Origin of the sequence: Streptomyces mangrovisoli, assembly GCF_000974985.2 — a bacterium.
In the GTDB taxonomy this organism is placed as follows: domain Bacteria; phylum Actinomycetota; class Actinomycetes; order Streptomycetales; family Streptomycetaceae; genus Streptomyces; species Streptomyces mangrovisoli.
Genome location: NZ_LAVA02000043.1, coordinates 1 through 108,511 on the forward strand (window position 1 = coordinate 1; position 108,511 = coordinate 108,511).

General features: G+C 72.2%; 90 protein-coding genes, 4 tRNA genes and 1 pseudogene. 50 read left to right on the forward strand and 45 right to left on the reverse strand.

What is annotated here, in order from left to right:
* Positions 1-356 precede the first annotated feature (356 nt).
* Positions 357-1,040 (reverse strand): HAD-IA family hydrolase, encoded by a 684-nt coding sequence (locus WN71_RS19260; protein WP_046584521.1) that lies wholly within the window; start codon positions 1,038-1,040, stop codon positions 357-359.
* Positions 1,041-1,252: 212 nt separating this feature from the next.
* Positions 1,253-1,834 carry a TMEM165/GDT1 family protein gene (locus WN71_RS19265; RefSeq protein ID WP_046584522.1) on the reverse strand — a complete coding sequence of 194 codons (582 nt, stop codon included), beginning with the start codon at positions 1,832-1,834 and terminating at the stop codon, positions 1,253-1,255.
* Between the two features lie 379 nt (positions 1,835-2,213).
* Between WN71_RS19265 and WN71_RS19270 the strand changes: the two genes are divergently transcribed.
* From WN71_RS19270 to WN71_RS19280, 3 genes are all read left to right on the forward strand, one after another.
* A complete protein-coding gene (locus tag WN71_RS19270) occupies positions 2,214-2,858 on the forward strand; it encodes an HNH endonuclease family protein (protein ID WP_046584523.1) in 645 nt (214 codons plus the stop codon).
* 97 nt (positions 2,859-2,955) lie between these two features.
* Entirely contained in the window at positions 2,956-4,608 is a 1,653-nt protein-coding gene (locus WN71_RS19275; RefSeq protein ID WP_046584524.1) for an alkaline phosphatase D family protein, read from the forward strand.
* A gap of 133 nt (positions 4,609-4,741) precedes the next feature.
* Positions 4,742-5,347 carry a DedA family protein gene (locus WN71_RS19280; RefSeq protein WP_046584605.1) on the forward strand — a complete coding sequence of 202 codons (606 nt, stop codon included), beginning with the start codon at positions 4,742-4,744 and terminating at the stop codon, positions 5,345-5,347.
* A 398-nt stretch (positions 5,348-5,745) separates the two neighbouring features.
* On the opposite strand, the gene WN71_RS19285 is transcribed toward WN71_RS19280, so the two are convergent.
* Positions 5,746-5,979, reverse strand: a complete 234-nt coding sequence (locus WN71_RS19285) for a DUF2277 domain-containing protein (protein ID WP_046584525.1) — start codon at positions 5,977-5,979, stop codon at positions 5,746-5,748.
* A gap of 10 nt (positions 5,980-5,989) precedes the next feature.
* Positions 5,990-6,532, reverse strand: coding sequence for a GNAT family N-acetyltransferase (locus WN71_RS19290; RefSeq protein WP_046584526.1), 543 nt, complete (start codon positions 6,530-6,532; stop codon positions 5,990-5,992).
* Between the two features lie 122 nt (positions 6,533-6,654).
* Between WN71_RS19290 and WN71_RS19295 the strand changes: the two genes are divergently transcribed.
* The gene (locus WN71_RS19295) at positions 6,655-6,981 is read left to right on the forward strand and encodes a hypothetical protein (protein WP_046584527.1); all 327 of its coding nucleotides are present in this window, start codon (positions 6,655-6,657) and stop codon (positions 6,979-6,981) included.
* Between the two features lie 39 nt (positions 6,982-7,020).
* On the opposite strand, the gene WN71_RS19300 is transcribed toward WN71_RS19295, so the two are convergent.
* Positions 7,021-7,092: transfer RNA gene (locus tag WN71_RS19300), tRNA-Val, on the reverse strand.
* A gap of 173 nt (positions 7,093-7,265) precedes the next feature.
* Between WN71_RS19300 and WN71_RS19305 the strand changes: the two genes are divergently transcribed.
* From WN71_RS19305 to WN71_RS19315, 3 genes are all read left to right on the forward strand, one after another.
* A complete protein-coding gene (locus WN71_RS19305; RefSeq protein WP_046584528.1) occupies positions 7,266-8,036 on the forward strand; it encodes a DUF4097 family beta strand repeat-containing protein in 771 nt (256 codons plus the stop codon).
* Between the two features lie 74 nt (positions 8,037-8,110).
* Positions 8,111-9,457, forward strand: a complete 1,347-nt coding sequence (locus WN71_RS19310; protein WP_046584529.1) for a coiled-coil domain-containing protein — start codon at positions 8,111-8,113, stop codon at positions 9,455-9,457.
* 229 nt (positions 9,458-9,686) lie between these two features.
* Entirely contained in the window at positions 9,687-10,283 is a 597-nt protein-coding gene (locus WN71_RS19315; RefSeq protein WP_046584530.1) for a DUF4383 domain-containing protein, read from the forward strand.
* Here WN71_RS19315 and WN71_RS19320 read toward each other — a convergent pair.
* Positions 10,276-11,544 (reverse strand): polysaccharide deacetylase family protein, encoded by a 1,269-nt coding sequence (locus tag WN71_RS19320; RefSeq protein ID WP_046584531.1) that lies wholly within the window; start codon positions 11,542-11,544, stop codon positions 10,276-10,278. The genes WN71_RS19315 and WN71_RS19320 overlap by 8 nt on opposite strands.
* 64 nt (positions 11,545-11,608) lie before the next feature.
* Positions 11,609-13,900 carry a transglycosylase domain-containing protein gene (locus tag WN71_RS19325; protein WP_206300103.1) on the reverse strand — a complete coding sequence of 764 codons (2,292 nt, stop codon included), beginning with the start codon at positions 13,898-13,900 and terminating at the stop codon, positions 11,609-11,611.
* 410 nt (positions 13,901-14,310) lie between these two features.
* Between WN71_RS19325 and WN71_RS39895 the strand changes: the two genes are divergently transcribed.
* Complete coding sequence (locus WN71_RS39895) at positions 14,311-14,520, forward strand: FmdB family zinc ribbon protein (protein WP_079177961.1); 210 nt, start codon at positions 14,311-14,313, stop codon at positions 14,518-14,520.
* Positions 14,521-14,770: 250 nt separating this feature from the next.
* Here the strand turns inward: WN71_RS39895 and WN71_RS19330 are convergent, their stop codons facing one another.
* The 3 genes from WN71_RS19330 to WN71_RS19340 are packed head-to-tail and all read right to left on the reverse strand — an operon-like array spanning position 14,771 to position 19,304.
* On the reverse strand, positions 14,771-15,577 hold the full coding sequence (locus WN71_RS19330) for an HAD family hydrolase (protein WP_046584532.1): 807 nt from the start codon (positions 15,575-15,577) through the stop codon (positions 14,771-14,773).
* Positions 15,577-18,123: a phosphoribosyltransferase gene (locus WN71_RS19335; protein ID WP_079177965.1), complete on the reverse strand. Its 2,547-nt coding sequence runs from the start codon at positions 18,121-18,123 to the stop codon at positions 15,577-15,579. The genes WN71_RS19330 and WN71_RS19335 overlap by 1 nt, the downstream gene beginning before the upstream one ends.
* Before the next feature lie 14 nt (positions 18,124-18,137).
* On the reverse strand, positions 18,138-19,304 hold the full coding sequence (locus tag WN71_RS19340) for an HpcH/HpaI aldolase/citrate lyase family protein (RefSeq protein WP_046584533.1): 1,167 nt from the start codon (positions 19,302-19,304) through the stop codon (positions 18,138-18,140).
* Between the two features lie 312 nt (positions 19,305-19,616).
* Here WN71_RS19340 and WN71_RS19345 point away from each other — a divergent pair, with 312 nt between their 5' ends.
* The gene (locus WN71_RS19345; RefSeq protein WP_046584534.1) at positions 19,617-20,402 is read left to right on the forward strand and encodes a TerD family protein; all 786 of its coding nucleotides are present in this window, start codon (positions 19,617-19,619) and stop codon (positions 20,400-20,402) included.
* A gap of 27 nt (positions 20,403-20,429) precedes the next feature.
* Here WN71_RS19345 and WN71_RS19350 read toward each other — a convergent pair whose 3' ends face one another.
* The 6 genes from WN71_RS19350 to WN71_RS19375 form a co-directional block, all read right to left on the reverse strand.
* Entirely contained in the window at positions 20,430-21,173 is a 744-nt protein-coding gene (locus WN71_RS19350; protein ID WP_046584535.1) for a TerD family protein, read from the reverse strand.
* A 127-nt stretch (positions 21,174-21,300) separates the two neighbouring features.
* Positions 21,301-22,449, reverse strand: coding sequence for a DUF475 domain-containing protein (locus tag WN71_RS19355; protein ID WP_046584536.1), 1,149 nt, complete (start codon positions 22,447-22,449; stop codon positions 21,301-21,303).
* A gap of 76 nt (positions 22,450-22,525) precedes the next feature.
* Positions 22,526-23,101: a TerD family protein gene (locus tag WN71_RS19360; RefSeq protein ID WP_046584537.1), complete on the reverse strand. Its 576-nt coding sequence runs from the start codon at positions 23,099-23,101 to the stop codon at positions 22,526-22,528.
* 99 nt (positions 23,102-23,200) lie between these two features.
* A complete protein-coding gene (locus tag WN71_RS19365) occupies positions 23,201-23,776 on the reverse strand; it encodes a TerD family protein (protein ID WP_046584538.1) in 576 nt (191 codons plus the stop codon).
* A 113-nt stretch (positions 23,777-23,889) separates the two neighbouring features.
* Complete coding sequence (locus WN71_RS19370) at positions 23,890-24,348, reverse strand: peroxiredoxin (protein WP_046584539.1); 459 nt, start codon at positions 24,346-24,348, stop codon at positions 23,890-23,892.
* A 103-nt stretch (positions 24,349-24,451) separates the two neighbouring features.
* Positions 24,452-24,889: a DUF3052 domain-containing protein gene (locus WN71_RS19375; protein WP_046584540.1), complete on the reverse strand. Its 438-nt coding sequence runs from the start codon at positions 24,887-24,889 to the stop codon at positions 24,452-24,454.
* Between the two features lie 457 nt (positions 24,890-25,346).
* Between WN71_RS19375 and aceE the strand changes: the two genes are divergently transcribed.
* Positions 25,347-28,094: a pyruvate dehydrogenase (acetyl-transferring), homodimeric type gene (gene aceE / locus WN71_RS19380; RefSeq protein ID WP_046584541.1), complete on the forward strand. Its 2,748-nt coding sequence runs from the start codon at positions 25,347-25,349 to the stop codon at positions 28,092-28,094.
* A 344-nt stretch (positions 28,095-28,438) separates the two neighbouring features.
* A pseudogene (locus WN71_RS19385) lies at positions 28,439-29,155 on the forward strand (potassium channel family protein); the annotation flags it as partial.
* Positions 29,156-29,197: 42 nt separating this feature from the next.
* Here the strand turns inward: WN71_RS19385 and WN71_RS42765 are convergent.
* On the reverse strand, positions 29,198-29,503 hold the full coding sequence (locus WN71_RS42765) for a small hydrophobic protein (RefSeq protein ID WP_079177962.1): 306 nt from the start codon (positions 29,501-29,503) through the stop codon (positions 29,198-29,200).
* A 147-nt stretch (positions 29,504-29,650) separates the two neighbouring features.
* Entirely contained in the window at positions 29,651-31,258 is a 1,608-nt protein-coding gene (locus WN71_RS19390) for an MFS transporter (protein ID WP_046584542.1), read from the reverse strand.
* A gap of 136 nt (positions 31,259-31,394) precedes the next feature.
* Between WN71_RS19390 and WN71_RS19395 the strand changes: the two genes are divergently transcribed.
* The 3 genes from WN71_RS19395 (at position 31,395) to WN71_RS19405 (ending at position 34,249) form a co-directional block, all read left to right on the forward strand.
* A complete protein-coding gene (locus WN71_RS19395) occupies positions 31,395-32,024 on the forward strand; it encodes a TetR family transcriptional regulator (protein WP_046584543.1) in 630 nt (209 codons plus the stop codon).
* Positions 32,025-32,106: 82 nt separating this feature from the next.
* Positions 32,107-33,324 carry an alpha/beta hydrolase gene (locus WN71_RS19400; RefSeq protein WP_046584544.1) on the forward strand — a complete coding sequence of 406 codons (1,218 nt, stop codon included), beginning with the start codon at positions 32,107-32,109 and terminating at the stop codon, positions 33,322-33,324.
* Positions 33,325-33,391: 67 nt separating this feature from the next.
* Positions 33,392-34,249 carry a DUF4429 domain-containing protein gene (locus WN71_RS19405; protein ID WP_046584545.1) on the forward strand — a complete coding sequence of 286 codons (858 nt, stop codon included), beginning with the start codon at positions 33,392-33,394 and terminating at the stop codon, positions 34,247-34,249.
* A gap of 148 nt (positions 34,250-34,397) precedes the next feature.
* Here the strand turns inward: WN71_RS19405 and WN71_RS19410 are convergent, their stop codons facing one another.
* On the reverse strand, positions 34,398-34,856 hold the full coding sequence (locus tag WN71_RS19410; RefSeq protein ID WP_046584546.1) for a MerR family transcriptional regulator: 459 nt from the start codon (positions 34,854-34,856) through the stop codon (positions 34,398-34,400).
* 110 nt (positions 34,857-34,966) lie between these two features.
* Here WN71_RS19410 and WN71_RS19415 point away from each other — a divergent pair, with 110 nt between their 5' ends.
* Complete coding sequence (locus WN71_RS19415; protein ID WP_046584609.1) at positions 34,967-35,437, forward strand: GNAT family N-acetyltransferase; 471 nt, start codon at positions 34,967-34,969, stop codon at positions 35,435-35,437.
* 69 nt (positions 35,438-35,506) lie between these two features.
* Entirely contained in the window at positions 35,507-36,328 is an 822-nt protein-coding gene (locus WN71_RS19420; protein ID WP_046584547.1) for a serine hydrolase domain-containing protein, read from the forward strand.
* 160 nt (positions 36,329-36,488) lie between these two features.
* On the opposite strand, the gene WN71_RS19425 is transcribed toward WN71_RS19420, so the two are convergent.
* Complete coding sequence (locus tag WN71_RS19425; protein WP_107469690.1) at positions 36,489-37,142, reverse strand: pirin family protein; 654 nt, start codon at positions 37,140-37,142, stop codon at positions 36,489-36,491.
* Positions 37,143-37,229: 87 nt separating this feature from the next.
* Here WN71_RS19425 and WN71_RS19430 point away from each other — a divergent pair, with 87 nt between their 5' ends.
* The 5 genes from WN71_RS19430 to fabF all read left to right on the forward strand — a co-directional run bounded on the left by WN71_RS19430 (position 37,230) and on the right by fabF (position 42,178).
* Positions 37,230-38,438 (forward strand): PucR family transcriptional regulator, encoded by a 1,209-nt coding sequence (locus tag WN71_RS19430; protein WP_046584549.1) that lies wholly within the window; start codon positions 37,230-37,232, stop codon positions 38,436-38,438.
* Positions 38,439-38,527: 89 nt separating this feature from the next.
* The gene (locus WN71_RS19435) at positions 38,528-39,439 is read left to right on the forward strand and encodes an ACP S-malonyltransferase (RefSeq protein ID WP_046584550.1); all 912 of its coding nucleotides are present in this window, start codon (positions 38,528-38,530) and stop codon (positions 39,437-39,439) included.
* 33 nt (positions 39,440-39,472) lie between these two features.
* Positions 39,473-40,474: a ketoacyl-ACP synthase III gene (locus WN71_RS19440; protein ID WP_046584551.1), complete on the forward strand. Its 1,002-nt coding sequence runs from the start codon at positions 39,473-39,475 to the stop codon at positions 40,472-40,474.
* A 75-nt stretch (positions 40,475-40,549) separates the two neighbouring features.
* Entirely contained in the window at positions 40,550-40,798 is a 249-nt protein-coding gene (locus WN71_RS19445; protein ID WP_046584552.1) for an acyl carrier protein, read from the forward strand.
* Between the two features lie 108 nt (positions 40,799-40,906).
* Positions 40,907-42,178: a beta-ketoacyl-ACP synthase II gene (gene fabF, locus WN71_RS19450; protein ID WP_046584553.1), complete on the forward strand. Its 1,272-nt coding sequence runs from the start codon at positions 40,907-40,909 to the stop codon at positions 42,176-42,178.
* Positions 42,179-42,256: 78 nt separating this feature from the next.
* Here the strand turns inward: fabF and WN71_RS19455 are convergent, their stop codons facing one another.
* Positions 42,257-42,751, reverse strand: coding sequence for a DUF3145 domain-containing protein (locus tag WN71_RS19455; RefSeq protein ID WP_046584554.1), 495 nt, complete (start codon positions 42,749-42,751; stop codon positions 42,257-42,259).
* Positions 42,752-43,019: 268 nt separating this feature from the next.
* On the opposite strand from WN71_RS19455, the gene WN71_RS19460 reads away from it, so the two are divergent.
* Both WN71_RS19460 and WN71_RS19465 read left to right on the forward strand, forming a co-directional pair.
* Positions 43,020-43,922: an SGNH/GDSL hydrolase family protein gene (locus WN71_RS19460; protein ID WP_046584610.1), complete on the forward strand. Its 903-nt coding sequence runs from the start codon at positions 43,020-43,022 to the stop codon at positions 43,920-43,922.
* A gap of 10 nt (positions 43,923-43,932) precedes the next feature.
* Positions 43,933-44,904 carry an aldose epimerase family protein gene (locus tag WN71_RS19465; RefSeq protein WP_046584555.1) on the forward strand — a complete coding sequence of 324 codons (972 nt, stop codon included), beginning with the start codon at positions 43,933-43,935 and terminating at the stop codon, positions 44,902-44,904.
* Between the two features lie 188 nt (positions 44,905-45,092).
* Here the strand turns inward: WN71_RS19465 and WN71_RS19470 are convergent, their stop codons facing one another.
* A complete protein-coding gene (locus WN71_RS19470) occupies positions 45,093-47,531 on the reverse strand; it encodes a beta-glucosidase (protein WP_046584556.1) in 2,439 nt (812 codons plus the stop codon).
* A 114-nt stretch (positions 47,532-47,645) separates the two neighbouring features.
* On the opposite strand from WN71_RS19470, the gene WN71_RS19475 reads away from it, so the two are divergent.
* Positions 47,646-48,233 (forward strand): TetR/AcrR family transcriptional regulator, encoded by a 588-nt coding sequence (locus WN71_RS19475; protein ID WP_046584557.1) that lies wholly within the window; start codon positions 47,646-47,648, stop codon positions 48,231-48,233.
* A gap of 19 nt (positions 48,234-48,252) precedes the next feature.
* Here the strand turns inward: WN71_RS19475 and WN71_RS19480 are convergent, their stop codons facing one another.
* From WN71_RS19480 to WN71_RS19490, 3 genes are all read right to left on the reverse strand, one after another.
* Complete coding sequence (locus WN71_RS19480) at positions 48,253-48,591, reverse strand: YrdB family protein (protein ID WP_046584558.1); 339 nt, start codon at positions 48,589-48,591, stop codon at positions 48,253-48,255.
* A gap of 31 nt (positions 48,592-48,622) precedes the next feature.
* Positions 48,623-49,426 carry an EI24 domain-containing protein gene (locus WN71_RS19485; RefSeq protein ID WP_046584559.1) on the reverse strand — a complete coding sequence of 268 codons (804 nt, stop codon included), beginning with the start codon at positions 49,424-49,426 and terminating at the stop codon, positions 48,623-48,625.
* Between the two features lie 71 nt (positions 49,427-49,497).
* Complete coding sequence (locus tag WN71_RS19490) at positions 49,498-50,361, reverse strand: hypothetical protein (RefSeq protein WP_046584560.1); 864 nt, start codon at positions 50,359-50,361, stop codon at positions 49,498-49,500.
* Positions 50,362-50,591: 230 nt separating this feature from the next.
* Here WN71_RS19490 and WN71_RS19495 point away from each other — a divergent pair, with 230 nt between their 5' ends.
* Positions 50,592-51,746 carry a serine hydrolase domain-containing protein gene (locus WN71_RS19495; protein ID WP_046584561.1) on the forward strand — a complete coding sequence of 385 codons (1,155 nt, stop codon included), beginning with the start codon at positions 50,592-50,594 and terminating at the stop codon, positions 51,744-51,746.
* A 113-nt stretch (positions 51,747-51,859) separates the two neighbouring features.
* On the opposite strand, the gene WN71_RS19500 is transcribed toward WN71_RS19495, so the two are convergent.
* Entirely contained in the window at positions 51,860-52,858 is a 999-nt protein-coding gene (locus WN71_RS19500; protein ID WP_046584562.1) for an NADP-dependent oxidoreductase, read from the reverse strand.
* Between the two features lie 88 nt (positions 52,859-52,946).
* Between WN71_RS19500 and WN71_RS19505 the strand changes: the two genes are divergently transcribed.
* On the forward strand, positions 52,947-53,384 hold the full coding sequence (locus tag WN71_RS19505; RefSeq protein WP_046584563.1) for a MarR family winged helix-turn-helix transcriptional regulator: 438 nt from the start codon (positions 52,947-52,949) through the stop codon (positions 53,382-53,384).
* A gap of 332 nt (positions 53,385-53,716) precedes the next feature.
* Here WN71_RS19505 and WN71_RS43465 read toward each other — a convergent pair whose 3' ends face one another.
* A complete protein-coding gene (locus WN71_RS43465) occupies positions 53,717-54,619 on the reverse strand; it encodes an SCO2400 family protein (protein ID WP_046584564.1) in 903 nt (300 codons plus the stop codon).
* Positions 54,620-54,819: 200 nt separating this feature from the next.
* Between WN71_RS43465 and WN71_RS19515 the strand changes: the two genes are divergently transcribed.
* From WN71_RS19515 to WN71_RS19550, 8 genes are all read left to right on the forward strand, one after another.
* Positions 54,820-55,977 (forward strand): mandelate racemase/muconate lactonizing enzyme family protein, encoded by a 1,158-nt coding sequence (locus WN71_RS19515; protein WP_046584565.1) that lies wholly within the window; start codon positions 54,820-54,822, stop codon positions 55,975-55,977.
* The gene (locus WN71_RS19520) at positions 55,974-56,978 is read left to right on the forward strand and encodes a zinc-dependent alcohol dehydrogenase (RefSeq protein ID WP_046584566.1); all 1,005 of its coding nucleotides are present in this window, start codon (positions 55,974-55,976) and stop codon (positions 56,976-56,978) included. Before WN71_RS19515 ends, WN71_RS19520 begins: the two co-directional genes overlap by 4 nt.
* Positions 56,979-57,089: 111 nt before the next feature.
* Entirely contained in the window at positions 57,090-58,058 is a 969-nt protein-coding gene (locus WN71_RS19525) for a hypothetical protein (protein ID WP_046584567.1), read from the forward strand.
* 48 nt (positions 58,059-58,106) lie between these two features.
* On the forward strand, positions 58,107-59,216 hold the full coding sequence (gene chvE, locus WN71_RS19530; protein WP_046584568.1) for a multiple monosaccharide ABC transporter substrate-binding protein: 1,110 nt from the start codon (positions 58,107-58,109) through the stop codon (positions 59,214-59,216).
* A gap of 32 nt (positions 59,217-59,248) precedes the next feature.
* Positions 59,249-60,802: a multiple monosaccharide ABC transporter ATP-binding protein gene (gene mmsA / locus WN71_RS19535; protein ID WP_046584569.1), complete on the forward strand. Its 1,554-nt coding sequence runs from the start codon at positions 59,249-59,251 to the stop codon at positions 60,800-60,802.
* Complete coding sequence (gene mmsB / locus WN71_RS19540) at positions 60,799-62,043, forward strand: multiple monosaccharide ABC transporter permease (RefSeq protein WP_046584570.1); 1,245 nt, start codon at positions 60,799-60,801, stop codon at positions 62,041-62,043. The genes mmsA and mmsB overlap by 4 nt, the downstream gene beginning before the upstream one ends.
* Before the next feature lie 58 nt (positions 62,044-62,101).
* Positions 62,102-63,256 (forward strand): aldose epimerase family protein, encoded by a 1,155-nt coding sequence (locus tag WN71_RS19545; RefSeq protein WP_046584571.1) that lies wholly within the window; start codon positions 62,102-62,104, stop codon positions 63,254-63,256.
* A gap of 167 nt (positions 63,257-63,423) precedes the next feature.
* Positions 63,424-65,172, forward strand: coding sequence for an aminotransferase class I/II-fold pyridoxal phosphate-dependent enzyme (locus WN71_RS19550; RefSeq protein WP_046584572.1), 1,749 nt, complete (start codon positions 63,424-63,426; stop codon positions 65,170-65,172).
* Positions 65,173-65,211: 39 nt separating this feature from the next.
* On the opposite strand, the gene WN71_RS19555 is transcribed toward WN71_RS19550, so the two are convergent.
* The 3 genes from WN71_RS19555 to WN71_RS19565 all read right to left on the reverse strand — a co-directional run bounded on the left by WN71_RS19555 (position 65,212) and on the right by WN71_RS19565 (position 67,722).
* On the reverse strand, positions 65,212-65,862 hold the full coding sequence (locus WN71_RS19555; RefSeq protein WP_046584573.1) for a DUF4360 domain-containing protein: 651 nt from the start codon (positions 65,860-65,862) through the stop codon (positions 65,212-65,214).
* Between the two features lie 212 nt (positions 65,863-66,074).
* Positions 66,075-66,986, reverse strand: coding sequence for a sulfite exporter TauE/SafE family protein (locus WN71_RS19560; RefSeq protein WP_046584574.1), 912 nt, complete (start codon positions 66,984-66,986; stop codon positions 66,075-66,077).
* Between the two features lie 277 nt (positions 66,987-67,263).
* Positions 67,264-67,722 carry an RrF2 family transcriptional regulator gene (locus WN71_RS19565; RefSeq protein WP_046584575.1) on the reverse strand — a complete coding sequence of 153 codons (459 nt, stop codon included), beginning with the start codon at positions 67,720-67,722 and terminating at the stop codon, positions 67,264-67,266.
* Between the two features lie 75 nt (positions 67,723-67,797).
* Between WN71_RS19565 and WN71_RS19570 the strand changes: the two genes are divergently transcribed.
* A complete protein-coding gene (locus WN71_RS19570) occupies positions 67,798-70,806 on the forward strand; it encodes a beta-galactosidase (protein WP_046584576.1) in 3,009 nt (1,002 codons plus the stop codon).
* Between the two features lie 180 nt (positions 70,807-70,986).
* Here the strand turns inward: WN71_RS19570 and WN71_RS19575 are convergent, their stop codons facing one another.
* On the reverse strand, positions 70,987-71,232 hold the full coding sequence (locus tag WN71_RS19575) for a hypothetical protein (RefSeq protein ID WP_052742997.1): 246 nt from the start codon (positions 71,230-71,232) through the stop codon (positions 70,987-70,989).
* Positions 71,233-71,334: 102 nt separating this feature from the next.
* A complete protein-coding gene (arfA, locus tag WN71_RS19580) occupies positions 71,335-72,855 on the reverse strand; it encodes an arabinosylfuranosidase ArfA (protein WP_046584577.1) in 1,521 nt (506 codons plus the stop codon).
* A gap of 181 nt (positions 72,856-73,036) precedes the next feature.
* Here arfA and WN71_RS19585 point away from each other — a divergent pair, with 181 nt between their 5' ends.
* Complete coding sequence (locus WN71_RS19585; protein WP_107469693.1) at positions 73,037-73,603, forward strand: toxin-antitoxin system, toxin component family protein; 567 nt, start codon at positions 73,037-73,039, stop codon at positions 73,601-73,603.
* A gap of 4 nt (positions 73,604-73,607) precedes the next feature.
* On the opposite strand, the gene WN71_RS19590 is transcribed toward WN71_RS19585, so the two are convergent.
* Both WN71_RS19590 and WN71_RS19595 read right to left on the reverse strand, forming a co-directional pair.
* Positions 73,608-74,453 carry an SMP-30/gluconolactonase/LRE family protein gene (locus tag WN71_RS19590; RefSeq protein ID WP_046584578.1) on the reverse strand — a complete coding sequence of 282 codons (846 nt, stop codon included), beginning with the start codon at positions 74,451-74,453 and terminating at the stop codon, positions 73,608-73,610.
* Positions 74,450-75,223, reverse strand: a complete 774-nt coding sequence (locus WN71_RS19595) for an IclR family transcriptional regulator (RefSeq protein WP_046584579.1) — start codon at positions 75,221-75,223, stop codon at positions 74,450-74,452. Before WN71_RS19595 ends, WN71_RS19590 begins: the two co-directional genes overlap by 4 nt.
* 304 nt (positions 75,224-75,527) lie before the next feature.
* Between WN71_RS19595 and WN71_RS19600 the strand changes: the two genes are divergently transcribed.
* A complete protein-coding gene (locus tag WN71_RS19600) occupies positions 75,528-76,109 on the forward strand; it encodes a hypothetical protein (RefSeq protein ID WP_046584580.1) in 582 nt (193 codons plus the stop codon).
* Positions 76,110-76,261: 152 nt separating this feature from the next.
* On the opposite strand, the gene WN71_RS19605 is transcribed toward WN71_RS19600, so the two are convergent.
* Positions 76,262-77,176 (reverse strand): ATP-grasp domain-containing protein, encoded by a 915-nt coding sequence (locus WN71_RS19605; RefSeq protein ID WP_046584581.1) that lies wholly within the window; start codon positions 77,174-77,176, stop codon positions 76,262-76,264.
* Positions 77,177-77,329: 153 nt separating this feature from the next.
* Here WN71_RS19605 and WN71_RS19610 point away from each other — a divergent pair, with 153 nt between their 5' ends.
* The 4 genes from WN71_RS19610 to WN71_RS19625 all read left to right on the forward strand — a co-directional run bounded on the left by WN71_RS19610 (position 77,330) and on the right by WN71_RS19625 (position 82,272).
* A complete protein-coding gene (locus WN71_RS19610; RefSeq protein WP_046584613.1) occupies positions 77,330-78,433 on the forward strand; it encodes a MerR family transcriptional regulator in 1,104 nt (367 codons plus the stop codon).
* Positions 78,434-78,791: 358 nt separating this feature from the next.
* Entirely contained in the window at positions 78,792-80,237 is a 1,446-nt protein-coding gene (locus tag WN71_RS19615; RefSeq protein WP_046584582.1) for an acyl-CoA synthetase, read from the forward strand.
* 408 nt (positions 80,238-80,645) lie between these two features.
* Positions 80,646-81,683, forward strand: a complete 1,038-nt coding sequence (locus WN71_RS19620; RefSeq protein WP_046584583.1) for a rod shape-determining protein — start codon at positions 80,646-80,648, stop codon at positions 81,681-81,683.
* Between the two features lie 82 nt (positions 81,684-81,765).
* Positions 81,766-82,272, forward strand: coding sequence for a hypothetical protein (locus WN71_RS19625; RefSeq protein ID WP_240529697.1), 507 nt, complete (start codon positions 81,766-81,768; stop codon positions 82,270-82,272).
* Positions 82,273-82,284: 12 nt separating this feature from the next.
* Here WN71_RS19625 and WN71_RS19630 read toward each other — a convergent pair whose 3' ends face one another.
* On the reverse strand, positions 82,285-83,199 hold the full coding sequence (locus WN71_RS19630) for a DUF4231 domain-containing protein (protein ID WP_046584614.1): 915 nt from the start codon (positions 83,197-83,199) through the stop codon (positions 82,285-82,287).
* A 558-nt stretch (positions 83,200-83,757) separates the two neighbouring features.
* On the opposite strand from WN71_RS19630, the gene fxsBH reads away from it, so the two are divergent.
* The 4 genes from fxsBH to fxsT all read left to right on the forward strand — a co-directional run bounded on the left by fxsBH (position 83,758) and on the right by fxsT (position 92,019).
* Positions 83,758-85,893 (forward strand): radical SAM/SPASM protein FxsBH, inactivated beta-hydroxylase extension form, encoded by a 2,136-nt coding sequence (gene fxsBH / locus WN71_RS19635; protein WP_046584585.1) that lies wholly within the window; start codon positions 83,758-83,760, stop codon positions 85,891-85,893.
* Positions 85,886-86,647, forward strand: coding sequence for an AAC(3) family N-acetyltransferase (locus WN71_RS19640; RefSeq protein ID WP_046584586.1), 762 nt, complete (start codon positions 85,886-85,888; stop codon positions 86,645-86,647). Before fxsBH ends, WN71_RS19640 begins: the two co-directional genes overlap by 8 nt.
* Before the next feature lie 102 nt (positions 86,648-86,749).
* Positions 86,750-88,090 carry a TIR-like protein FxsC gene (locus tag WN71_RS19645; protein ID WP_240529698.1) on the forward strand — a complete coding sequence of 447 codons (1,341 nt, stop codon included), beginning with the start codon at positions 86,750-86,752 and terminating at the stop codon, positions 88,088-88,090.
* Entirely contained in the window at positions 88,087-92,019 is a 3,933-nt protein-coding gene (gene fxsT / locus WN71_RS19650; protein WP_046584587.1) for an FxSxx-COOH system tetratricopeptide repeat protein, read from the forward strand. The genes WN71_RS19645 and fxsT overlap by 4 nt, the downstream gene beginning before the upstream one ends.
* Here fxsT and WN71_RS19655 read toward each other — a convergent pair.
* From WN71_RS19655 to WN71_RS19670, 4 genes are all read right to left on the reverse strand, one after another.
* Complete coding sequence (locus tag WN71_RS19655) at positions 91,989-92,900, reverse strand: alpha/beta fold hydrolase (RefSeq protein WP_046584588.1); 912 nt, start codon at positions 92,898-92,900, stop codon at positions 91,989-91,991. The two genes, fxsT and WN71_RS19655, sit on opposite strands and share 31 nt — an antisense overlap.
* 496 nt (positions 92,901-93,396) lie before the next feature.
* Positions 93,397-93,470: transfer RNA gene (locus WN71_RS19660), tRNA-Ile, on the reverse strand.
* Between the two features lie 189 nt (positions 93,471-93,659).
* Positions 93,660-93,732: transfer RNA gene (locus WN71_RS19665), tRNA-Asn, on the reverse strand.
* A 5-nt stretch (positions 93,733-93,737) separates the two neighbouring features.
* Positions 93,738-93,810 (reverse strand) — tRNA-Asn (locus WN71_RS19670).
* Positions 93,811-93,968: 158 nt separating this feature from the next.
* Here WN71_RS19670 and WN71_RS19675 point away from each other — a divergent pair.
* The 4 genes from WN71_RS19675 (at position 93,969) to WN71_RS19690 (ending at position 99,710) form a co-directional block, all read left to right on the forward strand.
* Positions 93,969-94,274: a hypothetical protein gene (locus WN71_RS19675; protein ID WP_046584589.1), complete on the forward strand. Its 306-nt coding sequence runs from the start codon at positions 93,969-93,971 to the stop codon at positions 94,272-94,274.
* A gap of 137 nt (positions 94,275-94,411) precedes the next feature.
* A complete protein-coding gene (locus WN71_RS19680; protein ID WP_079177963.1) occupies positions 94,412-95,866 on the forward strand; it encodes an FGGY family carbohydrate kinase in 1,455 nt (484 codons plus the stop codon).
* A 182-nt stretch (positions 95,867-96,048) separates the two neighbouring features.
* Positions 96,049-97,782, forward strand: a complete 1,734-nt coding sequence (locus WN71_RS19685) for an ABC transporter ATP-binding protein (RefSeq protein WP_046584591.1) — start codon at positions 96,049-96,051, stop codon at positions 97,780-97,782.
* Positions 97,782-99,710, forward strand: coding sequence for an ABC transporter ATP-binding protein (locus tag WN71_RS19690; RefSeq protein ID WP_046584592.1), 1,929 nt, complete (start codon positions 97,782-97,784; stop codon positions 99,708-99,710). Before WN71_RS19685 ends, WN71_RS19690 begins: the two co-directional genes overlap by 1 nt.
* A 172-nt stretch (positions 99,711-99,882) precedes the next feature.
* Here the strand turns inward: WN71_RS19690 and WN71_RS19695 are convergent, their stop codons facing one another.
* The 5 genes from WN71_RS19695 to WN71_RS19715 all read right to left on the reverse strand — a co-directional run bounded on the left by WN71_RS19695 (position 99,883) and on the right by WN71_RS19715 (position 107,300).
* Positions 99,883-101,181 carry an RNA polymerase sigma factor gene (locus WN71_RS19695; RefSeq protein ID WP_046584593.1) on the reverse strand — a complete coding sequence of 433 codons (1,299 nt, stop codon included), beginning with the start codon at positions 101,179-101,181 and terminating at the stop codon, positions 99,883-99,885.
* A 111-nt stretch (positions 101,182-101,292) separates the two neighbouring features.
* The gene (dnaG, locus tag WN71_RS19700; protein WP_046584594.1) at positions 101,293-103,200 is read right to left on the reverse strand and encodes a DNA primase; all 1,908 of its coding nucleotides are present in this window, start codon (positions 103,198-103,200) and stop codon (positions 101,293-101,295) included.
* Positions 103,201-103,283: 83 nt separating this feature from the next.
* Positions 103,284-104,549, reverse strand: a complete 1,266-nt coding sequence (locus WN71_RS19705; protein ID WP_046584595.1) for an NAD(P)/FAD-dependent oxidoreductase — start codon at positions 104,547-104,549, stop codon at positions 103,284-103,286.
* Between the two features lie 233 nt (positions 104,550-104,782).
* Complete coding sequence (locus WN71_RS19710) at positions 104,783-106,120, reverse strand: deoxyguanosinetriphosphate triphosphohydrolase (RefSeq protein ID WP_046584596.1); 1,338 nt, start codon at positions 106,118-106,120, stop codon at positions 104,783-104,785.
* A 373-nt stretch (positions 106,121-106,493) separates the two neighbouring features.
* Positions 106,494-107,300, reverse strand: a complete 807-nt coding sequence (locus WN71_RS19715; RefSeq protein WP_046584616.1) for a sirohydrochlorin chelatase — start codon at positions 107,298-107,300, stop codon at positions 106,494-106,496.
* A gap of 341 nt (positions 107,301-107,641) precedes the next feature.
* On the opposite strand from WN71_RS19715, the gene WN71_RS19720 reads away from it, so the two are divergent.
* Positions 107,642-108,331, forward strand: a complete 690-nt coding sequence (locus tag WN71_RS19720; protein WP_046584597.1) for a SanA/YdcF family protein — start codon at positions 107,642-107,644, stop codon at positions 108,329-108,331.
* The last annotated feature ends 180 nt before the right edge of the window (positions 108,332-108,511 follow it).

Sequence of the window (108,511 nt, forward strand, 5' to 3'; positions counted from 1 at the left end):
CCCCGATAGGGGCGCGGGGAACTGCGCGAACGAGCCCCACCGACCCGCAGGAACACCACACCCCCCCAAGGGGCGCGAGGAACTGCGCGACCAGCCACAACGAGGCCGCAGACAACACCCAACCCCAGCCCCCCAAGGGGCGCGGGGAACTGCGCGAGCGGCCGCGACGCACCCGCAGACGGCATCCCGAGCCCAGCCCCCTCAAGGGGCGCGGGGAACTGCGCGACCAAGCCCCACCGGCCCGCGGGGACACCACGACCCCAGCCCCACAAGGGGCGCGGGGAACTGCGCGACCAGCCACGACGGGGCCGGGCCGCGGGCGACCGGCGAACCGGAGCGGAGCGGCCTCGCGGCTGTCAGGACACCCGTACCCGGATCTCGCCCGACGGCCCCGCCACCACCCGCACCCGCGTCAGGTCCGCCGCCACCGCGTCCGGCGCATGCAGCGCCGCCCGCGGCCCGACCCCGACCACCCGCATCCCCGCGGAGCGCCCCGCCGCGATCCCCACCCCGGAGTCCTCGAAGACCAGGCAGTCCTCGGGCGCCACCCCCAGTTCCGCGGCGCCCTTCAGGAACCCCTCGGGGTCGGGCTTGCTCGCGCCGACGCTCTCCGCGGTGACCCGGACATCCGGCAGCGGCAGCCCCGCCGCGGTCATCCGCACCGCGGCCAGCGCCGCGTCCGCCGAGGTCACCAGGGCGTGCGGCAGCCCGGCCAGCGCCGCCATGAACGCGGCCGCGCCCGCCACCGGCACGACACCGTCCGTGTCGGCCGCCTCCTCCGCGAGCATCCGCGCGTTGTCCGCGAGGTTCTGCGCCGCGGGACGGTGCGGCAGCAGCACCGCCATCGACGCGTGCCCCTGCCGCCCGTGCACGACCTTGACGACCTCGTCCCCGTCCAGCCCGTTCCGGTCGGCCCAGCGACGCCAGACGCGCTCCACGACGGCGTCCGAGTTGACGAGGGTGCCGTCCATGTCGAGCAGCAGGGCGCGGGCGGTGAGGACGACGGGGGACGTGACGGAGGACGTGGCGGGGGCCGGCATCGGCAACTCCAGACGGACAAAAGGACAAAGGGGGCACGCGGACGCACCCCCAAGGACCAAGGCGGCCCCGCCCGCCGGTCAGGGAAAACGGGCGGCGGCCACTTTGTTTCTCTACGGTACAAAACGAAGGGCCCCTCGCGCCACCGCCCCCCGAAAGGGTTCACCCGCCGTTCACCCGGCGGGCCGGCCGCGCGGCGCGGCGAAGCGCCAGGTCAGCCCGCGATCGCCTCCCACAGGCTCCACACGCCGAGCGCCAGCATCAGCACCGCCGCGATCTGGGTCACCAGGCGCAGCGGAACCTTCTTCATCAGGGCCTTCCCGCCGACGATGCCGAGCCCGGCCACCGCCCACAGCGCCAGCACGGCACCGATGCCGACGGAGAGCGGGTCGTCGTAGCGGGCCGCGAGGTTGGCGGTCATGATCTGCGTGAGGTCGCCGAACTCGGCGACCAGGATCAGCGAGAAGCCCGTCCCGGCGACCTTCCAGAAACTCTGATTCTCGGGCTTGGGGATGTCCTCCTCGCCCTCGTCCTTGCGCAGCAGCAGCACCGCGGCGCCGCCGAGGAAGAGCACGCCCGTGATCGCGTGCACGAGCTGCTGCGGCAGCAGCGTCAGCACGCTGCCCGCCGCGACGGCGAGCACGACGTGCAGCGCGAACGCGGCGGCGACACCGGCGAAGACGTAGGACGCGCGGTAGCGGGTGCCCAGGACGAGACCGGCGAGCGCGGTCTTGTCCGGCAGTTCGGCGAGGAAGACGACGCCGAAGACGACGGCCGCGACGGTGATGCTGAACAAAAGTCCTCAATCGGTCGGGGCTGCCCCACCGAGAGCGCTGCACATCCTGCGAGAGCCTCGGCACGGCAGCGCACACGTCACCCCTGCCCCATGGCACGGGTGTGCACTGCTTGCCGAAGGTCTCGCTGGCCGACCCCGTTCGATCGAGGTCCGCCTCCGGGCGCCGGCTCAGGCGAGCTGAGCAGTATGTCGACGGTCCGGCGAAGAGCTACTCCCCTTCTGCGCTCCCCAGGATACGCGAGGACAAGTTCGACCGTAAACCTTGTCGTGACATGCACACGTCACTAACTTCTTACCGGACGCACACCTGACGGCAACACCGCCCCGCCATCCTTCCCACGCCCGCACCTCAACACCCATGTGTCACAAGGGAGTTCGCATGCCGAAGTTCTACGCGCGTCGACGGTTGAGCATACTCGGCGCGCTCACCGCGCTCCTCGCCTCCGCGGCGCTGTTCGACTCCCCGTCGGCCTCCGCCGCCCTGCCCACCCCGGTGAGCGCCGCGACGGCCCGCACCTACCTCGCCTCGCTGACCGTCGCGACGGAGAGCCGTACCGGCTACGACCGCGACCTCTTCCCCACCTGGATCACGATCAGCGGCACCTGCAACACCCGCGAGTACGTGCTCAAGCGCGACGGCTCCGGCGTGACCGTCGACTCCGCGTGCGCCGCCACCGCGGGCAGCTGGTACTCGCAGTACGACGCCGTCACCACGACCGACCCCTCCACCTTCGACATCGACCACGTCGTGCCGCTGGCCGAGGCGTGGGACTCGGGCGCGAGCAAGTGGACCACCGCGCAGCGCCAGGCGTTCGCCAACGACGTCACCCGCCCCCAGCTCATCGCCGTGTCGGCCAGCTCCAACCGCTCCAAGGGCGACGACGACCCGGCCGAGTGGGTGCCGACCCGCTCCGCGTACGTGTGCACCTACGTGCGCGCCTACGTCCAGGTGAAGTACTACTACGGCCTCTCCGTCGACTCCGCCGAGAAGACCGCGATCTCCGGCTACCTGGCGAACTGCTGAGCCTCGGGCGGAAGTCCGCACAAGCAGTGATCGCCCGACCCTCCCCCTACCCCTCCGCCGCCGCATACCGTACGGGCGACGGAGGAGGGGGATCACCGTGGCGGGACTGCTCCTTGGACCACTGCTGAGGTACGCCGACGGCTCGTCCGCGACGGTCTGGGTCGAGACGAGCCGCCCGTGCACCGCCGAGGTGCGCTGCCCGGACGGCGCCCACGGCACGGCCCGCACCTTCCAGGTCGCGGGCCGTCACTATGCCCTGGTCCCGGTGACCGGCCTCGCGCCGGGCACCGAGCGGCCCTACGAGGTGCTCCTCGACGGCGCCCGGGTGTGGCCGGCCGCCGATCCGCGCCTCGCGGGCTTCCCGCCGTCCGTCATCCGCACGCCCGCCCCCGGCGACCCGGTCCGGGTGACCTTCGGCTCCTGCCGCTGGGCCGCGCCCGCCGTCGGCGAGGGCGACCCGGCGGGCCCCGACGCCCTGGACGCGCTGGCCGTACGCCTCGCCGCGGACCCGCGCGCCCACCGGCCGGACGTGCTGGTCCTGCTCGGCGACCAGGTCTACGCCGACGAGACCTCCGCGGCCACCCGCGCCTGGCTCGCCGCCCGCCGCGACCCGTCCGAACCACCGGGCGCCCAGGTGGCCGACTACGAGGAGTACACCCGGCTCTACCACGAGTCCTGGCTCGACCCCGAGGTCCGCTGGCTGCTGTCCACCGTGCCCAGCTGCATGATCTTCGACGACCACGACGTGATCGACGACTGGAACACCTCCGCCGCCTGGGTCGCCGGGATGCGGGCGCTGCCCTGGTGGCCCGAGCGGGTGCTCTCCGCGCTCATGGCGTACTGGGTGCACCAGCACCTCGGCAACCTCTCCCCCGCCGAACTCGCCGCCGACCCGCTCTACGCCGCCGTACGCGCCGACCCCGACGGCACCGAGACGCTGCGGGCCTTCGCGGCGCGCGCCGACGCCGATCCCGCCTCGGTGCGCTGGAGCTACCGGCGCGACTTCGGGCGGGTGCGGCTGCTGATGGTCGACAGCCGCGCCGCCCGTGTCCTCGCGGAGGACGGCCGGGCGATGCTCGACCCGACGGAGGCGGCGTGGCTGCGGGAGCAGGCGCTGGACCGGGACGGCTGCGACCACCTGCTCCTCGGGACCTCGCTGCCCTGGCTGCTGCCGCCGCTGGTGCACCACGCCGAGGAGTGGAGCGCCGCGCTGTGCCGGGGCGGGCGGGGCGCGCGCTGGGCGCGGTTCGGGGAGCGGCTGCGGCGGCGGGCCGACCTGGAGCACTGGGCGGCCTTCCCGGACTCCTTCGCCGCGCTGGCCGACCTGGTCGCGGAGGCCGGCACGGGGGCCGGGGCGCCCGCGACCCTGTGCGTGCTCTCCGGCGACGTGCACCACGCGTACGCCGCCGAGCCGGTCTGGCCCGCGGGCGGCGGCCCGGACGCGCGGGTGGTGCAGCTCACCTGTTCCCCGGTTCACAACACCGTGCCGTGGCACGTCAGGGCCGCGTTCCGGTTCGGCTGGAGCCGGGCGGCGCGGCTGATCGGGCGCCGGCTCGCCCGGCACGGCCGCTGCCCCGCACCTCCCGTGAACTGGGACAGAACGGGCGGACCGTGGTTCGGCAACCAGCTCATGACCCTGACGCTGCGCGGGCGCTCGGCCCGGCTGCGGCTGGAGCGGGCGCGGCGCGGCGGCACGCTGCGGACGGTGACGGAGCGGGAACTCGCCGTCGACGGGGTCGACGGTGTGTAACGATCACATACGCCCCCCGTGAAACCGCTGTCCCATCTGCCGCGTACGCTGGTTGGCTGTTGTCCGGCCTCTCCTGCCGCTCACGCCGAGCGCGACACGGTCTGGCCCGCGGGGGATTTCTTCGGGAGTGGTCGTGTTCGAGAGTGTCGCGTCGCTGACCGGCAGCCCATGGATATACGCCATGGTCGCGCTGTCGGTGCTGTTCGACGTGTTCCTGCCGGTGCTGCCGAGCGGCGTGCTGGTGATCACGGCCGCCACGGCCGCGGCGGCGGGCACGGGGGCGGCGACGGGGCACACCCCGCATCCGCGCGTGCTGATCCTCATCCTGTGCGCGGCGGGCGCGTCGGTCGTCGGCGACCTGGTGGCCTACCGGCTGGCCTGGCGCGGCGGCGAGCGGCTGGACCGGGCCATCGCCCGCTCCCGGCGGCTGCGGACCGCGCAGGAACGTCTCGGTGCGGCTCTCGCGCGGGGCGGTGGGCTGCTGGTGGTGCTGGCGCGGTTCGCCCCGGCCGGGCGGTCGCTGGTCTCGCTGGGCGCGGGGGCGGCGCACCGGCGGGTGCGCGAGTTCCTGCCGTGGTCGGCGCTGGCGGGGGTGGCGTGGGCGGCGTACAGCGTGGCGCTCGGTTACTTCGGCGCGCACTGGCTGGGCGCGACGTGGCTGGCGACGGCGGTCTCCTTCGCGGCGCTGTTCGGCGCGGGCGCGGGGGCGGCCTTCTTGATGCGACGCGCCCCGGCGTAACCGGCTGCGCGCGTCGGCCGCGCCGGGCTCCCTCGACCTTCGACCGCGGCCCGGTGGGGGCTGATCGCGCAGTTCCCCGCGCCCCTTCAGGGGACTTCGACCGCGCGGGCTTCCCGCGCCCCTGTGTGCGTACACCTGCGGGCCGGTGGGGCCCCTTCGCGCAGTTCCCCGCGCCCCTGTCGGGGCGCCCCGACAGGGGCACTCAAGGGGCGCGGGGAACTGCGCGATCAACCACGACGCGGCCGCACCCGAACTCTTAGGGGCGCGGGGAACTGCGCGAACGACCACGACGCAGCCGCACACGAACCCTCAAGGGGCGCGGGGAACTGCGCGAACAGCCCCCACGGACCCGCGGTCGAAAACCGAGCAGCCCGGCGCAGCCGTGGGCCGTGTGGGGGTCAGCCGGTGGGCTGGGAGGCGGGGCGGCCCTTTATCTGCAGACCCCCCAGGAGGGCCGCCGTGGCCTCCGCGACGGCCTGGACCGCGTCGTCGAAGACCTCGCGGTTGTGCGCGGCGGGGGCCCGGAACCCGGACACCTTGCGCACGTACTGCAAGGCGGCGGCGCGGATCTCCTCCTCCGTGGCCTCGGTCTCCAGCGCGGGTGGACGCAGTGTCTTGATGCTCCGGCACATGGTTCCAGTGTCACCTCTCCGGACCGGCGGACGCCCGCGCGAGGTCGTACCGCCAGTCGTTCGTCGTGATGGGGTTGCCCTTCGGGTACTCGAAGTCGGCCTGGCCGAGGAGGGTGAAGCCCGCCGCCCGGCACACACGGTTCGACGCCGCGTGCTCCACCTTCGGGTAGGCGTGCAGATACCGGTGGCGGCCGGCCTCGCGGGCCGCCACGATCACGGCGCGGGCCGCCGCGGCCGCCAGCCCCCGGCCCTGGAACTCGGGCAGCACGCCCCAGCCGGTCTCCCACACCGTGGAGCCGCGCCACTCCCGCTCCCAGAAGCCGATGGAGCCCACGGTCTCACCGCCCGCGACGAGGACCACCCGGTACATCGCCCCGGCGCTCAGCTCCGCGTAGCGCCGCTGGCGGTCGGCGAGCTGTTCCTCGCTCTCCGGACCGCCGAGGTGCTCGGTCATCTCGGGGGTGTTGGTCCGCCGCAGCAGCCACAGATCGCCCTCGCCCCAGGGCTCCAGCCGCACCCGCCCGGCGTCCGGTCGCGCATCGGAAGTCTCCATGCCGCCACCGTAGAGCAGGGGTACGACAACGCCCGGGGGTCCGCCCCGGGCCCGCACACTCGTTCGTGTGAAGTAACTGAAGCAACTCGCCACCCAAAATCGAACAGGCGTAGCATTGCCGCGTGGCTGCGACCTATGACTTCCCGAGTGACCTCCTTGCCGGTCAGGAGGAGTTGCATCAGGTCCGGGCCGAGCTGTCGGCCCTGCTGAAGCGGCTCCCCTGGTCGGTCGAGCCCATGGACGGCTTCAGCGACGACACCGGCTGGCGCAGGGTCGTGCGCCCCGCCTCGCCGGGCTGGACGGCCGACGAGCAGGCCGAGGTGGAGAAGCTGCGGCAGCGGGAGCACGAGCTCGCGGTGTTCGTCAGCACGCACCGGTTCTGGGCGGAGGTGACCGGGCCGGACGGGGTGGAGGGACGCTCCCGCCTCAAGCACACCCGGGGAACGTGAGAGGGTCCCGGCCATGACGGCCGGGACCCTCTCACGATGTGGGCGCGGACGGTTTCGAACCGCCGACATCCTGCTTGTAAGGCAGGCGCTCTACCCCTGAGCTACGCACCCCGATCGAGTCGACAGCCTACATGGCCCGGGACGGTGCCCGGCAAACGCGTATCGGCGCCCCGCGGGTGGGGATAACCCCCGCCCCGATCCGGGCGCGGGCCGGATCCCCCGCCGGGCCGCGGCTCCCTACCGTCGTCAGGGAGCAGACCGCTCGCCTTCAGGGGGAGATCGCCATGACCCGTACCGCCTCCGTCCGCGCCGTCGCGGCCGCCGCGGGCGCCGTCGTCCTCGCCGGGGCGCTCAGCGCCTGCGGCGCGTCCGCGGACGACGACAAGCATCCCGACCACCGCGCCTTCGCCCTGCGCGGACACACCCTCACCGTCGACTCCGACGACTCCGCGCTGGAGATCGTCGCCTCCTCCGCCGTGCGGACGGGGACGGTGGACGTGACGCGCTGGTTCCAGGGCAGCGTGGCCGTCGGCGGCGCCCCGCGGGTGACCTGGTCCTTCGCGAACGACCGGCTGGTGCTGCGGATGAAGTGCTCCGGGCTGGTCGCCGACTGCTCGGCCCGGCACCGCATCGAGGTGCCGCGGGGCGTCGCGGTGACCGTCGAGGACGGCGACGGCAGCGTGCGCGCGCAGGGCTTCCGCGATCCGCTGGACATCCGCACGGACGACGGCTCGGTGCGGGTCGGCGACTGCACCGGCGCGCTGACCCTGCGCTCCGGCGACGGCTCGGTGCGGGCCGACGTCTCCTCCCGCACGGTGCGGGCGACCACCTCCGACGGCTCGATCCGGCTGCGCCTCGGCGTCGTGCCCGACCGGGTCGAGGCCCGCTCCGGCGACGGCTCCGTCGGCGTCGTGCTGCCGAGGTCCTCGTACAAGGTGACCACGGGCTCGGGCGACGGCTCGGTGCACGTGTCCGTGCCGCGCGACGACAGCAGCCGGCACGTGGTGACCGCGCACACCGGCGACGGAGGGATCACGGTCGAAACGGCGAACTGACCGGGCCGTGTGTTCGTCTTCACCGGGTGGGAGAATGACACCACCCACGGCGAACCACGGTACGGGAGAGGGATGTGACGGCGACAGCCCGCAGGAACCGGGGTCCGCTCCGTGACCTTCTCACGCTGACCGCGCTGCCGCTGCTGGCCGGTCCGGCGCTCGTGGCGGCGTTCGCCGGGGGCGGCACCCGGCGCTGGTTCGGCGGCCGGTCCGAAGGACAGCGGGCCGAGGCCCAGGCCGCGAAGGACGCCGCCGCCGCCGCGTTCTACGAACTGGACACCGCACAGCGGGACATGCGGATCTCCATAGAGACGATCACCGCGGTCGACGACACCCCGCCCGCCCGGCGCGCGGTCGCCGACTTCGAGGCGCTGGGCCGCCGCATCGACGACGTGAGCAACCGCTACATCCAGGCGATCGACGCGCACGACCTCGACCGGGACGACCTCGACGCGTCGACGGCCTCCCGGGCCCGCGCCGAGCTGACCGCGGCCAAGGACGAGCTGGTCCGGGTCAAGCAGGAGCTGGATCGTTTCGGTACGGGGCTCGGACCCCTGCTGGGCAAGGCCGAGACGCAGCTGGCGCGGATCGCGCCCGCCGTGGAGCGGGCCCGCCAGGCGCTGCTGGCCGCGACCGGCGCGCTGGACGCCGTACGGCAGACCGGTCTGCGGGCCGACGAGCTCGCCGCCCGGCTCGCCGCGCTCTCCCCGGAGCTGACGCGGCTGAACGAGGGCGCGGGCCGGCACGGCGCCCCACAGACGCTGGAACGGGCCGAGCGGGTCGCGCGGGAGGCGGAGGCGATCCGCGCGGAGGCGCAGCGGCTGCCGGAGCAGGCCGCGGAGATCGACCACCGGCTGGTGTCGCTGCGGACCCGCGCGGAGGCGCTCACCACCCGGGCCGGACAGGTGGACCCGGTCCTCAGCGAGCTGCGCCGGCGGTTCGCCGCGGCCTGCTGGCAGGACCTCCAGCGGGTGCCCGAGCAGGCGGCGGAGAACGTACGGCAGGCCGGGGCGCGGCTGCGCGAGGCGCAGGCCGCGCGGGACGCCCAGCGGTGGGCGGACGCGACGGCGCTGCTGGCGACGGCGCGGGCGCTGCTGAACACCACCGACGAGTCGGTCTCGGCCGCGGGGAGCCGGCTCCAGCGGCTGAACGCCGTGCAGAAGGACCCGCAGCAGGAGATCGACCGCACCCGCTTCGCGATCCGGGACGCCCAGCGGCTCGCGATGGCCGGCCGCTCCACCCCGGACCCGCGGCACGCCCGCCCGCTGGACGACTCGGTGGCCCGCCTGGACCGCGCGATCGCGGGCCTGGAGGGGCGCCACCCCGACTACTGGCACTTCCTGACGGAGACCGAGGCGGTCCGGCAGACCGTGTCCCGCGTGGTCGGCCAGATCCGCGACGAGCGGGGCGGGACCGCCTGACGGCGGGCTCAGCCGTTGTCACCTGCGGGCCGGTGGGGGCCGTTCGCGCAGTTCCCCGCGCCCCTGGGTCTTTTGGGGGCGCGGGGAACTGCGCGAGCAAGCCCCACCGACCCGCAGGTGACGACGGCTGAGCCCACCCCGGGCGACCGTGTGGCCGAGCGGAGCGAAACGGCGGATATTGGAACTACGTACGGCCTCCGCGCACGTCAACAGGTACAGGGAGGCGCACATGGCCTCGCACGCGGCTCAGCCGGGAACCTCGCAGACCCAGCCGTCCCGGCAGCGGTTCCGGCTCGACGAACACCTTCCCGTCGACCACCGCCTGAGCACCTTCTACCGGTTCGGCGCCGGACTGATGGGCCTCTTCCTGCTCGTCTTCGGCATCTTCGGAGTCGTCGACAACATCGGCTTCTTCGACACCGGCGGCGACACGGTCGTCGGCCTCAACACCAACGGCGCGCTCAGTTGGCTGTCGATCGGTGTGGGGCTGCTGCTCCTGGTCGGCATGGTGATAGGCGGCAACTTCGCCTCCACGCTGAACATGGGCCTCGGCATCCTCTTCATCCTCAGCGGCTTCCTGAATCTCGCGCTGCTGGACACCGACAACAACTTCCTCGCCTTCAAGATCCAGAACGTGCTGTTCAGTTTCGTCGTCGGCGTGCTGCTGATGTTCTTCGGGATGTACGGCAGGGTGAGCACGACCCTGCCGCACGACAACCCCTACTGGCGCGCCCGGCACCCCGAGGCGGCGGCGTACGACGACCGCGCGGCGCAACGGGCCGCCATGAGCCCTCCGGACAACCCGAAACGCCCCGGGCTCACTTGACGACGGTCGACCAGTCCGGCGACTGCGCGGGGTCCAGGCTGCGCAGCCGCTGGAGGGTCTCCGGCTTCTGCACGTCCATCCAGTCGGCCAGCTCCTTGAAGGACACGCACTTGACGCCCTTCTTGGTGCACACGTTCTTGATCACCTGGTCGACGGCCTTCATGTAGATGCCGCCGTTCCAGTCCTCGAAGTGGTTGCCGATGAACAGCGGCGCGCGGCTGCCGTAGTAGACGCGGTTGAAGCCGGCCATGTAGGAGTCGACGGTCGTCTGCTCCCACTCGCCGTACTTCGACGGGTCGCCCTTCGTCTCACCGTTGGACTGGTTGTAGAGGAAGTTGAAGTCCATCGACAGGCCCTGGTACTTGCCGTTCTCGTACGGCAGCATCTCCAGCGGGAAGTCCCAGATGCCGTTCTTCTTCGTCGGCCATATCTGGAAGTCGCCCGGGGAGCTGGCGTCGTAGCGCCACCCGTAGCTCTTGATCGCCTTGAGCAGGTTGGGCTGGCCCTCCAGGCAGGGCGCGCGGCCGCCGGTGACCTCCTTCTTGAAGTCGAAGGGCAGCGCGGGGATGTCCTTGAAGCCGGTGTTGGTCTTCCAGTTCTCCACGAAGTCGAAGAACTGGTCGATCTCGCTCTTCCACTGGTCGACGCTCCAGTCGCCGCCGCCCTTGGCCCCGCAGAAGTGGCCGTTGAAGTGGGTGCCGATCTCGTCGCCGTCCTCGTACGCCTGGCGCAGCTGCTCCAGCGTGGTGCGGATGTGCTCGTCGGTGGCGTAGTCGATCGCCGCGTCGCCCGCCTCGTGCATCGGCCCGGTGTAGAGGTCCTTCTTGTCCTTGGGCAGCAGGTAGATGCCCGTGAGGAAGAAGGTCATGTGGGCGTTGTACTCCTTGGCCATCTCCCGGTAGTGCGAGAAGAGATGGTCGCTGCCCTCCAGGGCGCCGTCCCAGGAGAAGACGACGAACTGCGGGGGCTTCTCGCCGGGCTTGAGCGGCACGGCCTTCAGCTGGTTCTTCTGCGGCCCGGTGTAGGAGGTGGAGCCGTCGCCGAGGACCTTCGTCTTGCCGTCCCACTTGGGTGTCGCCGCGGCCTTCTTCGTCCGTCCCTTGGCGGACGCGGTCGGCGCGGTGTGGTCCTGGCCGCTGAGCACCAGGTAGCCCGTCACCGTCGAGGCGAGGACGAGAAGGATCGCCAGGGTCAGGAATCCGGGGCGTGCGGCCTTGTTGCGGACTTTTGCCCTACGGCGGCGGCCGGAGGTGGACTTCATGCGCGGCTCACTTCGGAAGGGTGGGGGGTTTGACGGTGGGTGCGGGTGCCTCGGCCTCCCGGGGTCAGCCGAGCGGGTCCAGGGCTCCGGACCAGATGCCGTAGGCGGCGCTGTTCGCGGCGGTGCCGCCGATGCCCTTCAGCGGCAGTGGTTCGAGGCTCTTGGTGAGGTCCATCCGGTAGACGACGACGGCCGTGGAGACCGACTTGGCGGTCCCCACGTACCAGGACGCCGTGTCGTCCTGGTCGGTGCCCGCCTTGCCGGAGACGGTGGCCGAGGCGGAGGCCGCGCCGGGGTGGCCGATCGTGAAGGACTGCGTCAGCGCCTGCTGGACCTGCCCGGCCACCTCCGAGCTGACGGCGCGGCGCTGGGCCGGCTTCACGAGGTGGACCTCGGCGCCGTTGCGGGTGATCCGGCGCACCGAGTACGGCTCGGTGTGCTCGCCGCCCGCCGCGAAGGTGGCGTATCCGCTGGCCATGCGGATGGCGCTGGGCGTGGAGCTGCCCAGCGAGAGCGCCGGCACCTGGGGGCCCATGCTCGACGAGAGCAGCCCGGCCGCCTCGGCGGTACGTTTCACCTTGTCCAGGCCGGTGTCCATGCCGAGTTGCATGAACGGCGTGTTCACCGACCGGGCGAGCGCGGTGGCCAGGCTGATCTGCCCGTACGAGGCGTTGCCGTCGTTGTGCGAGACGACCTTTCTGCCGCTGCGGTCCCAGTAGGGGCCCTCGGGGGTGCTGACGGCGATGCCGTCGTTGCCGTCGTAGAGGGTCTCGGGGGTGATCAACTCGCGCGGCGCGTCACGTTCCTTGACGATGCCGTACTCCAGGCCCGCCGCGTACACGAACGGCTGGAAGGCCGAACCGGCGGGCACGGTGGAGGCGTTGGACTCGTTGAACCCCTGTTTTCGGTGATCGGCGCCGCCGTACACGGCGAGGATCCGGCCGTCGGTGGCGACGGACGAGGCGCCGTAGTGGGCCGTCTTGGCGGCGTCCGGGTCCTGCTTCACCGCCGCCTTGCGGGCCTTGGCGACGGCGCCGGTGAGCGCGGTCTCCCGCTTCTTGTCGAAGGTCGTGTAGATCTGGTAGCCGCCGAGGTCGAAGTCCTTGTCGGAGATGTGCCCGGCCTTCTTGGCGTACTGCGTGGCGAGTTCGACGAGGTAGTCGCTCTGCTCACCGGTGTCGTAGAGCGGGTTGGTCTTGAGCGGCTCGGGGAACTTGGTGTACGTCGCCCGTTCCTCGGGGGACAGCTTGCCGATCTTGACCATGCGGTCCAGGATCCACGACCAGCGCTCCACCGCCCGCTTGTGATTGGCCGCGCTCAGCGTGGGGTCGTACAGGCCCGCGCCCTTGAGGAGGCCGGCGAGCATCGCGGCCTGGCTGGCGTTGAGCTTGCTGACGTCCTTGCCGTAGTAGGCCTGCGAGGCGCGCTGGATGCCGTAGGTGCCGCGGCCGAACCAGCTGGTGTTGAGATAGCCCTCGAGGATCTGGTCCTTGCTCATCCGGTTGTCGAGTTTGAGGGAGATCATCGCCTCGGTGAATTTTCGGCTGACCGTCTGATTTTGCGTGAGATAGACGTTTTTCACGTACTGCTGGGTGATCGTGGAACCACCCTCGGTATCGCCCTCGCCGACCGTCCGGTACAGGGCGCGGGCGATGCCCTTCATGGAAATGCCCGGGTCGGTGTAGAAACTCTCGTTCTCGGCCGCGAGCACCGCCCAGCGCACGTCCTCGGGTATGTCCTTCAGCGGCATCGCCTGCCGCTGCACCCAGCCGGTACGGGCCATGGGGGTGCCGTCCGACCAGAAATAGACGTTGTCCTGCTGTGTGGCGTACGAGTTGAGGTTGTCCGGAATGTCGGTGGCGGCGTATGCGACGACGAGGAAGAGGCCGGTCAGCCCGATCGCCCCGAAGAACCCGCCGATCCACTGCCGCCAGGACGGCATCCACCGGCGCCAGCCGGTACGGCCGGGACGCGGGTACTGCGGCTTCAACTTGCGGGCGTACGGCTCGACCTTGCGGGCGTACGGCGCCAGGAACGCGAGCGCGGGGGCCAGCAGTACGGCCACGCGGGCCGTGAGGGGGCGCAGGAAGGCGAGCAGCGGGGCGAGGAGGCGGCCGAGGGCGGTGGAGGGCCCGGCGGGAGCGCTCGCGGCCTCCTGGGCCTGCCTGTTGACGCTTCTGCGCAGGTCGTCCACGCGCAGCTGCATCGTCTCGTCCGGGCGCGCGCCCGAACGGTCCATCTCCTCCACGGCCTTGCGGAGGTCGTCCACCTTCAGCTGCATGGTCTCGTCCGGGCGGGCGCCGGAGCGGTCCAGCTGCTCCACGGCCCTGCGCAGGTCGTCGACCTTCAACTGCATGGTGGCGTCGGGAGATCGGGAGTCCGGCGCGGCCGGCTCGCCGGGGGTCCCGGACGGCCCGGCGTCGGCTTCGGCGTCGCCCTCGCCGTGCTGGCGGCGGTCGCGCCAGGATCGTTTCGGCGCCGCGCGGCGACCGTGGGAGCGGCGGCGTTCCTCGGGAACGCCTTCCCCCTGCCCTGCCTCGGTCACAACTGTGCCTCCTCCGCACTCGGTCGTGCTCGCGCGGGTTATGGCACGGCTGCCGTTGGCACGGCTGCGAGCCCCCTGATTCCCCAGCCGCATCGCGGCCCTCGCGGCATTACAAAATTATCAGTGATCTTTTCGATTTCTCCGCTTAACAACTGGACAGAAACGAACACATGCCGAGCCGGGAGCGGCGTGAGTATCGTCACGCCGGTTAACCTGAACGCATGCCACGCTATGAGTTCCGCTGTCGGACCTGCGACAACACGTTCGAAGTCACCCGTCCCATGGCGGAATCGTCCGCTCCGGCGACGTGTCCTGCCGGACATGAGAACACGGTGAGACTTCTCTCCACGGTCGCGGTGTCCTCCGGGAGTTCGGCGCCGTCGGGAGGCTCGGGTGGGGGCGGGTGCTGCGGGGGCGGCTGCTGCGGCTGAGGCTGCGCCGGGCTCGGCCGGTTCTGCGGGTGCGGGTGCGCTGTGGTTGCTCGCGCAGTTCCCCGCGCCCCTTTCAGGGGCGCTGATCCAGCGCCCCGTCAGGGGCGCGGGGAACTGCGCGATCAGGCACGACGGGCCCGCGCCGTACCCACGACCTGACCGCCCCTGAAGGGGCGCGGGGAACTGCGCGGACGGCCACGACGCAGCCGCACTCGTCCACAGCCCGGTGCGGGCGCATGTCGGCGGGCCGCTAGGCCTTGGTGGCGCGGAGGAACTCCCGCGTGATGCGCTCGCCGGCGAGCACCCCCCGCTCCGGCAGCGCCGTGATCGCCGGCGCGCTCCACTCGCTCTCGGCCAGCTCCCCGTGCCCCGGCCGCCACCCACGGTCCGCCGCCAGCAGCAGATCCGCGTCGAGCAGCGAGTCCCCCGCCGCCAGGACGAGTTCGGCCCCGGTCCGCCGCGCGACCTCGCGCACGGCCGCGCTCTTGGTCAGCGGCTTCGGCACGGCGTAGATCTTGCGGCCCTGCAACGACACCGTCCAGCCGCGGTTCTCCGCCCAGGCCGCCAGCTCCTTGACCCACTCCTCGGGCAACAGCTCGCGCTCCACGACGAGATACACGAACAGGTCCTCGGCGATCCGGTGCTTGCGCAGCCACAGCGGGTCCGCGGTCGCCTCCAGATGCGCGCCCACCTCCGCGAGCGGCGCGCACTCCTCGGCCAGCCGCTCGGTCACCCCGCGGTGCCAGTCCGGGTCGGAGACGCCGTCGACGAGGATGTGCCCGCCGTTCGCGCAGATCGCGAACTCCGGTGCCGGGCCGGGCAGGTTGATGCGCAGGTACTGCTTGCGGGTCCGGGTCGTCGTCGGCACGAACACCGCCGCGTCGCCGAGTTCGACCAGCAGCTGCGCCGCCGTCTCCGTCATGAACGACAGCGGCCGGCTCTCGTGCACCTCCACGCACAGCAGGCGCGGCGCCCGCGCGTCCGGCATGGTCAGCCCGAGGGCCGCCGGGGAGTAGATCAGGGTGCGATCGAGATCGCTCGCCACCAGCACCGGCATCAGACCGTCACCGCCAGACCGTCGGCGCCGGTCGCCCCGCGCGTGTACTTGGGATGGATCAACCCGACACAGGTGTACGGCAGTTCGCCGACCTCCTCGACGGGCACCCCGCGCTGCTCGGCGAGCAGGCGGACATGGTCGAGGTCGGCGCCCGCGCCGGCCCGCGCCAGGATCTTCCACGGTACCCGGCGCAGCAGCACCCGGGTGGTCTCGCCGACGCCCGGCTTGACCAGGTTCACGTCGTGGATGCCGTACTCCTCGCTGATCCGCTCGACGGCGGCCCAGCCCTCCCAGGTCGGTTCGCGGTCGGCGGCGAGCAGTTCCTTGACCGCCGTGTCGACGGCGTCGGTGACCTCGGTGAAGCGCGCGGAGACGGCGTCGAGGAAGTCGCCGGAGACGTCCGCCCCGGCGAGCTCGCGGTAGAACTTCGCGCCGTGGAAGTCGTGTTCGCCGACCAGGTCGGCGCGGAGCACGGTGCGCGATATCAGGCCGGAGACCGTGGAGTTGAGGCAGGCGGAGGGGATGAGGAAGTCCTCGCGGGTGCCGTAGGTGCGCACGCAGGAGCCCGGGTCGGCGAGCACCGCGATCTCCGGGTCGAAGCCGGTGATCCCGTCGGACTTCTCGAACTCCTTGATGGCCTCGGCCAGTTCGCGGGTGATGGCGCCCTTGCCGGTCCAGCCGTCGACGAACACGACGTCCCGCGGGTCGTGGTGGGCGGCGAGCCAGCGCAGCGCGTTGGCGTCGATGCCGCGGCCGCGCACGATGGACACCGCGTAGTGCGGCAGGTCCAGGCCGTGCCGGGCCTTCGCCCAGCGCCGCATCAGGACGCCGACCGGGGTGCCGGCGCGGGCCAGGGAGACCAGGACCGGGCGCGGCGAGGACTCGGCGAGCACGGTCTCGGTGACCACGCCGACGGCGTGCGCGATGCGCTCCGCGGAGGTCGCGAGGGCCGCGTGGAACAGCTCCTGGTACTGCTCGCTGGGCTGGTACTCCACCGGCAGCGACTCGGCGTAGTGCGCGCCGCCGCTCTGGATGGCCTCCTCGCGCTCCTCGGTCGGCGCCTCCAGCGTGACGTCGGAGAGGTCCCGCAGCAGCCAGCCGACCTCCTCCGGCGCGTACGAGGAGAAGGCGGGGCCGCGAAGGGGCTCGGGCAGCATGGCGGGCCTTTCGGGTACGGACCGGGGCTCGGGCACGTAGGACGGGACGACCGCGAGCAGCACGTGCGGGGTGTGCTCGGCGAGCACCGCCGCGAGGCCGCCGGGGGCGTGCAGGGCGGGCGTGTCGCCGACCGAGTCCACGACCGCGACGACGGCGTCGAAGCCGCCGCCGGCGACGTTGTAGGCGTAGCGCTCGCCGGGGCCGTCGGCCGGGTCGTCGTGGGCCGGGAAGACGAGGCGGGTGCGGATGGCGTAGCCGGGGTCGTCGACGGCGAGGACGGGCGAGCGGGTGGTGGTGGAGAAGCGGACCTCGGCGGGGACGATCTGCTCCAGCTCGCGGGCGAGCCTGAGCGGCGCGTACATCAGTTCCTCGAAGCCGAGCACGAGCACGCGGCGCGCGCCCGCGGGCAGCGCCTCGGCGAGCCGGGCGGCCATGGCGGGCAGCGCGTGCTCCAGCCGCCCCCGGTCCCGCGGACCGAACCCGTGCCGCCCCCCGTCGGGCAGCCCCCGGGGCCAGCCGAGATCGACCCGGACCACCGGACCGGGCTTCACGGGGGCGCACGCCTCCGCGTCGCCGCCCAGCGCGGCGGCGGGTGCCGCCTCGTGTTCGGCCACCAGGCGGCGGCCCTTCTCCAGGACCCCCGCCGGCAGGCGCACCGTGCCCGAGGCCGTCGCCACCAGGTCGACGCGGGCGCCGATCTCGCGGGCGAACGTGTCCAGGCGGGCGGCGTCGGCCGGGGAGCGCATGTCGACCAGGGCGACCACGACGTAGCGCGAGCGCGGATAGCGCTCGTGCAGGTCGCGGATGGTGTTGAGGACCGTGTTGCCGGTGGAGAACTCGTCGTCGACGAGGACCAGCGGGCCGTCGCCGGCCAGCAGGGCGGGGTCCTCGGGCAGCAGCAGGTGCGAGGTGGCGTGCGAGTGGGACTCCTCGAACCCGCCGGCCCGCGCGACCCCGGGCACCGGACGGCGCGTGGAGTGCAGGTAGGGGGCGTCGCCGAGGCCGTCCGCGACCGAGTGGCCGAGCCCGGTGGCGGTCTCCGCGTAGCCGAGCACCACCGCGCGCCCGGCCTCCCGCGCGCCGAGCAGCTCCCGCACCCGGCGGCCCAGGACGAATCCGTGACCGTGGACCACGGACGGCGACTGGGGCACGTGCTTGCCCAGCACGTTCGACACCAGCAGGTGGGCCCGCTTGGGGTTGCGGCGCAGCGCCAGCCCCAGCAGCCCGGTCAGTCCGGCGTCGCCGTCCAGGGCGATCCCGAGCCGCTCGGCGACCCAGGTACCGGTCCAGACCGGATCGGTCTCCGGATCGGTCTCCGGATTGGTCTCCGGATGGGTCTCCGGATGGGTCTCCGGGTCGTTCTCCGCGTCGTTCTGCGCGTTGTTCATGAGTCCCATCAGTCTCAGCCGGATATTCCGGCGGCGAGCAGGTCCACGAAGCCGACGTCCTCGTTCGCCACTCCGAAGACCTCCGCGCGCAGCATGGTCCGCTCGGCCCAGGCGCGGTGCGGCTTCACCTCGTTCATCTTGTTCGTGTACTGCGACCTCAGCACCCCGCCGCCGAGCCGCTCCGGGCGCAGGATGTCCGCCGCGTCGCTGAACTCCTCGTGGCTGACCACCGACAGGGCGTGCACCGGCAGCACGTGCGAGGGGTGGATGCAGGTCTTGCCGAGCAGGCCGTTGGCCTGGTCGAGGGAGATCTCCCGCAGCAGTCCGTCCATGGCGTGCTCGATCAGCCGCTCGCGCAGGCCGACGGCCTGGCCCTCCAGGAAGGGGCTGGTGCGCAGCAGCGGCTTGAACATCCGCTCCGGGACCCGGAAGTACTCCCACACCGGCCCGGTCACGGTGAAGCCCGTGCCGTCGGCCCGGCCCAGCATGTTGACCACGTCGGCGATCACGGAGGCGACGATCTGGACGTCGTACGCCGTCATGTCGGGGGCTCGGCGCAGGCCGTAGGAGGAGCAGAAGTCGGTGACGCCGAGGCGCAGCGCGAGCACCCGGTCGCGGTACTTGTCGACGGCGCGGGCGATGCCCTCCAGGGCGTCGACGCGGCTCTCGCGGTAGAGGAGCTCGGGCGACTCCAGCACCGGCATGGCGAAAAGCCGCCGTCCGCTGCTCGTCTCCGCGCCGGCGATCGCCTCCAGGAAGCCGATCCCGCGCTCCTCGGTGAACTTGGGCAGCACGAATCCGGACAGCAGCCGCACGGCCGGACCGAGCCGGTCGACCAGATCGGGGATCTGCTCGGGGGTACGAACCCGGATGAACAGGAGCGGCGGCTCGACATCGGGGCGGGCGGCCAGGTCGGTGAAGTGGCGTACGAGGTTCTCCTCACCCGCCTCGACGTCCTCGTCCCCGATGGAGTCCTCCAGGCACAGCACCATCGAGACCACGCCGAGCGTCGCCTGCTTGGCGATGTCGTCGGCCAGCCGCGGCCTGGTGGCCGGGCTGTACAGCGTCGCGCCCAGGGCCGCCGAGAGCAGCCGGGCCGGTGAGTCGGCGGTGAACTCGCACGGCTGCTGATGGAACAGACGGCCGCGCACCTCAGGGGCGATGTGCCCGAAATGACGCATAGAACTCCCCCGTGGCGCACAGTAAGGCTGTGGATTCTGTATGGGTGGCCGGTAATAGTACGTAGGGATTCATGTCACAGGTTCCCGCTGGGCATGAATTTCCGGTAACGAGGACCGGCACAGTGCGGCACGGCCGGGCACACTGCCGTTCGGTGCGGTGCGGGTGACCGCCGGTGAGCACGGTCGGTGACGACGCCGCGGCATGTTCGAGACTACGGGCCGAGGCGTTCGAGGACTACCGGCCGGTCGCTCCGGATGCGGCCGCCGTGCCCCACGTTGTCGTGATCAGGACCGAGAGGGCAGGATGACCGCATGACGCACGCGATGCTGAAGGGGTCGAACGTCCCGCTCGAGGCCGCCACGGTGCGCGCCGTGCTGCGCTGGACGCCCGGCCAGGGGGGCCCGGACGTCGACGCGTCGGCCCTGCTGCTCGGCCCCGACGGTCGTGTGCGGTCCGACGAGGACTTCGTCTTCTACAACCAGCCCCGCCACCCCTCGGGGAAGGTCTGGCGGCTGGGCAAGAAGCGCGTCGCCGACGCCCTCACCGACACGATCCAGACCGACCTGGCCGGGGTCGAGCCCTCGGTGGGCCAGATCCTGCTGGTCGCCTCGGCGGACGGCTACCGGTTCGGCCAGGTGCCGGCCCTGCGCATCCTGCTGTACGACGCCTCGGTCGCCGACGGCGAGCCGCTGGCGTACTTCGACATCAAGCCGGAGACGGGCGCGGAGACCGCGATGATCTGCGGCGAGCTGTACCGGCGGGGCGAGGGCTGGAAGTTCCGCGCGCTGGGCGAGGGCTACAGCGACGGGCTGAAGGGCCTCGCGACCGACTTCGGCATCTCGGTCGACGAGACGGAGACGCAGCAGGAGCCGCCCGCCGTGCAGACCGCCGGCACGGCCCCGGGCCGGCCGCTGCCGCCGGAGCAGCCGTCGTACGGCTATCCGCAGCAGCCCCCGGCGACCCAGTCCGCCTACGGCTATCCGCAGCCGGCCGGCCAGCCCTCGTACGGCTATCCGCAGCCCGCGCCGGTGACGGCGGCGGCCCTGGACCCGGACTTCCGGCTGCCGCCGCAGGGGCCGCAGTTCATCGGGCGCTGAGGCGGTCCGCCCGCGCCGCCCGCGGGGCTACGGCAACTGTTCGACCTTCGTCTTGTAGCCGCGGCCCCACTGCAGGCCCCACCCGTACAGGCGGTCCAGTTCCGCCTGGAAGCCGTAGACGAACTTGACCTCGCGGCGGACGACGAGTTCGCCCTTGACGTTCTCGATGAGCACGACGGCGCAGGAGCGGGCCTGCGGGTGGCGCTCGTCGAGGCCGATCTCGATGCGCGGGCCGTTGCTCGGGTAGAGCGTGACGATGGCGTGGGTGCGGTCGAAGGCCGGCGTCTGGTCGTAGATGTAGACGAACACCAGCAGCCGTTTGATGTTGTCGCGGTGGTCGAGGTTGACGTACATCGTCTCGCCGGACGCCGAGCCGAACCGGTCGTCACCGCTGAGTTTCACGTACGGCGGCGAGTTGACGTCGCCGAAGTAGCCGCCGAGCGGCTGGACCACGCCCTTGGTGCCGTCCATCAGCTCGTACAGGCAGCCGAGGTCGAGGTCGACGTTGACCATGGACTGGCCGTGCCCGAGGACCTCCGGGGGGCGCAGCGCCTTGAAGGGGTGGCGCAGCAGGCTCTCGCGCTGCGGGCCGCCGAGGTCGGAGGTGCGCATCCGCCAGGTCAGGTTGACGCGCAGGTTCCCGGTGGCCGCGCCCTGTTTGGTGAGCGAGACCTGGCTGTGCCGTTTGGTCAGCTCGATGGCGTTGGTCGCGGCGCTCCCCGAGTCGAAGTCGGCCGCGCGGCTGCCCAGCAGCCCGTCGAAGAATCCCATTCCCGCCCCCATGTCCGACCGTGTCCGATGCCGGGCCGTCCCCGCCGTACCGTGCCGACGGGGCGGCCTTCAGGGTCTTCTCCCCGACGGCCGCCCCGCCCTGAGCGTTCCCTCTCGCGGAGGGTGGTCACACTCCGGACGACACCTCAGTCTTGTCGTCGGAGCCCGCCGCTTTTCCCTCTTCGGCCGCCAGCGCGTTGTTGCGGCGGACCGAGGACCAGAAGGACCAGCCGATCAGGATCACGCCGACCAGGCCGGTGATGACCTCGTTGATCTCGTACTGGATGGTGACCATGAGGATCACGGCCAGCGCGCCGATCGCGTAGTGCGCGCCGTGCTCCAGGTAGACGTAGTCGTCGAGGGTGCCCTGGCGGACCAGGTACACGGTCAGCGACCGGACGTACATGGCGCCGATGCCGAGGCCGAGCGCCATGAGCACGATGTCGTTGGTGATGGCGAAGGCGCCGATCACGCCGTCGAAGGAGAACGACGCGTCCAGGACCTCCAGGTAGAGGAACATGAAGAACGCGGCCTGGCCGGCGAGGACGACCGGCGAGCGTTCCTTGCCGCTGCGCCGGGCCTCTTCCTCCTGCTCGTGCTCGCGCTCCTCCTCTTCCTCGAGCCGGTCCTCGAAGAACCCGGAGAGCCCGCCCACGATCATGTACGTGATCAGGCCGGCGATGCCGGAGATCAGCACCGTCTGCGCCTTGTCGACGTGCGCGCCGCCGTGCTGGTGGGCGTGGGTGGCGAAGGTGAAGGAGGTGATGAGCAGGACGATCAGGGCGATGCAGACCGACAGCATGTCGACCTTGCCGAGCTTGGCCAGCGGCCGCTCGATCCAGCGCAGCCACTGGATGTCCCGGTCCTCGAAGATGAAGTCGAGGAAGATCATCAACAGGAACATGCCACCGAAGGCGGCGATCGCCGGGTGGGCGTCCGTGACCAGCTGCTGGTAGCGGTCCTTGTCCGTGAGCGCCAGGTGGACGGCGTCGTACGGATTGAGCTTGGCGGTGATCGCGACGATCACGACGGGGAAGACCAGCCGCATGCCGAACACGGCGATGAGCACGCCGACCGTGAGGAAGATCTTCTGCCAGAAGGCGTTCATCTTCTTCAGGATCCCGGCGTTGACCACCGCGTTGTCGAACGACAGGGAGATCTCCAGCACGGCGAGGATCGCCACGACGCCGAAGGCCTCCCACCCCCCGTAGAGTGCGGCCAAGGCCAGGCCGACCGCGGTGATCGCGAACGACCAGCCGAATGTTTTGAGAAGCACTGGCTACCCCATCGTGTTGTGGGGGTACCTCCCAGACGATGTCTGGGGGTGGGATTCCCCCGTGCCGTACTCGGCTTTACGAAACGTTGACTCCGAAGTCTAGAGCGATGCCACGCAGCCCGGACGCGTACCCCTGACCCACGGCACGGAACTTCCATTCGCCCTGGTAGCGGTAGACCTCGCCGAAGATCATCGCCGTTTCCGTGGAGGCGTCCTCACTGAGGTCGTAGCGCGCGAGCTCCTGGCCGTCGGCCTGGTTGACCACGCGGATGAACGCGTTGCTGACCTGGCCGAAGGTCTGGCCGCGCTCCTCCGCCATGTGGATGGAGACCGGAAAGACGATCTTGTCGCACTGCGCCGGCACCTTGAGCAGGTCCACCAGGATCGACTCGTCGTCGCCCTCGCCCTCACCGGTGAGGTTGTCGCCGGTGTGCTCCACCGAGCCGTCGGGGCTCTTGAGCTGGTTGTAGAAGACGAACCACTCGTCGCCCAGCACCCGCCCGCCGTTGCACAGCAGGGCGCTGGCGTCCAGGTCGAAGGGGGCGCCGGTGGTGGAGCGCGCGTCCCAGCCCAGCCCGATCAGGACGTTGGTCAGGTTGGGTGCGGCTTTGGAGAGGGAGACATTGCCCCCCTTGGCGAGCGTGACGCCCATGATGCTGGTCCTCCCCTGTGTACTGCCTGTGTGGTTGTCCTGCGCCCCCGGTGCCGCGGGCAAACCGCGGCACCGGGGGCAAGGTCGTGCGAGCGTCGCTCAGACGTTGACGCCGAAGTCCTGCGCGATGCCGCGCAGTCCGGACGCGTAGCCCTGGCCGATGGCGCGGAACTTCCACTCCGCGCCGTTGCGGTAGAGCTCGCCGAAGACCATCGCGGTCTCGGTGGAGGCGTCCTCGCTGAGGTCGTAGCGGGCGATCTCGGCGCCGCCGGCCTGGTTGACGACGCGGATGTAGGCGTTGCGGACCTGGCCGAAGGACTGCTGCCGGTTCTCGGCGTCGTAGATCGACACCGGGAAGACGATCTTGTCGACGTCGGCCGGCACGCCGGCCAGGTTGACCTTGATGACCTCGTCGTCGCCCTCGCCCTCACCGGTGAGGTTGTCACCGGTGTGCTCCACCGAGCCCTCGGGGCTCTTCAGGTTGTTGAAGAAGACGAAGTTCTGGTCGTTGCCGACCTTGCCCGCCGAGTTCAGCAGCAGGGCGCTGGCATCGAGGTCGAAGTCGGTGCCGGTCGTGGTGCGGGCGTCCCAGCCGAGACCGACGAGGACCGCGGTCATGCCGGGGGCCTCCTTGGTCAGTGAAACGTTGCCGCCCTTGCTGAGGCTGACTCCCACGAGTCCTCCATGTGTGTCCGGGGGCGGGGAGCCCCGTCGTGCGTCGGATACCGGATCAACGTGTCGATCCTAGTGACGGGTTCCCGCCCCCCGCAGGCCCTGGGGCCCGACAATCACAGGGTGTCGAGCGCCTTGACGTACTCATTCAGGTCACGGGCGTCGGGCAGCGCGTTGACGACCGTCCACCGCACGACGCCCTCCTTGTCGATGACGAAGGTGCCGCGCACGGCGCAGCCCTTGTCCTCGGCGAAGACGCCGTACGCGCGCGAGACCTCGCCGTGCGGCCAGAAGTCGCTCAGCAGGGGGTAGTCGAGACCCTCCTGGTCGGCGAAGACGCGCAGGGTGTGGATGGAGTCGTTGGAGACGGCGAGCACCTGGGTGTCGCGGTCGGAGAACTTCGGCAGGTTGTCGCGCAGCTCGCACAGCTCGCCCGTGCACACGCCGGTGAAGGCGAAGGGGTAGAAGAGCAGCACGACGTTCTTCTCGCCGCGGAAGTCGGACAGCTTCACGGTGGCGCCGTGGTTGTCCTTGAGTTCGAAGTCGGGCGCCTTGTCGCCGACCTGGATCGTCATCGTCCTGCATCCCTTCGGTGGGGCTGTTCGGGTGGGAACCACCCTACGCAGCGATCACCGAGGGGACGCAGGACGACCTCTGTGCCTGTGGTGTGCCTCTTGCCTACCTCTTGGACTTCGCGGCCTTGGGCGTCACCAGACGCGAGCCGCTCCAGTCCTTGCCCACGCTGACGCTCTTGGACGCCGAAAGGCCCGCCGTCGTCGCGGCTTCCGAGATGTCACTGGGCTCCACGTATCCTGCACGCCCCGTCTTGGGCGTCAGAAGCAGGATCGAACCGCCTTCCTCGATGTACGTGGTGGCGTCCACCAGCACATCGGTCAGGTCGCCGTCCTCATCGCGGAACCAGAGGACCACGGCGTCGGCCACGTCGTCGTAGTCCTCGTCCATCAGGTCGCTGCCGATGACTTCCTCGATGGCCTCGCGGAGCTCCTGGTCGACATCGTCGTCGAAGCCGATCTCCTGGACCACCTGCTCGGGCTGGAACCCCAGCCTGACGGCAGGGCTCGTCCGCTCCTCCGCGTGGTCCGCGGTCGCGCTCACGGGTTGCCTCCTGATCATGTTTTGGTGAATGACTCAGCCACGCGCGTGCGCGAAGCATTGGCCGTAGTCCACACGGGCGCGGCGGATCGCGCAAGTACCCGGCCCTCCAGACCGCCGAAACGGTGACGATCCTGGCCGTGTCGCCGCAACTTACGGCACCGTATCGCGACTGCGGGTGACGTACACCACACCGTTCTGCCCGGTTTGCGCGGATGGGAATCATCCTCGCCCACCATGACCGAATGGCCGCCCCGGGCGTGTCAGTGCCGGGGCGTATCGTTGCGTTTTGACCGTTCCCGCCCGAGAACGCCTCGAGTGCCGCCGTACGGACGACTCGGCTACCCCACGGTAGAGATGACGTCCGGCCCCCCGAGGTACACGATGGACAGCGTGCAGGCGCCGAGGCACGTGCAGTGAAGAAAGTGTAGAAGCGGCCCTCTGACAGGTAAGGAACAGCGTGGCTTCCGGATCCGATCGCAACCCGATCATCATTGGCGGCCTTCCGAGTCAGGTCCCTGACTTCGACCCCGAAGAGACCAAGGAGTGGCTCGACTCCCTGGACGCCGCGGTCGACGAGCGCGGCCGTGAGCGGGCCCGCTACCTCATGCTGCGGCTGATCGAGCGCGCCCGCGAGCGGCGCGTCGCCGTCCCCGAGATGCGCAGCACGGACTACGTCAACACGATCGCGACCAAGGACGAGCCGTTCTTCCCCGGCAACGAGGAGATCGAGCGCAAGATCCTCAACGCCACCCGGTGGAACGCGGCCGTGATGGTCTCACGCGCCCAGCGCCCGGGCATCGGCGTCGGCGGTCACATCGCCACCTTCGCCTCCTCCGCCTCGCTCTACGACGTGGGCTTCAACCACTTCTTCCGCGGCAAGGACGAGGGCGACGGCGGCGACCAGGTCTTCTTCCAGGGCCACGCCTCCCCCGGCATCTACGCGCGCGCCTTCCTCCTCGACCGCCTCACCGAGACCCAGCTCGACGGGTTCCGCCAGGAGAAGTCGAAGGCCCCCAACGGGCTCTCCAGCTACCCGCACCCGCGCTCGATGCCGGACTTCTGGGAGTTCCCCACCGTCTCCATGGGCCTCGGTCCGCTGGGCGCCATCTACCAGGCCCGGATGAACCGCTACATGCAGGCGCGCGGCATCGCCGACACCTCGAAGTCGCACGTGTGGGCGTTCCTCGGCGACGGCGAGATGGACGAGCCGGAGTCGCTCGGCCAGCTCTCCATCGCCGCGCGCGAGGGCCTGGACAACCTGACCTTCGTGGTCAACTGCAACCTCCAGCGGCTCGACGGCCCGGTGCGCGGCAACGGCAAGATCATCCAGGAGCTGGAGTCCGTCTTCCGCGGCGCCGGCTGGAACGTCATCAAGCTGGTCTGGGACCGCACCTGGGACCCGCTGCTCGCGCAGGACCGCGACGGCCTGCTCGTCAACCGGATGAACACCACCCCGGACGGCCAGTTCCAGACGTACGCCACCGAGTCCGGCGCGTACATCCGCGAGCACTTCTTCGGCGACGACCACCGGCTGCGCGCGATGGTCGAGAACATGACCGACGACCAGATCCTGCACCTGGGCCGCGGCGGGCACGACCACCGGAAGATCTTCGCGGCGTTCTCCGCGGCCAAGGCGCACAAGGGCCAGCCCACGGTGATCCTGGCCAAGACGATCAAGGGCTGGACGCTGGGCCCGAACTTCGAGGGCCGCAACGCCACGCACCAGATGAAGAAGCTGACGGCCGACGACCTCAAGCGCTTCCGCGACCGGCTGCACCTGCCGATCGCCGACAAGGACCTGGAGAACGGCGCGCCGCCCTACTACCACCCCGGGCGCGACACCGAGGAGATCCAGTACATGCACGACCGCCGCAGGGGCTGCGGCGGCTACGTGCCCACGCGCGTGGTGCGCGCCAAGCCGCTCGCCCTGCCGGACGACAAGGTCTACGCGAGCGTGAAGAAGGGCTCGGGCCAGCAGTCGATCGCCACCACCATGGCGTTCGTACGGCTGCTCAAGGACCTCATGCGGGACAAGGAACTCGGGCGCCGGTTCGTGCTGATCGCGCCGGACGAGTACCGCACGTTCGGCATGGACTCCTTCTTCCCGAGCGCGAAGATCTACAACCCGCTGGGCCAGCAGTACGAGGCGGTCGACCGCGATCTGCTGCTCGCCTACAAGGAGTCCCCCACCGGCCAGATGCTGCACGACGGCATCTCCGAGGCGGGCTGCACCGCCTCGCTGGTCGCGGCGGGCTCGGCGTACGCGACGCACGGCGAACCGCTGATCCCGGTGTACGTCTTCTACTCGATGTTCGGCTTCCAGCGCACCGGCGACCAGTTCTGGCAGATGGCCGACCAGCTCTCCCGCGGCTTCGTGCTCGGCGCCACCGCCGGCCGCACCACGCTGACCGGCGAGGGCCTCCAGCACGCGGACGGGCACTCGCAGCTGCTCGCCTCGACCAACCCGGCGTGCGTGGCCTACGACCCGGCGTACGGCTACGAGATCGCGCACATCGTGCAGGACGGCCTGCGCCGGATGTACGGCGGTGACGCGCACCATCCGCACGGCGAGGACGTGTTCTTCTACCTCACCGTCTACAACGAGCCCATCCGCCACCCGGCCGAGCCGCCGGACGTGGACGCGGAGGGCATCGTCAAGGGCCTGTACCGGCTCAGCGAGGGCACCGCGGGCACGGTCCCGGCGCAGATCCTGTCGTCCGGCGTGGCGGTGCCGTGGGCGCTGGAGGCGCAGCGCGTCCTCGCCGAGGACTGGAACGTCCGCGCGGACGTCTGGTCGGCGACGAGCTGGAACGAGCTGCGCCGCGAGGCCGTCGCGGTGGAGGAGCACAACCTGCTCCACCCGGAGGAGGAGCAGCGCGTGCCGTACGTGACGCGCAAGCTGAGCCAGGCCGAGGGGCCGTTCGTCGCGGTCTCCGACTGGATGCGGTCGGTGCCCGACCAGATCGCCCGCTGGGTGCCCGGCACGTACCAGTCGTTGGGCGCGGACGGCTTCGGCTTCGCCGACACGCGGGGTGCGGCCCGCCGCTTCTTCCACATCGACGCGCAGTCGGTCGTGGTGGCGGTGCTGACCGAGCTGGCGCGCGAGGGGAAGGTGGACCGGTCGGTGCTGAAGCAGGCGATCGACCGGTACCAGTTGCTGGATGTGGCGGCGGCGGATCCGGGGGCGGCGGGCGGCGACGCGTAGGCGCTGCGCTCGCTTCGGCAGGGGCCCGTGGGGGCCTGCGCCGGTTGACTCCGGGTGCGGGCGCGTGGGGGCTGGTCGCGCAGTTCCCCGCGCCCCTTTCAGGCCTGATGCCGTCGGATGTCCGCGGGTCGGTGGGGCCCCTTCGCGCAGTTCCCCGCGCCCCTTCCGGGGCACGGTCACCGGCGCCCCTGGAAGGGGCGCGGGGAACTGCGCGACCAGCCACGACGGACCCGCACGTCCGCTCTCAGGGACGCGGGGAACGTGCCCCGTCAGGGGCGCGGGGAACTGCGCGAACGGCCACGACGGACCCGCGCATCCTTCCGCGGCGGACCTACGATGCGGGCATGGACGAGCTGACCGTGCAGGGGCGCTGGGAGCGGCGTACTCAGCGGCCGCTGCTGGCCCTCGCGGTGGCGTTCGCCGCCGCCTACGCCGTGCCGATCGTGGACAGTTCCGCGAGCCGCTCGCTGACGGTCGTGTGCATGGTCACCGAGTGGGTGGTGTGGGCCGCGTTCGCGACGGACTACCTGATGCGGCTGGCCGTGGCGCCCGACCGGCGGCGGTTCGTGCGCCGGCACTGGCCCGACCTGTGCGCCGTCGTCCTGCCGATGCTCCAGCCGCTGCGGCTGCTGCGGCTGGTGGCGACGCTGCTGCTGGTGGGGCGGCGGGCCCGGATGGCCCCTCAGATCCGGCTGACGACCTATGTCGTGGGCTCGGTGGTGGGGCTGCTGATGTTCGGCTCGCTGGCCGTGCTGTCCGCCGAACGCGACTCGCCCAGGGGGAACATCCGCACGCTGGGTGACGCGGTGTGGTGGTCGTTCACGACGATGACGACCGTCGGGTACGGCGACCACGCGCCGACCACCGGTCTGGGGCGGGTGATCGCGGTCGGCCTGATGCTCTCCGGGATCGCCCTCCTTGGCGTGGTGACCGCCAACATCGCGGCGTGGTTCATCGCCCGGTTCGAGAAGGACGACGTGGAGGAGCGCCGCCAGACGGAGGCCATCGAGGCGCTGACGCAGGAGGTGCGGCTGCTGCGCGCGCAGGTTCTGGCGCTGGCGGGGGCGGGCGGCCCGGGAGTGCCGGGGCCCGCCGCGCCAGGCTCAGAACAGACCCGCGCCCGGGGTGGCGACACCCGCCAGCCAGATGAGGGCCAGCAGGGTGTCGATGGCGCCCAGGACCACGGCCACGAGCGCCGGTACGGGAGCCGAACGCTGCCAGGTGCGGCCCATCGCCAGCCAGCCGCAGACGACCGCCACGGGGCCGAGGACGATCCCCAGCACGAAGAACCCGGCGACCGCGCAGACGGTCCCGATGATGCCGAGCGTCGCGTCGTCCGGCCTGCTCCCTGACCACGTCCGGCCGGGTGAGCGGGGGTTCCTACGCGTTCCGTTTCCGAAGCCCGTCATCGTCAACTCCCGGGACCTGTTGGGTGATTCGGTTCCTTGGTGGTGCGGTGTGCGGGTACCCCGTGCGGCCGGGATGAGACCTGCGCACAGCACTGCCGCCCCCCGCGGCGGGCGGGAGGCGGCAGTGGCAGGGGTGGTGACCTCCGGTCAGATGTGGCCGACGCCCGCCCCGGCCTCCGCGTTCTCGCCGCGCTTGGTCAGCAGCGCGACCAGGATCGCCACGGCGGCGACGCCCGCGGCCACCAGGGACGCGAGGCTCATGCCGGAGATGAAGGTGTCGTGCGCGACGGACGCTATCTTTGCCGCGATCGCCTGGGGCGTGCCCTCGCCGACCGGCGCCACGCCCTGCTGCACCGACTGCGAGGCCAGCGCCTCCTGCGCGTCGGTCAGCTTGGGCAGGCCCGCCTTGGCCCAGTTGCCCGCGAGGTCGTGGTCGACCTTCGAGGCCATCACGGCGCCGAGCACGGCCGTGCCGAGGCTGCCGCCGATCTGCATGGCCGCCTGCTGGAGGCCGCCCGCGACGCCGGAGAGCTCCATCGGCGCGTTGCCGACGATGACCTCGGTGGCGCCGACCATGACCGGCGCGAGGCCGAAGCCCAGCAGGGCGAACCAGACGGACATCAGGCCGCTGCCGGTGTCCGCCTTCAGCGTCGACATGCCGTACATCGCGACGGCGGTGGCCGCCATGCCGCTGGCGAGCGGGATGCGCGGGCCGAGCTTGGTGATGGCCAGGCCCGCGAGCGGGGAGCCGACGATCATCATGCCGGTGAGCGGGAGCAGGTGCAGGCCCGCGTCGACCGGGCTCATGCCGTGCACGTTCTGCAGGTAGAAGGTGACGAAGAACAGGCCGCCCATGAAGGCGATGGCCATCAGCACCATCAGCACCACGCCCGCGGACAGCGGCACGGAGCGGAACAGCGCGAGCGGGATCAGGGGCTCCTTGACCCGCGTCTCCCAGAAGGAGAACAGGGCGAAGCCGGCGACCGAGCCGACTATGAACAGCCAGGTCTTGCCGTCGCCCCAGCCCCAGCTCGGGGCCTTGATGAGGGCCCAGACGAGGCAGAACATGGCGCCGGACAGCAGCGCGATGCCGAGCAGGTCGAAGGAGCGCGGCGCGTTCTCGGCGCGGTGGTCCCGCAGGATCAGCAGGCCGAGGACGAGGGCGATCAGGCCCACCGGCACGTTGATGAAGAACACCGACTGCCAGCTGACGTGCTGCACCAGCAGGCCGCCGAGGATCGGGCCGCCCGCGGTTGAGGCGCCGATGACCATGCCCCAGATGCCGATGGCCATGTTCAGCTTCTCGGCCGGGAAGGTGGCGCGCAGCAGGCCGAGCGCGGCCGGCATCAGCAGCGCGCCGAACAGGCCCTGGAAGACCCGGAAGGTCACGACGAAGGCGATGCTGTTCGACAGGCCGATCGCGCCGGACGCGGCGGCGAAGCCGGTCACGCCGATCAGGAAGGTCTGCCGGTGCCCGAAGCGGTCGCCGAGCTTGCCCGCGGTGATGAGGGAGACCGCGAGGGCGAGGAAGTAGGCGTTGGTGATCCACTGGACGTCGGCGAAGGTGGCGCCGAGGTCCTTGGCGATGGCCGGGTTGGCGATGGCCACGATGGTGCCGTCGAGGGCCACCATCATCACCCCGACCGCGACGGTGATGAGGGTGAACCAGGGGTGCCCGCGCAGGCCCCGGGCGGCCGGGGCGGCGAGCGCCTCGTCCCCCTGTCCCGTCGCCTCGATGGTGGTCTGACTAGTCATGCGCCGGAGGCTAGTGACAGCCACTGACAATTGACAAACGTGTTCACAAGTCGGTAACTGTCACGCCATCACCCACACATCGAGCCGGTCGGAACCGGCCACACGCGAAGAACCCACAGCCACATCCGGAGAGCCCATGGAGACGCTGCGCGAGCGCAAGAAGCGGCGCACGCGGGACGCGCTGCTGCGGGCCGCCCTGGAACTGTTCACCACGCACGGCTACGAGCGGACCACCGTCGACGAGATCACCGAGGCCGTCGAGGTCTCGCAGCGCACCTTCTTCCGCTACTTCGCGGGCGGCAAGGAGGAGGCCGCGTTCGCCGTCCAGGACCTCGCCGAGGCGCACTTCGTGGCCGCCGTGCGGGCCCGCCCGCCGCACGAGGCCCCGATGGAGGCGCTGCGCCGGGCGGTCCTGGAGGGCTGGGACACCATCAACGAGGCCGTCGCGGCCGTCGTACCGGTGGAGCTGTATCTGCGGATGTACCGGCTGATCGAGTCGACGCCCGCGCTGCTGGCCGTGCATCTGCGCCGGTCCACCGAGCGGGAGGAGGAGCTCGCGCGTCTGCTCGCCGCGCGCGAGGGCCTGGACGTGGACGCCGACCCCCGGCCGCGCCTCGCGGTGGCCGCGTTCGGCGGGGTGCTGCGGGTCACCGAACGGCAGTGGAGCACGGGCCCCGACTTCAGTCCGGAGGCGATGCGCGCGCTCACCGCCGCCCATCTCGACCTGGTCGGACCGGCGCTCACGGGACACTGGCGTTCGACGTGAGAGCGGTGTCACGTAGCCTGAAACGTGATACCCGTCACTCGGTTAACGCGAGACCCTCCCGTTCTCCTAGTGTGTCCTCCCAGTGACTTCCTTCGACACCCCCCAGCCCCTCAACGTCTGGCGCGCTCTGCTCGCGCTGAGCGTGGTGTTCGTGATGCTGGCGACGACCGGCTGGACCGCGGTGCACAGCCACCGGGAGACGACCGCGCTCGCAGGTTCGCGCGCGGCCTGGTCCCACGGCCGGCTGCACGGACACGCACTGCCCGACGTGAACGCCTCCCCCACCCGGCTCGCCCGCTTCTTCGCGTCGCTCACCGCGCACGACCGCACCCGGCTCGCCGACCGCTACGCGCTCGCCGTGGGCAACATGAACGGCGCGCCCGTCGCGCTGCGCTACCAGGCCAACCGGATCGCGCTCGGCCAGGCCCGCAAGGTCGAGCTCAAGCGCATGCACGACAAGCGGCTCAGCGCCTCCGGGCAGCAGGAGGCGGGGCGCCGTATGCACCGCTTCACGGACCTGATGAGCAAGGACCGGCAGATCCTCGCCTTCGACCCGGAGGGCACCGGCCGCGTCGCCGAGGTCCTCGGCGACCTCACGCACGCCCAGCGCGTCTCGGTGGTCGTGCCGGGCGTCGACACCGACGTGCTCACCTTCCAGAAGACCAACCGCCGCTACACCGCGCCGGTCGGCATGGCGCAGTCGCTGCACGACGCGGAGACCGCCGCCGCCCCCGGGACGCGTACGGCCGTGATCGCCTGGGCCGACTACACCGCGCCCAGCGGGCTCGGCGTGGACGCGGCCACCGCGATGCGCGCCGACGACGGCGCCGTACGGCTGAACGCGCTGCTGCGGGCGCTGCCCGGCCGGGCGCCGGTGGCGCTGTTCTGCCACAGCTACGGCTCGGTGCTGTGCGGGGTCGCCGCGCACGACCTGCCCGCCCGGGTGACCGACATAGCCGTGGCCGCCAGCCCGGGGATGCGCACCTCCAAGGCGTCCCACCTGGGCACCACGGCCCGGGTGTGGTCGATGCGGGACTCGACCGACTGGATCCAGGACGTGCCCTACATGGAGGTGGGCGGTCTCGGCCACGGCGCGGACCCGGTCTCCCGGGCGTTCGGCGCGCGGGTGCTGACGGCCCAGGACGCGAAGGGACACGCCGGCTACTTCGAGCCGGGCACGGACAGCCTGCGCAACCTCGCCGACGTCGGGGTCGGCGCGTATCGATCGGTGCGCTGCGCGGGAGACGACGACGGGTGCCGGGCAGGTTTGTCCGGCACGACGACCACCGGACGCGCGTAGAGAGTGCAGGAACTGCGGTCCGCGCGGGGAGGGGACGAAGAAGCCGGTGCCGCTTACGATGAGCCGCATGGGTGACGTACTGGCCGGATTTCATGCCGCCTGGGAGTTCGAGTCCGACTCCGTGCTCATCCGCTACGAACGGGGCCTTCGGACGCCGAAGCTCTTCCAGGCGCTGGGAGAGCGACGGATCCCGCTGACCGCCCTGGCGGGTGTGACGCTCACGCCGGGCCGCCGCGGGCAGGTGGTCCTGCGCGCGGAGCCGCGGCCGGGCGCCGATCCGCTGATGGACGCCGCCGACGGCCAGCTCAAGGAGGGCTACGACCCCTACCGGCTGGTCCTGCCCGCCGAGCGCGAGACCCTCGCCGAGTACTACGCCGACGAGCTGCGCGCGCGGCTGACCGAGACCGGCCCCGCCGAGCGGCATCTGGTGGCGGCGCCCGAGACGCCACGCCAGTTCAAGGCGTACGACGCGAAGGCGAGCTTCGACGGGTCCGCGGTGTCCTTCCGCTGGTTCTGGACCGGGGCGTCCTCGGCGAAGTGGAAGGCCGGCGACCAGAGCTTCCCGGTGGCACGGCTCGCCGGGGTGGAGTGGCGATCGCCCGACGTCTTCGAGGGACATCTGCGGCTGGTGCTCCGCGAGAACGGGGAGCCGCAGCCCGCGCAGCCGGACCAGGATCCGGCCGCCGTCGTGTTCGGGCTCGGGTACGGACCGGTGCACGAGTCCCTGCCGTTCGCCGCGGCGGTGCTCGCGGCGGTGCGCTCCGCCGGGCCGGCGGTACCGGCGCCCGCCACCATACCGGCGCCGCGCCGCGATCCGGCGGACATCGCGGAGCGGATCCGGCATCTGAGCGAGCTGCATCGGGCGGGGCTGGTCACGGATGAGGAGTTCGCGGGGAAGAAGGCGGAACTCCTCGCGGAGCTTTAGCGGATTCCCCGGCGGGGCTGCGCGGCGCCGTCTTTCGGCTGGGGCGCCGTGGGGGCCTTTCGCGCAGTTCCCCGCGCCCCTGACGGGGATGCGTGCCGTCTGTCGGGTGCGGCCGCGTCGTGGTTGATCGCGCCGTTCCCCGCGCCCCTTACAGCGCGTCGCCGTAGAAGCTGATCTTTCTGTCCAGGACGGCGAGGGTGTCCTGGAGTTCGGCGATGCGGGACAGTACGTCGCGGCGGGTCGCCTCCAGCAGGGCGTGGCGCTCGCGGTAGGTGGTCTCGCCCTCGCGGACCAGCTCCGCGTAGCGGACCATGTCGGCGACCGGCATCCCGGTCAGCCGCAGCTTCCCGACGAGGTCGAGCCAGTCCAGGTCGCGGTTGCTGTAGCGGCGCTGCCCGGTGTGCGAGCGGTCGATGTGGGACATCAGGCCGATCCGCTCGTACCAGCGCAGGGTGTGCGCCGTCAGGCCGGTGAAGGCGACGACCTCGCTGATCGTGTAGCTGTCCCGGCCGTCGGGGCGCGGATGCCGGCGGGGCGGGGCGGAGCAGACGTCCACCGGGGCCGGCGTCGGTTCGGTGGTCGCGGTCGTGGTCTGCATCACCGTCATGCCTCCACGCTATGGCCTTGGAGTGCACTCCAGGCAACCCCGTCGGGCGTCGGCGGCGCGCCGCGAAAACCTCGGGACGAGCGCGGCCTGGAATGATTAACGTGCGGATCATGAGTTTCGTACGCCGTGCCGAACCCCACGACGCCGCCGAAGTGCTGCGCCTGCGTCAGGTGATGATCGACGAACTGTTCTCCGCGGACGCCTCCACGGCCTGGCACACGGAGTCCCTGCCGGCGCTGCGCGACCGGCTCGCCGACCCGGAGGGCGACTTCGCGGCCTTCGTCGTCGACCACCCGGAACGGCCGGGCGCGCTGGCCGCGCTGGTGGCCGGCACCATCGACTACCGCATCGGGCGCGCCGCCGACCCGCGCGGCGGTGTCGGCTTCGTCTTCTCCGTCGCCACCGACCCCGACGCGCGCCGCCGCGGCTATGCGCGGGCGTCGATGGACGTGCTGCTGACGTGGTTCCGCGAGCGCGGCGTGCGGCGCGTGCAGCTGACGGCGTCCGCCGAGGCCAAGCCGCTGTACGTGTCCCTCGGCTTCCGGCCCAAGCCCGACCCCCTGCTGGAACTGACGCTGTGAGCCGCGGCCGCCCCGGTCGCGCCCGGCCCGTTGCCGGAGCGGGCGCCGCGAGCGCATAGGCTCGGACGCATGTCGTTGCAGAGCCTCGCGCTGATCGAGAACTGGCCGGTCCCCACCGCCGCCGCGGGTGTCGTCCGGGCCGACGGCACGGTCCTGGGCACCCACGGACCGGCCGACCGGCCCTTCCCGCTCGCCTCGGTGACCAAGCCGCTCGCCGCGTACGCCGCGCTGGTCGCGTACGAGGAGGGCGCCATCGAGCTGGACGAACCGGCCGGGCCGCCCGGGTCGACGGTGCGTCATCTGCTCGCCCACACCTCGGGCCTGGCCTTCGACGAGCACCGTGCGACGGGCGCGCCGGGTGAGCGGCGGCTGTACTCCAACGCCGGGTTCGAGCAGCTCGGCGACCACATCGCGAAGGCGACGGACATCCCCTTCGGCGAGTATCTGCGCCAGGCGGTGCTGGACCCGCTCGGCATGACGTCGACGACGCTGGACGGCTCCCCCGCGAAGGACGGCGTGTCCACCGTCGCCGATCTGCTGCGCTTCGCCGCCGAGGTGCAGGCGCCGCGGCTGCTCGACCCGCGTACGGTCGCCGAAGCGATGACCGTGCAGTACCCGGGCACCAAGGGCGTGCTGCCGGGCTACGGCCACCAGAACCCCAACGACTGGGGTCTCGGCTTCGAGATCCGCGACGGCAAGTCGCCGCACTGGACGGGTGCTTCGTCGTCCCCGCGTACCTTCGGGCACTTCGGCCAGTCCGGGACGTTCGTGTGGATCGACCCGGTCGCGGGCCTGGCCTGCGTGGCCCTCGCGGACCGGGCGTTCGGGCCGTGGGCGATCGAGGCGTGGCCGCCGTTCACGGACGCCGTGCTGGCCGAGACGGCGCGGTAGCGCTCCGCTCGGGGGCCGCGACAGGGCGTGTGTCGGCTGCAGCGCCGTGGGGGCCGGTCGCGCAGTTCCCCGCGCCCCTTGGGGGGCTGCATGACGTCTGTCGGGTGCGGGAACGTCGTGGTTGATCGCGCAGTTCCCCGCGCCCCCTTCGGGGCGCTGTCTACGCGGTCATTTCCCAGATCAGGAGTTCTGCTCGGCTCAGGCCGACCGCCTCCGCGTTGCTCGCGGCGGTGAGGCGGGCCGCGTCGCCGGGGCCCAGGCGCTCGCCGTCCAGCACGATCTCGCCGCGCACCACGTGGACATAGACGTGCCCGCCGTCCGGGACCGCCGTGCGCTCGCCCTCCGCGAGGCGGCGTACATGGAGCATCGCCCCGGCCTGCGGGACGGCGTACGGCGTGGAGTCGGCGATCCCGCGGACGATCTCGTACGACGGCTCCCCGCCGGGGCTGAGCGGGGCGAGCCACATCTGCACGAAGGTCAGCGGCCGGGCGCCGTCGTTGCGCTCCACGTGCCGCACCCCGCCCGCCGCGCTCAGCCGCTGCACGTCGCCGGGGCGGACGGTGGTCTCCTGGCCGGTGGAGTCGCGGTGGGTCAGCACGCCGTCGACCACCCAGGTGACGATCTCGGTGTGGCTGTGCGGATGTTCGTCGAAGCCGGCCCCGGGCGCGAGACGCTCCTCGTTGCAGGCGAGGACGGCGCCGAAGCGAAGGTTGTCGGGGTCGTAGTGCGTGCCGAAGGAGAAGGCGTGCCACGAGTCGATCCCGGCACCCGGGTCCCCGCCGCGGAAGCGGTCCTCGGCCCGCCGCACATCCATCACCCCACCACGGTAGCCCGCCGGGTGCCCGCGGCGGGACGTGACCCGGCGGCGCGCGGCCGCGTCCCGATAAGGCAGTCTTGTCCCGTGCCCGAACCCGAAACGCGCCACACCGATCCCTCGGCCCTCCCCGTCGGCCATCCGCACTCCGCGACGCTCAAGCGGCTGGAGAAGTCCGCCGGAAGCCTTGCCGCGCAGGCCATCGCGCGGATGGACGAGACCCTGCCGTGGTACCGGGCGATGCCGCCGGAGAACCGGTCCTGGATCGGGCTGGTGGCCCAGGCGGGCATCGCGGCCTTCACGGAGTGGTTCCGGCACCCGGAGACCCCGCAGGCGATCTCGACGGACGTGTTCGGCACCGCGCCGCGCGAGCTGACCCGGGCGATCACGCTGCGCCAGACCGTGGAGATGGTGCGCACCACCATCGAGGTCATGGAGAGCGCGATCGACGAGGTCGCGGCACCCGGTGACGAGCGCGTGCTGCGGGAGGCGCTGCTGGTCTACGCCCGCGAGATCGCCTTCGCCACCGCGCAGGTCTACGCGCAGGCGGCGGAGGCGCGCGGCGCCTGGGACGCGCGCCTGGAGTCCCTGGTGGTGAACGCGGTCCTCAGCGGCGAGGCCGACGAGGGGGCGGTCAGCCGGGCCGCGGCGCTCGGCTGGAACGCGCCCGACCATGTCTGCGTGGTGCTGGGCACCGCCCCGGACGGCGACTCCGAGCTGACCGTCGAGGCGATCCGCAGGGCCGCCCGGCACGCCAAGCTCCAGGTGCTCACCGGGGTGCTCGGCGACCGTCTGGTGGTGATCGCGGGCGGCAGCGACAACCCGCTGGCCGTGGCGAAGTCGCTGATCGGGCCGTTCGCCGCGGGCCCCGTGGTGGCCGGGCCCGTGGTGCCCGACCTGCTGGCCGGCACCCGGTCCGCGCAGGCCGCCGCGGCGGGGCTCAAGGCGTGTACCGCCTGGCAGGACGCGCCCCGCCCGGTGCTGGCGGACGATCTGCTGCCGGAGCGCGCGATCGCCGGGGATCCGAGCGCCCGCGAACAGTTGGTGGAGGAGATCTACAGACCGCTGGAGGAGGCGGGCTCGGCGCTCCTGGAGACCCTGTCGGTCTACCTGGAACAGGCGAGCAGCCTGGAGGGCGCGGCCCGGATGCTGTTCGTCCACCCCAACACCGTGCGCTACCGGCTCCGACGTGTGACTGACGTCACCGGTTGGTCGCCATCGGATGTACGCTCCGCGTTCACACTGCGGATCGCGCTGATCCTGGGGCGTCTGGCCGAGGGAGATCTCCAGCTCTAGCCTTTTGTCGAAGGTCCACAAAACCCTTTCGTGTTCTTCGTCCCTGTCCCCACGGGCGGTTGTGGCCGTCCTCAAGAGAGAGTGTGAGAGTGCTCGTACTCGTCGCTCCCGGCCAGGGCGCACAGACGCCCGGCTTCCTGACCCCCTGGCTCGACCTCCCCGGCGCCGCCGACCGCGTCGCCGCGTGGTCGGACGCCATCGGACTGGACCTCGCCCACTACGGGACCCAGGCCGACGCGGACGCCATCCGTGACACCGCGGTGGCCCAGCCGCTGCTCGTCGCCGCCGGGATACTGTCGGCCACGGCACTGGGTGACATCACCCCGGGCGCCGTCGCCGGACACAGCGTCGGCGAGATCACCGCCGCCGCCTTCGCGGGCGTACTCAAAGACACCGACGCGCTCGGCCTGGTCCGCAAGCGCGGCCTCGCCATGGCCGAGGCGGCCGCCATCACCGAGACCGGCATGTCCGCACTGCTCGGCGGCGACCCCGAGGTCAGCGTCGCGCACCTGGAGAAGCTGGGGCTGACCCCGGCGAACATCAACGGCGCGGGCCAGATCGTCGCGGCCGGCACCATGGCGCAGCTCGCCGCGCTCGCCGAGGACAAGCCCGAGGGCGTCCGCAAGGTCGTCCCGCTGAAGGTGGCCGGTGCCTTCCACACGCAGCACATGGCCCCGGCCGTGGACGCGCTGGCGAAGGCCGCCCAGGACCTGACCCCGGCGGACCCCCGGTTCACGTATGTCTCCAACAAGGACGGCAGGGCCGTCGCCACCGGCGCCGAGGTGCTGGAGCGCCTCGTCGGCCAGGTGGCGAACCCGGTCCGCTGGGACCTGTGCATGGAGACGTTCAAGGAGCTCGGGGTCACGGCTCTCGTCGAGGTGTGCCCCGGCGGTACGCTCACCGGTCTGGCCAAGCGTGCGCTGCCCGGCGTCACGACCCTGGCCCTGAAGACCCCCGACGACCTCGACGCCGCACGTGAGCTCATCTCCGAGCACTCCTGACGTCCCCACGTCCCATTGAGGAGCCGACCGATCATGTCGAAGATCAAGCCCAGCAAGGGCGCCCCGTACGCGCGCATCCTCGGCGTGGGCGGTTACCGTCCGACCCGGGTCGTGCCCAACGAGGTGATCCTCGAGACGATCGACTCGTCCGACGAGTGGATCCGTTCGCGCTCCGGCATCGAGACCCGGCACTGGGCCTCCGACGAGGAGACCGTGGCCGCGATGTCGGTCGAGGCGTCCGGCAAGGCGATCGCCGACGCCGGGATCTCGGCCGAGCAGATCGGCGGCGTGATCGTCTCCACGGTCTCGCACTTCAAGCAGACCCCGGCGGTGGCGACCGAGATCGCCGACAAGCTGGGCACGAACAAGGCCGCGGCCTTCGACATCTCCGCCGGCTGCGCGGGCTTCGGCTACGGCCTCACCCTCGCCAAGGGCATGATCGTGGAGGGCTCCGCCGAGTACGTCCTCGTCATCGGCGTGGAGCGGCTGAGCGACCTGACCGACCTGGAGGACCGGGCGACGGCCTTCCTGTTCGGCGACGGCGCCGGCGCGGTCGTGGTGGGCCCCTCCCAGGAGCCGATGATCGGTCCCACGGTGTGGGGCTCCGAGGGCGACAAGTCCGAGACGATCAAGCAGACCGTGCCGTGGACGGACTACCGCTCCGGCGAGGTCGCCAAGTTCCCTGCGATCACGCAGGAGGGCCAGGCGGTGTTCCGCTGGGCCGTGTTCGAGATGGCGAAGGTCGCGCAGCAGGCGCTGGACGCGGCCGGGATCAGCGCGAACGACCTGGACGTCTTCATTCCGCACCAGGCCAACGAGCGGATCATCGACTCGATGGTGAAGACGCTGAAACTGCCGCAGCACGTGACGGTCGCCCGCGACGTGCGCACCACCGGCAACACCTCGGCCGCCTCGATTCCGCTCGCGATGGAGCGGCTTCTGGCGACCGGCGAGGCGAAGAGCGGCGACACCGCGCTTCTCATCGGCTTCGGGGCGGGTCTCGTGTTCGCCGCGACGGTCGTTACCCTCCCCTAGGCACTCCGTGCCGGAGATCCGTCCGGCTCGGGGAACACCGCCAAACACTCTGGATATACAAGAAGGAGCGCCAACATGGCCGCCACTCAGGAAGAGATCGTCGAAGGTCTCGCCGAGATCGTGAACGAGATCGCCGGCATCCCGGTTGAGGACGTCCAGCTGGACAAGTCCTTCACCGACGACCTGGACGTCGACTCGCTGTCCATGGTCGAGGTCGTCGTCGCCGCCGAGGAGCGCTTCGACGTCAAGATCCCCGACGAGGACGTCAAGAACCTCAAGACCGTCGGCGACGCGACCGACTACATCCTCAAGCACCAGGGCTGATCCCCTGCTGCCGGACGGTCAGGACCACTCGGTTCTGACCGTGCTCCGGCCCCGCCACCCGGCGGTGGCGCCGCCTGAATCCTCGTATCCGTTGGAGAAAGAATTCCCGTGAGCCCGACCAATCGCACCGTGGTCGTCACCGGTATCGGCGCAACCACACCGCTGGGTGGCGACGCAGCCTCTACCTGGGAGGGCCTGATCGCCGGCAAGTCCGGCGTCAAGCCCCTGGAGCAGGACTGGGCAGCCGACCAGGCCGTCAAGATCGCCGCTCCCGTCGCCGTGGAGCCGACCGAGGTCATCCCCCGGCCGCAGGCCCGCCGCCTGGACCGCTCCGCGCAGTTCGCGCTGGTCGCGGCGAAGGAGGCGTGGGCCGACGCCGGTTTCGAGGCCAAGGCCGGCGAGGACGCGTCCGTCGACCCCGACCGCCTCGGCGCGGTCATCGCCTCCGGCATCGGCGGCGTGACGACCCTGCTCGACCAGTACGACGTGCTCAAGGAGAAGGGCGTCCGCCGCGTCTCCCCGCACACCGTCCCCATGCTGATGCCGAACGGCCCCTCCGCGAACGTGGGCCTGCTCGTCGGCGCCCGCGCGGGCGTGCACACCCCGGTCTCCGCCTGCGCCTCGGGCGCCGAGGCCATCGGCTACGCCATCGAGATGATCCGCACCGGCCGGGCCGACGTGGTCGTCGCGGGCGGCACGGAGGCGGCGATCCACCCGCTGCCCATCGCCGCGTTCGGCAACATGATGGCGATGTCCAAGAACAACGACGACCCGCAGGGCGCGTCCCGCCCCTACGACACCGCCCGGGACGGCTTCGTCCTCGGCGAGGGCGCCGGCGTGCTGGTCCTGGAGTCCGCCGAGCACGCGGCCAAGCGCGGCGCGCGCGTCTACGCCGAGGCCGTCGGTCAGGGCATCTCCGCCGACAGCCACGACATCGTGCAGCCGGAGCCGGAGGGCCGCGGCATCGCGCAGGCCCTGCAGAACCTGCTGGAGCGCACCGACCTGGACCCGGCCGAGATCGTGCACGTCAACGCGCACGCCACTTCGACGCCGGCCGGTGACGTGGCCGAACTCAAGGCGCTGCGCAAGGTGTTCGGCGACGACACCGACCACATGGCGGTCTCCGCGACCAAGTCGATGACCGGTCACCTGCTCGGTGGCGCGGGCGGCATCGAGTCCGTCGCCGCGGTGCTCGCGCTGTACCACCGGCTCGCCCCGCCGACCATCAACGTCGACCACCTCGACCCGGAGGCGGAGGCCGCCGCGGACATCGTGCGCGGCGAGGCCCGCAAGCTGCCCGTGGAGGGCCGTATCGCCGCGCTGAACGACTCGTTCGGCTTCGGCGGCCACAACGTGGTGCTGGCGTTCCGCTCGGTCTGAACGCGGCCGTGAAACGGCGAGTGGCCCGCCCCCGGGTTCCGGGGGCGGGCCACTGTGCGTCGCGGGCCTGAAGCGGCGTCAGACCACTTGGTGGAGCCAGCGGACCGGGGCGCCCTCGCCCGCGTACCGGAACGGCTCCAGTTCGTCGTCCCAGGGCTTGCCGAGCAGCTTGGCGATCTCCGCCTCCAGGTCGGTCTCGCCGCGCTGGGAGCGGGTGAGCGCGGCGCGCAGCCGGTCCTCCGGGATCAGGATGTCGCCGTGGATGCCGGTGACGGCGTGGAAGATGCCGAGATCGGGGGTGCAGCTGTAGCGCTCGCCCTCCGCCTTGGGGCACGGCTCGGCGGTCACCTCGAAGCGCAGCATCTGCCAGCCGCGCAGCGCGGAGGCCAGTTTGGACGCCGTGCCGGCCTCGGCCTGCCAGGAGAACTCGGCGCGCCAGGTGCCGGGCGCGGCGGGCTGGCGGATCCAGTCCAGGCTGACGCGCGTGCCGAGCACCCCGGCGACGGCCCACTCGACGTGCGGGCACAGCGCGCGCGGCGCGGAGTGGACGTACAGAACTCCACGTGTCGTCACCGGGACCTCCGGGCAGAGCAGGGCATCTTGCGGGCTGGCTGGCGGCGGTGGCGCGGGGGCCACGTTGCTTGCGAGGCTACCGTGCGAGGGCGCAAGGAGTGTGACGTACCGTCGGTCCCGGTGCCAGGAAACTCCCGCCATTCACCCGGGGGGACGCTTGTACGGGTGTGAGCCGTTCCATGCCGGGCGCCGGGAACCCGGGCGCGCTGTCATGGGTTGGTAGGGATGACGCCCCGACCGGGCCGACGACGAGGGGATGGACCAGGGCATGCGCAACCCACGCCGGCCGGTACGGCCCGGTGCCCCCCTGCTGGCGGCCGCGCTGCTCGCCGCGCTGCTCGGCGCGACCGCGTGCGACGCGCCGGGCGGTGGCGCCTCCGGCCCCGGCGACACGCACGCGAAGCGGAAGCAGGGCCCGGTGTGGGACCGCAGCCCGTCGTCCGTGGCGGCCGTGGGCGACTCCATCACCCGCGGCTTCGACGCGTGCACGGTCCTGTCCGACTGCCCCGAGGTGTCCTGGGCGACGGGCAGCTCGGCGAAGGTGGACAGCCTGGCGGTACGGCTGCTCGGCCGCACCGGCGCGGCCGGGCACAGCTGGAACTACGCGGTGACGGGTTCCCGGATGGCCGATCTGCCCGCGCAGATCCGCCGGGCCGCGGCGCGCCGCCCGCAGCTGGTGACGGTGATGATCGGGGCGAACGACGCCTGCCGGGCGTCCACCTCGGCGATGACGTCGGTGGCCGACTTCCGGGCCGGGTTCGAGGAGTCGCTGCGCACCCTGCGCGCGCGGCTGCCGAAGGCGCAGGTGTACGTCGCCAGCGTGCCCAACCTGAAGCGGCTGTGGTCGCAGGGGCGGGCCAACCCGCTGGGCAAGCAGATCTGGAAGCTGGGCATCTGCCCCTCGATGCTCCAGGACGCGGACGATCTGACGGCGGCGGCGACGCTGCGCCGGGACACGGTCCTCGACCGGGTGGAGGCGTACAACGGCGTGCTGAAGGACGTGTGCGCCAAGGACACGCGGTGCCGGTTCGACGGGGACGCGGTGTTCGACTACGACTTCGGCACGAAGCAGCTCAGCCAGTGGGACTGGTTCCATCCGAGCGCGGACGGGCAGGCGAGGCTCGCCGAGATCGCCTACCGCACCGTCACGTCGAAAGACCCGGTGACCTAGGGTTTCCCACATGAGCGAACTTTTCGGCACACTTCCCGACGGCACCGAGGTGCACCGCTGGACCCTCGAGCGGAACGGAGTGCGGGTGCGTGTGCTGTCGTACGGCGGCATCGTGCAGTCGGTGGAGGTCCCCGACCTGGACGGCCGCACCGCGGACGTGGTGCTGGGCTTCGAGACCCTCGACGGCTATCTGACGCATCCCGAGCCGTTCTTCGGCGCCCTGGTCGGGCGGTACGCCAACCGGATCGGCGGCGCCCGCTTCGCCCTCGGCGAGAACGTCTACGCCCTGGAGCCCAACGACGCCCCCAACTCGCTGCACGGCGGCTCCCGGGGCTTCGACAAGCGCGTGTGGGACGCCCGGCCGGTGGAGCACGGGGTGCGGCTCAGCCGGGTCTCCCCGCACGGCGAGGAGGGCTTCCCGGGCACCCTGGAGGTCACGGCGACGTACACCCTGGACGCCGCCGGGGCGCTGCACATCGCGTACCGGGCGGTGACGGACGCGCCGACCGTCGTGAACTTCACCAACCACAGCTACTTCGACCTGGGCGGCACGCGCGGCGCGGGCGAGTACGAGCTGTGGCTGGCCGCCTCCCGGATCACCGCGGTCGACGCGGGTCTGATCCCGACCGGTGCGCTGGAGGACGTCGAGGACACCCGCTTCGACTTCCGCTCGGGCCGCGAGGTCGGTCCCGGCTACGACCACAACTACGTGCTGGACAAGGGGGTCACCGACGCTCCGGTGGAGGTGGCCGAGCTGCACGAGCGGGTGTCGGGGCGGGTCCTGACGATCGCGACCACCGAGCCCGGCATCCAGGTCTACACCGCGGACCACCTGGGCGAGCCGTTCGGGCCGAACGCCGCGATCGCGCTGGAGACCCAGCACTTCCCCGACTCGCCGAACCACCCGGAGTTCCCGAGCACGGTGCTGGTGCCGGGCGAGGAGTTCCGCTCGGAGACGGTGTACGGCTTCTCGGCGCGCTGAGCCGCCGACGCCGGTCACCGCTAGCCGGTCGCCGGTCGCCGGTCGCCGGTCGCCGGTCGCCGGTCGCCGAGTGCAGGTTGCCGGTCACCGGATGCGGGGCGCCGCTCATCGGACGCCGGGGACGGGCAAGCCCCGGTCCGGGGGTCAGGTCCCGGACCGGGGCTGTAGGCGGGGATGCCCGTCCCTCATCAGACGTTAATGCTGGTGGCGGCCCTCCGGTCGGCGATGGAGCGTCCTGCCGCGATCTCGTACGAACCCTTCACAACTGCCCACCCACCGGTCCGCTCGTCCCAGATCTCGAACGCCCGCCGCGGAAGCTCGACGGTGACCTCGACGCTCTCGCCCGGACCGGCCTCGGCCCCGGCGAATCCGGCGAGCGCGCGGGCGGGGCGGTCGGGGTCCGTCTCGGCCGGGGCGACGTAGACCTGGACGACCTCGCGGCCGGGCCGCTCGCCGGTGTTGGTGACGCGGACGGTCACCGTGGTGCCGTCCACCGAGATCCCGTCGTAGCGCCAGTCGGTGTAGCCGAGACCGTGCCCGAACGGGTACGACGGGGTGCGGCCCTGCTTCTCCCACGCCCGGTAGCCGATGAACACGCCTTCGCTGTACGGCAGTTCGCCGCCCTCGGGGGTGACCCGGGTGACCGGGGCGTCGGCCAGGGAGCCCCAGGTGGTGGGCAGCCGGCCGCCCGGCTCGTGGGCGCCGGTCAGCACGTCGGCGAGGGCCGCGCCGCCCTCCTGGCCCGGGAACCAGGTCAGCAGCACCGCCGCCACCTCGTCCCGCCACGGAAGCTCCACCGGGGAACCGGAGTTGACGATCACCACGGTGTTCGGGTTGGCGGCGGCGACCGCGTGCACGAGGTCGTCCTGGCGGCCGGGCAGCCGCAGGTCGGCGCGGTCGAAGCCCTCCGACTCCACCCGGTCGGTGGTGGCGACCACGACCACGGCGGTGTCGGCGGCGCGGGCGGCCGCCACCGCCTCGGCGATCAGCTCGTCGGGATCGCGCTGCGGGCCCTGGAGGGCGAGGGCGAAGATGACGTTCTTCAGGGGGAGTTCGGCGGCGTAGGTCACGACGTGGGTGAGCGAGACGTCGACCGGTTCGCCCGCGACGAGTTCGGCCGTGGCGCGCGGCACGGGGGCGCCGAAGAAGGCGGAGAAGGGGTCGTCGGCGTCGGCCGGCTGGACGTCGTCGTAGTACGTGGTGGCGCCGACGGTGAGGGTGAAGGCGCCGAAGCCCCGGATGCCGAACGTGTGCGGGCCGCTCTCGCGCGGGGTGAAGGTGCCGGTCAGCTCGACCGTGTGGAGCGTGTCGTGGGTGACGCCGGCCGGGAGGTCGGAGCCCATCCACTGGATCTGGCCGCCGGGGGCGGTGCCGGTGCCCAGGACGTTCCCGGCGCTGTCGCGGCAGACGGCCCGCAGGTCGAATCCCGGTGCGCCGAGCGCGAGTTCGGTGCTGGGGTCGGCGCCGACGGCATAGCTGAGGGTGCCCTCGGGCAGGGCGGCGGTGAGGCCGTCGAGCGGGGAGACGGTGTGCGCGGGGAAGACGGTGGCGGAGCCGCCGCCGAGGACGCGGGCGTCGCGGGCGGCGGCGCCGCTCAGGGCGACGGTGCCGGGGCGCAGCGGCAGCGCGGACCGCTCGTTGCGCACCAGGACGAAGGAGCGGCGGGCGATCTCGCGGGCCAGCGCCTCGCCGTCGACGGGCTCCGGCACCTCGGTGACGGCGGGTTCGGCGCCGGCGAGGGCACCGGTCCGGGCGGCGAGCCGCAGCACCCGGCGGACGGCCTCGTCGACCTCGGCCTCGTCGGCGGCGCCGTCCCGTACGGCGCGGGCGAGCGCCTCGCCGTAGACCGTGCGCGGTCCCGGCATGGCGACGTCGAGGCCGCCGCGCAGGGCGGGGACGGTGTCGCGGGCGGCCATCCAGTCGGAGACGTTGAACCCGTCGAAGCTCCACTCGCCGCGCAGCACGTCGTTCACCAGGCGGGCGTGCTCGGTCATCGTGACGCCGTTGACGGTGTTGTAGGCGGTCATCACGCCCCAGGGGCGGGCGGTGGCGACGATCGTCTCGAAGGGGGCCAGGTACAGCTCGCGCAGGGCGCGCTCGCCCACGAGGTTGTTCACGGTGAAGCGGTCGGTCTCGGCGTCGTTGGCGACGAAGTGCTTGACGGTGGTGCCGACGCCGCCGGACTGGACGCCGGTCACATAGGCGGCGCCGATCACGCCGGTGAGCAGCGGGTCCTCGCTGTACGCCTCGAAGTGGCGGCCGCCGAGCGGTGAGCGGTGCAGGTTGACGGTGGGCGCGAGCAGGACGTGGACGCCCTTGCGGCGGGCCTCCTGCGCGAGCAGCACGCCCGCGCGGCGGGCGAGGTCCGGGTCCCAGCCGGCGGCGAGCGCGGTCGGCGAGGGCAGGGCCACGGAGGGGTCGTCGGCCGTCCAGCGCACGCCCCGCACGCCGATCGGGCCGTCGGACATCACCAGGGAGGCCAGCCCGATCCGGGGCAGGGCGGGCAGCGACCACATGTCCTGGCCGGCCAGCAGCCGGGTCTTGGCGTCCAGGTCGAGCGCGGCGAGAGCCGCTTCGACGGCGCTCTCGCGGGCCCGGTCGGCCGGGGTGGACTGCGTTGCTGCCATGACGGCGCCTCCTCGTCGAGTCCGTGCGGAAGACTCCATCGTGCATCCGGTACCTGTAGAGCGGTAGGTTTTGTTACCTCGCTGTTATGTACGGCTCGGGGGGCGCCGTCGGCGGTGTCGTACGGTGACGGAATGAGCGCACGTGAGAGGGTCCGCAGCGAGGAGCGGCGCGCGGAGATCGTCCGGGCGGCGCTGGAGGTGATCGCGGAGCGCGGTTACCGGGGCACCAGCCTCGCGGCGGTCGCCGAGCGGGTCGGGCTGACCCAGCAGGGCCTGCTGCACCACTTCCCGACCAAGGACGCGCTGCTGGTGGCGGTGTTGCGCGAGCGCGACCAGTGGGACGCCGTGCCGGAGAGCCGCTGGCGGGTCGACCTGCTCGCGCAGCTGGTCGAGTACAACGCGATGCGGCCGGGGATCATCCAGACCTTCTCGGCGCTGCTCGGCGAGAGCGTGACCGAGGAGCACCCGGCCCGCGCGTACTTCACCGAGCGCTACACGCGGGTCCGGGCGAGCATGGCGACCGCGCTGCGCGCCGAGTACGGCGAGCGGCTGCCGAGCGGCCTCACGCCGGAACGCGCCGCTCCGCTGCTGGTCGCCGTGATGGACGGGCTCCAGTACCAGTGGCTGCTCGACCCGGAGTCGGTCGACATGCCGGCCGCGTTCCGCGACTTCCTGGAGGTGCTGGGGGACGGGGAGGGGTGAGCCGGACGGGGACGGCCGCTCACTGGTGCCATACGACGGCCAGGGCCTTGCTGACCGCGACGACCGCGGCGAACGCGACCGCCCAGCCCGTCGCCCCGGCCGCGAACAGGGCGGCCGCTCCGGCCCCGAACCACACCGTCTCGAAGGCCACCCGGCCCGCGCCGCGCACCTTGTGCGGGGCCTTCGCCGCGCCCCAGCGGGCCCACAGCGCGACGAGCACGGCGGGCGCGGCGACCATGAGCAGCCAGCGCACCGCCGTGGGGGCGTCCAGCGTGAACCCCCAGTAGGCGACGGCCGCGAGGGCGCCGAGCTCGATCAGGAACAGCACACCGAGGTTCACGCCCTGGGCCGTCTTCATGGACGGAAGTATGGCCCGGCGGGGCAGCCGGTCACGAGGCCTCGGTGTCGTCGGTGTCCTCGGGGTCCGCAGTGCGCGGCGCGCGCTCCGTGTCCTCGCCCAGCAGGTCGCGGGCGAGCAGGGTCGCCCCCGCGACCGCGCCCGGCATCAGGAACACCGCGACGAACGGGACCAGGAAGGCGAGGCCGAGCAGGGTGCCGAAGCCCCAGACCAGGGTCTTGCGGGAGCGCAACAGGGCCAGCCGGGCGCGCAGTTCGACGTCGCGGCGCTGGAGCGCGACCGAGGCCAGCTCTTCGGTGAGGAAGAAGCCGGTGACGAAGAACCCGATCACCGGGACGACCGTCTGCCCGACGAACGGCAGGAAGCCGAGGGCGAACAGGAGCAGGCCCCACACGGCGGCCCGGACCAGGACGCGCAGGCTGTCACGGGCGGAGATCCACATCTCGCGCCAGAGCGTGCGGTGCGACTGCGGGGCGGACCCGTCGGGCGACAGGTCCCGGTCGACCGCCTCGGAGAGGCTCTCGTAGAAGGGCTGCCCGATCAGCAGGGTCGCGGCGGTGAAGGTGAGGACGGCCAGCAGCAGGCACAGGGCGAACAGCACGACCGCGAGGAAGTCGCGGAACAGCCCCTGCCAGGGGCTCGCCCAGTCGTCGGCGAAGGGCGTCGCCCAGCCGACGAGGTCCACGCCCCACACGCCGAGCGAGACCAGGGCAGCGGCGTACAGGACGAGGGTGATCAGTCCGGGCAGCAGCCCCACCCCGAACCGCTTGCCCCGCCGGGCCACCCACCGCTGCCCTTTCAGCAGATACCCGAATCCCACCCCAAGATCACGCATGACACGACTCTAGCGAGCGTGCGCGCGGTGGTGACCGGCGCGGTCCGGCCGTCGTCGGGACCACCGCGCGGTCAGGCCGTCGTCGCCGTCAGGACCACTGCCCGGTCCTCCGCCGGGCTGAGCGCCGCCGAGACGCGGACCGCGGCCGCGCGGGCCACCCGGCCCGCGTGGGAGGCGCCGGACAGCAGCCGGGGCTGGAGTCGTTCCAGGCCCGCGACCAGGAGTTCCTCGCCCGCGAGCAGGACGGGGCGGGCCGCCTTCGTGGTCGCGGCCGCGGCCTCCGTGAGGTCGGCCAGCGGGGGCAGCGCGGCCTTGACCAGGTCCGCGCCCACGGTGGCGGCCCGTTCGGCGAGGGCCACCTGGAGGGGCAGCAGCGGGGCCACCGCGGCGGTGAGCGCGTCGGCGATACGGCGCAGTTCGGGCGAGGAGTCCCGCAGCACCTGCGCGGCGACGCGGATCGGCGGCACCAGCGCCAGCAGCAGGCCCGCCGCGAGACCGGCCGCGGTGGGCAGCACCGGCGAGGTCGCCTCGATCAACTCACCGAGCACGGCGGCGAGTTCCTCGATCGCCGGGCCCACCGTGTCCAGCACCGGCAGCAGTGACTCGCCGATCGCCGCGAGCAGCGCCTGCGCGGGCTCGCTCACCGGGTGCACCGCCAGCGGCGCCCCGCTGGTGCCGAGCCGGGTGAGGGTGTCGACGATCCGGTAGAAGGCCTCCTGCGCCTGCGGGGAGGCGCTGGCCTCCGCGAGACCGGCGGTGGTCTCGCGCAGCACCCGCAGCAGTTCCTGGCCCGAACCGTCGCGCGGGTCGAGGGTGTTGATCGCGATCCGGGTGAGATTGCCGGCCGTGTCGAGGAGCTGGCCGGTGATGTCGGTCGTGCCGCGCGCCATCCGCAGCATGTCGTCCCTGCTCGGGAGGGAGGGAATCGTCGCCATGGGACCTCTCCTGGGGCGGCCTGGGGCGGACGTCGCGTGTAGCGGCACCGGGCGTGCGGCGGCCTTCGCCGGTCCGGCCGGACAGTCCCAATATGCCCGTTCCGGCGCGTTCTTGCGCACGGTCCGGGCCCATCGTGACGCAGACGGTCGCAAAGGCGGTTGAGTCGATCAGGCCCGGCCGCCGTACCGGACGGCAGGACAGGCGGCGGCGGTTCGGCGGAGGGAAGCGGATGAGTCAGGAGATCACCGTCCACGGCACGGTCGCAGCAGGCTTCGAGGAGGTACGGGAGGAGTTCACCGCCTTGGTCGCCGGTGAACGGCCGGACTACGAAGGACAGTTGTGCGCGTATGTGCACGGGCGGCGGGTCGTCGACCTGTGGGCGGGCCCCGGCGGCGCGGACTGCCTCTACGGCGTGTCCACGACCACCCAGGGCGCGGCCCATCTGGTCGTCGCGCTGCTCGTGCAGGACGGCACGCTGGAACTGGACCGCAAAGTCACCTACTACTGGCCGGAGTTCGCCGCCGAGGGCAAGGGCGCGCTGACCCTCAGGGAGCTGCTCGCGCACCGGGCGGGCGTGATCGGCACGGACGGCGGGTTCACCCTCGCGGAGCTGGCCGACGACCGGGGGATCGCCGAACGCCTCGCGGACCAGCGCCCGTTCTGGCGCCCCGGCACGGCCTTCGGCAGCCACACCCTGGTCATCGGCGCACTGGCCGGCGAGATCGTACGGCGGGCCACCGGCCACACGGTGCAGCAGCTGCACGAGGACCGGGTGCGCGCCCCGTACGGCCTGGACTTCTTCCTGGGGCTGCCCGCCGCTCTGGAGCCCCGGTTCCGCGCGGCGCAGCCGATGGCGCCGACGCCGGTGCAGCGGGCACAGGTCGACGCCGAGCGAACGGGGCCGCACGCGCTGCCGTCGATCGCCCTGAACCGGCACGCGGCCGAGCCGACGGACCTCGCGGCACTGCCGAACGAGCGGCCGATCCGGGCCCGGGGGCCCGCGTCGGTGGGCGGGACCGCCTCCGCGCGGGGGCTGGCCGGGCTGTACGCGGCGGCGATCAGCGAGGTCGCCGAGCAGGTGCCGCTGCTGAAGCCGGACACGGTCGCGGAGTTCGGGCAGTTCCACTCCGTCGGCCACGACCTGGTGACCCGCGGCCACGGGTCGTACGGCCTCGGCTTCCAGGCCACCGCCGACCTGTGGCACCCCTTCCTCGGGGCCGGGGCGTTCGGGCACAGCGGCGCGAACGGCTGTCAGGGGTTCGCCGATCCGCGCAGCGGTCTGGCCTACGGCTACACCCGGCGCCGGTACGCCTTCCCGGGCGGCGCGGCGCCGGAGAACGACCGCCTGGCACGGGCGGTCCACAGAGCGGCGCCGGCCACCTGACGGCATCGGCGCCTCCTGGTGCCGTGGGGCGGAGCGCGGCCCCGCCCCACGGCACCGCAGCGTCGAGGGACGGTCCCCCGTGCCGCCCCTCGACACCGCCCACCGGTCCGCCGTCAGAGCTTGACGATCATCTTTCCGGTGTTGTCGCCGCGCAGGACGCCGAGGAACGCCTCCAGGTTGTTCTCGATGCCCTCGACGACCGTCTCGCGGTACTTGAGCTCGCCGGAGCGGATCCAGGCGCCGACCTCCGCGACGAACTGCGGCTGGAGGTCGTAGTGGTCGCCGACGAGGAAGCCCTCGATCCGGCCGCGGGTCTGGATCAGCCGGGCCAGGTTGCGCGGGCCGGGGGTGGCCTCGGTGTTGTTGTAGACGGAGATCATCCCGCACACGGCGATCCGGCCGCCCTGGTTGAGGGAGCCGATGGCCGCCTCCAGGTGGTCGCCGCCGACGTTGTCGAAGTAGACGTCGACGCCGTCGGGCGCGGCGGCGCGCAGCTGCCGGCTGACGGGCTCCTTGCGGTAGTTGAAGGCGGCGTCGAAGCCGTACTCGTCGACCAGCAGCGCCACCTTCTCGTCGGAGCCGGCCGAGCCGATCACCCGGGAGGCGCCCTTGAGCCGGGCGATCTGGCCGACCTGGCTGCCGACGGCGCCGGCCGCGCCGGACACGAAGACGGAGTCGCCCTCCTTGAAGGAGGCGGTGCGCAGCAGGCCCGCGTAGGCGGTCAGGCCGGTCATGCCGAGCACGCCGAGGTACGCGGACAGCGGGGCGGCCGCGGGGTCGACCTTGACGGCCTGCTTCGCGTCCACGGTGGCGTACTCGCGCCAGCCGCCGAAGTGCAGCACGTGGTCGCCGGGGGCGATGCCCTCGGCGTTCGACTTCAGCACCTCGCCGACCGCGCCGCCCTGCATGACCTTGCCGAGCTCGAAGGGCGCCACGTACGACTTCGCGTCACTCATGCGGCCGCGCATGTACGGGTCGACGGAGAGGTAGGCGTTGCGTACCAGGACCTCGCCGGCGCCGGGCTCGCGCGTCTCGGCCTCGACCAGGGCGAAGTCCTCCGGCTTCGGGACGCCGACGGGACGGCTGAGCAGGTGCCACTCGCGGTTGATCATGGGGGGAACCTTCCATTTACTTCAGTACCTGAAACAACCATGCGCCTCAATATTTCAGGATGTCAAGTAAAGCGGTACGCTGGTGTGCATGGCCACTGAACACACCACCCGCCGACCCGACGCGCTGACCCTGGAGGTCGTCGAGCTGATCGGGGACGTCGTGGCCCGGTACTACACGGACTACGAGGAGGCGGCGGGCGAGCACGCGCTGACCGGCGCGCAGGCGCGGCTGCTCGGTCTGCTGTCGCTGGAGCCGCTGCCGATGCGGAAGCTGGCGCAGCGACTGAAGTGCGAGCCGTCCAACGTGACGGGGATCGTGGACCGGCTGGAGGCGCGGGGCCTGGTGGAGCGGCGCCCCGACCCGGCGGACCGGCGGGTGAAGCTGGCGGCGGCGACGGAGACGGGGCGGCGGGTCGCGGGCGAGCTCCGCGACGGGTTGCGCTTCGCGCGGGAGCCGCTGGCGGGGTTGTCGTCCGCGGAACGCGAGGCCCTCCGGGATCTGCTGCGGAGGATGCTCGCGCAGTAGCCTGCGGCTGCGGCTCGGTGGGGGCCTTTCGCGCAGTTCCCCGCGCCCCTATGGGGGCACCCCCGCAGTCGCCCGGCAGCGGGCCACGGGTGGCCGATCGCGCAGTTCCCCGCGCCCCTGAGGGGCGCGGGGAACTGCGCGAACAGGCCCCACCGGCCCGCAGACACACTTGAAAGGGGCGCGGGGAACTGCGCGAAGGGGCCCCACCGGCCCGCGGGTGCTCGGCAAGGGCAGCGCCCCGTCAGGGGCGCGGGGAACTGCGCGAACAGGCCCCACCGGCCCCCAGGTGTCTCGCTAGGGGCGCGGGGAACTGCGCGAAACGGCGGGGGTCGTCAGCTGCACCACCACAGGACTCGTTTGCACGTGTTCGACGGGGTCGGGGTGGGCGCAGGGCTCGCCGGGGAACCCGAGGCCGGGGACGAAGTCCGCGGAGCGGAGGACGTGGGCGCCGTCGCACCCGACGACGCCGCCTGCGCCCGCTTCGTCGCCGACGCACTCGCATCCGCCGAGGCCGAACCCGACGCGGACGCCGACCCGCTCGGCGAGGCGGACGGGGAGGCGGAAGCGGAGGCCGAGGCGGAGGCGTCACCCGCCCCGGCACCCGACGCGTCGGAGAGCGGCCGCCCCGTACCCCCGGAAGCCGTGGCCGAGGCGCCGCCGTCCGCGGACGCGTCCGCGGCCGCCGCGGGGCCGGGCGACGAGAAGGGCGCGTCGACGCCGAGTTCGGCGAGGCTGAGGCCGCCCGCCGCCAGCACGAAGCCCACGGCGACCAGCAGGAGACGGCGCCGGCGTCTTCGATGCGCCGCGGCCTTGCGGTCACGCCGACTCGTACCGCCCACACCGGCGTCGCGGGCGTAATCGCCGTCGTCGCGACCGTGATCGCCGTCGTCACGGCCGTGATCGCCGCCGCCGCGATCGCCCTCGCGACCGTAACCGCGGCCGGCGTCGCGGGCGTAACCGCCGCCACCGTCACCGTCGCCGCCGTCGGCCTCCGCCGTGTCCTCGGGCGGACCCGCCGCCGAATCGGGCGGACTCGCCGCCGAATCGGCCCCGTCGACGCCGTACGCGCCCGCGCCGTACGGGTCGCCCGTATACGCGTGACCCGCGTGCGCGGCGCCGTACCCCTCCCCCCGCGGCGCATCCGCGGTCGTGCGGGTTCGGGCGGCCGGGGCGCCGCAGCCGGGGCAGGTGAGGGCGCCGTTCAGGTGGCGGCGGCACGGGTCGCAGTAGTCCATGACGCGGGAAGACTAAGTTCCCGCCAGGTCACGTTCCTAGGTTCTCCGGTGAAGGTTTCGTGGGGGACGCACAGTTTGTCGACCGGCTTGCCGAAACCGTTACCTGTTCGACCCATTGACACCCCCCTCACCCCGTCCTTACTGTCACGCCAGCATTTCGAACGAGTGACGAAATCTCGAACAGCTGAAGGGCAACTGCCGTGCGCATCACCGGAATCAGCACACACGTGGTCGGGACGCCTTGGCGCAACCTGACCTACGTCCAGGTGCACACCGACGAGGGCATCACGGGAGTCGGCGAGACCCGCATGCTGGGCCACACCGACGCGCTGATCGGCTATCTGCGGGAGGCCGAGGCCAACCACATTCTCGGCTCGGACCCGTTCGCCACGGAAGACCTCGTGCACCGTATGAAGTACGGCGACTACGGCCGCGCGGGTGAGATCGTCATGTCCGGCATCGCCGTCGTCGAGATGGCCTGCTGGGACATCAAGGGCAAGGCCCTCGGCGTGCCGGTGTGGCAGCTGCTCGGCGGCAAGGTGACCGACAAGGTCAAGGCGTACGCCAACGGCTGGTACACCACCGAGCGCACCCCGGAGGCGTACCACAAGGCCGCCCAGCAGGTCGTGGAGCGCGGGTACAAGGCGCTGAAGATCGACCCGTTCGGCACCGGGCACTTCGAACTCGACCACGCGCAGAGCCTGTACGCCGTCTCGCTGATCGAGGCCGTCCGCGACGCCATCGGCCCGGAGGCCGAGCTGATGCTGGAGATGCACGGCCGCTTCTCCCCGGCGACCGCCGTCCGCCTCGCCCACGAGCTCGCGCCGTTCAAGCCGGCCTGGCTGGAGGAGCCGGTGCCGCCGGAGAACCTCAAGGCGCTGGAGAAGGTCGCCGCCAAGGTCGACATGCCGCTCGCCACGGGTGAACGCATCCACGACCGGATCGAGTTCCGCGAGCTGTTCGAGAGCCAGGCCGTCGACATCATCCAGCCCGACGTCGGCCACATCGGCGGCATCTGGGAGACCCGGAAGCTGGCCGCGACCGCCGAGACCCACTACATGCTGGTGGCCCCGCACAACGTCGGCGGCCCCGTGCTGACCGCCGCCTCGCTCCAGGTCGGCTTCACCACGCCGAACTTCAAGATCCTGGAGCACTTCAACGACTTCGCCGACGCGGAGATCAAGAAGGTGGTCAAGGGCGCCCCCGAGGTCGTCGACGGCTACTTCCACCTCAGCGACCGGCCCGGTCTCGGCGTCGAGCTGGACACCGACGCGGCGGCCGAGTTCCCGCAGCAGCAGGCCCGGTTCGACCTGTGGGCCGAGGGCTGGGAGCAGCGCAAGCCGAAGGGGACGCAGTGAGCACCGCGGTCGTCGTCGACGCGCCCGGCGCGCACCGGCTGGTCGGGCACACGCCCGTGGCGCCGGGGCCCGGCGAGGCGCTGGTGCGGGTGCACGCGGTCGGCATCTGCGGCAGCGACCGCGAGGTCTACCAGGGCAACCGGCCCGAGGGGTACGTCCGTTACCCGCTCACCCCGGGCCACGAGTGGTCCGGCACGGTCGAGGCGGTCGGCGCGGGCGTGCCCGCGTCCCTCGCGGGCCGCAAGGTGGTCGGCGAGGGCTTCCGCAACTGCCAGGTGTGCGACCGCTGCCACGCGGGCGAGACCACGCTGTGCACGGACGGCTACGAGGAGACCGGCTTCACCCAGCCGGGCGCCATGGCCGCCACGCTCACCCTGCCGGCCCGGCTGCTGCACGTCCTGCCCGACGACGCCGATCTGACGGCCGCCGCCCTGCTGGAGCCGGCCGCCTGCATCGCGGCCGCCGCCCTGAAGGCGAACGCCCGGCCGGGCGAGCGGGTCGGGGTGGTCGGCACCGGCACCCTCGGGATGTTCGCGGTGCAGTTCCTGAAGGCCGGGTCGCCGGCGGAGCTGCTGGTCGTGGGCACCCGGCGGGACCGCGAGGCGCTGTCGCGGCAGTTCGGTGCGACGGCGTTCCGCACCCGCGACGAGGAGCTGCCCGGCGATCTGGACGTCGTGATCGAGACCGCCGGGTCCGCGGTCGCCGCGCGCACCGCCGCCGCGCTGCTCCGGCGCGGCGGGCGCCTGGTCCTGACCGGCATCCCGGCGCCCGGCGCCGACGGCCTCGACCCGACGGACCTGGTGGTACGGCAGCTGGAGGTGCACACCGTCTTCGGCGCGCCGCCGGGCGCCTGGTCGCACACGGTGCGGGTGTTCGGCGCGGGGCTGCTCGATCCGCTGCCGCTGGTCACCCATGAGCTGCCGCTCGCGGAGTTCTCCCAGGCCATCGAGCTGGTGGGAGCGGGCGACCCGAAGGTCGGGAAGGTCCTTCTCCGCCCCTAGCCGCACGCCGGCACGGGGACGACCTGACGGTCCCCGTGCCGGCGTGCTCCGGGCTCCCGCACACCCCAGGACGCGAACCTCGTCCGACATACCGAACGCGAAGGACAGCTTGTGAACGACGCTTCCGCCACGGCGGCCCGCAGGCCCGGTGAGCCGGCGCTCGCCGCGCTCGGCCTGGGCGCTCCCGACCCCTCCCCCGCCGACGCCTCGCCGCACGCCTTCCCCGGCGGCGGCCGCTGGCGCACCGAGGTTCCCTCCTGTGAGGGGCCCGAGGCGCTGGCCGTCGTCCTCAAGGAGTCCTCCCGCCTCGACGTGCCGATCCACCGGATCAGCCAGGGCAGCGGCGTGTGGATGCTGACCGACGCCGAGATCACCGAGATGGTCGAGGCCACCGCCGAACGCGGCATCGAGCTCTGCCTGTTCACCGGTCCGCGGGGCACCTGGGACACCGGCGGCTCGGTGCGCACCGACTCCCGCGGCGGCGGCCTGCGCGCCCGCGGCCACGACGCGGTGGCCGGCTGTGTCGAGGACGCCGTACGGGCGGCGGAGCTGGGTGTGAAGTGCCTGCTCGTCGCCGACGAGGGCGTGCTGTGGACGCTGCACCGGGCGCGCACGGCGGGCATCCTGCCGGCGGACACCACGCTGAAGGTGTCCGCGCTGATCGGACCGGTCAACCCGGCCTCGTACGCGGTGTACGAGCGCCTCGGCGCCGACTCCGTGAACGTCCCGAGCGATCTGACGCTCGATCACCTCACCGAGATACGCCGGGTGTCGGCCGCCCCGATGGACATGTACATCGAGGCGCCCGACGACCTCGGCGGCTATGTGCGGATGTACGAGGTCGCCGAGCTGATCCGGCGCGGCGCACCGCTCTATCTGAAGTTCGGCCTGTCCAAGGCCCCCGGCATCTACCCGTGGGGCACCCATCTGCGGGACGTGACCCTGGACACCGCCCGCGAGCGGGTCCGGCGCGGCCGGCTCGCCCTGGACCTGCTCGCGCGGCACGGCGCGGACGGCGACATGGCGCCGCTCGGCTCCCGGCTGCCCGGCCCGCTCCACCGCTTCCCCACCGGCGCCTGAACCCGCCCCAGCCCTCTCAACGACGAGAAGAACAAGGATGGATCACCCATGCGCAACCGCAGAGCCGCCTTCGCCGCGATAGCCGGAGCCGCGTCCCTCGCCCTCACCCTGTCCGCCTGCGGCCAGAACAGCTCGGGCGGCAGCAAGGAGAAGTCGAGCAGCGCCAAGGGCGGGACCATCGGCATCGCGATGCCGACCAAGTCCTCCGAGCGCTGGATCGCGGACGGCAACAACGTCGTCAAGAACCTTCAGTCCAAGGGGTACAAGACCAAGCTGGTCTACGGCGAGGACGACCCGGACACCCAGGTCTCCCAGATCGAGAACCTGATCACGCAGGGCGTCAAGGGCCTGATCATCGCGGCCATCGACAACAAGTCCCTGAACAACGTGCTCCAGGAGGCCGCGGACGCGAACATCCCGGTCATCGCCTACGACCGTCTGATCCTCGGCACCAAGAACGTCAGCTACTACGCCTCGTTCGACAACACGAAGGTCGGCGTGCTCCAGGGCACGTACATCGTGCACAAGCTGGGCCTGGACAGCGGCAAGAAGGGCCCGTTCAACCTCGAGCTGTTCGCCGGCTCCAACGACGACAACAACACCAAGTACTTCTTCAACGGTGCGATGAGCGTGCTCCAGCCGTACATCGACAAGAAGGAGCTGGTGGTCAAGTCCGGCCAGACGGCGCTGAACAAGGTCACCACCCTGCGCTGGGACGGCACCACCGCGCAGAAGCGCATGGAGGACATCCTCACCTCGTCGTACAAGAGCGGCAAGGTCGACGCGGTGCTCTCGCCCTACGACGGCATCTCCATCGGCATCATCTCCGCGCTGAAGTCCGACGGTTACGGCTCCTCCAGCCAGCCGCTGCCGGTCATCACCGGCCAGGACGCCGAGCTCGCGTCGGTGAAGTCGATCATCGCGGGCGAGCAGACGCAGACCGTCTACAAGGACACCCGGCAGCTCGCCAAGGTCGCCTCGACCATGATCGACGACGTACTCAACAAGAAGACGCCGCAGGTCAACGACGACAAGACGTACGACAACGGCTCCAAGGTCGTGCCCGCGTACCTGCTCCAGCCGGTGAGCGTCGACAAGTCGAACTACGAGGACGTCCTGGTCAAGGGCGGCTACTACACCGAAGCCGATCTCAAGTGACCACCGCCACCTACTGATGGGAAGGCACGACCATGGCGGGACCCGTCCTGGAAATGCGCTCGATCGTCAAGACCTTTCCCGGTGTGAAAGCACTGTCGGACGTCAACCTGACCGTCCGCCAGGGCGAGGTCCACGCCATCTGCGGGGAGAACGGCGCCGGCAAGTCCACCTTGATGAAGGTGCTCTCCGGCGTCCATCCGCACGGCAGTTACGAGGGCGAGATCCTCTTCGAGGAGCAGAACTGCTCCTTCAGGGACATCCGGGCCAGCGAGCAGCACGGCATCGTGATCATCCACCAGGAGCTGGCCCTGGTGCCCTACCTCTCCATCGCGGAGAACATCTTCCTCGGCAACGAGCACGCCTCGCGCGGGCTCATCAACTGGAACGAGACGCTGCGGCACGCGACGCAACTGCTGCGCCGGGTCGGCCTCGACGAGCACCCGGAGACCCGGGTCGCGGACATCGGGGTGGGCAAGCAGCAGCTGGTGGAGATCGCCAAGGCGCTGTCGAAGTCGGTGAAGCTGCTGATCCTCGACGAGCCGACGGCGGCCCTGAACGACGAGGACAGCGCCAAGCTCCTCGATCTCATCCTGGAGCTGAAGAACCAGGGCATCACCTCGATCATCATCTCGCACAAGCTCAACGAGATCCGCAAGGTCGCCGACTCGGTGACCATCCTGCGCGACGGGCGGACCATCGAGACGCTCGACGTGAAGGCCGCGGAGACCACCGAGGAGCGGATCATCGCGGGCATGGTCGGGCGCGACCTGGACCACCGTTTCCCCGAACGCACCCCGCACGAGGGCGCCGACGAGGACGCGGCGCCCGCGCTGGAGATCCGCGACTGGACCGTGCACCACCCGATCGACCAGCAGCGCAAGGTCGTCGACGACGTGTCGATCCATGTGCGGCGCGGCGAGATCGTGGGCATCGCCGGGCTGATGGGCGCCGGCCGCACGGAGCTGGCGATGAACGTCTTCGGCCGCTCCTACGGCCGGTACGCGGGCGGCACGGTGCTGAAGGACGGCACGGAGATCCGCACCCGGACCGTCGCGGAAGCGGTCGGGCACGGCATCGCCTACGTCACCGAGGACCGCAAGCACTACGGCCTCAACCTCATCGACACCATCAACCGGAACATCTCGCTGACCGCGCTCGGCAAGGTGGCCCGCCGGGGGATCGTCGACGAGCACGAGGAGCGCCAGGTCTCCGAGGGCTACCGGACGTCCATGAACATCAAGGCGCCCACCGTCTTCGAGCCGGTGAACAAGCTGTCCGGCGGCAACCAGCAGAAGGTCGTCCTCAGCAAGTGGATCTTCGCCGGGCCCGATGTGCTGATCCTCGACGAGCCCACGCGCGGCATCGACGTGGGCGCCAAGTACGAGATCTACACGGTCATCGACCAACTGGCCGCCCAGGGCAAGGCGGTCGTCTTCATCTCCTCCGAGCTGCCCGAACTGCTCGGCATGTGCGACCGCATCTACACCATGGCCGCGGGGCGGCTGACCGGGGAGGTGCCGCGGGCCGAGGCCACGCAGGAAGTGCTGATGCGCCAAATGACCAAGGACAAAGAGGTAACCCGATGAGCACGGACGTCACCGACAAGACCCCGGCCGCGGCCCCGCCGGGCAAGAGCGGAGCGGCCGGCGGCACCTCACTGCTCCAGCTGGTGCTGGGCGGCCTGCGCCGCAACATGCGTCAGTACGGGATGCTGATCGCGCTCGGCCTGATCGTCGTCCTGTTCCAGATCTGGACCGGCGGCGACCTGCTGCTGCCGCGCAACGTCTCCAACCTGGTGCTCCAGAACAGCTACATCCTGATCCTCGCGATCGGCATGATGCTGGTGATCATCGCGGGCCACATCGACCTGTCGGTCGGGTCGCTCACGGCGTTCGTGGGCGCGTTCGCGGCGGTGCTGACGGTCAGTCATCATGTGGCGTGGCCGGTCGCGTTGGTGCTGTGCCTGCTGATGGGCGCGCTCGCCGGGTCCGCGCAGGGCGTGCTCATCGCGTACTTCGGCATACCGTCGTTCATCGTCACCCTGGCCGGGATGCTGCTCTTCCGGGGCCTGACGGAGATCCTGCTCCAGGGCCAGACCCTCGGCCCGTTCCCGGGCGGGCTGCAGAAGATCGGCAACGGCTTCCTGCCCGAGGTCGGCCCGAACACCAACTACCACAACATCACCCTGCTGCTCGGCCTGGTGCTGATGGCCGCCGTGGTCTGGCAGGAGGTGCGCGACCGGCGCCGGGAGCAGGAGTTCGCGCTCGACGTGCTGCCCGGCCGGCTGTTCCTGCTGAAGCTGGTCGCCATCGTGGCCGCGATCCTCACCCTGACGATGCTGCTGGCCAGCTACAACGGCGCCCCGATCGTGCTGATCATCCTCGGCGTGCTGGTGGTGGGCTACGGCTACATCATGCGCAACGCGGTCTTCGGACGGCACATCTACGCCATCGGCGGCAACCTGCCGGCGGCCAAGCTGTCCGGCGTGAAGGACAAGAAGGTCACCTTCTACGTCTTCCTGAACATGGGCGTGCTCGCGGCCCTGGCGGGTCTGGTCGTGGCCGCCCGCCTGAACGCGGCCTCACCGAAGGCCGGCGTCAACTTCGAACTCGAGGCGATCGCCTCCTCGTTCATCGGCGGCGCCTCCATGAGCGGCGGTGTGGGCACCGTGCTCGGTGCCATCATCGGCGGCCTCGTCCTCGGTGTGCTGAACAACGGCATGAACCTCCTCAGCGTCGGCACCGACTGGCAACAGGTCATCAAGGGCCTCGCCCTGCTGGCCGCGGTCGGCTTCGACGTGTGGAACAAGCGCAAGTCCGGTTCGTAAGTCAGTTCGGGCCCCGCCGGTCACCGGCGGGGCCCCGACCCTTCCCAGGGAGCCGCACATGGAACTGAACAGACGCACGGTCATTGCAGGAGCGGCAGCGGCGGGCATCGCCGCGACCACCCTCGGCACCGGGACGGCCCAGGCCGCCTCGGGCGGCGGGAAGCCGTCGAAGGAGCTGTTCGGCACGCTCGCCGACGGCACCAAGGTGTACCGCTGGTCGCTGGAGAACGGGGGCACCCGGCTGAAGGTGCTCTCCTACGGCGGCATCGTCCAGCACCTGGAGATCCCCGACCGGCGCGGCCGGTACGCCAACGTGGTGCTGGGCCTCCCCACGATCGCCGACTACGTGGCCAAGAGCCCCTACTTCGGCGCGCTGATCGGCCGCTACGGCAACCGCATCGGCAAGGGCCAGTTCACCCTCGACGGCACCGCCTACCAGCTGTCCGTGAACGACGGCGTGAACAGCCTGCACGGTGGCTCGCAGGGCTTCGACAAGCGCGTGTGGGACGTCGAGCCGTTCACCAAGGGCTCCGACGTCGGCCTGTACCTCCACTACACCAGCATCGACGGGGAGATGGGCTACCCCGGCACGCTGCGGGCGAAGGTGACCTACACCCTCACCCGGGGCGGCGACTGGCGCATCGACTACGAGGCCACCACCGACAAGGCCACCGTCGTCAACCTCACCAGCCATGTCTACTGGAACCTGGCCGGTGAGGGCAGTGGCACGATCGAGGACCACGAGCTCACGATCGCCGCGTCCCGCTACACGCCCACCGACTCCGGGCTGATCCCCACCGGCGAGCTGGCCCCCGTGGCCGGCACCCCCTTCGACTTCCGCCGGACCAAGACCATCGGCCGGGACATCCGGGCCGGCCACGCCCAGCAGGTGCTGGCCAAGGGCTACGACCACAACTGGGTGCTGGACAAGGGCGTCACCGCCAGGCCCGAGCACGTCGTCACGCTGCGCGACCCGGGCTCCGGCCGCTCCCTGTCCATCGCGTCCGACCAGCCCGGACTCCAGTTCTACTCGGGCAACTTCCTCGACGCCTCCTACACCGGCACGAGCGGCCGCACCTACCGCCAGGGCGACGCCCTCTGCCTGGAGACCCAGCACTTCCCGGACTCGCCCAACCACGCGAACTTCCCGTCCACCGTGCTGCGACCGGGGCAGACCTACCGGACCTCGACGGTGCACACGTTCGGCGCGTAGCCCGTTCACACCTGGGGGGCGCGGTCTTCCACACCTTCCTCACACCCGTTGAACAGCGCCCCCCAGGCATCCGTATGTAAGGGCGGCCCGTGCTCCCCCGCGCGGGCCACCCCACAAGACGACGGGCCCGGTCGTCCCCAGCCGGGTCCGCCCCATACGGAGGTTCCATGGCCGACAACGTCACCTCGTTGTTCCGCAGCACCGCGGCGCACAGCCCGTCGATGGCGGCGCTGACGCGAGAGGGCGGCGACGGGGCGGCCGGGCCGGTGGACTTCTGCATTCCGTGCAATCCCTATTTCCCCACGCCCGCGATGTTCGACGACATGGCGATGCGGCTGCGGGACATCATCACGTACTACCCGAGCAGCGCCGACACCATCACGGCCGAACTGTGCAGCCTGCTCCAACTCCCGCCGCAGTGCGTGGCGATGGGCAACGGCTCGACCGAGCTGATCACCTGGATCGACCATCTCCTGGTCCGGGAGTCCCTCGCCGTCCCCGTCCCCACCTTCGGCCGCTGGACCGACCAGCCGATGGAGACCGGCAAGCGCGTCGACATGTTCCCGCTCCAGGAGTCGAACGGCTTCGCCCTCGACCTCGGGCAGTACGCCGAGTTCATCCGCAGCCGGGGCACCCGCGTCGCCGTCGTCTGCAACCCCAACAACCCCGACGGCGGCTTCCAGCACAAGCTCGCCCTCGTGCAGTTCATGGACGCGATGGCCGACCTGGACCTGGTGGTGATCGACGAGTCCTTCCTGGAGTTCGCCGACGCGGAGGCCGAACCGAGCGTCGTCCAGGAGGCCATGCTGCGGCCCAACGTCGTGGTGCTGCGCAGCCTCGGCAAGAACTTCGGCCTGCACGGCATCCGCTTCGGCTATCTGGTCGCCAACCCCGCCCTGGCCGGCAAGGTCCGCGCAATGCTGCCCAAGTGGAACCTCAACTCCTTCGCCGAACACGTGGTGTTCATGCTGAAGGAGCACGGGTCCGAGTACCAGCAGAGCCTCCAGCAGGTCCGCCGGGACCGCCTCGACATGGCGAGCCAGCTCTCCCAGCTGCCCGGCCTGACGGTCTACCCCTCCCAGGGCAACTTCCTCTTCGTGCGCCTGCCGGTCGGCGCCGAGGGGACCGTCGTACGGGACCGGATGCTCACCGAGCACCGGATCCTGGTGCGCGAGTGCGGCAACAAGATCGGCTCGTCCAGCCGCTTCCTGCGTCTCGTGGTGCGCCCCCAGGTGGACGTGCGTCGCCTGGTGTCCGGCCTGGAGCAGGTGCTCTACGGGACCAGGAGGGGAGCCGCCGTACCCGAGCTTGCCACAGGGACCGGCTACAGCTCGGGTACGGCGGCCGTGGACCGCCTGGTCAGCGAGACCAACGGCGCCGGAATGCAGGGCCTCGCCGCTCAGGCCATGGCCGTCGGCGCCGTCCAAGGGCTGCCCGCCGGCATCGGTATGCCGCTCCCCGCCGCCGCGCCCCTCGGCGGCGGGATGCCGATGCCGGCGGCGGCCCAGACCGGGATGCAGCAGCCCGTGGCGGCGACACCCGCGCCCGCCCCGCTGCCGATGACCGGCCCCACACCGGTCCCGGCCCCGATGGCCGTGCCCGCACCGGTACCCATGGCCACTCCGGTGCCCATGGCCACTCCGGTGCCCATGGCCGCCCCGGTGCCCATGGCCGCCCCGGTGCCCGCTCCCGTCGCCATGGTGCCCGCGCCGGCCCCGATGCAGGCGCAGATGCCCCTGCCCGGACCCACTCCGCCCGGGGTCCCCGCGCGCGGCGGCCTCACCGCCGCCCAGGTCCGCGGCACCACGGGCCCCGGCGTGCCGGGCCTGTCGACGGCCCCGGCGACCGGCTGGCCGAGCGCCGCCGACCAGGCCCAGAGCTGGCCCAACGCGGCGGGCATGGGCCAGGTGGGATGACGGTCGCCCCCCGGGCGCACCCGGGAGGCGACGGCCCGGTCAGGCCTTGGGGCAGGCCTGCCACGCCAGGTGGTACACGGTGCTGATGTCGCCGTCGGTCGAGTCCATCGTCATGAAGCTGACCTGACCGGGGTTCTTGCTCCCGGCGGCGACCCTCAGCTCGGTGTTGATGTTGAAGTTGCGTTCCACACCGCACGGCGCCCACACCAGCTGCGCCCAGTCGTTGGAGTCAGTGGCCTCCCAGTTGTCGTCGTAGGGCCCGTTGAACGGGTGGTTGGCGGACGCGGTGTTCGACGAACCCTGGAAGTAGTACGAGGCCTTCTGCGTGCCGGTCGCCCCGGAGGCCAGCGAGGCGAAGCCCCGGTAGTCCGCGCTGGCGATGGCGTAGGTGAAGCCCTGCGGCACGTGGACGATCAGGTTGAGCTGGCAGTTCTTGCGGAAGGCCGTCGGGTCGGAGGACCCGCCCGCCTGGGCGAGATAGGCGCTGTACGTCACCGTGAAGGCGGTGTTGTCCGGGGAGACGGCGACCGCCGTCGTGCCCGCGGGACAGCCGGAGCCGTTCACCGTCGCCACGTTGATCACGATCTTGTCCGGGGGCGGGTTGTCGAACACGCTCCCGGAGCTGTGCGCGGGCACCGCCGTCGCGAGGAGCGCGGTCACCGCGCCGCCCAGCAGAAGTCCGCCGGCCATGGTTTCTCCCGGTGTGAAATGGGGGGTGGGGGGTTGGAGAACCTGTGAGGGATCTGTGAATCCCCGAGGCGATCGCATCGTAGGGAGGCGCGCGCGAGGCCGTCAGGACGAACTCAAGCCATTCACAACCGCGATTTCACACTGTGTTCCGCCTCAACTCCGTTGAAAACAAAAGGAGTTGAGGGAAGGTCCGGCTGCCGGGGGACCAGGGGTCACACCGCGACCGGCGTGCGCTCCGGCGCCGTCTCCTCCCGCGCCGCCCGCTCCTTGAGGTGCGCCCGCACCGAGTGGGTCAGGGCGGCCGCCCACAGCAGGTACAGCGCGGCGTACACGGCCGCGGCCGCGCCGCCGGAGACGGTGAGCCAGTCGCTGTTCAGCAGGGTGCGCACGTTGGTGACGACGATGATGCCGCCGACCGCCGACCCCAGCACCCGCGGCGGCACCAGCCGCACCAGCCAGGCCGCCACCGGGGCCGCGACCAGGCCGCCGGCCAGGAAGGCGAGCACCCAGGTCCACTTCAGCCCCTGTGAACCCAGGGAGAACAGGAAGCCGAGGCTCGCCGCGACCGCGACCAGGAACTCGCTGGTGTCGACCGAGCCGATCACCTTGCGCGGCTCCATCCGGCCGCTGGCCAGCAGCGCCGGGGTGCCGACCGGACCCCAGCCACCGCCGCCGGTGGCGTCGAGGAATCCGGCGACCAGCCCGAGCGGCGCCAGGAAACGGCGGCTCAGGGGCTGCCCGAGCCGGTCCTGCGGCAGCCCGCGCAGTGTGAACCGGGCCATGACGTACACGCCGAGCCCGAGCAGGATCAGCGACATCACCGGCTCGGCCAGCTCCGTCGACAGCTTCGAGAGCACGGTGGCGCCGAGGAACGAACCCACCGCGCCCGGCACGCCGATGCGCGCCACGACCTTCCAGTCCACGTTCCCGAAGCGCCAGTGCGAGACGCCCGACATCAGCGTGGTGCCGATCTCGGAGAGGTGCACGGTCGCCGAGGCGGCGGCCGGATTGGTGCCCAGGGCCAGCAGCAGCGTGGTCGACGTCACGCCGTACGCCATGCCGAGGCTGCCGTCCACCAGCTGGGCGCCCAGGCCCGCGAGGGCGAGCAGGATCAGCGTGCGCATCGGGGCGTCCCGTCTTCCGGGTGCGCCGGCAGGGTCGTCGGCGCACGTTTTCCCACCGATCCGGTGGGGTTCGACGGGGGGACGTTAGGCGGCGAAGCTGAGCGGGCGCTGAGACGGGCGTGAGAGATCCTCACGCAACGCTCAGCCGCCGCTCATCGAGCGTTCGCGAGGAGTTCCGGAAGCGTTGGTGTGCCGTCCCTTTCGCGCAGTTCCCCGCGCCCCTTTGGGGCGCGGCTCCTGAGCAGCCCCGAAAGGGGGCCGCGGTCGTCCTTGGGGCCTACGGGTTCTCCCAGGAAGCCGGTTCCGCGGCCAGCAGCCGTACCTCCTCCGGGAGCGTGCCCGCGGCGATGTCGGCGACCGTGACCCCTTCGAGGATCTTGCGCACATTGGCGCGCAGGGCGATCCACAGCGGCAGCAGGGGCTCGGCGGAGCCCTGGTAGAGCAGGCCGGTGGGCCGCTCGCCGCGCACGGACACGATGGGGCCGTCGACCGCGCGGATGACGTCCGCGACGGTGACCGCGTCCGCCGCCCGCGCCAGCCGGTAGCCGCCGCCCCCGCCGCGCCGGCTGTCCACGATCCCGGCGCGCCGGAGATCGCCGAGAATGCCCTCCAGAAACTTGTGCGGAATCTCCTGCTCGACGGAGATCTCCTCGGCCTTCACCGGCCCGTCACCCTGGCGTACGGCCAGTTCGAGCACCGCCCGTACCGCGTAATCCGCCCGTGCCGAGATCCTCATGCGTCCATTGTGGGCCCCGGGACCGTGGAGAATGGCCGCTACCCGCGCCCCGCAATACCGCGCAGGAGGCTTTCCTTGGCGCTCAGCAGACGTACCTTCAGTGCCCTCGCCGGCTCCGCCGCGCTCGGTCTCGCCCTCGGCGGCAGCGGCGGGCCCGGGGCGCCGTCGGCGTACGCGGCGCGCAGCGTGCCCACCGGGCCGCCGCCCCCGCGCCCGGCACCCGACAGCCGCAGGCACTCCGTCGGCCACGACCGTCACTCACTGGTGGTCGACGGCCGCCGGCTGGTGGTGTGGTCGGGCGAGATGCACCCGTTCCGGCTGCCGAGCCCGTCGCTGTGGCGGGACGTCCTGGAGAAGATGCGCGCGCACGGCTACAACACCGTCAGCGTCTACGTGTCGTGGAACTACCACTCCCCCGCGCCCGGCCAGTACGACTTCACCGGCGTGCGCGACCTCGACCTGTTCCTGCGCACGGCCGCCGAGACCGGCCTGTACGTGATCCTTCGCCCCGGCCCGTACATCAACGCCGAGATCGACGCCGGTGGCTTCCCCGGCTGGCTCACGGCCACCCCGGGCACCGCCCGCACCGACGACGCGACCTATCTGGCGTACGCCGACGAGTGGCTGACGCAGGTGAACGCGATCGCCTCGAAGCACCTGTACACGCAGGGCACGGGCACGATCCTGCTGTACCAGATCGAGAACGAGTACGACGCCCACGTCACCGAGGCCGTCGGCATGAGCTACATGTCGCACCTGTACCGGAAGGTGCGCGCGGACGGCGTCGACGTGCCCCTCTTCCACAACGACAAGGGCCGCAACGGCTACTGGACACCGGGCTCCTTCGACACCGGCGGCGAGAAGGGCGGCTGGCTGTACGGCTTCGACGGCTATCCCTCGCCCACCGAGGTGCCGCCGGACTGGGGGCACTACGGCCCCGGCGGCGCGAAGGGGGGCTCCACGGCCAGCCCGACCACGCCCGGTTTCGTGCCGGAGTTCGGCGGCGGCTGGTTCGACCCGTGGGGCGGGGTGATGTTCCAGGGCAAGGGGTACGCGGAGTCCCGGCGCACCCGTGACGCGGCCTACGAGCGCCGCTTCTATCTCACCAACCTCGCCAACGGCATCACCCTGCACAACGTCTACATGACCTTCGGCGGCACGTCGTGGGGCTGGCTGCCAGCGCCGGTCGTCTACACGTCGTACGACTACGGGGCGGCCATCGACGAGGGCCGCAACACGACGCCGAAGCTGGCCCCGATGCACCAGATCGGGCAACTGCTGCGGACCGTGCCGGACTTCGCCAAGCTGGTCCGGGCGGCGGACGTGACGACCGGTCACCCCGAGGTGAAGGCGTACCACCTCACCAACCCGGACACCGGCTCGCACTTCTACGTGCTGCGCAACGACGGCACCGAGGAGGCGGAGGCGAAGCTGCCGACGCCGCAGGGCGACCTGGAGGTGACGGTCGCCGCGAACGACGCCCGGCTGGTGGCCGCGGGTCTCGCGCTGGGACGGCGCCGGCTGAAGTACGCCACCGTGCAGCCCATGATGTGCGTGACCGCGGGCCGGCAGGACATCGCGGTGTTCGCGGGCCGGCGCGGCGAGATGGCACGGGTGGTCGTCGACTGCCCCGAGGAGCCGATGGTCACCCGGCTCGACCCGGAGGCGGCCTGGGTCTACAACCGGGGCCAGCTGCACATCACCGCCCCGCTCGGGGTCGGCGGCCTGACCCGGGTCAAGATCGAGGGCGGCGGCGTGGACGCGCCGCTGCTCGTCTTCCTCGCCGACGACGCGACCGCCCTGCGCCTGTTCCCCTACGACACCCCGTCGGGGACCGTCCTGGTGTACGGCCCGGCGCTGCTGCGCAAGGCCGCCGTCCACGACGGGACGGTCCGTCTCACCGGTGACGTGAAGGGGCTGACCGGCCTGGAGGTGTGGGGCCCGCGCGGGATCACCGGCGTGACGTGGAACGGCGGCGCGGTGCGGACCGAGGTCAGCAACTCCGCGAGCCTGCGCTCCCTGGGGATGCTGCCCCAGGCGCCCGCGGTGACGCTGCCGGCGCTCGGCGGCTGGCTGCGGCGCGCCGAGAACCCCGAGTCGGCGCCGGGCTTCGACGACTCCGGCTGGCGCGCGGCGGACCTGACGACGTCGTACAGCACCACGCCCGTCCCGCACGGCGGCCCGGTCCTCTTCGCCGACGACTACGGCTTCCACTACGGCGACGTCTGGTACCGGGGCCGCTTCACCACGAAGGGCGACGACGGCCGGCAGACCGGGGAGGGCGGGAGCGAGGCGGTGACCTCGGTGTCGCTGGCCTACTCGACCGGCACCCAGGGGATGCTGATGGCCTGGCTGGACGGGGAGCCGCTGGGCACCCACCGGATGCCGGTGCCGGACGCCGCCACGATCCGCAAGGGCAGCTGGACGGCGACCGCGGTCCTGCCCGTGCCGGAGAAGCTGCGCACGTCCGGGGCGCATGTCCTGTCGGTGCTGGTCCGGCGGATGCAGCACGACATGGACGGCAGGTCGCAGGACACGCACAAGGCGGCCCGCGGTCTGACGGAGGTGTCCTTCGCGGACGCGTCCCCGAAGGTGACCTGGCGGATCCAGGGCGAGGCCGACCCGGACCCGGTGCGCGGGCCGCTGAACAACGGCGGCCTGTACGGCGAGCGGACGGGCTGGCACCTGCCCGGCGCCGACGACCGCGGCTGGCGGCCGGTGGCGTTCCCGCACACCGAGCGGCGGCAGGGGGTGACCTGGTACCGGACGACGTTCCGGCTGGCCGTGGACTCCCGGGTGGACGCCTCGATCGGCCTGGTCCTCCAGGACGACCCGGCGCGCGCCTACCGCGTCCAGATCTTCCTCAACGGCTGGAACATGGGCCAGTACGTCAACGACGTGGGGCCGCAGCACACGTTCGCGCTGCCGAACGGGATCCTGCGCACCCGCGGCGAGAACACCCTGGCGCTCGCGGTGCTGTCCGACGGCACCACCGACGCGGGCCCGGGAACGGTCCGGCTGACCCTGCTGGGCAGCGCCCTGGGCGGAGTAACGGTGACCCCGGTCCCGTCACCCGGCCACTGACGGGGCGGGTTCCCCGGGATCGCGTGTGCCGCACGTGCGGGTCCGTCGTGGTCGCTCGCGCAGTTCCCCGCGCCCCTTGGGTGGCCGGCGGCGAAGCCCCCCGAAAGGGGCGCGGGGAACTGCGCGACCAGCCACGACGGACCTGCGCCTCGAGTACCCGCGACCCCCCGGAGGGACCCGTCACGCGATGCGGTCGTAGTCGGCGGGCACGCCCTCGTCGGCCGCCCGTGCCAGCCGCAGCCGCCGCTTCTCCGCCGCCCGCAGCCCCGCCCACAGCATCACCGAGCAGGCGGCCAGCCACCACGGCAGCGTCCACAGCGCCCGCCACCAGCCGGCGCCGGGCCGCAGGCCCGCCTGGACCGCGGCGGTGAGCATCCCGGCGGCCAGGGTCCAGCACAACAGGCGTCCCGCCCAGCGCACGGCCATGGCACCTCCTCGTACGAAGAACGGCGGCGGAATCCCCGCCTCACCGTCCGGCCTGCGCAAGTGTGCGGCCGTCGACGGCTGGTGGGCAATGGGCCGTTCGCGTCACACCAGCCGGATCACGTTCCAGGACAGCGGTTCCAGTACGGCGGTGAGCACACCGCCCGCGAGCGTGGCGCCGTGGACGTCGTGCGGGACGACCCGGTCGGGCGCGCCGAGCGTGTTGCGGGCGCCGGGGTCGGCGTCCGCGAGGGCGCTGTGTCCGGCGACCGCGCTCACGTCGAGCCCGCGCAGGGCGACCTCCAGGGTGAGCGGCCCGGTGCGGTCGCGGTTGACGGCGAGCACGGTGACCGTGCCGTCGTCGCCGCGTACGGCGGTGGCGTGCAGCAGGTCGACGTCGCCGTACTTCTCCGTCCGGTACACCGGTGAGTCGACGCGGACGTCGAGGACCTGGCCGCGCCCGTGGCGGGCGGCCTGGGCGAACGGGAAGAAGGTGGTCTGCCGCCAGGCGGGGCCGCCCGGTTCGGTGAGGATCGGCGCGATGACGTTGACCAGCTGGGCCTGGCAGGCGACGGCGACACGGTCGGCGTGCCGCAGCAGCGCGATGAGCAGCGAGCCGGTGACGACCGCGTCCAGCACCGTGTAGTTGTCCTCCAGCAGCCGGGGCGCCTCGGGCCAGTCGGCGGGGTCCCGGGTACGGGCGTGCTCCTCCCAGGCGGGCAGGTACCAGACGTTCCACTCGTCGAAGGAGAGGCTGATCCGCTTGGGCGACTTCAGCCGCGCCCCGACATGGTCGGCGGTGGCGACGAGGTCGTCGATGAAGGACTCCATGTCGACGGCGGAGGCGAGGAAGGAGCCGATGTCGCCGTTCTCGGGCCAGTAGTAGGCGTGCAGGGAGACGTGGTCGACGAGGTCGTACGTCTCGGCGAGCACGGCGGCCTCCCACGCGGCGAAGGTGGGCATGGCGCGGTTGGCGGAGCCGCAGGCGACGAGTTCCACGCCGGGGTCCACCTGGCGCATGGCGCGGGCGGTCTCGGCGGCCAGCCGGGCGTACTCGGAGGCGGTCTTGTGGCCGGTCTGCCAGGGACCGTCCATCTCGTTGCCCAGGCACCACAGCCGCACCCCGAACGGGTCCTTGTCGCCGTGTGCGACCCGCAGGTCCGAAAGGGCGGTGCCGGACGGGTGGTTGGCGTACTCCTGGAGCGCCATGGCCTCGGCGACGCCGCGGGTGCCGAGGTTGAGGGCCAGCATCGGCTCGGTGTGCGGCCCGACCTTCCGCAGGAACGCCATGAACTCGGAGAGCCCGAAGCGGTTGGTCTCGGTGCTGTGCCAGGCCGGGTCGAGCCGGCGCGGGCGGTCCCCGACGGGGCCGACGGAGTCCTCCCAGCGGTGCGCGGAGACGTAGTTGCCGCCGGGGTAGCGCACGACGGTGACGCCGAGTTCGCGGATCAGCTCCAGCACGTCGGTGCGCAGGCCGCTCTCGTCGGCCGCCGGGTGGCCGGGTTCGAAGATGCCGGTGTGCACGCAGCGGCCGAGGTGCTCGACGAACGAGCCGAACAGCCGGGGCCCCGCGGTGCCGACGGTGAAGGCCGGGTCGAGGGTGAAACGCGCGGTGCTCTCGCTCATGGGTGCCTTTCGCCGCCGGATGTCGGGTTCGAGATTTCGGATGACGCCCGCCGAGTCGAACGGACCGTAGAATCAGCACGCTTGGGCGTCAATGGCCCCGGCAGGACTTTCGGATGACGCGCGCAGTTCCGGACGCGTAATCTCGGACACGCCGCCGCCCCGGCGGCGCGGAGGGGGAGCGATGGACTTCGCGGGGACGCGGACGCGGGGAGCCCGGTTTCCCGGGCTGACGCTGCGCCCCAGACCCGCCGCCATGCGCGGCCTGATCGCGAACCTCACCCGCGCCCTGCGCGAACGGCCCGAACCCCCGGCCGGCGTACGGGCGCTGTGTGACGCCGTGTGCGGGGAGATGAGCGCCCACCGCGGCGGACGCCGGGTCGAGCTGCGCTTCGAGCGGTTCCCCGACGAGATCGAAGTCACCGGACTGTGGGTGGAGTTCAAGGACTTCGACCTGGTCATCGTCGAGGAACGGGCCGAGGCGATGCAGCAACTGGTGATCCTCGGCCATGAGTTGTGGCATCTGCACGCCGGACACCGGCACCACCACGGGATCGGCGCGGCCGCCGTGCACGCGCTGACCGGCCGGGACGGCGTCGCGCTCACCGTGGCCGCCCGCGACGGCTCGCGCGAGAACGACGAGGCCGAGGCCGACGAGTTCGGCCACCGGCTCGCCGCGGCCTGCCGGCCCCTGCTGTCCGGCGGCCGGGCACCCGGCGGACGGCTCCGCCCCCTCCAGCGGACCCCCTAGAGCTTCATCCGGCGAACGGGGGCTGGGGCAGCCCCTTGCCCGCGCCCGGGACCACCAGGAGCGAACCGGCCAGCGGGTGCGGGGCGGTCAGGCCCACGCGGGCCGTGGTGACGTAGAGGTCGGTCAGGTCCGGGCCGCCGAAGGCGCACGCCGTGATCCGGGGCGTGGGGAAGGTGATCTCGCGGTCCGGTTCGCCGTCGGGCGTGTAGCGCCGTACCGCCGCACCGTCCCACAGCGCCACCCAGACGCCGCCCTCCGCGTCCACGGTGAGGCCGTCGGGGAAGCCCGCGCCCTCCTCGATGCGGGCGAACCGGCGGCGCTCGGACACCCGGCCGCCCTCGTGGCGGAAGACGTCGATCTGCCCGGTCGGCGAGTCGACGTAGTACATCAGGCTGCCGTCGGGGCTCCAGCCCGTGCCGTTGCTGACCGTGACGTCGTCGAGGACCACCTCGGCCGCGCCGTCGCCGGTGAGCCGGCTGAACGTGCCGCCGCCCGGTGCCTCGTCGTAGCGCATGGTGCCCGCCCAGAGCGTGCCGTCGGGCGCGACGGCCGCGTCGTTGGCGCGGCGGCCGGGCACCGGGTCGCGGTGCAGCCACCGGAAGTCGTCGCCGGGGCCGATAAGCCCCACCCCGTCGCGCAGGTTCAGCACCAGCCCGCCGCCCGCGCGCGGCTTGGCCGCGCCCACGTGCTGGCCGGTCACCCGCACCGAGCGGCGCCCGGAGACCGGGTCGAACGTGTGCACCCGCGAGCCCAGCACGTCCACCCAGATCAGCCGGCCCGCGTCCGCGTCCCAGGTCGGGCCCTCGCCGAGGGTGGCCTCGGCCCGCACCGCCACCTCGTACGCCGTCATACCGCGACCCGGTGGCCGAGCCGCTCCGACAGATCGGCCGCGCCCTTGACGGCGAGCTGCTCCAGCTCGGTGCGGCGCTCGTCGCTCCAGCGGATCATCGGGACGGAGATGGACAGCGCGGCCACGACCTGTCCGGCGCGGTCGCGCACCGGCGCGGCGACACAACTGACGTCCGGGTTGGACTCGCGGCTCTCGACGGCGATGCCGCGCTGCCGGATCTCGGTGAGCGCGGCGCGCAGCGCGACCGGCTCGGTGATGCTGTTCGGGGTCATCGCGGTCAGCTCCGTCCCGTCCGGGATGCGTGTGGCCAGCTCCCGCTCGGGCAGCGAGGCCAGCAGCATCTTGCCCACGGACGTGCAGTGCGCGGGGAGCCTGCGGCCCGCCGCCGACACCATGCGCACCGCGTGGGTCGAGTCGACCTTGGCGATGTAGATGACGTCCGTGTCCTCCAGGATGGCCACATGCACGGTCTCGTCGCACGTCTCGGCGACGGACCGGGCCACCTGCTGGCCCTCGGCGGCGAGGTCCAGGTGCTCGGCGTAGCGGCTGCCGAGCTGGTACGGGCGTACGCCGAGCCGGTACCGTCCGGGCTGCCCGGTGACCGGGACGATGTACTTCCGGGCGGCGAGCGTGGTGACCAGCTCGTGCACGGTGGTGCGCGGCAGCTGCAGGCGGCGCACTATGTCGGGGGCGGACAGCGTGCCGTCCCCGTCCAGGAAGAGCTCGAGAATGTCGAGAGCCCGGGTCACGGCTGGTACGAGACGTCCCACGACCGGCCCCCTCCCTTGTCGTCTGAGGTAGGTAATGTTCGAAATTTCAACAGGCGATCGGCATGACGAACACAGGCTAGTCATACGGGGTTGCCCGGGCAATGGGTGTGAAGGGAGGGGCTGCCGACGGACCCGCAGGTGACCGATTCGCACCGCAACTCCGGGGTCCCGGACGCGATGTGGGCGATCGACACGGCTGCTGCCGGGGGCCCGGACGCGATGTGGGCGACCGGCACGGCGACTGCCGGGGTCCCGGGACCGCGACTGCCGGCGGCCCGGACGCCGTTTCGGCGACCATGGACCCATGCCGCCCGCGAAACAGCCCGCCGCCCCCTTCACCGCGCTCGACTTCCAGCTGGTGCTGCTGCGCCGGATGGCGGACCACAACCCGGACCGGGTCGACGACGCACGCCGCACGCTCGGCGTCTCCCTCGCGCAGATGCGGGAGGCCAACAAGCGCTGGCAGGCGATGCTGCGCTCGCCACGCGCCCGCACGGCCGCCGCCCGCTACCGCTCGGTGCTCGGCGCCCCCGAGTCGGCGACCGCCCGCCGCATCGGCGACCTCGACTGCGAGGCGTGGCGGTGGCCCGTCCCGCTCTGGCCGGACCTGCGCTTCGAGGTACTGGTCGCGGCGGACGGCGCGGTCTGGAACGAGTGGCTGGTGCGCGCGCCGGGCGCCGCCGGGCCCGCGCTGCGGACCGTGGAGGACCTCGTCCCCTGGTCCTGCACGGTCGACGAGGCGGCCCGCGCCTTCGCCCCCGCGCGCCCGCTGGAGGGCACCGCACCGACCCGCTGGGGCCTGTCCTTCACGGCCCCCGACCGAACGGGCCACCGCCACGAGGTCGCGGCGGAGTTCACCTGGGGCCTGCTGCAACGCAGGTGTTAGGGGCGCGAGGAACTGCGCGACCAGCCGAGACGCACCCGCACGCGCCCGACCGCCCCAGGCCCTTCAAGGGGCGCGGGGAACTGCGCGACCAGCCCCGCCCACCCGCACCCGACGACGAACCGAGCCCGGCGCAGCCGATCACGCCCGCCCCATCAAGAGGGTCGCCCCGAAGAACCCCCCGCCCCACCCGAGCCGGCAGCCGCCAACACCGTCGACGTCACCACCGGCAACGACTCCGGGTGCAGGAAGAGGAACAGGTTCGGCTCGACCAGCTCCAGCTCCATCACCCGCGGCAGCCCGTCGTCACCGGTGACGAGGTCGACGCGGGCGTACAGCAGCTCCGACCCGCCCGGCACCGCCGCGAGCGCGGCCTCGGCGACGGCGAGCTCCCGCGGCGTCGGCGTCCAGACCTCCAGGCCGGGGTGCGCCACCTTGTCGGCGTCGTAGGCGATGCCGGGTTCCAGCACGGCCCGCTTGCGGCTGGCGTGCAGCAGCCGCCCGCCGAGGAACTGCACCGCCCGCTCCCCCTCGGCGTCGATGCCCGCCATGTAGGGCTGCACCATCGCGACCAGCCCCGCATCGTGCATCCGCGCCACATGGGCCGCCGCGCGGTCCCGTTCGCCGGGCAGGCCGGGACGGTAGCGGGCGGCCAGCCGGGCGCCCGCGCCGGTGGCGGGCTTCACCACGAACTCCGGCCCGTCGGGCAGGTCGGCCGCGTCACCGGGTGCGAGATAGCGGGTGGGCACGGTGGGCACGCCGGCCGCGGCCAGGTCGCCGAGGTAACGCTTGTCGGTGTTCCAGCGCACCACGTCCGCCGGGTTGGCCAGCCGGGTGACCGCGGCGACCCGCCGCGCCCAGGCGGTGAACTCGGCCGGCCGCTCGGTGTAGTCCCAGGTGGAGCGGATGAGCACGAGGTCGAAGGCGCCCCAGTCGGTGGCGGGGTCGTCCCAGGGCACGGCGACGGCGTCGGCGCCGGCCGTGCGCAGCGCCTCCACCAGCACCGGCAGATCGCGGTCCGGGTGGGGCTCGGGGGACGGGTCGAAGGTGGCGAGGGCTATGCGGGGCACACCCGGCAGGCTAACAACGCTCCCCTCGGCCGCTCCAAGGGATTCTCCGCGCAACCGTTCCCGGGGGTTTGACCTTCCCCTTCGGTGAAGCCCCAGCATCGAGGGCGGAACGACGGACGAACGGGACAGGGGTGGCGTGTGGACACCGGGGCGATGCTGACGATCGGGGCCTTCGCGAAGGCGAGCCGGCTGTCGCCGAAGGCGCTGCGGCTGTACGACGAGCTGGACCTGCTGCGGCCCGCCCGGGTCGACCCGGACACCGGCTACCGCTACTACGCGGTGGCGCAGCTGGAACGGGCCCGGCTGGTGGCGTGGCTGCGCCGGATCGGGATGCCGCTGGCCGAGATCCGCAAGGTCGCCGCCCTGCCGCCCGCGGCCGCCGCCGGGGAGATCCGCGCCTACTGGGCGCGGATCGAGACGGAGACGGCGGTACGGCGCGACCTCGCCGCGTTCCTCGTCGACCACCTGACCGAGGAGTCGCGGACCGGCCGGCCGGCCGACGGGTCGCGGGCCGGTCCGCCCACCGCAGTGTCGAGAAAGGACACCGTCATGCTGGAACTGCGTCACTTCGCCCACTCGGACACCGGGCGGGTACGCCCCGCCAACCAGGACACCGCCTACTCCGGCCGCCGGCTGCTGGCCGTGGCCGACGGGTTCGGCCCCGCCGGGGCACCCGCCTCCAGCGCCGCCGTGGAGGCGCTGAAGTTCCTGGAGAGCGAGGAACTGCCCGCCGGCAACGTGCTCAATCTGCTCCAGGACGCCGTGGACGGCGCGAGCCAGGCCGTGCACGACGTGGCCGGGGACGCGGCGGGCACCACGCTGACCGCGCTGCTGTGGACGGGTTCGCGGCTGGCGCTCGTGCATGTCGGGGACTCACGGGCGTATCTGCTGCGCGACGGCGGGCTGTTCCTGATCACCCACGACCACACCGTGGTGCAGGCGATGATCGACGAGGGGCGGCTGACCCCGGACGAGGCTCTCGCGCATCCGCAGGCGATGCTGCTGGCGAAGGCGCTGACCGCCCGCTCGCCCGCGGCGCCCGACCTGAAGCTGCACGACGCGCTGCCCGGCGACCGGTACCTGGTCTGCTCCGACGGCCTGTCACGGGTGGTGCCCGAGGAGCGGATCGCCGCACTGCTGTCCGCCGGCACGGCCCCCGACGAGGCCGTGCACGCCCTGGTCGACGAGGCGAACCGCGCGGGCGGCCCGGACAACGTGAGCTGCGTGGTCGCGGACGTGGTGGAGACGGCGGCCTGACGCAAGCCGGGGCCGGGCGCTCGACCGGGCCCGAGCGGAAGGCTCGACCCGGTCAGTCCGCAAGGGCTCACCGCAACCCCCTCAAAGGGGCGCGGGGAACTGCGCGACCAGCCCCCACGCACCCGCAGGCGCCCGACACACGAAAGCCCCCGATCGCGCCATGGTGTCCCGGGCCGGGCGCTCGACCCGCCCCCGGGCACAGGGCTCGACCCGCCCCCCCCGGGCACAGGGCTCGACCCAACCCCGAGCGGACCACCGTCGTGGGACTCCGGGGCCTGGTGTAGGAAGGACGGGGGCGTCGATCCGTGCCGCCCCACCGTCCTCCGCCCCGCCCCGCCCACGCCAAGGAGCGCGCCGCGTGTCCAGCCTCTTCCCCGTCCTCGCCGGAAGCCCGGACGACCGCCCGGCCCTGTGCTTCGGCGACCGGTCGCTCAGCCGGGCGCAGCTCGCGGCCGCGGCCGGGGCGGTGGCCGAACGGGTCGCGGGCAGCGGCCGGGTGGCCGTATGGGCGACACCGTCCCTGGAGACCGCCGTAGCGGTGGTGGGCACACTGCTCGCCGGCGCGGCCGCCGTACCGCTCAACCCGAAGTCGGGCGGGAAGGAGCTGGCGCACATCCTCGGCGACAGCGCGCCGGCCCTGCTGCTGGCCGCGCCCGGCGACGAACTGCCGGACACGGTGCGCGGCCTGACCCGCGTCGACGTGGACGTACGGGCCACCGGCGCGGTACCCGAGCAGACCGCGGACGACCTCGACCCCGCCCTCGTCGTCTACACGTCCGGCACCACCGGCCCGCCCAAGGGCGCCGTACTCCCCCGCCGCGCGGTGGCCACGACGCTGGACGCGATCGCCGACGCGTGGGCCTGGACCGGCGACGACGTGCTGGTGCACGGGCTCCCGCTGTTCCACGTGCACGGGCTGGTGCTCGGCGTCCTCGGCCCGCTGCGGCGCGGCGGCTCGGTCCGGCACCTCGGCCGGTTCACCACCGAGGGTGTGACGCGGGAGCTGGGCGACGGCGCGACCATGCTGTTCGGGGTGCCGACGATGTACCACCGCATCGCCGAGGCGCTGCCCGGGGACCCCGCGCTGGCGAAGGCGCTCGCGGGGGCCCGGCTGCTGGTGTCCGGCTCGGCGGCGCTGCCCGTGCACGACCACGAGCGGATCGCCACGGCGACCGGCCGCCGGGTGATCGAGCGCTACGGCATGACCGAGACGCTGATGAACACGAGCGTGCGCGCCGACGGCGAGGCCCGCGCCGGGACCGTCGGGGTGCCGCTGCCGGGCGTGGAGCTGCGGCTGGTGGAGGAGGACGGCTCCGAGATCACGGCGTACGACGGCGAGAGCGTGGGCGAGATCCAGGTGCGCGGCCCGAACCTGTTCACCGCGTACCTGAACCGGCCCGACGCGACCGAGGCCGCGTTCACCGCCGACGGCTTCTTCCGCACCGGCGACATGGCGGTGCGCGACGCCGACGGCTATGTCCGGATCGTGGGCCGCAAGGCCACCGACCTGATCAAGAGCGGGGGTTACAAGATCGGGGCGGGTGAGATCGAGAACGCCCTGCTGGAACACCCCGGCGTCCGTGAGGCGGCCGTCACCGGTGAGCCGGACGCGGACCTGGGCGAGCGGATCGTCGCCTGGATCGTCCCGGCCGACCCCGAGGCGCCGCCGTCCGTCGAGGAGTTGGCCGACCATGTGGCCGCCCGGCTCGCACCGCACAAGCGCCCCCGGGTCGTGCACCACCTGACCGCGCTCCCCCGCAACGACATGGGGAAGATCATGAAGCGCTCACTGCCCCGGAGCTGACAGGCCACCGGCAGAGGAACGCCGGGACGGACTCCGAGCCAGGGAAGGCGCGCCGAGCCGGTGCCGGGCCGCGGGCGTCCGCCGGAACGCGGGCGTCTCCCGAAACGGACGCGTCCGCCGGGACACGGACGGCTACCGAAACAGGCGCGTCCGCCGGAACGCGGACGGCCACCGGAACGCGGACGGCCACCGGGACACGGACGGCCACCGGGACGCAGGCGTCCGCCCGCCGGGACGCAGGCGTCCGCCCGCCGGGACGCGGACGGCTGCCGCAACCGGCGCGTCCCCCGTTCGGCGGCGCCCCGCCCGGCCCCCCACGACAGGCGGCCCGGGCCGCGCGCCCGCACGATGCTGGGGAGGCCCGCCACCCGGCCGGTCCCACGGTCAGTGCTCTCGGGAGGATCCGCCGTGACCGTCAGTCTGGAGCAGTTGCGCCGCTGCCACTTCGCCGTCGACCTCGGCGCCGCCCGCACCCGGGTCTACGTCAAGGGCGCCGGACTCGTGGTCGACCAGCCGTCCGCCGCTGCCGTGAACACCCGGACCGGCGCGCTGATCGCGGTCGGCGAGTTCGCCGAGCAGATGACCGGCCGCACGCCCAGCTACATCCGGGTGGTCCGCCCGGTCTCCGGCGGCACGGTCGTCGACATCGAGATGGCCCAGCGGATGCTGCGGCACCTGCTCGGCGACAAGATGCGCCGCTCGCTGCGCCGCAAGCCCCGGCTGCGGGCGGCGGCCTGCACCCCGCACGACGCCGACCCGCTGGCCCAGCGCGCGACCATCGAGACGCTCGTCGGGCTGGGCGCGCGCCGGGTCGAGCTGGTCGACACGCTGATCGCGGCGGCCGTCGGCTGCGGGCTGCCGGTCGAGCAGCCCGAGGCCACCATGATCATGGTGTGCGGGGCGGCGGCGACCCAGGTCGCGGTGCTCTCGCTGGGCTCGATCGTGACGGCCGAGCGGATCCCGGTGGGCGGCGAGGCGGTCGACCACGCGATCGTGCAGCACCTGCGCCACCAGCACGAGCTGATGCTGCCCAGCCAGTCGGTGCGGCCGCTCCAGATCGCCCTGTCCGGCAACGGCCTCAGCCCCGACGGCCCGGTGTCCACCGAGATCCACGGCCGGGACGTGGCCACCGGCCTCGCCCGCTCCGTGAAGATCGACACCGCCGCGGTGCGCAACGCCATCCAGACCCCGCTCACCGCCGTGCTCGACGGCATCGGCAAGGTCCTGCGGGTCTGCCCGCCCGACCTGGTCGCGGACCTGGCCGACCGCGGCATCATGATGGTCGGCGGCTCGGCGCTGCTGCCGGGCTTCGACCAGATGCTGCGTCAGTACACCGGGATGCCCGTGCACATCGCCGAACGCCCCGACATCTGCGCGGCCCAGGGCATCGGCGCGATGCTGGAGGGCAAGATCGAGCCCCTGACCCTGAACCCGCTGGCGCCCTGACGGCCCCCCGCGCGGCGGGCGGGCGCCGCCCGTCGGGGCACTAATGTGAAGGCGTCCGCGACGCCGACGAGGGATGGCTCTCGTGACTCGACCCGTCCTTCCGCGCAGCGCGGTCACCCGTATCGGCGTCACCGGGCACCGCTCGATCCCGTCCGCGGTCCTGCCCACCGTGCGGTCGGGCATACGGCGCCAGCTCAGGTACGGGGGCGCGGTGGAGGCGCTCACCAGTCTGGCGGCCGGCGCCGACCAGCTGTTCGCGGACCTCGCCCTGGAGAGCGGCGTCCCGGTCACCGCGGTGATCCCGGGCATGGACTACGAGGCCCACATGGGCGACGCGGACGTCCAGGCCGCGTACCGCAGACTGCTCGTGTCGTGTACGGCGCGCGTCGACCTGCCGCTGGAGCCGACGCACGAGGAGGCGTACTACGCCGCGGGACGCTGGATCGTGGACCACGCCGACCGTCTCGTCGCGGTGTGGGACGGCCGCCCGGCACGCGGCCTCGGCGGCACCGGTGACGTGGTGGAGTACGCCCGGCGGACGGGGGTGCCGGTGACCGTCCTGTGGCTGTCCGGCGCCACCCGCACGTGAGCGCGCCGCCGGTCAGCTCCCGAAGCGGGTCAGCCAGTCCGTGTGCTGCGGCGACACGAGCCGCTCCGCCTCGGCCACCGCGTCGGCCCACAGCGCCTCGGTCACGGTCGTGCTCATCGAGATCCGCAGGGTGTCCAGCTCCTGTTCGATCAGCGTGTGGGCGTACGTCAACGGGCGGTGCCTGCGCACCTCCTGCCAGGCGACACCGGCCGCGGCCGCCGCGCTGAGCAGACCGGTCAGATCCCAGCCGACGGCACCCGTGGCCCGCAGCACGGCCGCGGCCAGCGCCAGCAGGGTCAGTACGGCGGTCACGGCGGACCAGCGCGTCGCCGCGCCGTGCGCCTGCGCCGCGCGGTTGTGGTACCAGACGAACTGCTCCAGCATCCGGTCCCGGAGATAGATGTCCCGCCGCGCCTCGAACGACTTGGCCCGGACCGAGCGCATCGCCGGGGTGATCTGGCCGGCGCCGCGGGCAGCCGGCCCGCCCCGGGAGTCCTGCCACCCCACCTTGCGCAGATCCCGCAGCCGCTCCTCCAGCCGTTCGGCGAACAGCCCGTCCGGATCGGGCACCCGGCTGTGGAAGGGGCCTCCGTGGACCATGTACTGCCACGCCAGCGACTTCAGGGACTCGGCGGCCGCCCGGTGCACCTGCCAGTGGGCGCGCGCCCGGCGGCGTGACGTATAGGTGCCCGTGACCACCGTGAGGGCGTACAGGCAGGCCGCGACGATCGCGGCCGCATGGCTGTGCAGGCGTTCGGCGAAGGTGGCCGAGGCGGTCGCCGCGAGCAGCAGCAGGAGCTGCGTGCGGACGGCGCGAAAGGACTCCCACTGCCGGGCTATCGCCCGCTGGTCGCTGACCCGGTACAGCGGGGGCAGGTCGGTGTCGCTCAGCGTGGTACCAGGTGCAGGCGTTGCGGCGCTCCACATGATGCGCACCTCACCGGGGCGGCGGAGGATGTTCGACGAGTGCTCGACGAGCACTCGAATGCCTGAGCCATCAATAGTGACGTGCGACCACGCGTGCGAACAGCCCTTATGGCCGATCGACTTTGGGCGTTCAAACCGCTACGCTCCGCGCCGGGGTATGCCCTCACTACCCGGTCGGAACGGTCCCACCCTTGACAGGGATAGCCGAGTTCTATCCCAAGAAACGGGCCGGTCCCATCCGTCCCGTCAACCGACCGAGAAGTGGGAGAAAGCAGACAGTGAATCTTTCCGTGACGGCGCAGGAGCGTCGTGCCGCCACCTCCATGTCCGGGCGCCGCAGGCACGTGCCCCTTTCCGCCATCGACCCCCGCAGCTTCACCGCGGCCAGGGCGACCGGCCGCGTGATGGACCCCCATGGGGAAAGGGGCGTACGGCCGGTCACCTTCGACTCGGCCGTGTGAAGCCCCCTTATCCCACACTTGAGGCCCCGTCAACTCCCTTCTGCGATCAAGGAGTTGCCGGGGCCTTGGGCTGGCGACAGGCCCTAGACTGTGCTAAGTGACGGATTCCTCGATCCAGCAAGTGGTCCTCAAAATCCATAGCAGATGCAACCTCGCCTGCGACCACTGCTATGTGTACGAACACGCGGACCAGAGCTGGCGGGCGCGCCCCACGGTCATCACGGAAGAAACCGTGCGCCAGGTCGCCGAAAGACTCGCGGAGTACGCGAAGGACCGGAAGCTGGATTCCCTCTGCGTCATTCTCCACGGCGGGGAACCGCTGCTCGCGGGCGCGGCCAGACTGAGAACGATCTGTGCGGAACTCAGCCGCAGGTTATCCCCGATCAGCGCACTTGATCTGCGCATTCACACGAACGGGGTAACTCTGCGCCCCGATCATCTCGCGGTTTTCCGGGAATTCGGGGTCAAGGTCAGCATTTCCCTGGACGGCGACCGGGCCGCGAACGACCGGCACCGGCTGGACCGCAGGGGCCGCAGCAGCCACGACCGGGTGCTGCGCGCGATCGAATTGCTGCGCACACCGCAGAACCGGCACCTCTACAGCGGCCTGCTGTGCACGGTGGACCTCGCGAACGACCCCGTGGCCGTGCACGACGCCCTCACCGCCCTGGAACCGCCCCGCATCGACTATTTGCTTCCGCACTCCACCTGGGAGAATCCGCCCCCGCCCGGCCCGGGAGACTCGGCGACGCCGTACGCCGACTGGCTGCTGAAGATCTTCGACCGGTGGGAACAGCAGGGCCGCCGGATCCCCGTGCGCACCTTCGACTCGGTGCTCAGCACGCTGCGCGGCGGGCCCAGCCTGACGGAGGCGCTCGGGCTCGCCCCCTCCGATCTGGCGGTCGTGGAGACCGACGGCGGCATCGAGCAGGCGGACTCTCTGAAGACCGCGTACGACGGCGCCCCGGAGACCGGCTACGACGTCTTCCGGCACGGGTTCGAGGAGTTCGCCGGCCATCCCGGAGTCCTCGCCCGCCAGCGGGGCCTCGACGGGGTGAGCGCGACCTGCCGGAGCTGCCCGGTGGTGAAGTCCTGCGGCGGCGGCCTGTACGCCCACCGGTACAGCGCGGAGCGCGGGTTCGACAACCCGTCCGTGTACTGCGCCGATCTGCGCGCCCTGGTGGACGGCATCGCCGAGCGCGTCACCGAGCGGGGGGTCGCCGCCCCGGTGTACAACGCGGGCGAACTGCACTTCGCCCAGGTCGACCTCGTCCGGACCCTGCTGGCCCGGGTGAGCGAGAGCGTCAAGGGCGATCCCGCGGGCCACGAGGCCTGGCGCGTCCTCGCCCGCCTCGACGCCGACCCGGCCGCGGCGGCCCACCTCGACCGGGTGCTCGCCCATCCCTTCGTGGCGACCTCGCTGCTGCGGTCGCTGCGCGGCCCGCAGGACACCTCCCGGTTCATGGCACTGGCTGCGGCGGCCGCGGTGCGCGCCCAGGCCCCGGTGACGCTCGGCTGGGAACAGCCGGGACGCCGGCTGTACCTGCCGACCCTCGGCACGCTGACGCTCCCGGAGCCGGGGCACGTGGAGGTCGAGGTGACGGCCGACGGGCACCTGATCCGCGACGGCCGGGGCCGCCGCTGGGTGCCCGGGGAACGGCCCGAGGCATGGCGCCCGCTGGAGACGGTGGCCGCGCCGGGCGGACCCCCGCTGCTCGTCGACGACGCCGACCCCTACCGGGAGTGCTTCGCCGCCCCGGTCGCACCGCCGCTGGAGGCGAGCGACCTCGCCGTGTTCCGCAAACGCCTGAGCCGGACCCGCGAACTCCTCGACGAGCGCCGGCCCCGCTGGTCCGAGGGCCACTACGCGGGCACCGTCACCACGATCGTCCCGCTGATCGCCGGTGCCGCACCGCAGACGGGCGCCGGGCACGGACTCGGCGCGCTGGGCGTGGCCGTGGACTTCGAACCCGAGGAGCTGCTCCGGGTGCTGCCGCGCATCGCCCGCGAGGCGCGGCTCGCCGCGCTGCGGCGGACCGCGGACCTGCACCCGCCGGGCAACCGGGCCGGGCAGCTGCTGAACGAGGCCGCGGGGCACCTCGGGGACGGCGAGTACCGCGCGGCGGCACGCGTCCTGACGGAGCTGACGCTCCTGCCCGCCTCGGAACTGACCGGCACCGGCGCCGTACTGGCGGCGCAGCTGTGGGGCGAGTGGGCGCAGCGCCATGGCTGACGCGGAACTGGCGGGGCTGCTCGGCGGGATGGGACTGCGCCGGGGCGGCGTGGTGATGGTGCACGCCTCCCTCGGCGGCACCGGCGTCCCTCCGCGGCGGGTGCTGGGCGCCCTGCGCGCGGCGCTCGGGCCGCGGGGCACGGTGGTGGTGCCCGCCTTCACCCCGGAGAACTCGGACACCTCGCGCGCGTACCGCGGCCTGGTCGCGGGGATGAGCGAGGGGCAGGCGCGCGCGTTCCGGGCGGCGATGCCCGCGTTCGACGCCGACCGCACCCCCTGCCCGACGATGGGCGCCCTCGCCGAGTGGGTGCGGACCTCGCCGGGTGCCGTGCGCAGCGCGCATCCGCAGACGTCGCTGGCCGGGCTCGGGCCGCGGGCCGCGGAGCTGCTGGCCGGTCACGACGAGACGTGCCATCTGGGCGAGCGTTCCCCTCTGGCCCGGCTGTACGAGGCGGACGCCCAGATCCTGTTGCTGCGGGTCGGGTTCGAGGTCGCCAGCGCCTTCCATCTCGCCGAGTACCGCCTCGACCCGCCGCCGCCGCGCCGGGTCTACCGGTGCGTGGTCGGCAGCGCCGGGAACTGGATCTCGTACGAGGATCTGACGCTGGACGACGGCGATTTCGCGGCGATCGGCGCCCGGCTGCCGCAAGCGCTCGTCACCGAGCGGAAATGGGCGGGCGGGCTGGTGTCGCTCTGCCGTATGCGGGAGATCGTCGACGACGCGAAGACACAGATGTCCGTATACAGACGCTGATTGGCCGGAAACGCACGGCTGTGGTGAGGCCGGGGTCGGGCACATTGTTGGTTCCGGTCAGATGGCTCCGGCGAGGGGACCCATCAGCGGGCAGGGGGGCGTGTGCACATACCCGAACGGGACTGGGGACGGCCCGCTGACGACCAGCCGTATTTCTTCCTCAGCTACGCCCACACACCGCCCTGGGGGCCGGCCGGAGGCGATCCCGACCACTGGGTGCACGTCCTCTTCCGCGACCTGTGCACCCACATCATGGCGCTCACCGACATGCCCGCCGGCTCCCTGCCCGGCTTCATGGACCGGGAGATGCGCTCGGGCGAGGGATGGCCGCAGCGGCTCAGCGAGAACCTGGCCACCTGCCGGGTGTTCGTGCCGCTGCTGTCCCCGCGGTACTTCAGCAGCGAGATGTGCGGACGCGAGTGGTACGCGTTCACCGAGCGGATGCTCCGCGCGAAGGCCGCCGGCACCCATGACGTCTCCGCCATCGTGCCCGCGCTGTGGACGCGCGTCGACTACGCCCAGCTGCCGGACTCCGTACGCCACATCCACCTCGACCACGCCACCTACGGCGACCGTTACGCGGCCAACGGCATCTACGGGCTGATCAAGCTCAACCGGCTGCGCGACGAGTACGAGGAGACGGTGCTGCGGCTGGCCGAGCGGATCGTGCGGGTGGCCCACGAGTCGTCGCTGCCGACCGGCCGGCCGCGCGACTACGAGGGCACCCCGAGCGCGTTCCGGCCCCGCGGGGTCGGCCCGCGCCACATCCATGTGACGGTGGCCGCGCCCACCCGCGACAGCCTTCCCGAGGAACGCGACGCCCGGCCCTACGGCGAGGACGCCCGCGACTGGAACCCGTACCACGGCGAGTCGACCCGCCCGCTGGCCGCCCTCACCGAGGAGCTGATCCGCTCCCTGGACTACCGGATCACCGTCTCGTCCCTCGACGACGAGGAGACCGGCGAGAACCCGCCCTTCCCGCCCGACACCACCCCCGACGCCGCCCCCGACAAGGGCGCCGGCCGGCCCGGCATCCTGCTCGTCGACCGGTGGGTGCTGTCGGACGAGGACCGGCGCCGCCGGCTGAAGGCGTTCGACGCGGCCGCCCGGCCCTGGGTGAACGCCGTCGTCCCGTGGAACCGGGCCGACGCGCAGTGCCAGGGCGCGGAGGGCCGGCGGCTCTCCGCCGAACTGGAGCGGACCATCCCGCTCATCCTCGACCACGGCCGGCACACCAACACCCGCACGGCGGTCAGCGGCGTACCGAACCTGAAGGCCTTCACCGACGTGCTGCCGGCCGTCGTGGCCCACTCGACCCGGCTGTATCTCAAGCACGCCACGGCCCATCCGCCGCCGGGGCCCGCGCTGCCCCGGCCCCGGCTCACGGGCCCCACCCGACCGCCCGGCCCGGACGGCGGACCCGACCTCGGAGGAGAAGCATGACGGCCGCGCAGGACGGACGCATCATCACCTTCTACTCGTACAAGGGCGGTACCGGACGGACGATGGCCCTGGCCAACACCGCGTGGATCCTGGCCGCCAACGGCAAACGGGTGCTGGCGGTCGACTGGGACCTGGAGGCCCCCGGGCTCGACCGCTTCTTCCATCCGTTCCTCGAACCCAACGCGCTCGCGGCCACCTACGGGGTCATCAACATCATCCAGGAGTACGCCGGCGCGGCCACCGAGGAGGTCCCCGGCCGCGCCGACGACTGGTACGAGGCCTACGCCCACGTCGAACCGCACGCGGTGTCGATCCGCCCCGAACGCTTCGACCTCGCCTTCCCCGAGGGGGGTGCCCTCGACTTCCTGTCCGCGGGCCGCCAGGACCACGCGTTCTCCGGGCATGTGGCGTCGTTCGACTGGGACAACTTCTACGACCGGCTCGGCGGCGGCCTCTTCCTGCGGGCCCTGCGCGCCCATATGAAGGAGACGTACGACTACGTCCTCATCGACTCCCGGACCGGGCTGTCCGGGAACGCCGACATCTGCACGCTGGAGATGCCGGACGTCCTGGTGGACTGCTTCACCCTCAGCGACCAGGCGCTCGACGGCGCGGCCGCCGTCGCGCACAGCGTCGCCGAGAGCCATCTGCGCCGGATCAGGGTGCTGCCGGTGCCGATGCGCATCGACGAGGGCGAGAAGGAGAAGGTCGACGCGGGCCGCGCGCTCGCCCGGCTGCGCTTCGACGGGCTGCCCAAGGGACCCGACGGCGAGCCCCTCGGGCCGGAGGAACTCGCCGCGTACTGGGGCAATGTCGAGATCCCCTACCGGCCGTACTACGCCTACGAGGAGACCCTCGCCACCGTCGGGGACGAGAGCGGCCTCGCCAACTCGCTGCTGTCCTCCTTCGAGCGGCTCACGGCGGTGATCTCCGACGGCACGGTCAGGTCGCTGCCGCCCGTGCCCGAGCCGCAGCGGCTGCGCTGCCGCGACGCGTACCTCAGGCGGCGCCCCCAGGCCGGCACCACCGACGTCCAGCTGGTGTACGCGGCGGAGAACCGGATGTGGGCCGACTGGATCGAGTCGCTGCTCAAGCAGAACGGCTGCCAGGTCATCCTGCACGACGTGTCCCTGGGCCCGCCGCTGCGCGCGGACGGCCCGGTGCGGACGGCCGTACTGCTGTCGAACGCGTTCCAGAAGTCGCGGCACGCCGACGCCGTCTGGCGCGCCCTGACCGAGACGGGCCCGATGGCGTCGCGCGGCACGTGCAGTCCGCTGCGCATCGACGACGTCCGGCTGCCCGACTCGTACATGGACCACAACCCGGTCGATCTGCACCGGCTGAACGAACACCAGTGCGTCACCGTGCTGCTGCGCGCGCTCGACCTGTCCGCGCTGCCGCCGGACAGCCGGCCGAACGCCCCGCGCTTCCCCGGCATCAGGCCCAAGACGTCGAACGTGCCGCTGCGCAACACCACCTTCACCGGCCGGAACCTGATCCTCAACCGGATCCGCGACCACCTCGGCGAGGCCAACGGCACGGAGGTGCGGCCGCAGGCGTTGTTCGGGCTCGGCGGAGTGGGCAAGACCCAGGTGGCCTTGGAGTACGTGCACCGTTTCCAGGCCGACTACGACCTGGTGTGGTGGACCTCGGCCGAGCACAGCGACAGCGTGGTCGCCTCGCTCGCCGAACTCGCCGTGCAGATCGGCGCCACCGACGGCGACGAGGAGGACATGGTGCTCGCCGGACAGGAGGCCGTACGACGGCTCTCCCGGGGCGAGCCCACCGGGCACTGGCTGCTGGTCTTCGACAACGCCGACGACCCGGCCGACCTGCTGCCCTTCCTGCCGGTGCGCGGCGGCGGGCACGTCCTCGTCACCTCGCGCAACCAGGCGTGGGCGCAGCAGAAGACCGCGCAGCGCGTCGAGGTCTTCCAGCGGGAGGAGAGCGTCGAGCACCTGACCCGCCGGGCCAAGGGGCTGACCACCGACGAGGCCGTCCAGGTGGCCGAGGCGCTGGGAGACCTGCCGCTGGCCGTCGAACAGGCGGCGGCCTGGCTGGCGGAGACGGCCACCCCCGTCCAGGAGTACCTGCGTCAGCTCGACGAGCAGACGGCCAACGTCCTGGACCTCAACCAGCCCGTCGACTACCCGAAGACGGTGGCCGCGACCTGGAACGTGTCCATCGCGCAGTTGCGCAGACGCTCCCCCGCGGCGGCGCGGCTGCTGCAGCTGTGCGCCTTCCTCGCGCCCGAGCCGATCTCCCGCGACCTGCTGTACAGCAGGGGGATGATCGAGGCCCTCAAGCCGTACGACCGCGCCCTCCAGGAGAGCCTGCTGCTGGGCCTGGTGATACGGGAGATCGGCCGGTTCGCCCTCGCCAAGGTGGACGAGAGCGGCATCCAGGTGCACCGCCTGGTGCAGGCGGTGGTGCGCTCGCAGCTGACGGAGGAGGAGCAGCGGCAGACCCGGCATGTCGTGCACACGGTGCTGGTCGGTCTGCGGCCGGACGGGGACGAGCCGATCGACGACCCGGAGACCTGGCCGCGCTTCGACATCATCTGGCGCCATCTGACCGCCTCCGACGCCCGCAACTGCACCGAGTCCGAGACCCGGCGGCTGCTCATCGACCGGGTCCGCTACCTCTGGAAGCGGGGCAACTTCCCCGGCGCGCAGAAGCTCGCCGAGGAACTGCTCGACGACTGGCGCCCGATGCTCGGCGAGGACGACGTGCAGTACCTGTACCTGCGCGGCCAGCTCGCCAACGTGCAGCGCTCGCAGGGGCGGTACGTCGAGGCCAGCGAGGTCGACCGGGACCTGCTGGAGCGTCAGGCCCGGGTGCTCGGCGCCCAGCACCCGCACACCTACGTGACCATGTCCCAGCTGTCGGCCGACCTGGCGGCGCTCGGCAAGTACGGGGAGGCGGTGGAGCTCGCGCGGGAGGCCCACGAGGCCTTCAGCCAGATGTTCCACGAGTCGCATCCGCGCACGCTCAGCGCCGCCAACAACCGCGCCCTGGCACTGCGGATGGTGGGCCGCTACGGCGAGGCCCGCGACATCGACCAGGACACCCTCGAACGGCGCCGGGAGATCCTGGGCGAGGACCATCCCTACACGCTCGCCTCGGCCGAGCGGCTGGGCCGGGACCTCAGGGAGGTCGGGCGGTACGCGGAGTCGGTGGCCCAGCTCTCGGAGGCCTACGACGCCCACAAGCGGGTCATGCGCAAGAACTTCCCCGGCACGCTGCGGTGCGCGAAGTCGCTGGCCGTCTCGCTGCGCCGCAACGGGCAGTTCGAGGACGCACGCCGGCTCACCACGTCGACACGCGCCGAGTACCGGGCCCAGTACGCGAAGCCCACCCCCGACTCGCTGGCGTGCGATCTGAACCTAGCGGCGGACCTGTTCGCGGCGGACGAGCGGGAGGCCGCCCGCGACACCGCGCTCGAGGTGCTGGGCGAGTACATGCAGGTGCCGGGCGAGGCCCATCCGTACACCCAGACCGCACTGAACAACCTCGGCATCTTCCACTGGGGCTGCGGCGAGCTCGACGCCGCGGAAGAGACGTTCGTCAAGGTCCTGGAGCGAATGGCGGAGGTGCTCGGCGCGGACCATCCGCACACCCTGTTCGCGAGCGTCAACTACGCCAACGTCCTGTACGACATGGGCCGCCACGACGAGGCGGAGGCACGCGAGACCCACGCCCTGACCGCGCTGCGCCGGATTCTGGGCGTCCATCACCCGGAGACGCTGGCGGTGGCCACCAACCTCTCGCTCACGCTGCGGGCGCTGGACCGGGAGGGAGAGGCGCGGCGGATGCACGACGACGCCCTGCTGGAGCTGCACCGGCTGCTCGGGGCCGACAACGGCATCACCCGGCTCGCGGCCCAGAACCGCCGTATCTACCGGGACCTGGAGCCCCTCGCGGTGTGAGCGCCGCGCGGCGAGGCGCCGGAGACCAGCCAGTCGAGGACGTTCGGCAGGGCCCGCAGGGCCGCGAAGTGGGAGGCGGTCGGGTCCATCCGGGTCGTGGCGCCGGGGATCCGGTCGGCGAGCCAGACGGCGTGCGAGACCGGGGAGAAGGTGTCCCGCTCGCCGTGCCACAGCAGCACCGGCACCCGGATCTCGGCCGGGTCGAACCCCCAGGGCCCGGTCATGGCGAGGACGTCGTCGACCCAGCCGTACGGCGAGTTGCTCAACGCCTCGCGGTAGTTGTGCAGCAGCATCGAACGGACGGTCAGATCCGAGACGATCATCCGGTCGTCGACCGTGAGATCGCTGCGCAACTCGGCGAGCAGCCGCGTCGGGTCGCGGCTGATGGCGCTGGAGCGCTGGATCAGCCGGTCGACGAACCGGTCCCGGTCGGTGTGCGCGGTGCGGAAGGCGTTGACGTTCGAGGGCGCCATGCCCTCGAACCAGTCGAGCCCCTCCGCGTCCATCGGCGCGAGACCGACCAGCGCGGCGACACGGGTCACCCGGTCGGGCAGCCGGGCCGCGCAGGCCAGGGCGTGCGGCGCGCCGCCGGAGCGGCCGGCCACCGCGAAGCGCTCGAGTCCGAGTGCGTCGGCGAGCAGGGCGACGTCCTGCACCACGTCCACCACGCTGCGCCCGGCGTTGCGGTCGGACCCGCCGTAGCCGGGACGGTCGTAGCTGATCAGGCGGGTGCCCCGCTGGAAGAGGAACATCGAGCGGGGGCGGGGGCCGACTCTGCTCCCCGGCATGCCGTGCAGCAGGAACACGGGGTGGCCGCGCGGATCCCCGGCGACCTCGACCCGTAACTTCCGCCCGTCCGCCGTCCGCACCAGGTCAGGCACCGTCGCGTCCCCCTCCCGGACCGAGCCCGCGCTATCCCGGAACTGTGCCCGCACCCAGCACGCGTGAAACGAAAGCGCAGGTCACAGGTGAGACGAGGGGCCGGATCCGGCCTCGGTGGGAGTGCGGTCCACAGCTGGGACGAGGGGCTGGGTCCGGCCTCGGCAGGAGCGCGGGCACAGCTGAGCGAGGGGTTGGGTACGGCCTCAGTAGGGCAGCACGCGCCCCGACGGGGTCCTGCGGTCGATGGTCAGGTCCCGGGGGGCGGCGGGGCGCCGGACGGGGCGGACGCGGATCTGTCGGTTCGTGCCATTCATGACGCGCTCCTCGGCCTCGGACCGGCGGTACGGGGATCATGCCCATCCGCCGGGCCGCCAAGCCTCGCGCCGGAACCCGTCCGCGCACATCGTGCGCACGAATCTCCCGGCCTGCGGCTCGTGCTGGGCCCGCCGCGGCGCGGCCGACGGGCCGCATCGTTTCTGCACGGGAGGGAGAAGGTGGGGCGGGTGGGACTCGAACCCACGGCCGACGGATTATGAGTCCGCTGCTCTAACCGGCTGAGCTACCGCCCCATAGCGGCGTGTCGCGTACATGTGTGCGCGCCGTCTGCCGCAGCATAGCCGCTCATACGATCTCCTGCCTCGGATGGTCGACTTCGCACGCCCTTCGTGACCATGGAGACCGCGCACGCGTGCGCGCGGTTGCCCGGGGACACGAACGAGGACATGAAAAAGGACCCCGTGGGGTCCTCGTTCACCATGCTCCCCCGACTGGACTCGAACCAGTAACCTGCCGGTTAACAGCCGGCTGCTCTGCCAATTGAGCTACGGAGGACCGAGCTCCCCCGACTGGACTCGAACCAGTAACCTGCCGGTTAACAGCCGGCTGCTCTGCCAATTGAGCTACGGAGGAAAGTCTCGTTGCATCGAACGCACTCACCTGGGTATTCGCCAGGGGGCGCGCGCTCGCTGCGACACATACATTAGCGCAAGCAGGGGGGTGCTCCGCCAATCGGTACTCCTCGGCACGGACGCCGCACCAGAGACCTACGCAAGGGAAGGGTGGCCGCCATGCGTTACCGGCTCACGTTCGTCGCCGGACTCGTCCTCGGTTACGTGCTCGGCACGCGGGCTGGACGAGAGCGCTACGAGCAGCTGAAGAAGTCGGCCCGCCAGGTCGCGCAGAACCCCGCGGTCCGCAACACCGCGGAGACGGCCGCCCATCAAGGGCGCCACATCGCGGGGCGGGCGTACCACGTGGTGAGCGTGAAGGTTCAGGACCACGTCCCCGAATCGGTGACCCAGCGCGTCCGCTCCCTGCGCGACCGTCACCCGAACGGCGCCGTCGAGGACGACTGGGGCACGAGCAACACCTGAAACGGCGCCGCCGGCAGGTGTGACGCACTTCATCTGAACCCCGGGGCGGGCCTCTGACGGCCCGCCCCTCGCGTCGCCGCCTTCCCGCCTGTCCCCAACGGCCGAAGCAGGCGCAGCAGTACGGCAGAATTTCGAGCATGGGGATAGTCGCCGGGTTGGACAGTTCGCCCGATTTCACTCGCATCGTCGTCTGTGACACGGACACGGGGACCGTGCTCAGGCAGGGTTATGCGCCACATCCGGTGGAGGGCCCCGAAGGCGCGGGCCGTCCCTCGGACGTCGACCCGCAGGTCTGGCTGCTGTCCCTGGGCGAGGCCGCGGGCGGCGGGCTGCTGGAGGGCGTGCAGGCCATCGGCGTCTCCGCGCAGCAGAACGCGCTCGTCCCGCTGGACGGCCAGGGCTCCACCGTGCGCCCGGCGATGACCGGCGGCGACAAGCGGGCGCAGGTCGCGGCGGCCGATCTCATCGACGCGGTGGGCGGCCGGGCCGCCTGGGCGCAGGCCGTGGGCAGCGTCCCGCAGGCCGCGCAGCCGGTGACCAAGCTGCGCTGGCTCGCCAAGAACGAGCCGGACAACGCGCGTCGCACCGCCATGCTGCTGCAGGCCCACGACTGGCTGGTGTGGCAGCTGCTCGGGCGGCCGATGCGCCGGACCACCGACCGGGGCGGCGCCTCCGGCACCGGCTACTGGTCCGCCGCGACCGGCGCCTACCGGCCCGACCTGGTCGAGCTGGCGCTCGGTCACCAGGCCGCGCTGCCCGATGTGATCGGGCCCGCCGAGGCCGCCGGGACCACCCCGGAGGGCCTGCTGATCTCGGCCGGCACCGGGGAGACGATGGCCGCCGCGTTCGGGCTCGGGATCGGGCTCGGCGACGCGGTCGTCTCGCTCGGCGCGTCCGGTTCCGTGATGGCGGTGCACCCGGAGGCACTGACCGACAGCACCGGGATGATCACGTCGCTGGCCGACGCGACCGGCCTGCATCTGCCCGTCGTCACCACCCTGAACGCCGTGCGCGCGCTGCGCGGCACCGCCGAACTGCTCGGGCTGCCCGATCTGGAGAGCCTCTCGGAGCTGGCGATGAAGTCGACCCCGGGGGCGCACGGCCTGGTGCTGCTGCCCTATCTGGAGGGCGAGCGGACCCCCAACCTGCCGCACACCGCGGGCACCCTGGCGGGCCTGCGCCGCGAGTCGATGAAGCCGGAGCACCTGGCGCGGGCCGCGTTCGAGGGGATGCTGTGCGCCCTAGCGGACGCGCTGGACGTGCTGCGCGGCCGGGGCGTCGACGTACGGCGGGTGTTCCTGCTGGGCGCGGTGGCCGAGCTGCCCGCCGTACAGGCGGCGGCGCCCGCGCTGTTCGGCGCGCAGATCGTGGTGCCGCAGCCCGCGGACTACGCCGCGCTCGGCGCCGCCCGGCAGGCCGCCTGGGCGCTCGGCGCCTCCCAGGGCACCCTCGACCCGCGCACCCCGCCGGCCTGGCAGGGCGCGGCCGCCCAGATCCTGGACCCGGGCGACCAGCTGCCGGTGGGCCAGGCGGTGCGGCAGCAGTACGTGTCGGTACGGGAGCAGACCCACCCCGGCGCTTTCATGTCATGAGCGACTTGTCGGACAGTTCGTGCGGGGCGGTCGCCCCCGCACGGCCGGGATCCGCACGGCCGTCGCCTTAAAATCCCGCAGCTCTCGGCTTAATGGGTTGAGGTAACGCGGGTGGAGTGTCGGACGATAGGGGCCAGGGGCAACCGTTCCGCCCCTCCCCCGCCGACCGCGAGAGACGTAGCGTGCTCATACGACTTATGCGGACCTATCTCAGGCCGTACAAGAAACACATCGCCGTGCTGGTGGCCCTCCAGTTCCTCCAGACCTGCGCCACCCTCTATCTGCCCACCCTCAACGCGCACATCATCGACAACGGCGTGGTGAAGGGTGACACCGGTTACATCCTGAGCTTCGGCGCCCTGATGATCGGGATCTCGATGGCCCAGGTCGTGTGCAACATGGGCGCCGTGTACTACGGCGCCCGCACGGCCTCCGCGCTCGGCCGCGACGTCCGCGCCGCCGTCTTCGACCGGGTGCAGTCGTTCTCGGCGCGCGAGGTGGGGCACTTCGGCGCACCCTCGCTGATCACCAGGACGACCAACGACGTCCAGCAGGTCCAGATGCTGGCCCTGATGACGTTCACGCTGATGGCGTCCGCGCCGATCATGTGCGTCGGCGGCATCGTGCTGGCGCTCGGCCTGGACGTGCCGCTGTCGGGCGTGCTGGTCGCGGTCGTGCCGACGCTCGGCATCTGCGTGACGCTGATCGTGCGGCGGCTGCGCCCGCTGTTCCGGTCCATGCAGGTACGGCTGGACACGGTGAACCGGGTGCTGCGCGAGCAGATCACCGGCAACCGCGTGATCCGCGCCTTCGTCCGGGACTCCTACGAGAAGGACCGCTTCGGGAAGTCGAACGCCGACCTCACGGAGATGTCCCTGAAGACCGGCCGGCTGCTCGCCCTGATGTTCCCGGTGGTCATGACCACGGTGAACGTGTCGTCGATCGCGGTGGTCTGGTTCGGCGCGCACCGCATCGACAGCGGTCAGATGCAGATCGGCGACCTGACGGCGTTCCTCTCCTACCTGATGCAGATCGTCATGTCCGTGATGATGGCCACCTTCATGTTCATGATGGTGCCGCGCGCGGAGGTGTGCGCCGAGCGCATCCAGGAGGTGCTCGACACCTCCTCCAGCGTGGTCCCGCCGCTCGCGCCGGTCACCGAGCTGCGCCGCCACGGCCACCTGGAGCTGCGGGGCGCGGGCTTCCGCTACCCGGGCGCCGAGGAGCCGGTGCTCAAGGCCGTGGACCTGGTGGCCCGCCCCGGCGAGATCACCGCCGTGATCGGCTCGACCGGCAGCGGCAAGTCCACCCTGCTGGGGCTCGTGCCCCGGCTGTTCGACGCGACCGACGGCGAGGTGCTCGTCGACGGCGTCGAGGTCGCGACCGTCGAGCCCCGGCTGCTGGCCCGCACGGTCGGCCTGGTGCCGCAGAAGCCGTACCTGTTCGCCGGCACCGTCGCCACCAACCTGCGCTACGGCAATCCGGACGCGACCGACGAGGAGCTCTGGCACGCGCTGGAGGTGGCGCAGGCCAAGGGGTTCGTCTCCGAGCTGGAGGGCGGCCTCAACGCGCCGATCGCGCAGGGCGGCACCAACGTCTCCGGCGGCCAGCGCCAGCGGCTCGCGATCGCCCGCACCCTGGTGCAGCGCCCGGAGATCTACCTCTTCGACGACTCCTTCTCCGCGCTCGACTACGCGACCGACGCGGCGCTGCGCGCGGCGCTCGCGGCGGAGACCGCCGAGGCGACCGTGGTCATCGTCGCGCAGCGCGTGGCGACCATCCGCGACGCCGACCGGATCGTGGTCCTCGACGAGGGCCGCGTCGTCGGCACCGGCCGCCACCACGAACTGATGGCGGGCAACGAGACCTACCGGGAGATCGTCCTCTCCCAGCTCACGGAAGCGGAGGCAGCCTGATGGCCGGGCCCATGGGGCGCATGATGGCCGGACAGGGCCCCAACAGCCGGTCGATGGACTTCAAGAAGTCCGGCACCCGGCTCCTGTCGCACTTCAGGCCCGAACGCCTCACGATCGCCGCGCTGCTGCTGTGCGTGGTGGTCAGCGTCGGTCTCAACGTGATCGGCCCGAAGATCCTCGGCAAGGCCACCGACCTGGTGTTCTCCGGGATCATCGGCCGCCAGATGCCGGCCGGGACCAGCAAGGAGCAGGTCCTTCAGTCCATGCACGAGCACGGCCAGGGCTCGATCGCGGACATGCTGAAGTCCACCGACTTCACCCCCGGCCAGGGCATCGACTTCACGGCCGTCGGGCATGTGCTGCTGCTCGCGCTCGGCACGTTCCTCGGCGCCGGCCTGCTGATGGCCGTCGCGACGCGGCTGGTCAACCGGACCGTCAACCGGACGATGTACCGGCTGCGGGAGGACGTGCAGGCGAAGCTGTCGCGGCTGCCGCTGTCGTACTTCGACAAGCGCCAGCGCGGTGAGGTGCTCAGCCGGGCCACCAACGACATCGACAACATCGGGCAGACCCTCCAGCAGTCGATGGGCCAGCTGATCAACTCGCTGCTGACCATCGTCGGCGTACTGATCATGATGTTCTGGGTGTCGTGGCTGCTGGCGCTCGTGGCGCTGGTGACCGTGCCCTTGTCGTTCCTCGTCGCGACCCGCATCGGCAAACGGTCCCAGCCGCACTTCGTGCAGCAGTGGCGCACCACCGGCAAGCTGAACGCGCACATCGAGGAGATGTACACCGGCCACACGCTGGTGAAGGTGTTCGGCCGCCAGGACGAGTCGGCGAAGCTGTTCGCCGAGCAGAACGACGCGCTGTACGAGGCCGGGTTCAAGGCGCAGTTCAACAGCGGTGTCATGCAGCCGCTGATGATGTTCGTGTCCAACCTGAACTACGTCCTCATCGCGGTCGTCGGCGGCCTCAGGGTGGCGTCGGGCGCGCTGTCGATCGGTGACGTGCAGGCGTTCATCCAGTACTCGCGCCAGTTCTCGATGCCGCTGACGCAGGTCGCGTCGATGGCGAACCTCGTGCAGTCGGGCGTCGCCTCGGCGGAGCGGGTCTTCGAGCTGCTGGACGCCGAGGAGCAGCAGGCCGACCCGGTGCCGGGCGAGCGCCCCGCGGAGCTGCGCGGACGGGTCGCGCTGGAGCACGTGTCGTTCCGCTACGACCCCGAGAAGCCGCTCATCGAGGACCTCTCGCTCAAGGTCGAACCGGGCCACACGGTGGCGATCGTCGGCCCGACCGGCGCGGGCAAGACCACGCTGGTCAACCTGCTCATGCGGTTCTACGACGTCTCCGGCGGCCGGATCACCCTGGACGGCGTGGACATCTCCGCGATGTCCCGGGACGAGCTGCGCGCCGGGATCGGCATGGTGCTCCAGGACACCTGGCTGTTCGGCGGCACGATCGCCGAGAACATCGCGTACGGCGCCTCGCGGGACGTCACCCGCGGGGAGATCGAGGAGGCGGCGCGCGCCGCGCACGTCGACCGGTTCGTCCGCACGCTGCCCGACGGCTACGACACGGTGATCGACGACGAGGGCACCGGGGTCAGCGCGGGCGAGAAGCAGCTGATCACGATCGCGCGGGCGTTCCTGTCCGACCCGGTGATACTCGTGCTCGACGAGGCCACCAGCTCCGTCGACACCCGCACCGAGGTGCTGATCCAGAAGGCGATGGCGAAGCTGGCGCACGGGCGGACGTCGTTCGTGATCGCGCACCGGCTCTCCACCATCCGGGACGCGGACACGATCCTCGTCATGGAGAACGGCTCGATCGTCGAACAGGGCGCGCACACCGACCTGCTCGCCGCCGACGGCGCCTACGCCCGCCTGTACAAGGCCCAGTTCGCGCAGGCGGTGGCGGAGGTGGACTGAGCGGTGCGCCGAGCTCGCGCGGGCGGGTGAGCGGCTTCGCTCGCCCGCGCGATCTCCAGCCCCTCCGGCGTTTGAGGAGCGGGGGTCCGGGGGCGGCGCCCCCGAGGACGGGACGGGACGGGAAGGGGCGGCGGGGGCGAGAAAGCCCCTGCCCGCAGCACCCCACCCCGGCTCAGTCCAGATAGCCCCGCAGCTGGTCCGCAAAGGCGTGGTCCCGCAGCTTGTTCAGCGTCTTCGACTCGATCTGCCGGATCCGCTCCCGCGTGACCCCGAAGATCCGCCCGATCTCCTCCAGCGTCCGCGGCCGCCCGTCCGCGAGCCCGTACCGCAGCTGCACGACCTTCCGCTCCCGCTCCCCGAGCGTCGAGAGCACCGCCTCCAGATGCTCCCGCAGCAGCAGGAACGCCGCCGACTCCACGGGAGAGGCCGCGTCGCCGTCCTCGATGAGGTCGCCGAGCGCGACATCGTCCTCCTCGCCGACCGGAGCGTGCAGCGACACCGGTTCCTGGGCGAGGCGTAACACCTCGCCGACCCGCTCGGGCGCGAGTTCGAGATGGGCCGCGACCTCTTCCGGGGTGGGCTCGTAGCCGCGCTCCTGGAGCATCCGGCGCTGCACCCGCACGACCCGGTTGATCAGCTCGACGACATGCACCGGGACGCGAATGGTGCGCGCCTGGTCGGCGAGGGCCCGGGACATGGCCTGCCGGATCCACCAGGTGGCGTACGTGGAGAACTTGTAGCCGCGGGCGTAGTCGAACTTCTCGACGGCCCGGATCAGGCCGAGGTTGCCCTCCTGCACCAGGTCGAGCATGGTCAGGCCGCGGCCGACGTAGCGCTTGGCGACGGAGACGACCAGCCGCAGGTTCGCCTCGATCAGGCGGCGCTTGGCCATCCGGCCCTGCACGACCAGCCGGTCGAGGTCGAGGGCGAGCTCGCTGTCGAGGTCGGGCGTGGAGCCGAGCTTCTCCTCGGCGAACAGGCCGGCCTCCACCCGGCGGGCGAGCTCGACCTCCTCGGCCGCGGTGAGCAGCGGGATCCGGCCGATCTCCCGCAGGTACTGGCGGAACAGGTCCGAGGACGGGGCGCCGGTGTCCGGACGGCTCGGGGCGGGTTCCGGCTCCTCGGCCGTCTCCAGGGCCTCGGCGGGCGGCTCCTCCGGCTCCGCCTCGGGGTGCTGGGCGGCGCGGTTCTGCGGCGGCACGCCCGCGAGGACCTCGGTCTCCGCTTCGGGCCCGTCCGCCGCGGCGCGGTCGGTCGCGCCGAGGTCGGTCGTGCCGATGTCGGTCTGGGCGAGGGTCTGGGTCTGCACGGGGGCGACCTCCAGGATGATCGCTGCCAGGGAGGGCGGCAGCGGTGGTTCGGGAGCGGAGTCGGCGGCCACGCCGCTGTCCGTCCCGTACGCGATGAGCGGAACCGCGGGGGTGTGGGACCCGTGGGGGACGGATCGGCCGCGCTCCGAGGACTCAGGCACCGCCCCCCAGTGTGGGGTACGACACATCGCCGAAACGAGGGGCGTGCGGTGACTTTTTGCATCCGGTCCGTGACGGCGCGCTGACCGCGCAGGCCACCCCGGAGACAGGCCTCAGAGGGCCGCGGCTCCGTGCGCCCGCAGCGCCTGGTCGTACTGCTGGAGAACCCACAGCTCGTTCTGTACGGCGGCCAGTTCGGCCGGGTCGCCGTGGCTGCCGAGCCGGGTGAGCGTCGACTGGATCTCCCGCACCCGGCGCTCCACGGCCCGGCGGCGCACCGCGACGAGCTGCTCGCCCGCGTAGACCTCGTCGACCGTCTTGCGCAGGATCGCCTCGACGGCCAGCTCCGTGACCATCGCGCGCACCCGGTCGTCCGGGGCCGCGTCCCGCACCCGCACCAGGTACTCCTGCGCGTCCTGCGTGCCCGGCTCGGCGCCGCCCGCCTCCTGGATGGCCTGGCGTACGGCGGCGTAGGGCGCGGCGGTGAACTCGTCGACGCCGTACGCGTCGAAGGCCGGGGAGACCAGTTCGGGGCGCTGGAGGGCCAGCTTGAGCAGCTCGCGCTCGGTGGCGTGGACGGGGTTGCGCAGCTGGAGCGCGGGGCCGCCGGCGGTCGGGCGGGGGGCCTGCTCGTACGCCTGCCGGGGGCCGCGGGAGGGGCCGCCCTGGCCGGGGGCGCCGCCGCGCTCACGGGCCCAGCGGGCGAGCTGCGCGACGCGCTTCACGACGAACTGGGTGTCGAGGATGCCCAGCATCCCGGCGAGCTGGACGGCGACCTCGTGCTGCGCTCCGCTGTTCTTGATGCGGGCGACGACGGGCGCGGCCTCGTCGAGGGCGCCGGCCCGGCCGGCCGGGGTGTCGAGGTCGTAGCGGCCGACGATCTGGCGCAGCGCGAACTCGAAGAGCGGGGTGCGGGGTTCGACGAGGTCGCTGACCGCGTCGTCGCCCTTGGCGAGCCGCAGTTCGCAGGGGTCCATGCCGTCGGGGGCGATCGCGATGTAGGTCTCCGCGGCGAACTTCTGGTCGTCCTCGAAGGCCCGCAGGGCGGCCTTCTGGCCGGCCGCGTCGCCGTCGAAGGTGAAGATCACCCGGGCGCTGCCGTTGTCCATCAGCAGTCGGCGCAGGATCTTGATGTGGTCCCCGCCGAAGGCCGTACCGCAGGTGGCGATGGCGGTGGTGACGCCGGCCAGATGGCAGGCCATGACGTCGGTGTAGCCCTCGACGACGACGGCCCGGCTGACCTTGGCGATGTCCTTCTTCGCGAGGTCGATGCCGTACAGCACCTGGGACTTCTTGTAGATCGCCGTGTCGGGCGTGTTGAGGTACTTCGGGCCGTTGTCCGCCTCGTACAGCTTGCGGGCGCCGAAGCCGACGACCTCGCCGCCGATGTCGCGGATCGGCCACATCAGGCGGCCGCGGAAGCGGTCGATGGGGCCGCGGCGGCCCTCCTGGGCGAGCCCGGACAGCAGCAGTTCCTTGTCGCTGAAGCCCTTGCCGCGCAGGAAGCGGGTGAGGTGGTCCCAGCCCTGCGGGCTGTAGCCGACGCCGAAGCGCAGGGCGGCGGCCTGGTCGAAGCCGCGCTCCGCGAGGAAGATCCGGCCGGTGTCGGCCTCGGCGCTGCTCGCGAGCTGTTCCGCGTACCAGTCCGCGGCGATCTTGTGGGCCTCGACCAGGCGGATGCGTTCGCCGCGCTGGTGGGAGGGGTTGTAGCCGCCCTCCTCGTAGCGCAGGGTGATGCCGGCCTGGGCGGCGAGGCGCTCGACGGCCTCGGAGAAGGACAGGTGGTCGACCTTCATCACGAACGTGATGGTGTCGCCGCCCTCCTGGCAGCCGAAGCAGTGGAAGAGTCCCTTGCTGGGGCTGACCTGGAAGGACGGCGACTTCTCGTCGTGGAAGGGGCACAGGCCCTTGAGGTTGCCGCCGCCCGCGTTGCGCAGCTGGAGGTACTCCGAGACGACGGCGTCGATCGGGACCGCGTCCCGTACCGCCTTCACGTCCTCGTCGTTGATCCGTCCTGCCACGCGTGAATTCTACGGGGGTGGACCGACATCCCCGCGGCGCCGGTCCCCTCCGGGGTTCCGGGGGCCTCCGGACCCCCGGGCCGTCAGACCCCCAGGCCGTCGAGCGGCACGTGCGGGTCGGCCAGGGCGTCGGTGTCCACCGGGGCCGCCGAACGGATCAGCCGCTGGATCGGCTCCGTGACGTCCCACACGTTCACGTTCATCCCGGCCAGCACCCGGCCCTCCTTCACCCAGAACGCGATGAACTCCCGCTTGCCCGCGTCACCGCGGATCACCACCTGGTCGTACGAGCCCGGGGGCGCCCAGCCGCTGTACTCCATGCCCAGGTCGTACTGGTCGGAGAAGAAGTACGGCACGCGGTCGTAGGTGACGTCCCTGCCGAGCATGGCGCGGGCTGCGGCCGGGCCGCCGTTGAGCGCGTTGGCCCAGTGCTCCACGCGCAGCCGGGTGCCGAACAGGGGGTGCGGGAACGCGGCGACGTCCCCCGCGGCGAAGATGTCGGGGTCGGAGGTGCGCAGCCGCTCGTCGACGGCGATGCCGCCGCCGTGCGCGCGGTCGGCGATCTCCAGGCCCGCGGCCTCGGCGAGACCCGCGCGGGGGGCGGCGCCGATCGCGGCCAGCACGACGTGCGCCGGGTGCTCCTCGCCGTCGTCGGTGCGGGCGGCCAGCACCATGCCGTCCCGGCCGGTGATCTCGGTGAGCCGGGCGCCGAAGTGGAAGCGGACGCCGTGCTCGGCGTGCAGCTCGGCGAAGACGTTGCCGAGCTCCGGGCCGAGGACGCCGTGCAGCGGGGTCGGCTCGGGCTCCACGACGGTGACCTCCGCGCCGTACTCCCGGGCGGCCGCGGCGACCTCCAGGCCGATCCAGCCGGCGCCCGCGATCACGATGTGCCCGTTGTCCCGGCCGAGCGCGGCGAGCGTGCCCTTGAGCCGCTCGGCGTGGGCGAGGCGGCGCAGATGGTGCACGCCCGCGAGGCCGGTGCCGGGGATGTCCAGGCGGCGCGGCTCGGCGCCGGTGGCCAGCAGCAGCTTGTCGTAGTGCACGAGGGTGCCGTCGTTGCCGAACCGCACGGCCTTGGCCGCGCGGTCGATGGCGACGACGCTCTGGCCGAGGTGCAGCTCGACGTCGTTGCGCGCGTACCAGGCGGGTTCGTGGACGAAGACGCTGTCGCGCTCCGCCTTGCCCAGCAGGAAGCCCTTGGACAGCGGCGGGCGCTCGTAGGGGTGGTCGCGTTCGTCGCAGATCAGTATCACGCGGCCGGTGAAGCCCTCCGCCCGGAGCGCCTCGGCCGCCTTCGCACCGGCCAGTCCGCCTCCGACGATGACGAATGTCTGATCCGCGTCGACCACTTGTTGCCTCCTCGTCAGGGTGCCGCCACATGGGAGCGTCCCGCACGCAGGGTGATGCGGGAAGAGGGAGTGACCCGATCAGGCCACGGAGGGTCACCTTCGGGTTCGTGTGCCGTTCACCGGCGTCCCTCCCGTCTCCCGGGCGATCTGCTGCCTCTGCAACGACCCACCGGGGCCGTGAGTGCCCGGGGCATGAACGCCCGGCCTATGCCTGTCCGGTTCCCGTGTGCGGCTCATGGGCGCCCGGTCAGACGCGCGTGCAGCGAACGCGCCGACGCGTCCGTCAGGGAGGCGATCTGATCGACGATCACCCGCTTGCGGGCCCGGTCGTCGGCGGCCTGGTCGAACAGCGCCCGGAACTGCGGATCGAGGCCGTCGGGGGCGCGCGCGGTGAGCGCCTCGGCCAGCTCGGCGACCACGATCCGCTGGTCGGCGCGGAGCCGCGCCTGCTCGGCGCGCTGCATGACGTACCGGTCGGCGACGGCCTTGAGGACCGCGCACTCCATCCGGGCCCGCCGCGGTACGACCAGTTCGGCGCCGTAGCGGGTGAGGCGGCCGGTGCCGGACGCCCCGTCGGCGCCCGGACGGTCGCCGAAGGCCGCGCGGGTCGCGGTCTCCGCGGCGAGGCAGAACCGGCCGATCAGCTGGCTGGTGGCGTCCTTGAGGCGGGCCTGCGCGACCGCGGTGCCGTCGTAGCCGTGCGGCCACCACTCCTGGTCCTGGAGGCGGTCGAGGGCCTCGGCCAGCTCGGCGGGGTCGGTGTCCGCGGGAACGTAACGCCCGATCGCCACGACGAAGACGGCCTGGCGCTCGGGCTCGGCGTGCAGGCAGTCGGGGTCGATGTGGCCCGCGTGCAGGCCGTCCTCCACGTCGTGCACCGAGTACGCGACGTCGTCGGCCCAGTCCATGACCTGGGCCTCGAAGCAGGTGCGGCCGTCGGGGGCGTCCTTGCGCAGCCAGTCGAAGACGGGGCGGTCGTCCTCGTACACGCCGAACTTGTGGGAGTCCGGGTCGCTCGGGTGGGCGCCGCGCGGCCAGGGGTACTTGGTCGCCGCGTCCAGGACGGCGCGGGTGAGGTTCAGGCCGACGGAGCCCTCCTCGGTGAAGCGCTTGGGCTCGATGCGGGTGAGCAGCCGCAGGGACTGCGCGTTGCCCTCGAAGCCGCCGCAGTCCTGCGCGAACTCGTCCAGCGCGCGCTCGCCGTTGTGCCCGAAGGGCGGGTGGCCGAGGTCGTGGGAGAGGCAGGCGGCCTCGACCAGGTCGGGGTCGCAACCGAGGGCGGCCCCGAGCTCCCGGCCGACCTGGGCGCACTCCAGGGAGTGGGTGAGGCGGGTGCGGGGGCTCGCGTCCCATGCCAGGCTGCGCGTGCCCGGCGTCACGACCTGCGTCTTGCCGGCCAGCCGGCGCAGCGCCGCGCTGTGCAGCACGCGTGCGCGGTCACGCTGGAAGGCGGTCCGCCCGGGGCGTTTGTCGGGCTCGTGCGCCCAGCGCTCGACCGAGGCGGGGTCGTAGCCGAGCGGCGGAACGTGGTTCTCGAGAGCGGACGGAACGACGGGTGCGGGGCCTTCCATGCCTCGACAGTAAAGGCACCGACTGACAATCGGGCGCCCCCGATGCGCCGATTCGTCTGCGGGCAGGGGTTTTTCGGGGGAGGGCGTGACCGGTGGGGCCGCGGGGCAGGCCGAGCGGGCCGCGGTCAGGGCTGCCGGCGGGTCAGGGCAGCCCGGGGGTCAGGGCTGCCGGCGGGTCAGGGCAGTCCGCGGGTCAGGGCTGCCGGCGGGTCTGGGCAGCCCGGGGGTCAGGGCTGCCGGCGGGTCAGGGCAGCCCGCGGGTCAGGGCAGCCCGGGGGTCAGGGCAGCCCGCCGGGCACGCCGAACAGGGTCACGCCGAGCAGGCCGCCCGGCGCATCGAGCAGCCCCTGGGACACGCCGAGCGGGGCGGGGTTCAGGCCGAGGCCCGGTGGGTGGCTGCCGTTGCCAGTGCCTGGTCGTAGCGGTGCAGGACCAGGCGGGCCATCGCGGGGTGGGCGCCCAGGGGGGCCGACGCGATCCAGGGTGCCGACGCCGCGGACTCGGCGGCGAAGCGGCCCGGGGCCGTGAAGCAGGAGGCGACCGCCACCCGGTGCCGGCCGCGGGCGGCCAGGGCGCGGGCTGCCGTACGGACCGTGGGCGTCACCGCCGACGCGTACGCGGGGATCACCGGCACGCCGAGCCGGTCGGCGAGGAGCTGGGCCGTGCGCCGGGTGCCCGCCGCCGAGTCGGGGTCGCGGGACCCGGCCGCCGCCAGGACCACCCCGCTCGCGCGCCGCTCGGACTCCGGCATCCCCGCGGGCCAGCCCGCCTCGACGAGCCGGTCGTACAACGCCTCGACGAGCAGCGGATGCGGCCCGAGCGGCGCCGCGACGGCGGTGCGCAGCCGGGCGCCCGCGGCCGCCTCGGGGATGTCCCGCTTGATGTGGAAGCCGTGGCCGAACAGCAGCGGCACGAGCACCGCCGACGCGGTGCCGCGCGCGTCGAGGGCGGCCAGCGTGTCCGGCAGCAGCGGCTCGTTCAGCTCGATGTGCCCGAGGTGCACCGGCACCCCGGGGCGCGTCTCGCCGACCAGCCGCAGCAGCGCCCGCACGGTGCGCAGCGCGCGCGGGTCGCGGCTGCCGTGCGCCACGAGGACCAGCGGCGGCGGTCCGGGCCGCCGCCTGCCGCTCAGCGACACGAGGCTGAGCTGGCTCGCGAGCTGGGAGCTGATGCTGTCCATGAGGTGCGCGGTGCTGTCGAGGATCGGCGCGGTGCCGTCGGGTGGGGCACCGCCCGGCGACGGACCCACGGGGCGTGCGGCGGGCTGGTCGCGGAAAGGGTTCGACGCCGTCATGAGGGGATCCTCGCGGCCCGAGATTGCGCGCCCGTTGCGTGACCGTGACGGGTGTTTTCCGCGGCATCACCGCCCGCGCGCCGCGGGTGTGAGACGCGTCCACGGGTCCCCGTGCGACCACGGTGGCCGGTGGGAAAGGCCGACCGGCGCGCGGAAGGCGAACCTCCGGGTCGTACGCTGCGTCCTCCTGGCTGGGACGACGGGCCGACCCTCGGGGGGACCACCGCATGGACATCCGCATCCGCATCCGCAGGCCGCGGCTGCCGCGCACCCGCACGGGGTGGCGGCGGCTGGTGCAGGCCGTGATGGCGGTGTGCGTCCTCGCCCTGCTGCCGATCACCTGGCTGTACGTCGGAACGGCCGGCGGGCTGCGCACCACGGCCGACGCGCCGCGCGCGGGCGTGGCCGTGGTGTTCGGCGCGGGCCTGGACGACGGCCGCCCGTCGCCGTACCTCGCCCACCGGCTGGACGCGGCGGCGGCCCTGTACCGCGCGGGCAAGGTGAAGGTCCTCCTCGTCACAGGCGACAACAGCCGCAAGGACTACGACGAGCCGGACGCGATGCGCGCCTATCTGACCCGGCACGGCGTCCCCGGCGACCGCGTCGTGCGCGACTACGCGGGCTTCGACACCTGGGACTCCTGCGTACGGGCCAAGCGCATCTTCGGCGTCGACCGGGCGATCCTCGTCAGCCAGGGCTTCCACATCCGGCGCGCGGTCGCGCTGTGCCGGGCGGCGGGCGTCGAGTCGTACGGCGTCGGCGTGGACGACAAGCACGACGCCACCTGGTACTACGGCGGCACCCGCGAGGTCTTCGCGGCGGGCAAGGCGCTCCTGGACGCGGTGTTCCAGCCGGACCCGCGCTTCCTCGGCCACAAGGAGACGGGCGTGACCCGGGCACTGACCCAGGACCACTGACCGCGACCGGCCCCAGGGCCCACGCACACCCCGCAGTCCCCCTCCGCACCACGCCCCGAAAGGGGCGCGAGGAACTGCGCGACCAGCCACAACGCACCCGCACGACCGGCCCCAGGGCCCACGCACACCCCGCAGTCCCCCTCCGCACCACGCCCCGAAAGGGGCGCGGGGAACTGCGCG

Coding starts and splice junctions, on each gene's coding strand:
- WN71_RS19260 (WP_046584521.1), bottom strand. CDS start 1,040: ATGCCGGCCCCCGCCACGTCCTCCGTCACGTCCCCCGTCGTCCTCACC.
- WN71_RS19270 (WP_046584523.1), top strand. CDS start 2,214: ATGCCGAAGTTCTACGCGCGTCGACGGTTGAGCATACTCGGCGCGCTC.
- WN71_RS19285 (WP_046584525.1), bottom strand. CDS start 5,979: ATGTGCCGGAGCATCAAGACACTGCGTCCACCCGCGCTGGAGACCGAG.
- WN71_RS19290 (WP_046584526.1), bottom strand. CDS start 6,532: ATGGAGACTTCCGATGCGCGACCGGACGCCGGGCGGGTGCGGCTGGAG.
- WN71_RS19305 (WP_046584528.1), top strand. CDS start 7,266: ATGACCCGTACCGCCTCCGTCCGCGCCGTCGCGGCCGCCGCGGGCGCC.
- WN71_RS19315 (WP_046584530.1), top strand. CDS start 9,687: ATGGCCTCGCACGCGGCTCAGCCGGGAACCTCGCAGACCCAGCCGTCC.
- WN71_RS19320 (WP_046584531.1), bottom strand. CDS start 11,544: ATGAAGTCCACCTCCGGCCGCCGCCGTAGGGCAAAAGTCCGCAACAAG.
- WN71_RS19325 (WP_206300103.1), bottom strand. CDS start 13,900: ATGCAGTTGAAGGTCGACGACCTGCGCAGGGCCGTGGAGCAGCTGGAC.
- WN71_RS39895 (WP_079177961.1), top strand. CDS start 14,311: ATGCCACGCTATGAGTTCCGCTGTCGGACCTGCGACAACACGTTCGAA.
- WN71_RS19330 (WP_046584532.1), bottom strand. CDS start 15,577: ATGCCGGTGCTGGTGGCGAGCGATCTCGATCGCACCCTGATCTACTCC.
- WN71_RS19335 (WP_079177965.1), bottom strand. CDS start 18,123: ATGAACAACGCGCAGAACGACGCGGAGAACGACCCGGAGACCCATCCG.
- WN71_RS19340 (WP_046584533.1), bottom strand. CDS start 19,304: ATGCGTCATTTCGGGCACATCGCCCCTGAGGTGCGCGGCCGTCTGTTC.
- WN71_RS19345 (WP_046584534.1), top strand. CDS start 19,617: ATGACGCACGCGATGCTGAAGGGGTCGAACGTCCCGCTCGAGGCCGCC.
- WN71_RS19350 (WP_046584535.1), bottom strand. CDS start 21,173: ATGGGATTCTTCGACGGGCTGCTGGGCAGCCGCGCGGCCGACTTCGAC.
- WN71_RS19360 (WP_046584537.1), bottom strand. CDS start 23,101: ATGGGCGTCACGCTCGCCAAGGGGGGCAATGTCTCCCTCTCCAAAGCC.
- WN71_RS19370 (WP_046584539.1), bottom strand. CDS start 24,348: ATGACGATCCAGGTCGGCGACAAGGCGCCCGACTTCGAACTCAAGGAC.
- WN71_RS42765 (WP_079177962.1), bottom strand. CDS start 29,503: ATGACGGGCTTCGGAAACGGAACGCGTAGGAACCCCCGCTCACCCGGC.
- WN71_RS19390 (WP_046584542.1), bottom strand. CDS start 31,258: ATGACTAGTCAGACCACCATCGAGGCGACGGGACAGGGGGACGAGGCG.
- WN71_RS19395 (WP_046584543.1), top strand. CDS start 31,395: ATGGAGACGCTGCGCGAGCGCAAGAAGCGGCGCACGCGGGACGCGCTG.
- WN71_RS19405 (WP_046584545.1), top strand. CDS start 33,392: ATGGGTGACGTACTGGCCGGATTTCATGCCGCCTGGGAGTTCGAGTCC.
- WN71_RS19410 (WP_046584546.1), bottom strand. CDS start 34,856: ATGACGGTGATGCAGACCACGACCGCGACCACCGAACCGACGCCGGCC.
- WN71_RS19415 (WP_046584609.1), top strand. CDS start 34,967: ATGAGTTTCGTACGCCGTGCCGAACCCCACGACGCCGCCGAAGTGCTG.
- WN71_RS19420 (WP_046584547.1), top strand. CDS start 35,507: ATGTCGTTGCAGAGCCTCGCGCTGATCGAGAACTGGCCGGTCCCCACC.
- WN71_RS19425 (WP_107469690.1), bottom strand. CDS start 37,142: ATGGATGTGCGGCGGGCCGAGGACCGCTTCCGCGGCGGGGACCCGGGT.
- WN71_RS19440 (WP_046584551.1), top strand. CDS start 39,473: ATGTCGAAGATCAAGCCCAGCAAGGGCGCCCCGTACGCGCGCATCCTC.
- WN71_RS19445 (WP_046584552.1), top strand. CDS start 40,550: ATGGCCGCCACTCAGGAAGAGATCGTCGAAGGTCTCGCCGAGATCGTG.
- WN71_RS19460 (WP_046584610.1), top strand. CDS start 43,020: ATGCGCAACCCACGCCGGCCGGTACGGCCCGGTGCCCCCCTGCTGGCG.
- WN71_RS19465 (WP_046584555.1), top strand. CDS start 43,933: ATGAGCGAACTTTTCGGCACACTTCCCGACGGCACCGAGGTGCACCGC.
- WN71_RS19470 (WP_046584556.1), bottom strand. CDS start 47,531: ATGGCAGCAACGCAGTCCACCCCGGCCGACCGGGCCCGCGAGAGCGCC.
- WN71_RS19480 (WP_046584558.1), bottom strand. CDS start 48,591: ATGAAGACGGCCCAGGGCGTGAACCTCGGTGTGCTGTTCCTGATCGAG.
- WN71_RS19485 (WP_046584559.1), bottom strand. CDS start 49,426: ATGCGTGATCTTGGGGTGGGATTCGGGTATCTGCTGAAAGGGCAGCGG.
- WN71_RS19490 (WP_046584560.1), bottom strand. CDS start 50,361: ATGGCGACGATTCCCTCCCTCCCGAGCAGGGACGACATGCTGCGGATG.
- WN71_RS19495 (WP_046584561.1), top strand. CDS start 50,592: ATGAGTCAGGAGATCACCGTCCACGGCACGGTCGCAGCAGGCTTCGAG.
- WN71_RS19500 (WP_046584562.1), bottom strand. CDS start 52,858: ATGATCAACCGCGAGTGGCACCTGCTCAGCCGTCCCGTCGGCGTCCCG.
- WN71_RS19505 (WP_046584563.1), top strand. CDS start 52,947: ATGGCCACTGAACACACCACCCGCCGACCCGACGCGCTGACCCTGGAG.
- WN71_RS43465 (WP_046584564.1), bottom strand. CDS start 54,619: ATGGACTACTGCGACCCGTGCCGCCGCCACCTGAACGGCGCCCTCACC.
- chvE (WP_046584568.1), top strand. CDS start 58,107: ATGCGCAACCGCAGAGCCGCCTTCGCCGCGATAGCCGGAGCCGCGTCC.
- mmsA (WP_046584569.1), top strand. CDS start 59,249: ATGGCGGGACCCGTCCTGGAAATGCGCTCGATCGTCAAGACCTTTCCC.
- mmsB (WP_046584570.1), top strand. CDS start 60,799: ATGAGCACGGACGTCACCGACAAGACCCCGGCCGCGGCCCCGCCGGGC.
- WN71_RS19545 (WP_046584571.1), top strand. CDS start 62,102: ATGGAACTGAACAGACGCACGGTCATTGCAGGAGCGGCAGCGGCGGGC.
- WN71_RS19550 (WP_046584572.1), top strand. CDS start 63,424: ATGGCCGACAACGTCACCTCGTTGTTCCGCAGCACCGCGGCGCACAGC.
- WN71_RS19555 (WP_046584573.1), bottom strand. CDS start 65,862: ATGGCCGGCGGACTTCTGCTGGGCGGCGCGGTGACCGCGCTCCTCGCG.
- WN71_RS19560 (WP_046584574.1), bottom strand. CDS start 66,986: ATGCGCACGCTGATCCTGCTCGCCCTCGCGGGCCTGGGCGCCCAGCTG.
- WN71_RS19565 (WP_046584575.1), bottom strand. CDS start 67,722: ATGAGGATCTCGGCACGGGCGGATTACGCGGTACGGGCGGTGCTCGAA.
- WN71_RS19575 (WP_052742997.1), bottom strand. CDS start 71,232: ATGGCCGTGCGCTGGGCGGGACGCCTGTTGTGCTGGACCCTGGCCGCC.
- arfA (WP_046584577.1), bottom strand. CDS start 72,855: ATGAGCGAGAGCACCGCGCGTTTCACCCTCGACCCGGCCTTCACCGTC.
- WN71_RS19585 (WP_107469693.1), top strand. CDS start 73,037: ATGGACTTCGCGGGGACGCGGACGCGGGGAGCCCGGTTTCCCGGGCTG.
- WN71_RS19590 (WP_046584578.1), bottom strand. CDS start 74,453: ATGACGGCGTACGAGGTGGCGGTGCGGGCCGAGGCCACCCTCGGCGAG.
- WN71_RS19600 (WP_046584580.1), top strand. CDS start 75,528: ATGCCGCCCGCGAAACAGCCCGCCGCCCCCTTCACCGCGCTCGACTTC.
- WN71_RS19610 (WP_046584613.1), top strand. CDS start 77,330: ATGCTGACGATCGGGGCCTTCGCGAAGGCGAGCCGGCTGTCGCCGAAG.
- WN71_RS19630 (WP_046584614.1), bottom strand. CDS start 83,199: ATGTGGAGCGCCGCAACGCCTGCACCTGGTACCACGCTGAGCGACACC.
- WN71_RS19640 (WP_046584586.1), top strand. CDS start 85,886: ATGGCTGACGCGGAACTGGCGGGGCTGCTCGGCGGGATGGGACTGCGC.
- fxsT (WP_046584587.1), top strand. CDS start 88,087: ATGACGGCCGCGCAGGACGGACGCATCATCACCTTCTACTCGTACAAG.
- WN71_RS19675 (WP_046584589.1), top strand. CDS start 93,969: ATGCGTTACCGGCTCACGTTCGTCGCCGGACTCGTCCTCGGTTACGTG.
- WN71_RS19680 (WP_079177963.1), top strand. CDS start 94,412: ATGGGGATAGTCGCCGGGTTGGACAGTTCGCCCGATTTCACTCGCATC.
- WN71_RS19690 (WP_046584592.1), top strand. CDS start 97,782: ATGGCCGGGCCCATGGGGCGCATGATGGCCGGACAGGGCCCCAACAGC.
- WN71_RS19710 (WP_046584596.1), bottom strand. CDS start 106,120: ATGGAAGGCCCCGCACCCGTCGTTCCGTCCGCTCTCGAGAACCACGTT.
- WN71_RS19715 (WP_046584616.1), bottom strand. CDS start 107,300: ATGGACAGCATCAGCTCCCAGCTCGCGAGCCAGCTCAGCCTCGTGTCG.
- WN71_RS19720 (WP_046584597.1), top strand. CDS start 107,642: ATGGACATCCGCATCCGCATCCGCAGGCCGCGGCTGCCGCGCACCCGC.